The sequence below is a fragment of the Aeromonas sp. genome (assembly GCF_050252055.1).
Lineage (GTDB): Bacteria > Pseudomonadota > Gammaproteobacteria > Enterobacterales > Aeromonadaceae > Aeromonas > Aeromonas caviae.
On the sequence record NZ_JBFWLQ010000006.1, the window covers coordinates 115,344 to 228,123 of the forward strand.

The 112,780-nt window shown below is 61.8% G+C and carries 105 protein-coding genes, 2 tRNA genes and 2 pseudogenes (2 of these 109 only partly in view); 65 read left to right on the forward strand and 44 right to left on the reverse strand.

Annotation, left to right across the window (positions count from 1 at the left end; translation table 11 throughout):
* The 4 genes and pseudogenes from nirB to AB7E19_RS12445 all read left to right on the forward strand — a co-directional run.
* Window positions 1–2,351 carry the 3' portion of a nitrite reductase large subunit NirB gene (gene nirB, locus AB7E19_RS12430; RefSeq protein ID WP_427935476.1) on the forward strand. 232 nt of this gene lie to the left of the window's left edge, so 2,351 of the gene's 2,583 nt are visible here — the last part of the coding sequence; the start codon falls outside the window, past its left edge; it ends in the stop codon at window positions 2,349–2,351.
* Between the two features lie 47 nt (window positions 2,352–2,398).
* Complete coding sequence (nirD, locus tag AB7E19_RS12435; RefSeq protein WP_048208634.1) at window positions 2,399–2,752, forward strand: nitrite reductase small subunit NirD; 354 nt, start codon at window positions 2,399–2,401, stop codon at window positions 2,750–2,752.
* A gap of 144 nt (window positions 2,753–2,896) precedes the next feature.
* Window positions 2,897–3,988, forward strand: coding sequence for a PfkB family carbohydrate kinase (locus AB7E19_RS12440; protein ID WP_042014421.1), 1,092 nt, complete (start codon window positions 2,897–2,899; stop codon window positions 3,986–3,988).
* Window positions 3,982–4,998 (forward strand): annotated as a pseudogene (locus AB7E19_RS12445) (pseudouridine-5'-phosphate glycosidase). Before AB7E19_RS12440 ends, AB7E19_RS12445 begins: the two are co-directional and overlap by 7 nt.
* Window positions 4,999–5,071: 73 nt before the next feature.
* On the opposite strand, the gene AB7E19_RS12450 reads toward AB7E19_RS12445, so the two are convergent.
* Window positions 5,072–5,797 carry a carbonic anhydrase gene (locus AB7E19_RS12450; RefSeq protein WP_039040335.1) on the reverse strand — a complete coding sequence of 242 codons (726 nt, stop codon included), beginning with the start codon at window positions 5,795–5,797 and terminating at the stop codon, window positions 5,072–5,074.
* Window positions 5,798–6,439: 642 nt separating this feature from the next.
* Between AB7E19_RS12450 and AB7E19_RS12455 the strand changes: the two genes are divergently transcribed.
* The gene (locus AB7E19_RS12455; protein WP_151028191.1) at window positions 6,440–7,195 is read left to right on the forward strand and encodes a DNA/RNA non-specific endonuclease; all 756 of its coding nucleotides are present in this window, start codon (window positions 6,440–6,442) and stop codon (window positions 7,193–7,195) included.
* 208 nt (window positions 7,196–7,403) lie between these two features.
* Window positions 7,404–7,751, forward strand: coding sequence for a DUF2541 family protein (locus tag AB7E19_RS12460; RefSeq protein WP_103255340.1), 348 nt, complete (start codon window positions 7,404–7,406; stop codon window positions 7,749–7,751).
* Window positions 7,752–7,782: 31 nt separating this feature from the next.
* Here AB7E19_RS12460 and mog read toward each other — a convergent pair whose 3' ends face one another.
* Window positions 7,783–8,313, reverse strand: a complete 531-nt coding sequence (gene mog / locus AB7E19_RS12465) for a molybdopterin adenylyltransferase (protein ID WP_041212474.1) — start codon at window positions 8,311–8,313, stop codon at window positions 7,783–7,785.
* A gap of 406 nt (window positions 8,314–8,719) precedes the next feature.
* Here mog and AB7E19_RS12470 point away from each other — a divergent pair, with 406 nt between their 5' ends.
* The 7 genes from AB7E19_RS12470 to proX all read left to right on the forward strand — a co-directional run bounded on the left by AB7E19_RS12470 (window position 8,720) and on the right by proX (window position 15,003).
* A complete protein-coding gene (locus AB7E19_RS12470; protein ID WP_010675440.1) occupies window positions 8,720–9,058 on the forward strand; it encodes a DUF3135 domain-containing protein in 339 nt (112 codons plus the stop codon).
* 232 nt (window positions 9,059–9,290) lie between these two features.
* On the forward strand, window positions 9,291–10,088 hold the full coding sequence (locus tag AB7E19_RS12475; protein WP_049636573.1) for a threonine/serine ThrE exporter family protein: 798 nt from the start codon (window positions 9,291–9,293) through the stop codon (window positions 10,086–10,088).
* A 118-nt stretch (window positions 10,089–10,206) separates the two neighbouring features.
* Window positions 10,207–10,674: a threonine/serine exporter family protein gene (locus AB7E19_RS12480; RefSeq protein WP_049636572.1), complete on the forward strand. Its 468-nt coding sequence runs from the start codon at window positions 10,207–10,209 to the stop codon at window positions 10,672–10,674.
* A gap of 24 nt (window positions 10,675–10,698) precedes the next feature.
* Window positions 10,699–11,190 (forward strand): type 3 dihydrofolate reductase, encoded by a 492-nt coding sequence (gene folA, locus AB7E19_RS12485; RefSeq protein ID WP_322130948.1) that lies wholly within the window; start codon window positions 10,699–10,701, stop codon window positions 11,188–11,190.
* Window positions 11,191–11,663: 473 nt separating this feature from the next.
* On the forward strand, window positions 11,664–12,860 hold the full coding sequence (gene proV / locus AB7E19_RS12490; protein ID WP_214002461.1) for a glycine betaine/L-proline ABC transporter ATP-binding protein ProV: 1,197 nt from the start codon (window positions 11,664–11,666) through the stop codon (window positions 12,858–12,860).
* A complete protein-coding gene (gene proW, locus AB7E19_RS12495) occupies window positions 12,857–14,005 on the forward strand; it encodes a glycine betaine/L-proline ABC transporter permease ProW (protein ID WP_143237143.1) in 1,149 nt (382 codons plus the stop codon). The genes proV and proW overlap by 4 nt, the downstream gene beginning before the upstream one ends.
* Window positions 14,002–15,003, forward strand: coding sequence for a glycine betaine/L-proline ABC transporter substrate-binding protein ProX (gene proX / locus AB7E19_RS12500; RefSeq protein WP_322130949.1), 1,002 nt, complete (start codon window positions 14,002–14,004; stop codon window positions 15,001–15,003). Before proW ends, proX begins: the two co-directional genes overlap by 4 nt.
* Before the next feature lie 99 nt (window positions 15,004–15,102).
* Here proX and AB7E19_RS12505 read toward each other — a convergent pair whose 3' ends face one another.
* Genes AB7E19_RS12505 through AB7E19_RS12515 form a run of 3 tightly spaced genes read right to left on the reverse strand, consistent with a single transcriptional unit; the run spans window position 15,103 to window position 19,398 of the window.
* Window positions 15,103–15,909, reverse strand: a complete 807-nt coding sequence (locus AB7E19_RS12505) for a phosphoadenylyl-sulfate reductase (RefSeq protein ID WP_010675432.1) — start codon at window positions 15,907–15,909, stop codon at window positions 15,103–15,105.
* Window positions 15,899–17,611, reverse strand: a complete 1,713-nt coding sequence (cysI, locus tag AB7E19_RS12510; RefSeq protein ID WP_322130950.1) for an assimilatory sulfite reductase (NADPH) hemoprotein subunit — start codon at window positions 17,609–17,611, stop codon at window positions 15,899–15,901. Before cysI ends, AB7E19_RS12505 begins: the two co-directional genes overlap by 11 nt.
* The gene (locus AB7E19_RS12515) at window positions 17,611–19,398 is read right to left on the reverse strand and encodes an assimilatory sulfite reductase (NADPH) flavoprotein subunit (RefSeq protein WP_427935483.1); all 1,788 of its coding nucleotides are present in this window, start codon (window positions 19,396–19,398) and stop codon (window positions 17,611–17,613) included. The genes cysI and AB7E19_RS12515 overlap by 1 nt, the downstream gene beginning before the upstream one ends.
* A gap of 198 nt (window positions 19,399–19,596) precedes the next feature.
* Here AB7E19_RS12515 and AB7E19_RS12520 point away from each other — a divergent pair, with 198 nt between their 5' ends.
* Complete coding sequence (locus tag AB7E19_RS12520; RefSeq protein WP_322130951.1) at window positions 19,597–20,409, forward strand: PhzF family phenazine biosynthesis protein; 813 nt, start codon at window positions 19,597–19,599, stop codon at window positions 20,407–20,409.
* Between the two features lie 107 nt (window positions 20,410–20,516).
* Here the strand turns inward: AB7E19_RS12520 and lysS are convergent, their stop codons facing one another.
* Window positions 20,517–22,052, reverse strand: coding sequence for a lysine--tRNA ligase (gene lysS, locus AB7E19_RS12525; RefSeq protein ID WP_128343002.1), 1,536 nt, complete (start codon window positions 22,050–22,052; stop codon window positions 20,517–20,519).
* Window positions 22,053–22,072: 20 nt separating this feature from the next.
* Window positions 22,073–23,171 (reverse strand): peptide chain release factor 2 gene (prfB, locus tag AB7E19_RS12530; protein ID WP_102948437.1). Its coding sequence is split into 2 segments (ribosomal slippage): window positions 22,073–23,095 and window positions 23,097–23,171, totalling 1,098 coding nucleotides; the frame shifts between segments, so codons are not numbered across the junction.
* Window positions 23,172–23,423: 252 nt separating this feature from the next.
* Between prfB and AB7E19_RS12535 the strand changes: the two genes are divergently transcribed.
* Window positions 23,424–25,295: a methyl-accepting chemotaxis protein gene (locus AB7E19_RS12535; RefSeq protein ID WP_039040322.1), complete on the forward strand. Its 1,872-nt coding sequence runs from the start codon at window positions 23,424–23,426 to the stop codon at window positions 25,293–25,295.
* A 258-nt stretch (window positions 25,296–25,553) separates the two neighbouring features.
* Here the strand turns inward: AB7E19_RS12535 and gltS are convergent, their stop codons facing one another.
* Window positions 25,554–26,753: a sodium/glutamate symporter gene (gene gltS, locus AB7E19_RS12540; protein WP_041212483.1), complete on the reverse strand. Its 1,200-nt coding sequence runs from the start codon at window positions 26,751–26,753 to the stop codon at window positions 25,554–25,556.
* A 489-nt stretch (window positions 26,754–27,242) separates the two neighbouring features.
* On the opposite strand from gltS, the gene ansA reads away from it, so the two are divergent.
* Window positions 27,243–28,250, forward strand: coding sequence for an asparaginase (gene ansA / locus AB7E19_RS12545; protein ID WP_010675424.1), 1,008 nt, complete (start codon window positions 27,243–27,245; stop codon window positions 28,248–28,250).
* 250 nt (window positions 28,251–28,500) lie between these two features.
* Here the strand turns inward: ansA and AB7E19_RS12550 are convergent, their stop codons facing one another.
* Window positions 28,501–28,794, reverse strand: coding sequence for a YeaC family protein (locus AB7E19_RS12550; protein WP_010675423.1), 294 nt, complete (start codon window positions 28,792–28,794; stop codon window positions 28,501–28,503).
* A 60-nt stretch (window positions 28,795–28,854) separates the two neighbouring features.
* Entirely contained in the window at window positions 28,855–30,288 is a 1,434-nt protein-coding gene (locus AB7E19_RS12555) for a glyceraldehyde-3-phosphate dehydrogenase (protein WP_010675422.1), read from the reverse strand.
* Between the two features lie 211 nt (window positions 30,289–30,499).
* On the opposite strand from AB7E19_RS12555, the gene AB7E19_RS12560 reads away from it, so the two are divergent.
* Together AB7E19_RS12560 and AB7E19_RS12565 are read left to right on the forward strand one after the other, a co-directional pair.
* Window positions 30,500–31,303, forward strand: a complete 804-nt coding sequence (locus tag AB7E19_RS12560; protein ID WP_042865069.1) for a DUF2989 domain-containing protein — start codon at window positions 30,500–30,502, stop codon at window positions 31,301–31,303.
* Complete coding sequence (locus tag AB7E19_RS12565; protein ID WP_103243631.1) at window positions 31,300–31,857, forward strand: NUDIX domain-containing protein; 558 nt, start codon at window positions 31,300–31,302, stop codon at window positions 31,855–31,857. Before AB7E19_RS12560 ends, AB7E19_RS12565 begins: the two co-directional genes overlap by 4 nt.
* Before the next feature lie 62 nt (window positions 31,858–31,919).
* On the opposite strand, the gene sppA is transcribed toward AB7E19_RS12565, so the two are convergent.
* Window positions 31,920–33,764, reverse strand: a complete 1,845-nt coding sequence (gene sppA, locus AB7E19_RS12570) for a signal peptide peptidase SppA (protein ID WP_202042842.1) — start codon at window positions 33,762–33,764, stop codon at window positions 31,920–31,922.
* A 321-nt stretch (window positions 33,765–34,085) separates the two neighbouring features.
* Between sppA and AB7E19_RS12575 the strand changes: the two genes are divergently transcribed.
* From AB7E19_RS12575 to AB7E19_RS12590, 4 genes and pseudogenes are all read left to right on the forward strand, one after another.
* Window positions 34,086–36,113 (forward strand): FAD-dependent oxidoreductase, encoded by a 2,028-nt coding sequence (locus tag AB7E19_RS12575; RefSeq protein WP_427935489.1) that lies wholly within the window; start codon window positions 34,086–34,088, stop codon window positions 36,111–36,113.
* A gap of 107 nt (window positions 36,114–36,220) precedes the next feature.
* Window positions 36,221–36,769, forward strand: a complete 549-nt coding sequence (locus AB7E19_RS12580; RefSeq protein ID WP_052816074.1) for an NAD(P)H nitroreductase — start codon at window positions 36,221–36,223, stop codon at window positions 36,767–36,769.
* 781 nt (window positions 36,770–37,550) lie between these two features.
* Window positions 37,551–37,994 (forward strand): annotated as a pseudogene (locus AB7E19_RS12585) (methyl-accepting chemotaxis protein); the annotation flags it as partial.
* A gap of 24 nt (window positions 37,995–38,018) precedes the next feature.
* Entirely contained in the window at window positions 38,019–38,387 is a 369-nt protein-coding gene (locus tag AB7E19_RS12590) for a CZB domain-containing protein (RefSeq protein WP_231563281.1), read from the forward strand.
* Window positions 38,388–38,407: 20 nt separating this feature from the next.
* On the opposite strand, the gene AB7E19_RS12595 is transcribed toward AB7E19_RS12590, so the two are convergent.
* The 3 genes from AB7E19_RS12595 to AB7E19_RS12605 form a co-directional block, all read right to left on the reverse strand.
* Window positions 38,408–38,956 carry a sugar O-acetyltransferase gene (locus AB7E19_RS12595; RefSeq protein WP_336568136.1) on the reverse strand — a complete coding sequence of 183 codons (549 nt, stop codon included), beginning with the start codon at window positions 38,954–38,956 and terminating at the stop codon, window positions 38,408–38,410.
* Window positions 38,957–39,386: 430 nt separating this feature from the next.
* Window positions 39,387–40,265 carry a 50S ribosomal protein L11 methyltransferase gene (gene prmA / locus AB7E19_RS12600; protein WP_010675412.1) on the reverse strand — a complete coding sequence of 293 codons (879 nt, stop codon included), beginning with the start codon at window positions 40,263–40,265 and terminating at the stop codon, window positions 39,387–39,389.
* Between the two features lie 533 nt (window positions 40,266–40,798).
* Window positions 40,799–41,815, reverse strand: coding sequence for a zinc-binding alcohol dehydrogenase family protein (locus AB7E19_RS12605; RefSeq protein ID WP_069784403.1), 1,017 nt, complete (start codon window positions 41,813–41,815; stop codon window positions 40,799–40,801).
* A gap of 100 nt (window positions 41,816–41,915) precedes the next feature.
* Here AB7E19_RS12605 and AB7E19_RS12610 point away from each other — a divergent pair, with 100 nt between their 5' ends.
* On the forward strand, window positions 41,916–42,788 hold the full coding sequence (locus AB7E19_RS12610; RefSeq protein ID WP_042014452.1) for a LysR family transcriptional regulator: 873 nt from the start codon (window positions 41,916–41,918) through the stop codon (window positions 42,786–42,788).
* Here AB7E19_RS12610 and AB7E19_RS12615 read toward each other — a convergent pair whose 3' ends face one another.
* The 11 genes from AB7E19_RS12615 to AB7E19_RS12665 form a co-directional block, all read right to left on the reverse strand.
* Window positions 42,789–44,213, reverse strand: a complete 1,425-nt coding sequence (locus AB7E19_RS12615; RefSeq protein ID WP_045525770.1) for a PTS transporter subunit EIIC — start codon at window positions 44,211–44,213, stop codon at window positions 42,789–42,791.
* Between the two features lie 87 nt (window positions 44,214–44,300).
* Window positions 44,301–45,758: a sodium/pantothenate symporter gene (gene panF / locus AB7E19_RS12620; RefSeq protein WP_042014456.1), complete on the reverse strand. Its 1,458-nt coding sequence runs from the start codon at window positions 45,756–45,758 to the stop codon at window positions 44,301–44,303.
* Window positions 45,748–45,996, reverse strand: a complete 249-nt coding sequence (locus AB7E19_RS12625; RefSeq protein WP_039040309.1) for a YhdT family protein — start codon at window positions 45,994–45,996, stop codon at window positions 45,748–45,750. The genes panF and AB7E19_RS12625 overlap by 11 nt, the downstream gene beginning before the upstream one ends.
* A gap of 193 nt (window positions 45,997–46,189) precedes the next feature.
* The gene (accC, locus tag AB7E19_RS12630; RefSeq protein ID WP_010675406.1) at window positions 46,190–47,530 is read right to left on the reverse strand and encodes an acetyl-CoA carboxylase biotin carboxylase subunit; all 1,341 of its coding nucleotides are present in this window, start codon (window positions 47,528–47,530) and stop codon (window positions 46,190–46,192) included.
* 15 nt (window positions 47,531–47,545) lie between these two features.
* Window positions 47,546–48,007, reverse strand: coding sequence for an acetyl-CoA carboxylase biotin carboxyl carrier protein (accB, locus tag AB7E19_RS12635; RefSeq protein ID WP_010675405.1), 462 nt, complete (start codon window positions 48,005–48,007; stop codon window positions 47,546–47,548).
* A 36-nt stretch (window positions 48,008–48,043) separates the two neighbouring features.
* Window positions 48,044–48,493, reverse strand: coding sequence for a type II 3-dehydroquinate dehydratase (gene aroQ / locus AB7E19_RS12640; protein WP_039040307.1), 450 nt, complete (start codon window positions 48,491–48,493; stop codon window positions 48,044–48,046).
* A 283-nt stretch (window positions 48,494–48,776) separates the two neighbouring features.
* Window positions 48,777–50,723: an acetate--CoA ligase gene (gene acs, locus AB7E19_RS12645; protein ID WP_427935496.1), complete on the reverse strand. Its 1,947-nt coding sequence runs from the start codon at window positions 50,721–50,723 to the stop codon at window positions 48,777–48,779.
* A 175-nt stretch (window positions 50,724–50,898) separates the two neighbouring features.
* On the reverse strand, window positions 50,899–52,686 hold the full coding sequence (locus AB7E19_RS12650) for a sensor domain-containing protein (RefSeq protein WP_322130956.1): 1,788 nt from the start codon (window positions 52,684–52,686) through the stop codon (window positions 50,899–50,901).
* Between the two features lie 106 nt (window positions 52,687–52,792).
* Window positions 52,793–53,161 (reverse strand): hypothetical protein, encoded by a 369-nt coding sequence (locus AB7E19_RS12655; protein WP_042014461.1) that lies wholly within the window; start codon window positions 53,159–53,161, stop codon window positions 52,793–52,795.
* Window positions 53,162–53,168: 7 nt separating this feature from the next.
* Window positions 53,169–53,837 carry a molecular chaperone TorD gene (gene torD, locus AB7E19_RS12660; protein ID WP_104452429.1) on the reverse strand — a complete coding sequence of 223 codons (669 nt, stop codon included), beginning with the start codon at window positions 53,835–53,837 and terminating at the stop codon, window positions 53,169–53,171.
* A gap of 150 nt (window positions 53,838–53,987) precedes the next feature.
* Window positions 53,988–54,275: a hypothetical protein gene (locus AB7E19_RS12665; protein ID WP_010675399.1), complete on the reverse strand. Its 288-nt coding sequence runs from the start codon at window positions 54,273–54,275 to the stop codon at window positions 53,988–53,990.
* 341 nt (window positions 54,276–54,616) lie between these two features.
* Here AB7E19_RS12665 and glyA point away from each other — a divergent pair, with 341 nt between their 5' ends.
* From glyA to AB7E19_RS12735, 14 genes are all read left to right on the forward strand, one after another.
* A complete protein-coding gene (gene glyA, locus AB7E19_RS12670) occupies window positions 54,617–55,870 on the forward strand; it encodes a serine hydroxymethyltransferase (protein ID WP_010675397.1) in 1,254 nt (417 codons plus the stop codon).
* An 87-nt stretch (window positions 55,871–55,957) separates the two neighbouring features.
* Window positions 55,958–56,392 carry a hypothetical protein gene (locus AB7E19_RS12675; RefSeq protein ID WP_322130973.1) on the forward strand — a complete coding sequence of 145 codons (435 nt, stop codon included), beginning with the start codon at window positions 55,958–55,960 and terminating at the stop codon, window positions 56,390–56,392.
* Window positions 56,393–56,526: 134 nt separating this feature from the next.
* Window positions 56,527–56,976, forward strand: a complete 450-nt coding sequence (gene nrdR, locus AB7E19_RS12680) for a transcriptional regulator NrdR (RefSeq protein ID WP_010675395.1) — start codon at window positions 56,527–56,529, stop codon at window positions 56,974–56,976.
* 277 nt (window positions 56,977–57,253) lie between these two features.
* Window positions 57,254–58,363, forward strand: a complete 1,110-nt coding sequence (gene ribD, locus AB7E19_RS12685; RefSeq protein WP_039040300.1) for a bifunctional diaminohydroxyphosphoribosylaminopyrimidine deaminase/5-amino-6-(5-phosphoribosylamino)uracil reductase RibD — start codon at window positions 57,254–57,256, stop codon at window positions 58,361–58,363.
* A gap of 55 nt (window positions 58,364–58,418) precedes the next feature.
* On the forward strand, window positions 58,419–59,072 hold the full coding sequence (locus tag AB7E19_RS12690; protein WP_427935501.1) for a riboflavin synthase: 654 nt from the start codon (window positions 58,419–58,421) through the stop codon (window positions 59,070–59,072).
* A gap of 137 nt (window positions 59,073–59,209) precedes the next feature.
* Window positions 59,210–60,319 carry a bifunctional 3,4-dihydroxy-2-butanone-4-phosphate synthase/GTP cyclohydrolase II gene (gene ribBA / locus AB7E19_RS12695; protein WP_039040299.1) on the forward strand — a complete coding sequence of 370 codons (1,110 nt, stop codon included), beginning with the start codon at window positions 59,210–59,212 and terminating at the stop codon, window positions 60,317–60,319.
* Window positions 60,320–60,452: 133 nt separating this feature from the next.
* Window positions 60,453–60,923, forward strand: a complete 471-nt coding sequence (gene ribH / locus AB7E19_RS12700) for a 6,7-dimethyl-8-ribityllumazine synthase (RefSeq protein ID WP_010675391.1) — start codon at window positions 60,453–60,455, stop codon at window positions 60,921–60,923.
* 14 nt (window positions 60,924–60,937) lie between these two features.
* Window positions 60,938–61,351, forward strand: a complete 414-nt coding sequence (gene nusB / locus AB7E19_RS12705) for a transcription antitermination factor NusB (protein ID WP_010675390.1) — start codon at window positions 60,938–60,940, stop codon at window positions 61,349–61,351.
* Window positions 61,352–61,408: 57 nt separating this feature from the next.
* Complete coding sequence (gene thiL, locus AB7E19_RS12710) at window positions 61,409–62,368, forward strand: thiamine-phosphate kinase (RefSeq protein ID WP_045525785.1); 960 nt, start codon at window positions 61,409–61,411, stop codon at window positions 62,366–62,368.
* On the forward strand, window positions 62,365–62,853 hold the full coding sequence (locus AB7E19_RS12715; RefSeq protein ID WP_010675388.1) for a phosphatidylglycerophosphatase A family protein: 489 nt from the start codon (window positions 62,365–62,367) through the stop codon (window positions 62,851–62,853). The genes thiL and AB7E19_RS12715 overlap by 4 nt, the downstream gene beginning before the upstream one ends.
* A 647-nt stretch (window positions 62,854–63,500) precedes the next feature.
* Window positions 63,501–65,225, forward strand: a complete 1,725-nt coding sequence (locus AB7E19_RS12720; protein WP_427935505.1) for a dipeptide ABC transporter ATP-binding protein — start codon at window positions 63,501–63,503, stop codon at window positions 65,223–65,225.
* Window positions 65,226–65,283: 58 nt separating this feature from the next.
* Window positions 65,284–66,840, forward strand: a complete 1,557-nt coding sequence (locus tag AB7E19_RS12725) for an ABC transporter substrate-binding protein (protein WP_322130958.1) — start codon at window positions 65,284–65,286, stop codon at window positions 66,838–66,840.
* 96 nt (window positions 66,841–66,936) lie between these two features.
* Window positions 66,937–67,911: an ABC transporter permease gene (locus tag AB7E19_RS12730; protein WP_039040297.1), complete on the forward strand. Its 975-nt coding sequence runs from the start codon at window positions 66,937–66,939 to the stop codon at window positions 67,909–67,911.
* Window positions 67,912–67,914: 3 nt separating this feature from the next.
* The gene (locus AB7E19_RS12735) at window positions 67,915–68,856 is read left to right on the forward strand and encodes an ABC transporter permease (RefSeq protein WP_029314771.1); all 942 of its coding nucleotides are present in this window, start codon (window positions 67,915–67,917) and stop codon (window positions 68,854–68,856) included.
* Between the two features lie 221 nt (window positions 68,857–69,077).
* On the opposite strand, the gene dxs is transcribed toward AB7E19_RS12735, so the two are convergent.
* From dxs to xseB, 3 genes are read right to left on the reverse strand one after another with little or no spacing between them, the layout of a single operon-like run.
* Window positions 69,078–70,943 carry a 1-deoxy-D-xylulose-5-phosphate synthase gene (gene dxs, locus AB7E19_RS12740; RefSeq protein ID WP_043153238.1) on the reverse strand — a complete coding sequence of 622 codons (1,866 nt, stop codon included), beginning with the start codon at window positions 70,941–70,943 and terminating at the stop codon, window positions 69,078–69,080.
* A 21-nt stretch (window positions 70,944–70,964) separates the two neighbouring features.
* The gene (ispA, locus tag AB7E19_RS12745; protein WP_322130961.1) at window positions 70,965–71,855 is read right to left on the reverse strand and encodes a (2E,6E)-farnesyl diphosphate synthase; all 891 of its coding nucleotides are present in this window, start codon (window positions 71,853–71,855) and stop codon (window positions 70,965–70,967) included.
* On the reverse strand, window positions 71,856–72,107 hold the full coding sequence (xseB, locus tag AB7E19_RS12750) for an exodeoxyribonuclease VII small subunit (protein WP_010675381.1): 252 nt from the start codon (window positions 72,105–72,107) through the stop codon (window positions 71,856–71,858).
* Window positions 72,108–72,341: 234 nt separating this feature from the next.
* On the opposite strand from xseB, the gene pomA reads away from it, so the two are divergent.
* The 3 genes from pomA (at window position 72,342) to greA (ending at window position 74,626) form a co-directional block, all read left to right on the forward strand.
* The gene (gene pomA / locus AB7E19_RS12755; RefSeq protein WP_029314770.1) at window positions 72,342–73,100 is read left to right on the forward strand and encodes a flagellar motor protein PomA; all 759 of its coding nucleotides are present in this window, start codon (window positions 72,342–72,344) and stop codon (window positions 73,098–73,100) included.
* 10 nt (window positions 73,101–73,110) lie between these two features.
* Window positions 73,111–74,004, forward strand: coding sequence for a flagellar motor protein MotB (locus tag AB7E19_RS12760; RefSeq protein WP_322130962.1), 894 nt, complete (start codon window positions 73,111–73,113; stop codon window positions 74,002–74,004).
* A 145-nt stretch (window positions 74,005–74,149) separates the two neighbouring features.
* Entirely contained in the window at window positions 74,150–74,626 is a 477-nt protein-coding gene (gene greA / locus AB7E19_RS12765; RefSeq protein WP_010675378.1) for a transcription elongation factor GreA, read from the forward strand.
* Window positions 74,627–74,673: 47 nt separating this feature from the next.
* Here the strand turns inward: greA and AB7E19_RS12770 are convergent, their stop codons facing one another.
* Window positions 74,674–75,267, reverse strand: a complete 594-nt coding sequence (locus AB7E19_RS12770; protein WP_161469850.1) for a PilZ domain-containing protein — start codon at window positions 75,265–75,267, stop codon at window positions 74,674–74,676.
* 105 nt (window positions 75,268–75,372) lie between these two features.
* On the reverse strand, window positions 75,373–75,669 hold the full coding sequence (gene yhbY, locus AB7E19_RS12775) for a ribosome assembly RNA-binding protein YhbY (RefSeq protein ID WP_202015349.1): 297 nt from the start codon (window positions 75,667–75,669) through the stop codon (window positions 75,373–75,375).
* A 97-nt stretch (window positions 75,670–75,766) separates the two neighbouring features.
* On the opposite strand from yhbY, the gene rlmE reads away from it, so the two are divergent.
* The 16 genes from rlmE to AB7E19_RS12855 all read left to right on the forward strand — a co-directional run bounded on the left by rlmE (window position 75,767) and on the right by AB7E19_RS12855 (window position 92,545).
* Entirely contained in the window at window positions 75,767–76,396 is a 630-nt protein-coding gene (gene rlmE, locus AB7E19_RS12780) for a 23S rRNA (uridine(2552)-2'-O)-methyltransferase RlmE (RefSeq protein WP_010675375.1), read from the forward strand.
* A 45-nt stretch (window positions 76,397–76,441) separates the two neighbouring features.
* On the forward strand, window positions 76,442–78,394 hold the full coding sequence (gene ftsH, locus AB7E19_RS12785) for an ATP-dependent zinc metalloprotease FtsH (protein ID WP_322130963.1): 1,953 nt from the start codon (window positions 76,442–76,444) through the stop codon (window positions 78,392–78,394).
* 84 nt (window positions 78,395–78,478) lie between these two features.
* On the forward strand, window positions 78,479–79,324 hold the full coding sequence (folP, locus tag AB7E19_RS12790) for a dihydropteroate synthase (protein ID WP_322130964.1): 846 nt from the start codon (window positions 78,479–78,481) through the stop codon (window positions 79,322–79,324).
* A gap of 18 nt (window positions 79,325–79,342) precedes the next feature.
* Window positions 79,343–80,677 (forward strand): phosphoglucosamine mutase, encoded by a 1,335-nt coding sequence (gene glmM / locus AB7E19_RS12795; RefSeq protein WP_322130965.1) that lies wholly within the window; start codon window positions 79,343–79,345, stop codon window positions 80,675–80,677.
* A gap of 131 nt (window positions 80,678–80,808) precedes the next feature.
* Window positions 80,809–81,573 carry a triose-phosphate isomerase gene (gene tpiA / locus AB7E19_RS12800; RefSeq protein WP_427935512.1) on the forward strand — a complete coding sequence of 255 codons (765 nt, stop codon included), beginning with the start codon at window positions 80,809–80,811 and terminating at the stop codon, window positions 81,571–81,573.
* Entirely contained in the window at window positions 81,574–81,900 is a 327-nt protein-coding gene (gene secG, locus AB7E19_RS12805) for a preprotein translocase subunit SecG (RefSeq protein ID WP_010633113.1), read from the forward strand.
* 7 nt (window positions 81,901–81,907) lie between these two features.
* Window positions 81,908–81,992, forward strand: a tRNA-Leu gene (locus AB7E19_RS12810).
* A gap of 91 nt (window positions 81,993–82,083) precedes the next feature.
* A tRNA-Met gene (locus AB7E19_RS12815) sits at window positions 82,084–82,160 on the forward strand.
* Between the two features lie 166 nt (window positions 82,161–82,326).
* The gene (gene rimP, locus AB7E19_RS12820; protein WP_010675370.1) at window positions 82,327–82,785 is read left to right on the forward strand and encodes a ribosome maturation factor RimP; all 459 of its coding nucleotides are present in this window, start codon (window positions 82,327–82,329) and stop codon (window positions 82,783–82,785) included.
* A gap of 14 nt (window positions 82,786–82,799) precedes the next feature.
* A complete protein-coding gene (gene nusA, locus AB7E19_RS12825) occupies window positions 82,800–84,302 on the forward strand; it encodes a transcription termination factor NusA (RefSeq protein WP_039040286.1) in 1,503 nt (500 codons plus the stop codon).
* Window positions 84,303–84,322: 20 nt separating this feature from the next.
* Window positions 84,323–87,025 carry a translation initiation factor IF-2 gene (gene infB, locus AB7E19_RS12830; RefSeq protein ID WP_043153231.1) on the forward strand — a complete coding sequence of 901 codons (2,703 nt, stop codon included), beginning with the start codon at window positions 84,323–84,325 and terminating at the stop codon, window positions 87,023–87,025.
* Window positions 87,026–87,080: 55 nt separating this feature from the next.
* Window positions 87,081–87,515: a 30S ribosome-binding factor RbfA gene (gene rbfA, locus AB7E19_RS12835; RefSeq protein ID WP_010675366.1), complete on the forward strand. Its 435-nt coding sequence runs from the start codon at window positions 87,081–87,083 to the stop codon at window positions 87,513–87,515.
* Window position 87,516: 1 nt separating this feature from the next.
* Window positions 87,517–88,467 carry a tRNA pseudouridine(55) synthase TruB gene (truB, locus tag AB7E19_RS12840; protein ID WP_041215670.1) on the forward strand — a complete coding sequence of 317 codons (951 nt, stop codon included), beginning with the start codon at window positions 87,517–87,519 and terminating at the stop codon, window positions 88,465–88,467.
* Between the two features lie 135 nt (window positions 88,468–88,602).
* A complete protein-coding gene (gene rpsO, locus AB7E19_RS12845) occupies window positions 88,603–88,872 on the forward strand; it encodes a 30S ribosomal protein S15 (RefSeq protein WP_010675364.1) in 270 nt (89 codons plus the stop codon).
* Window positions 88,873–89,052: 180 nt separating this feature from the next.
* Complete coding sequence (gene pnp / locus AB7E19_RS12850; protein ID WP_103243615.1) at window positions 89,053–91,191, forward strand: polyribonucleotide nucleotidyltransferase; 2,139 nt, start codon at window positions 89,053–89,055, stop codon at window positions 91,189–91,191.
* A 142-nt stretch (window positions 91,192–91,333) separates the two neighbouring features.
* Entirely contained in the window at window positions 91,334–92,545 is a 1,212-nt protein-coding gene (locus AB7E19_RS12855; protein WP_139738033.1) for an MDR family MFS transporter, read from the forward strand.
* Window positions 92,546–92,548: 3 nt separating this feature from the next.
* Here the strand turns inward: AB7E19_RS12855 and AB7E19_RS12860 are convergent, their stop codons facing one another.
* Window positions 92,549–92,902, reverse strand: coding sequence for a DsrE/DsrF/TusD sulfur relay family protein (locus AB7E19_RS12860; protein WP_043153224.1), 354 nt, complete (start codon window positions 92,900–92,902; stop codon window positions 92,549–92,551).
* Window positions 92,903–93,062: 160 nt separating this feature from the next.
* Here AB7E19_RS12860 and AB7E19_RS12865 point away from each other — a divergent pair, with 160 nt between their 5' ends.
* Window positions 93,063–93,455 carry a DUF1090 domain-containing protein gene (locus tag AB7E19_RS12865; protein ID WP_214004396.1) on the forward strand — a complete coding sequence of 131 codons (393 nt, stop codon included), beginning with the start codon at window positions 93,063–93,065 and terminating at the stop codon, window positions 93,453–93,455.
* Window positions 93,456–93,893: 438 nt separating this feature from the next.
* Here AB7E19_RS12865 and AB7E19_RS12870 read toward each other — a convergent pair whose 3' ends face one another.
* Together AB7E19_RS12870 and yegQ are read right to left on the reverse strand one after the other, a co-directional pair.
* Window positions 93,894–94,142 (reverse strand): YfhL family 4Fe-4S dicluster ferredoxin, encoded by a 249-nt coding sequence (locus AB7E19_RS12870; RefSeq protein WP_010675358.1) that lies wholly within the window; start codon window positions 94,140–94,142, stop codon window positions 93,894–93,896.
* 1 nt (window position 94,143) lies between these two features.
* Window positions 94,144–95,508 carry a tRNA 5-hydroxyuridine modification protein YegQ gene (gene yegQ / locus AB7E19_RS12875; protein ID WP_010675357.1) on the reverse strand — a complete coding sequence of 455 codons (1,365 nt, stop codon included), beginning with the start codon at window positions 95,506–95,508 and terminating at the stop codon, window positions 94,144–94,146.
* Window positions 95,509–95,904: 396 nt separating this feature from the next.
* Between yegQ and AB7E19_RS12880 the strand changes: the two genes are divergently transcribed.
* Window positions 95,905–96,831: a L,D-transpeptidase family protein gene (locus AB7E19_RS12880; RefSeq protein WP_042014484.1), complete on the forward strand. Its 927-nt coding sequence runs from the start codon at window positions 95,905–95,907 to the stop codon at window positions 96,829–96,831.
* A gap of 71 nt (window positions 96,832–96,902) precedes the next feature.
* On the opposite strand, the gene AB7E19_RS12885 is transcribed toward AB7E19_RS12880, so the two are convergent.
* The 5 genes from AB7E19_RS12885 to fldB form a co-directional block, all read right to left on the reverse strand.
* Window positions 96,903–97,280 carry a VOC family protein gene (locus tag AB7E19_RS12885; RefSeq protein WP_010673739.1) on the reverse strand — a complete coding sequence of 126 codons (378 nt, stop codon included), beginning with the start codon at window positions 97,278–97,280 and terminating at the stop codon, window positions 96,903–96,905.
* A gap of 142 nt (window positions 97,281–97,422) precedes the next feature.
* Complete coding sequence (locus AB7E19_RS12890; RefSeq protein WP_160838799.1) at window positions 97,423–98,763, reverse strand: TldD/PmbA family protein; 1,341 nt, start codon at window positions 98,761–98,763, stop codon at window positions 97,423–97,425.
* Window positions 98,763–98,870, reverse strand: a complete 108-nt coding sequence (locus AB7E19_RS12895; protein WP_010673741.1) for a hypothetical protein — start codon at window positions 98,868–98,870, stop codon at window positions 98,763–98,765. Before AB7E19_RS12895 ends, AB7E19_RS12890 begins: the two co-directional genes overlap by 1 nt.
* On the reverse strand, window positions 98,870–100,270 hold the full coding sequence (locus AB7E19_RS12900) for a TldD/PmbA family protein (RefSeq protein WP_322130968.1): 1,401 nt from the start codon (window positions 100,268–100,270) through the stop codon (window positions 98,870–98,872). The genes AB7E19_RS12895 and AB7E19_RS12900 overlap by 1 nt, the downstream gene beginning before the upstream one ends.
* A 402-nt stretch (window positions 100,271–100,672) precedes the next feature.
* A complete protein-coding gene (fldB, locus tag AB7E19_RS12905) occupies window positions 100,673–101,191 on the reverse strand; it encodes a flavodoxin FldB (protein ID WP_041212516.1) in 519 nt (172 codons plus the stop codon).
* 183 nt (window positions 101,192–101,374) lie between these two features.
* Between fldB and xerD the strand changes: the two genes are divergently transcribed.
* Window positions 101,375–102,274 carry a site-specific tyrosine recombinase XerD gene (gene xerD / locus AB7E19_RS12910; RefSeq protein ID WP_042014490.1) on the forward strand — a complete coding sequence of 300 codons (900 nt, stop codon included), beginning with the start codon at window positions 101,375–101,377 and terminating at the stop codon, window positions 102,272–102,274.
* 74 nt (window positions 102,275–102,348) lie between these two features.
* On the opposite strand, the gene mscL is transcribed toward xerD, so the two are convergent.
* Window positions 102,349–102,759, reverse strand: a complete 411-nt coding sequence (gene mscL / locus AB7E19_RS12915; RefSeq protein ID WP_010673746.1) for a large-conductance mechanosensitive channel protein MscL — start codon at window positions 102,757–102,759, stop codon at window positions 102,349–102,351.
* 259 nt (window positions 102,760–103,018) lie between these two features.
* On the opposite strand from mscL, the gene AB7E19_RS12920 reads away from it, so the two are divergent.
* From AB7E19_RS12920 to nqrE, 6 genes are all read left to right on the forward strand, one after another.
* On the forward strand, window positions 103,019–103,723 hold the full coding sequence (locus AB7E19_RS12920) for a disulfide isomerase DsbC N-terminal domain-containing protein (protein WP_322130969.1): 705 nt from the start codon (window positions 103,019–103,021) through the stop codon (window positions 103,721–103,723).
* A complete protein-coding gene (recJ, locus tag AB7E19_RS12925; protein ID WP_263678148.1) occupies window positions 103,689–105,419 on the forward strand; it encodes a single-stranded-DNA-specific exonuclease RecJ in 1,731 nt (576 codons plus the stop codon). Before AB7E19_RS12920 ends, recJ begins: the two co-directional genes overlap by 35 nt.
* A gap of 151 nt (window positions 105,420–105,570) precedes the next feature.
* Window positions 105,571–106,752: a MerR family transcriptional regulator gene (locus tag AB7E19_RS12930; RefSeq protein ID WP_427935525.1), complete on the forward strand. Its 1,182-nt coding sequence runs from the start codon at window positions 105,571–105,573 to the stop codon at window positions 106,750–106,752.
* 39 nt (window positions 106,753–106,791) lie between these two features.
* Window positions 106,792–107,295 (forward strand): GNAT family N-acetyltransferase, encoded by a 504-nt coding sequence (locus AB7E19_RS12935; RefSeq protein ID WP_139737766.1) that lies wholly within the window; start codon window positions 106,792–106,794, stop codon window positions 107,293–107,295.
* Window positions 107,296–107,601: 306 nt separating this feature from the next.
* Complete coding sequence (locus AB7E19_RS12940; RefSeq protein WP_010673751.1) at window positions 107,602–107,895, forward strand: hypothetical protein; 294 nt, start codon at window positions 107,602–107,604, stop codon at window positions 107,893–107,895.
* A 203-nt stretch (window positions 107,896–108,098) separates the two neighbouring features.
* Complete coding sequence (nqrE, locus tag AB7E19_RS12945) at window positions 108,099–108,698, forward strand: NADH:ubiquinone reductase (Na(+)-transporting) subunit E (protein WP_052816016.1); 600 nt, start codon at window positions 108,099–108,101, stop codon at window positions 108,696–108,698.
* 33 nt (window positions 108,699–108,731) lie between these two features.
* Here nqrE and AB7E19_RS12950 read toward each other — a convergent pair whose 3' ends face one another.
* The 5 genes from AB7E19_RS12950 to AB7E19_RS12970 form a co-directional block, all read right to left on the reverse strand.
* Window positions 108,732–109,220 (reverse strand): GNAT family N-acetyltransferase, encoded by a 489-nt coding sequence (locus tag AB7E19_RS12950; protein WP_167824706.1) that lies wholly within the window; start codon window positions 109,218–109,220, stop codon window positions 108,732–108,734.
* Between the two features lie 146 nt (window positions 109,221–109,366).
* Window positions 109,367–110,332, reverse strand: a complete 966-nt coding sequence (lipA, locus tag AB7E19_RS12955; protein ID WP_010673754.1) for a lipoyl synthase — start codon at window positions 110,330–110,332, stop codon at window positions 109,367–109,369.
* An 85-nt stretch (window positions 110,333–110,417) separates the two neighbouring features.
* On the reverse strand, window positions 110,418–111,110 hold the full coding sequence (gene lipB / locus AB7E19_RS12960; RefSeq protein ID WP_010673755.1) for a lipoyl(octanoyl) transferase LipB: 693 nt from the start codon (window positions 111,108–111,110) through the stop codon (window positions 110,418–110,420).
* 93 nt (window positions 111,111–111,203) lie between these two features.
* On the reverse strand, window positions 111,204–111,467 hold the full coding sequence (gene ybeD / locus AB7E19_RS12965; RefSeq protein ID WP_010673756.1) for a DUF493 family protein YbeD: 264 nt from the start codon (window positions 111,465–111,467) through the stop codon (window positions 111,204–111,206).
* Between the two features lie 279 nt (window positions 111,468–111,746).
* Window positions 111,747–112,780, reverse strand: partial view of a serine hydrolase gene (locus AB7E19_RS12970; protein ID WP_427935530.1) — the 3' portion only. The gene runs 196 nt beyond the window's last position; 1,034 of the gene's 1,230 nt are visible here — the last part of the coding sequence; its start codon lies beyond the right edge, outside the window — the gene reads right to left on this strand; it ends in the stop codon at window positions 111,747–111,749.

The following is a 112,780-nucleotide window of genomic DNA, read 5'->3' on the forward strand; positions in this document are numbered from 1 at the left end:
AGGTATTCGGCGGCAAGGCGCCCCAGGCCCTGCGCATGGCGGATCCCGCCTGGTATGAGGAGAGCGGCATTGCGCTGCGGCTGGGGGCCGAGGTGGAGGTGCTCGACCGGGCCACCCGCACCCTGACGCTGGCCAACGGCGAGCAGTTCCCTTACGACCGTCTGGTGCTGGCGACCGGCTCGGTCCCCTTCGTGCCCCCCATCCCCGGCCATCAGCGGGAAGGCTGCTTCGTCTATCGCACCCTGGGAGATCTTGCCGCCATCCGCGATGCCTGCGCCCAGGCCCGCAGCGGCGTGGTCATCGGCGGCGGCCTGCTCGGGCTGGAGGCGGCCAACGCCCTGCGCCTGCTCGGGCTCAAGACCCAGGTGGTGGAGTTCGCCCCAAGGCTGATGCCGGTACAGCTCGACGAGAGCGGCGGCGCCGTGCTGCGGGACAAGATCCAGGCCCTCGGGGTCGAGGTGCTGGTGGAGAAAGCCACCGAGTGCATCGAGCAGGGGGAGCAGGCCCGTCATCGCCTGCGTTTCAAGGACGGCACTCACATTGAGACCGACGTGCTGCTGTTCTCGGCGGGGATCCGCCCCGCCGATACCCTGGCCCGGCAATCCGGGCTGGAGGTCGGGGAGCGCGGCGGCATCTGCATCGACGACGGCTGCCACAGTTCGGATCCCGCCATCCTCGCCATCGGCGAGTGCGCGCTCTGGCAGGGCCGCATCTTCGGCCTGGTGGCCCCCGGCTACCAGATGGCCCGGGCCGCCGTGGCCAGCCTGTGTGGCGGCGAGACCCGCTTTATCGGGGCCGACATGTCCACCAAGCTCAAGCTGATGGGGGTGGACGTGGGCTCCATCGGCGATGCCCACGCCAGCACCGTCGGTGCCCAGGAGCTGCTGCTGCTGGACAGGGTCAACGGCATCTACAAGAAGCTGGTGACCGACGGCGAGGGCAATCGCCTGCTCGGCGCCATCCTGGTGGGGGACGGGGCCGATTACGAGCGACTGCTGCAGTACTACCAGAACGGGGTGGCGTTGCCCCAGCCGCCGCTCTCCCTGCTGGTGGGGGAGGTCGGGGCCGCTCCCGCGCCCCTGGTGCTGCCGGACAGCGCCATCCTCTGCTCCTGCCACAACGTTAGCAAGGGGGACGTGGTGGCCGCCGTTCGGGCGGGCAATCACGAGCTGGCGGCGGTGAAGAGCTGCACCAAGGCCGGCACCGGCTGCGGCGGTTGCAGCAACCTGCTCAAGCAGGTGGTGGATCAGACCCTGGCGGACCTTGGCGTCGAGGCGGACAAGGGGTTGTGCGAGCACTTCGCCTACGGCCGTCAGGAGCTCTATCACCTGGCCCGGGTGGGCGAGCTGAAGAGCTTCGAGGCGCTGCGGGACAAGCATGGCCAGGGGCTGGGGTGCGACATCTGCAAGCCGACGGTGGCCTCCATCCTGGCGTCCCTCTGGAACGAGCACGTGCTGGAGAAACCGCACCGTGGCCTGCAGGACACCAACGACGCCTTCCTTGCGAACCTGCAAAAGGACGGCACCTATTCGGTGGTGCCGCGCATCCCGGGGGGGGAGATCATCCCGGAGGGGCTCATCACCATCGGCGAAGTGGCGCGCAAGTACGGCCTCTACACCAAGATCACCGGCGGCCAGCGCATCGATCTCTTCGGCGCCCGGGTCGACCAGCTGCCCGCCATCTGGGGCGAGCTGGTGGCGGCGGGCTTCGAGACCGGTCAGGCCTACGGCAAGTCGGTGCGCACCGTGAAGTCCTGTGTGGGCTCCACCTGGTGTCGTTACGGGGTGCAGGACTCCATGACCCTGACCCAGACCCTGGAGCACCGCTACAAGGGGCTGCGGGCGCCACACAAGCTGAAGTTTGCGGTCTCCGGCTGCACCCGGGAGTGCGCCGAGGCCCAGAGCAAGGACATCGGCGTCATCGCCACCGAGCGGGGCTGGAACCTCTATGTGTGTGGCAACGGCGGCATGCGGCCGCGCCACGCCGACCTGTTCGCCACGGATCTCGACGAGCAGACCCTGATCCGCTACATCGATCGGCTGCTGATGTTCTACGTGCGCACCGGGGACAGGCTGCAACGCACCTCGATCTGGATGGAGAACATGGAAGGGGGGCTCGACTATCTCAGGTCGGTGATCATCGAGGACAGGCTCGGCATCGGTGCCGAGCTGGAGGCCATGATGGAGGGGATCGTCGGCACCTGGCAGTGCGAGTGGAAGAGCACATTGGCGGATCCGGACAAGCTCAAGCTGTTCGAGGCCTTCGTCAACCGGCCCGAGGACGAGACGCCGCCGCGCCGTGAGGAGCGGGGGCAATGGGTGCCGGATATCGCTGTCAAGGAGGTGGTATGAGCGGGGGCAACGGGTTGCACGCCCGCCATCAGTATCAAGGAGGTGGTATGAAGGATGACAAGGACGATGCACAGCTCTGCGGGCAGTGGCACCGGGTGTGCGAGCTGGCGGCGCTGCCGGAGCAGGCCGGGCGCAGCGCCTGGCTGGAGGGGCGGGTACTGGCGCTGTTTCGCCTCGGGGAGCATGTCTATGCCCTGGACGGTGTTGATCCCCTGGCCGGCGTCGCCGTGCTGGGGCGTGGCCTGGTGGGGGATGCCGGTGGGGAGCCCGTGGTGGCCTCGCCGCTGTACAAGCAGCGCTACGCCCTGATGGACGGTCGCTGTCTGGACGATCCTGCCCTGAGCGTCGCCTGCTGGCCGGTGCGGCTGGAGGGGAGCGAGGTCTGGGTACAGCTGGGGTGAGTGGCCCATCTGAAAACCATGTTGTGATCGCCGGGCACTGCCCGGTGATTTTTTGTGCGCGACCCGACATTTCTTGTACGAGAGGATGGCGGGAAAACGTTTTTCGGAAATAATGGACAAACGTTTGCAACTGGATGTTTGTCTATGACGGAACGTGAGCAAGAGATCCTCGCCCTGCTGCGCCAGGATCCCATGATTGCCCAGCAGGAGCTGGCGGACAGGCTCGGCATCAGCCGTTCCGCGCTGGCGAGCCACATCTCCAGCCTGATGCGCCAGGGCTATGTGCAGGGGCGCGGCTATGTGCTGCGCGAAGGCCCCTATGCCGTGGTGATCGGCGGCGCCAACATGGATATCTGTGGCTGCAGCCACGACAACCTGCGCATCGGCGACTCCAACCCGGGCCGGGTACGCACCTCCGCCGGCGGGGTAGGGCGCAACATCGCCGAGAACCTGGCGCGCCTTGGCACCGACACCCGGCTACTGACCGCGGTGGGCAACGATCAATATGGCCATCATCTTCTGGAGGTGAGCCAGCGCGCCGGGGTCGATGTGCGCCAGGTGCTGGTACTGGAGGGTCAGTCGACCTCCTGCTACCTCAGCCTGCACGATGGCAGCGGCGAGATGAGCTGCGCCGTCAACGACATGGGGATCATCGAGCAGCTCACCCCGGCCCGGCTCACCCCCTTGAGCGGTTTTCTTGGCGCGGCCCGGCTCTGGGTGCTCGACACCAACCTTGCCACCCACACCCTGGACTGGCTGTTCGAGCGCCAGGGGGAGCACATCATCTTCGTGGACACCGTGTCGGTGGCCAAGGTGGAGAAGATCCGCCCCTGGCTGCACCGCATCCACACCCTCAAACCCAATCGCACCGAGGCGGAGCAGCTGTGCGGCTTCACCATCGGGGGGCCCGACACCTGGCCCATGGCGGCGGCCTGGTTCCACCGCGCCGGGGTGCAGCGGCTCTTCCTGAGCCTCGGCGATCAGGGGATCTTCTATAGCGACGGGGCCTGCCAGGGCCATCTGCCCGTGCTCGGCAGCCCGGTCGTCAACGTGACCGGCGGCGGCGATGCCTTCATGGCAGGGCTGGCCCACGCCTGGTTGCAGGAGCAGGGCATCATGGAGACAACCCGGTTCGCCCTCGGTTGCGCCGCCCTCACCGTCAATTGTTCCGATACCGTCTTTTCCGGCCTATCCAAGGCCGCCGTTGAACGCATGCTGGAGGAGTACCCATGTTGAACGCTTACCTCGATATCCAACCTGAAGTTGCCGCCGCGCTGGCTGCCGGCAAGCCGGTGGTGGCCCTGGAGTCCACCATCATCTCCCACGGCATGCCCTATCCGCAGAACGTGGAGACGGCGCGTCAGGTGGAGCAGGTGGTGCGCGACAACGGCGCCGTGCCGGCCACCATCGCCATCATCGACGGCCGCCTCAAGGTGGGGCTGGATGCGGGGGCGCTGGAGGCGCTGGGCCGGGCCGGTCATGCCGCCACCAAGTGCAGTCGCCGCGACATTCCCTTCGTGCTGGCGAACAAGGGGCTGGGGGCGACCACGGTGGCCTCCACCATGATAGTGGCCGCCATGGCCGGGATCCGGGTGTTCGCCACCGGCGGCATCGGCGGCGTGCACCGCGGTGCCCAGGAGACCTTCGACATTTCGGCCGACCTGCAGGAATTTGCCCAGACCCCGGTGGCCGTGGTCTGCGCCGGAGCCAAGTCGATCCTCGACATCGGTCTGACCCTGGAGTACCTGGAGACCCAGGGGGTGCCGGTGATCGGCTACCAGACCGAGGAGCTGCCCGCCTTCTACACCCGGGAGAGCGGCTTCAAGGTGGATTACCGCCTGGAGAGCCCGGCGGCCATCGCCGAGGCGCTGCGTCTGAAGTGGGAGCTGGGGCTGGCCGGGGGCGCCGTGGTGGCCAACCCGATCCCGACCCAGTTTGCCATGCCCAAGGCCGACATCGACGCCGCCATTGCCCAGGCACTGCGAGAGGCGGACGAGCAGGGGGTGAAGGGCAAGGAGTCCACCCCCTTCCTGCTGGCCCGGGTGTGCGAGCTGACCGGTGGCAACTCCCTGGCAGCCAACATTCAGCTGGTGCTGAACAACGCCGCGCTGGGGGCGCGCATCGCTGCCAGCCTGTGATCGGTCGTCCGGGTGTGCGAGCTGACCGGTGGCAACTCCCTGGCGGCCAATATCCAGTTGGTGCTGAACAACGCCGCGCTGGGGGCGCGCATCGCTGCCAGCCTGTAAACACCTTTGCGAAAGATGCAAAAGAGGGCCGGCAGGCCCTCTTTTTATTGCGTTAATCGGTGAGGTGACCCCCTTATTCCAGCACCAGTCGCCCGTTGAGAGGCTGGACGGGGCGGTTGTTGGGGTGGTGCATCACCGCCTTGAAGGCATCGATCTGGGCCTGGCTGGCCTGGACCGGCTCCTTCATCACCAGCCAGCGCACTCCTTCCGAGCAGGGTGGGGTGGTCAGGGACCCGCTGAAGCGGTAGTAGTCGTGCTGGGCGGGCAGCAGTTGCTCTGCCGAGATGGGTTCCTTGAAGGCATGGATCTCCCCCGCCTTGGCTGGCAGCACCTGCCAGGCCTGGCTCAGGGCCCCATTGGCCTGGCCCGGCTCGAACATCACGGCGACCACCGCCAGCTCCCCCTTGTCATTGGCATGGACCAGGTGACCCTCCAGGGGGTAGGACCTGCCTTCGATGAGGTTTTCGCTGGGGGCGTGGAAGTGGAACTGCTTGAGCTCGAAGTGCATGCCGTCGAGCTCAAGGGTGCTGCCGGGGGCATAGTTGACCTGCACCGTGTGGCCGTTGTTGACCAGCGTCTTGCCACCCGCCTGATAGTGGAACTGCAGGGGGGCCAGATCGGCCTTCACCAGACCCGAGAGGTTGACCGGCGACTGGTTGCTGCCGGCACACTGGCCATATTCCGGGGTCAGGCTGGCCCATTTCGCCGGGCCGGCCTCGCCGCTGTATTCCCAGTGTGTGGTGGCGGCAAAGGCGGCAGGGCAGAGCAGCAGGGCGCCAGCCAGCAGGGACTTTTTCATCATGCATCCTTATCCTGATTGAAAAGCACGGCCATTCCTGGCCTTCCGGCAGGAAGGCCAGGAATGGCATCGTTGGAAACGCAGGGTACGCGGTGTCAGACCGGATTAATTGTTATGAAAGGTCTGTCGTCATCGTTATTTGAAGCGTGGCATGAGGCGGCGCCATGATGTATTCCGGCAACGGGGCACGCTTATTCATGAAGGAGAAATCCTGCGGGCATTTTCGCAATGAACGGCCCCCTTTCATGGCGCCCCAAATAGATGACGGGCTGATTCTAGAGGGCTTTTCATGGCTCCGTTTGATCTCGAGCAAACAAGCGCGGACTAATTATCAGGCTTGAGGATCCCTTATTTCGTTGGGTTTTTTCGATATTCCCTGACCCGGCCAGGGGCGTGCGTGGCGGGAGCCGGGCGCTGCGCTGACAGAGTGCCTCGGTGTTGACCCCTTATCTCTCTGATAGTGCTGGAGAAATTCCCCCCTCAGCACAGTGACGGCGGGATGACAATCCCCCGGTTGGCGGCGCCTTGTTTGCGGTTTTGCCGTCCTCTTCACATTTCCGGATTGCTCGCTATTTGTGCGATTGCCTTACTCATCCGACCTGGTGTCAAATCACTCCGCCTAACACAAGGAGTGGCATAATAATGAATAATATCAATAAATTAGTTCTGGCTATCGGATTCACTCTCACCACCTTCCCGAGCCTGGCGGCGGGATTCCAGTGCGGGGAGCACGTCACCCTGGGGGTACCCGGTCAATCCAGTCAGCTGTTGTGCCGGGAGGGCTATGCCGCCGGGTACAACTACGACACCAAGGTCTCTGACTGGGTCTCTTACCGGATGACGGCGACCAGCGCCCAGGGCCAGGTGCCGCGCAAGGATGCCTTCGCCGAGGACAAGGAGGTGCCGGTGCAGTTTCGCGCCACCCTGTCGGACTACAAGGGCTCGGGCTATGACCGCGGCCACCAGGCGCCGGCGGCGGACATGCGCTCCACCGCCAACACCATGAAGCAGAGCTTCCTGCTGACCAACATGACCCCGCAACTGCCGGCGCTCAACCAGGGGGCCTGGCGCATCCTGGAGGAGAAGACCCGGCAGTGGGCCATCACCTACAAGAGCGTGCAGGTGATCACCGGCCCCATCTTCACCCACTCCGATGGCGCCATCGGCAACGGCGTGACCGTGCCCCACGCCTACTACCGGGTGGTGATGGATCTGGCGGGCAAGCGGGCCATCGCCTTCATCCTGCCGCAAGAGAACGTCTCGGCCAGTCGGCTGGCGGACTATGTGGTGACGGTGGATGAGGTGGAGGAGCAGACCGGACTCGACTTCTTCACCGAGCTGCCGGATGAGCAGGAAGAGGCCATGGAGTCGCGGCTGTCGGCCATGTGGGGCAGCTAGCGCGTCCGGCAGGGGTAACGGGGGCCCAGGCCCCCGTTACCCACACGGGCCTCCGGCCATTGTCATGGCCCCTGGTACAGGGCCAGTACAGCTTGGGTCTGGCATCGAGCCCTTATCATGACTCCTTTTTTCAGGAGGCATCATGTCAGCGCTGTTTTCCCTTCACTCCTCGTCCACTCTTGCCCGCGCGTTGCGCATCTGCGTACCCATGGCGCTGCTGGGGGCTGCTGTTCCCCCGGCCATGGCCGACGAGGATATCCGCTTGGGGCAGACCATTCTGCTCGGGGTCGGCGATCATCCCGCCATCATTCCCATGCTCGCCTGCCGGCCGACCAAATCCATCATGGTCAAGGCAGGGCGGGAGTTGACCCTAGAGCGGGTCAAGGTGTTCTACGGCAACGATCGCAGCAAGACCCTCTATTTCGACAAGGTGTTGAAAGAGGATCAGGAGTCGGGGTGGCAATCCCTCGGCAGCCGACTCTGCATCAAGCGCATCGAGGTGTACGGCAATTCGGAAGGGAGCAGGGCGGGGGTCAAGGTGTACGGGCGCAAATGAGCAAAGGGCGGGGGAAATCCCCGCCCAGTGCTTATTTCTTCGGGCGGAACGGTTTGATGATGGCCTCGTCGCACTCGAGATAGGGCCCTTCCATCAGGTCGATGCAGTAGGGAATGGCAGGGAAGACCGCATCCAGGCACTCGCGGATCGATTTGGGCTTGCCCGGCAGGTTGACGATGAGCGAGCTGCCGCGCAGGCCGGCGGTCTGGCGCGACAGGATGGCGGTCGGCACGAACTTGAGGGACTCGGCCCGCATCAGCTCGCCAAAGCCCGGCATCATGCGATCGCACACCGCCTCGGTGGCCTCCGGGGTCACATCCCGCCTGGCCGGCCCGGTGCCTCCCGTGGTAACGACAAGGCAGCACTGCTCATCGTCCACCAGCCGAACCAGGGTCGCCTCAATCTGATCCTGCTCGTCGGGGATCACCTGATAGACGGGCTCCCATTCCGAGGTCAGGTAGGCGTTCAGGGTGTCGATGATGGCCTTGCCGGAGAGATCTTCGTAGATGCCTGCACTGGCGCGATCGCTGACGGTGACGATACCGATTCTTGCCTTGCTCATGGTCTGCCCTTGGTTGCCGCAATAAAGTGGTAAATAAAATAACATAATCAGTGAGATATGTTAAACCGCCGGATGAGGCAAGGGGAGGGCATCGAGTCAGGGAGAGAGTCGAATGAAAAACAATTTTGAGGAAAGTCCCTTAAAAAGCATAAGGCCGAGAAAAATGGTGCTGAAATTTTATAAAAAAACTGACGCAGGCCGGATTCGGTTAATTTCATGAATCATAAGGAATAAATGATTTTTTCCGCCAACGATGCGCAATTCGTGCCAAAAACCGGACTCCTGTGGCTCGGCGGTGAATGGCCCAAAATCGCCACCATCCTATATAACCTTCCCTAGGGACAGTGAAATAGTGATGTGCCCGGCGTCGTTCCATTCCATGGGCGAGGTCCGGCCAGGAGGGTATATGGAGCTGCCTGATTTCGATACCCTGAAGTACTGGGCGCTGGCCGAGCCGGAGCGACTCGACGCGCTGCTGCACCAGCAGATAGAGACCCTGATTGCCCAGGTGGGACCAGAGCGGCAACGTCGGCTGCGAGGTCTGCAATTTCGCATCGACTGCCAGCGCCGCCTGGCAAGAAACAACCTCGACAGCTGCATCCGGATAGCCAACATGATGCATGACTCCGTCTACGCCATGCGCCAGCACATTCTGGATCTGCAGAACGAATCTTGTCAGGAAATGGCAGAGCCCCCGCTACCGGATAATGTGATAGCGTTTTCCAGTTATCTGAAACGGAAATAATTCACGGCCCTGTTCAAGATATAAAAAAACAGGGTATTTATTAATTTGTTTCACCCCTTCTCAAACAAGTTGTTAAGCAAGTTGGGTGAATTGTTTTTTATTTGCTGCAAATATTCCCCGGGCGGCTGAATAATAGTGACCAGTGCCCGCAGTCCGATAGAGATGGATGAAGGTGTATTTATTTTGGGGTAATATCCAGACACATTTCATCTTGCTATGACTCAAAGGGATCATGAGAAGCATCACACCAGGAAGGGTGCTGTCGCGAGAGCAGCAGACGGAGATCACCCGGATCATCGTCAAGGCGGGCCAGATGCTGGCCCAGTTTGGGGCGGAGAGCCGCATCATAGAGCAGACCACGGTCCGCCTGGGCATGGCGCTCGGGCTGGAGAGCGTCGAGATGGCCATCTCTTCCAGCGCCATCGTCCTCACCAGCCTCTACCAGGGCAGTTGCGTCACCACCACCCGCCGGGTGCGGGAGCACGGCATCAACATGCAGGTGGTGTGCGAAATCCAGCGCATCTGCATCATGTCAGAAAAGTCGCTTATCGGCGCGCGCGAGGTACGTCAGCGCCTCGAGGCCATCACGCCGTTCCACTATCACCCCTGGCTGGTGGTGCCCATGGTGGGGCTCTCCTGTGGTGCCTTCAGTCTGCTGTTTGGCGGTGACTGGCCCATCTTCCTGGTGACCTGCTGCTCGGCCTCGGTCGCCATGCGGGTGCGCCAGCTCATTGCCCGCCATCACCACAGCCCCCTCATCAACTTTGCCGCCACCGGTTTCATCGCCACCCTGCTCGCCTCCAGCGCCACCTTCTTCGGCTGGGGCGAACAACCCTATCTCGCCATGGCCGCCAGCGTGTTGCTGCTGGTGCCGGGGTTCCCGCTCATCAATGCGGTCTCCGACATGGTGAAGGGTTACTTCAACATGGGGCTGGCCCGCTGGGGCACGGCGACACTGCTGACCATCAGCGCAGCCATAGGGATCATTCTCGCCATGTCGGTGACCGGTATCTGGGGGTGGAAAGTATGAAGATCTTTGACGTTGTATCGACCCTGTTGATCGGGGCAAACCGGCTATCCATCAGCGCGCGGAACCATATCGGGATCATGCTCGCCATGTCGGTGACCGGTATCTGGGGGTGGAAGGTATGATGGAACTGCTCTGGCTGCTGGGCAAGGATGCCTTCTGGTCGGCCATTCCGGCGGTGGGCTTTGCCATGCTGTTCAACGTGCCGCCACGGATGCTCAAATATTGCGCCATGGGCGGCGCGCTGGCTCACAGCCTGCGCACCCTGCTGATCCATCAGGGCATGCCCATCGAGTGGGCCACCCTGGCGGCGGCGACCACGGTCGGCTTTGTCTGTGTCTACTGGTCGCGCCGGCTGCTGGCGCCGCGCCCGGTGTTCAGCGTTGCCTCCATCATCCCCATGATCCCGGGTAGCTATGCGTTCAAGGCGATGATCGCGGTGGTGGAGCTCAATATCTCCGGAGTGACCATGGAGCTTATCCAGAGCGCGGTGGAAAACGGCCTCAAGGCGCTGTTTATCGTGGGGGCCCTTAGTTTCGGTTTGGCGATCCCCTCTCTGGTCGTGTACCGTAACCGCCCCATTATCTGACCGACGGTTCGAGAGGTTGACCCCATGATGATTTCCATGATTGCCGCCATGGCCCACGATCGGGTGATAGGGCTGGACAACCAGATGCCCTGGCACTTGCCGGCGGATCTGGCCCACTTCAAGCGGGTGACCCTGGGCAAGCCGGTGCTGATGGGGCGCAAGACCTTCGAGTCCATCGGACGGCCGCTGCCTGGCCGCCGCAATCTGGTGATCAGCCGCAACCCCGACTACCGGGCCGACGGCGTGGAGGTCATCGATTCGGTGGAGGCGGCGCTGGCGCTGCTGGCCGGCAGCGACGTGGCCGAGCTGATGGTGATCGGGGGCGGTCATCTCTACGGCCAACTGCTGCCACGGGCCGACAGGCTCTATCTGACCCGCATCGATCTGGCGGTGGAAGGGGATACCCGCTTCCCGGCCTTCGATGAGGGCAACTGGTCGTGCATCGAGCGCGAGTCACATCAGCCCGACGAGAAGAACCCCCACCCCTACTGTTTCGAGACCTGGCAGCGGCGCTGAGCCCTCTGATGCCATGAAGAGCCCCTTGCGACAGCCGGGGGCTTTTTTGTGCCCTGTTGCTGCAAAGAGAAGGGGGCTGAACCGGCATGGTTGAAGGTGCCTGAAGCAATATCCGGAATGCGCGGCATTAAAATGATTAGTTATGTAATGAATGAGCCATTCATCGCCCCGATGGGCGCCATCCTCCCCACCCTCTCTTTTCGCCTGCTGCTAACGCCTTTTAATCATTAATGAAATATGCTGAAAGTGCATCGATACTGTGGCGGACCTGTCTGTTATAGGCGTTTTTATCGTGATTTAATGGATTTTTATGAATGAAAATAACCAATAAAAATCAATAAGTTAAATTTAACCTTTCCAGGTTGGCTTCGATTGGTTCTTTTATTTGAGTGTGAAATTACTTAGTGTTAAAAGTAATTGGCTCACGTTCGACGGTTTGCCAGGCAAGGCGTCGGCCAAGAAAAAAGGACAATATGACAGTCAAACTCGAGGTCAAATCCCTCTACAAAATCTTCGGCGATCAGCCGGATAAAGCGTTCAAATTGCTGGCGAAAGGGCATGATCGCGCCAGCATCCTGAAAAAGACCGGACAGACCCTGGGGGTCCAGGATGTCAATCTGGCCATCAACGAAGGGGAGATCTTCGTGGTGATGGGCCTCTCCGGCTCGGGCAAGTCCACCCTGGTGCGTCTCTTCAACCGGCTGATCGAGCCGACCCGCGGCCAGGTGCTGATCGATGGCGAGGACATCGCCGCCATCTCGGAGCGCGAACTGCGCCAGGTGCGCCGCAAGAAGATCAGCATGGTATTCCAGTCTTTCGCCCTGATGCCGCACCTGAGTGTGCTGGAAAATACCGCCTTCGGGCTGGAGCTGGCCGGTGTACCGCTGGCGGAGCGCCAGCAGAGCGCCCGTCAGGCGCTCCATCAGGTGGGGCTGGGGCAGTGGATAGAGGCTTATCCGGATGCCCTCTCCGGCGGCATGAAGCAGCGGGTCGGGCTGGCCCGGGCCCTTGCCAATGACCCCGACATCCTGCTGATGGACGAAGCTTTCTCCGCGCTGGATCCCCTGATCCGCACCGAAATGCAGGATGAGCTGCTCAAGCTGCAGGCCAGCCAGCAGCGCACCATCGTCTTCATCTCCCACGATCTGGACGAGGCGATGCGCATCGGCGATCGCATCGCCATCATGCAGGATGGCCAGCTGGTGCAGGTGGGCACCCCGGACGAGATCCTGAACCAGCCCGCCAACGACTATGTGCGCGCCTTCTTTCGCGGTGTGGATCTGGCTCATGTGTTCAGCGCCCGCGATGTGGCCAGCCGCAAGCAGGTGCCCCTCATCAAGAAGCACACCACCGACGGGCCGGGCAACGCCCTGCGCCAGCTCAAGGAGCTTGAGCGGGAGTTCGGGTACGTGGTGGATCGTAGCCGTCGCTTCCTCGGGGTCGTCTCGGTGGAGTCGCTCGGTCAGGCGGTAAGGACCAAAGGCAGCCTGGAGCAGGCGTTGCTGGCGGACATCCAGCCCATTCTGGCGGACACCGCCCTCAATGAACTGATCAGCCAGGTGGCGGCCGCCCCCTGTCAGGTGCCCGTGGTCGAGGAGGATGGCACTTACCTCGGCCTCATCTCCAAGGCCAATCTGCTCAACACCCTGGACAGGAGTACCCCGGCATGAAGCTGATGAATCCCCATTTCTTGCTGAGTGGGCTGCTGGCCCTGGTGCTGCTGGCGAGCCCTTCCCTGCGGGCCGATGAGGTGGCGGCAGACCCCTGGAGCGCGCCTGCATCCACCGAGGTGTCCGATCCCTGGGGCAGTACCGACACCCAGGCCACCGACTGGCAGAACCAGATCGAAGCCGCCGACACCACAACCGCCATCGACTGGCTGGATCCTTTCCAGCAGGCGCTGGTGCCGCTGGATACCTGGGTGGAAGGGGGCATCGGCTGGCTGGTGGAGAACCTGCGGCCGCTGTTCCAGCTGATCCGCGCACCGGTGGAGCTGACCCTGAACGCCATGACCCATCTGCTGCAGACGGTGCCCTCCACCCTGATGATGGGGCTCCTGGCTCTGCTTGCCTGGCAACTGGTGAACGGCCGCATGGCGCTCGGTACGCTCGTATCTCTTGTGGGGATCGGGCTCATCGGGGCCTGGTCCGATGCCATGGTGACCCTGTCCCTGGTGCTGACCTCGCTGTTCTTCTGCGTGCTGCTGGGATTGCCCACCGGCATCCTGCTGGCCCGCAGCGAGCGGCTCTCCACCTGGACCCGGCCGCTGCTGGATGCCATGCAGACCACCCCGGCGTTCGTCTACCTCATCCCCATCGTGATGCTGTTTGGCATCGGCAACGTGCCCGGGGTGGTGGTGACCGTCATCTTCGCCCTGCCGCCCATGATCCGGCTCACCATGCTGGGCATTCGCCAGGTGCCTGCGGATCTGGTGGAGGCGGCCCACTCGTTCGGTGCCAGCCCCTCCCAGTTGCTGTTCAAGGTACAGCTGCCGCTCGCCATGCCCACCATCATGGCCGGGGTCAACCAGACCCTGATGCTGGCGCTCTCCATGGTGGTGATCGCCTCCATGATCGCGGTGGGGGGCCTCGGCCAGATGGTGCTGCGCGGCATCGGCCGGCTCGACATGGGGCTCGCCTCCATCGGCGGCCTCGGCATCGTGCTGCTGGCCATCGTGCTCGACCGCCTCACCCAGGCGATGGGGCAACCGGATCGCACCCGTACCGGCCGCTGGTATCAGCACGGCCCCGCCGCCCTGCTGCTGCGCCTGGCCGGTCGTGACAAGAAAATCGATTACAAAGGAGTAAATGCATGAGACCGATCACCAAAGGATTGACCCTGGGCACATTGCTGCTGAGTACCCAACTGCTGAGCCCGCTCGCCATGGCCAGCGCCGAGTTGCCGGGGGAGGGGGTTCGCGTTCAGCCCCTGCAGAGCTCCTTGCCGGAAGAGGCCTTCCAGAGCCTGCTGGTGAGCAAGCTGATGGCGCGTCTGGGTTACGATGTCCAGACCGCCCAGGAGGTGGACTACAACGTGGCCTATGCCTCGGTGGCCCAGGGAGACGGCACCTTCCTTGCGTTCAACTGGGTGCCGCTGCAGGACAACAAGTACGAGCAGGCGGGGGGCGACAAGGTGTTCTTCCGTGAGGGCACCTATGTGGCCGGTGCCGCCCAGGGGTACCTCATCGACAAGAAGACCGCGACCCAATACGGCATCACCAACCTGGGCCAGCTCAAGGATCCCGAGGTGGCGGCGCTGTTTGACGGGGATGGCGACGGCAAGGCCGACCTCATCGGTTGCAACCCCGGCTGGGGCTGCGAGGGGGCGATCAACCATCACCTCGACGCCTTTGGTCTGACCCCCACGGTGGCCCACAAGCAGGGCAACTACGCGGCGCTGATCGCCGATACCCTGGCTCGCTACCAGGCCGGCAAGCCGGTGCTCTATTACACCTGGACCCCCTACTGGCTCAGCAGCGAACTGGTGCCGGGCAAGGATGTGGTGTGGCTGGAAGTCCCCGCCGACGCCCCGGATGCGGCCAAGACCCGTTTGCCGAACGGCAAGAACTACGGCTTTGCGGTGAACACCATGCACATCGTTGCCAACAAGCGGTTTGCCGAGGCCAATCCGGCCGCCGCCAAGCTCTTCTCCATCGTCAAGCTGCCGCTCAATGACATCAACGTGCAGAACGGCCTGATGAACAAGGGGCAGAACAAGCCGGCGGACGTGGAACGTCATGCCGATGCCTGGCTCAAGGGCCACGAGGCGCTGGTGAACGACTGGCTGAATCAGGCGCGCGCCGCCGCCATGTAATGAGGGGTGGAACGTCGCCCTTTTGCGCAAAGAAAAACGCCCGGCAGTTGCCGGGCGTTTTTTTGTGGGCGGGGCGCAGCACATGGCCGGACCGGGGGATCAGATGCCGGAGCCGTCGCTCTCGCCACCTTCCTCATGCAGGCCACACTCGCGCTTGAGGCCGAAGAAGCGGGTCTGCTCCTCGCTCATGCCGGGCTCCCACTTGGCGGTGGTGTGCACGTCGCCGACCGAGAGGTAACCCTGCTCCCACAAGGGGTGGTAGGGGAGGTCGAACTCCTTGAAGTAGTAGAAGACGTCCTTGTTGCTCCAGTCGATCACCGGCAGGAACTTGAAGCGACCGCGCTGGATGGCCAGCACCGGCAGCTTGCCCCGGCTGCCGGACTGCTCACGGCGCAGGCCCGAGAACCAGGTGCGGGCACCCAGCTCGTTCAGGGCGCGGTCCATGGGCTCCACCTTGTTGAGCTGGTTGTAACGGGTGATCCCCTCCACCCCCTGCTCCCACAGGAGGCCGAAGCGGGCCTCCTGCCAGGCCGGGCTGAGTTCGGCCCGGTAGATCTTGAGGTTGAGCGCGAGACGCTCGGTCAGCTCGTCGATGAAACGGTAGGTCTCGGGGAAGAGATAACCGGTGTCGGTCAGCACCACGGGCACGTCGGCCCGCTCGCGGCTCACCAGGTGCAGCATGAGCGCCGCCTGGATACCGAAACTCGACGACAGCACATGCTCCCCCGGCAGGTTGGCCAGGGCCCAGCGCACCCGCTCGGGGGCGCTCATGGCGTCCAGCTCCCGGTTGAGGGGGGCCAGCGCCTCGACCTGTTCCTCCCGGCCCAGGGCCAGGAGGGCGTCGAGGTCGAGCCGGCCGTCGGCGGTGCGCGCCAGCCGGGCTGTATCAGTCTGTTCAGGCTGCATAGAAGTCCCTCGCGGAGTCGATAACCGGGGCGATGATGCCGGCGCGAATGACAAAATCGCCAAAGCACTCGTCCGGGTTGCGTTCGCTCGCCCAGCGGCCGATCAGGGCGTCCAGTTCGGCCAGGATCTGCGGCTCGGTGATGTTCTCCAGGTGCAGGCGCGGGATACGGGTCCCCTCGAGGTTGCCCCCCAGGTGCAGGTTGTAGCGACCCGGCGCCTTGCCCACCAGACCCACTTCCGCCAGCATGGCGCGGCCGCAGCCGTTGGGGCAGCCGGTGACCCGGAAGATGATGGCGTCATCCGCCAGGCCGTGCTTGGCCAGCAGCCCCTCGATGTTGGTGACGAAGGCAGGCAGCATGCGCTCGGCCTCGGCCATTGCCAGGGGGCAGGTGGGCAGGGCCACACAGGCCATGGACTGCTTGCGCTGCTCGCTCACGCCGTCATCCAGCAGACCGTACTGGCGCGCCAGCGCCTCGATGCGGGCCTTCTCGCCGGCAGGCACGCCCGCGATGATGAGGTTCTGGTTGGCGGTGAGGCGGAAGTCCCCCTGATGCACCTTGGCGATCTCCAGCATGCCGGTCTTGAGGGGCTTGCCCGGGAAGTCCAGCAGGCGGCCGTTCTCGATAAACAGGGTCAGGTGGTGCTTGCCGTCGATCCCCTCCACCCAGCCGAAGCGATCGCCACGACTGGTGAATTCATAGGGGTGAACCGGCCCGAACTGGATGCCGGCGCGGTTCTCCACCTCGGCCTTGAAGGCCTCGACCCCCACCCGTTCAAGGGTGTACTTGGTCTTGGCGTTCTTGCGGTTGACCCGGTTGCCCCAGTCGCGCTGGGTGCTGACCACGGCGGCCGCCACCTCCAGCACGTGGGAGAGCGGAATGAAGCCAAAGTCGCTCGCTTTGCGCGGGTAGGTGGTGGTGTCACCGTGGGTCATGGCGAGACCGCCCCCCACCAGCACGTTGAAGCCTACCAGCTTGCCGTGATCTGCAATGGCCACGAAGTTGAGATCGTTGGCGTGGATGTCCACATCGTTGTGGGGCGGGATGACCACGGTTGTCTTGAATTTGCGCGGCAGGTAGTTGGAGCCCAGGATCGGCTCCTCGTCACCCCCCAGCTTCTCGCCATCCAGCCAGATCTCCACGTAGGCGCGGGTCTTGGGCAGCAGGTGCTCGGAGATCTTCTTGGCCCACTCGTAGGCCTCCTGGTGCAACTCGGACTCCACCGGGTTGCTGGTGCAGAGCACGTTGCGGTTTACGTCCCCCGCGGTGGCGATGGAGTCGATACCTGTGCTGTTGAGGGTCTGGTGCATCAGCTTGATGTCGCGCTTCAGTACCCCGTGGAACTGGAAGGTCTGGCGGGTGGTCAGGCGGATGCTGCCGTACATGCTGTGTTCTTCGGCGAACTTGTCGATCACCTGCCACTGGGCCGGGGTGATGATGCCGCCGGGCAGGCGGGCGCGCAGCATGACGTTGTGCAGGGGCTCCAGCTTCTGGGCGGTGCGCTCCGGGCGGATGTCGCGGTCATCCTGCTGATACATGCCGTGGAAGCGGATCAGCTGGAAGTTGTCGCCGTTGAAGCCGCCGGTGAGCGGGTCCTGCAGATCTTCGGCGATGGTGCCGCGCAGGAAGTTGCTCTCGCGCTTGAGGCGTTCGTTGTCAGCCAGCGGCCCTTCGACCGGTCCCGGAATAAGTTGTTTGCTCATCAATAGACATCCCTTTGATAACGTTTGGCACGACGCAATTCGCTCAGATACTCTTCTGCTTCCTCACGGCTCTTGTGGCCGTGTTCCGCAATCACTTCCAGCAGGGCTTCCTGCACATCCTTCGCCATGTGGTTGGCGTCGCCACACACATAGAAGTGAGCGCCTGCTTCCAGCCACTGGTAGAGCTCAAGCCCTGCCTCGCGCAGACGGTCCTGCACATAGATCTTGTTGGCCTGATCCCGGCTGAAGGCCAGGGAGATCTTGGACAGCAGGCCCGATTTCACATAACGCTGCCACTCCACCTGATAGAGGAAGTCCTGGGTGAAGTGGGGGTTGCCGAAGAAGAGCCAGTTCTTGCCCTCTGCCCCCTGTGCTTCCCGCTCCTGCAGGAAGGCGCGGAACGGGGCAATGCCGGTGCCCGGGCCCACCATGATGACGGGGGTGTCGGGATTGGCGGGCAGGCGGAAGTTGTCGTTGTGCTCCACGAAGACCCGGACCTCGGCATCTTCCGGCAGACGGTCCGCCAGATAGGAGGAGGCGCCGCCGCTTCGCACTGTGCCATCTTCTTGGCGGTAGCGCACCACGCCGACGGTCAGGTGCACCTCTTCTTCCACCTCGCTCTGGGCGGAGGCGATGGAGTAGAGGCGGGGGGTGAGGGGGCGCAGCAGTGCGATCAGTTGATCGGCACTCAAGGAAGCCGGGAAGCGTTTCAGTACGTCTACCACCTGGGCGCTGGCCACCAGGGCGTTGACCTGGGCCTTGTCACCGGCCAGATCCTTCAGCGCCGCGTTGTCCGTGATCTCGGCGAGGCCAGTGATCAGGCCCCCGTGCAACCGGGTCAGCTCGTAGTGACGGGTCAGCGCCTCGCGCAGGCTGCCATGGGGGGTGGCCTCGTCACCGGTCAGACCGGTCAGGGCCAGCACTTCCCCCACGAGATCGGCGTCGTTGTCAAACCAGATGCCGAGCGCATCCCCCGGTTGATAGGTGATGCCGGACTCTTCCAGGTTGATCTCGATGTGACGGATGTCCTTGGTGGAGTCGCGGCCGGTGATCTTCTGGTTCACCGAGAGTCTGGCGGGGAAGGGGTTCTCCTTGTTGTACTGGCTGTGGCCGACGGCGGCCTGCACCGAGCCCGCCACGCTGGCGGTCGCGGCGCCGGCAGAGAGGGTGGCGGCGACCGCCGCAACGGCCTGCTCGCCCCAGGCCTTGGCGGCATCCTGATAATCCACATCGAGGCTAGCTAGCTCATGGATGCGCTCGGCCCCTGCCTTGGCGAGGAAGCCATCGAAATCCTTGCCGGTCTGGCAGAAGAACTCATAGGAGCTGTCACCCAGCCCTAGCACGGCAAACTTGAGGCCCTCGAGTTTGCCAATCTTGCCTTTTTTAAGCTGCTCGAACAGATCGACGGCGCTCTCGGGGGGCTCCCCTTCCCCGTAAGTGCTCACTACCACCAGCAGGTGGCTCTCTTTCTTGAGCTGCTTGGGTTTGTAGTCCGCCATGGAGGTGAGGGTCACCGGCAGGCCGCGGGCCTCGGCCTCGGCCTTGATGGCGCTGGCCACGCCCTTGGCATTCCCGGTCTGGGAGCCGTAGAGAATGGTCAGGCTGCCGCCGGGTGCCGCGACTTCTGCGCCTGCGCTCGCCACGGGCTGGACGCCCGCCTGGGAGAGGCCGTAGAGATAACCGCTGACCCAGGCCAGTTGCTGGGTATTGAGGGTGGTGAGAACTTGGTTGAGCTGGCGCTGCTGTTCGTCAGAGAGCGGGCTCAGGGTGGGGACTGTCAATGGCATCACACATGTCTTCCATGGTCTGATTTTTGGTCAGGGTAAGGGGTGTAATGAATAACAACAAAGAATAAAAATATCTTCTTTATGCGATTTATGAATTTATAAAGCCAAAATCCATCTCAGCCCCGGGGCGCCCGTGATATAAAAATGGCCTTGCCGAGCCCCCTGTCCCGGTGATCTCTCATGCCCCAAGGAGCAACCATGTCCCGTCTCTATCATGTCAACGCCTTCAGCCATCACCCCTTCGGAGGCAACCCCGCCGTGGTGGTGCTGGGGGAAGCGCGGTCCGACGCCGAGCTGCAGGCCATGGCGGCGGAGTTCAACCTCTCTGAGAGCGCCTTTCTGACCCAACTGGGAGAGGGGCATTACGGGTTGCGCTGGTTCACTCCGCAAGTGGAGGTGGACTTGTGCGGCCATGGTACCCTGGCGGCGGCCCATGTGCTGTGGCAGACGGGGGCGGTGTCGGGGGAGCTCCCCATCCGCTTCGCGACCCGCAGCGGTGAGTTGGTGGCCCGGCGGGAAGGGGAGTGGATCTGGCTCGATTTTCCGCGCATTGCCCTGGCGCCCCTCGAGCTGGACCCTGCCTATGGGACGGCTCTTGGCTGCCAGCCGCTGCAAACCCTGGCGGCCGGGGCCAAGTTCCTGCTTGAGCTCGGTAGCGAGGAGGCGGTCCGCGCGCTCACCCCCGATTTTCACGCCCTGCGGGCGCTGCCGGGCCGGGGGATCATGGTGACGGCGCCATCGAGCCGGGGAGAGGACGACTTCGTCTCCCGCTACTTTGCCCCCTGGGTCGGGGTGGACGAGGATCCGGTGACCGGCTCCAACCACTGCGCCCTGGTGCCCTTCTGGGCCGAGCGGTTCGGCAAACGGCAATTGCGGGCACGCCAGGTCTCGGCCCGAGGCGGGGATCTCAGGCTGGAATTGCAGGAGGAGCGAGTGCTGATGGCGGGCCGGGCACTGACCCTGTGGCAGGGGGAGTGGCTGCTGCCCCCTGTCGCACCCGCGGACCGATGACCGCTCGTCACTGTGTGAGTTCTGCATAAAAAAAACGCCCCGCAATTGCGGGGCGTTTTGATTGCCATGGACGGCAGCGTTTTGCTGCGGCCCTGTTTCTGCGGCGCTTACTTTTGTGGACGCAAGGCCGGGAACAGAATGACGTCGCGGATGGTGTGGCTGTTGGTGAACAGCATCACCAGACGGTCGATACCGATGCCCTGACCGGCAGTCGGCGGCAGACCGTGTTCCAGTGCGGTGACGAAGTCGGCGTCGTAGAACATGGCTTCGTCATCGCCTGCGGCTTTCTGGTCAACTTGAGCCTGGAAGCGCTCGGCCTGATCTTCTGCATCGTTCAGCTCGGAGAAGCCGTTGGCCAGCTCGCGGCCGCCGATGAAGAATTCGAAGCGGTCGGTGACGTCCGGGTTCTGGTCGTTGCGACGGGCCAGCGGGGAGACGGCGGCCGGGTACTCGGTGATGAAGGTCGGTTGCAGCAGCATGTGCTCCACGGTCTCTTCGAAGATCGCGGTGATCACGTGGCCCAGTTCCCAGCTCTTCATCAGCTCGATGTGCAGGCGCTTGGCGACGGCGGTGGCCTTCTCCAGGGTCGCCAGATCGTCACGGGTCACATCCGGGTTGTACTTCAGGATGGAGTCAACCATGGAGAGACGCTGGAACGGCTGACCGAAATCGATGGTCAGACCCTCTTCGCCCTCTTTGGCGTAACGGATCTTGGTGTCGCCCAGGATGTCTTGCGCCAGGGTGCGCAGCATCTCTTCGGTGAGATCCATCAGATCGATGTAATCGGCGTAGGCCATATAGAACTCGAGCATGGTGAACTCGGGGTTATGGCGAACGGAGATGCCTTCGTTGCGGAAGTTGCGGTTGATCTCGTAGACACGCTCGAAACCACCGACCACCAGACGCTTCAGATAGAGTTCCGGAGCGATACGCAGGTACATGTCGATGTCCAGCGCATTGTGGTGGGTGATGAAGGGACGTGCGGAGGCGCCACCCGGGATGACCTGCATCATGGGGGTTTCCACTTCCATGAAGCGCTTGTCATTCAGGAACTTGCGAATGCCGGCCACCACCTTGGTGCGGGTCACGAAGGTCTTGCGGGACTCTTCGTTGGCGATCAGGTCCAGGTAACGCTGGCGGCAGCGGGCTTCCTGGTCGGTCAGACCCTTGTGCTTCTCGGGCAGCGGGCGCAGGGCCTTGGTCAGCAGGCGGATGGTGGAGACGTGTACGGAGAGCTCACCGGCGTTGGTGCGGAACAGGGTGCCCTCGACACCGACGATGTCACCCAGATCCCACTTCTTGAACTGCTCGTTGTAGAAGCCTTCCGGCAGATCGTCACGGGTCACGTAGATCTGGATCTTGCCAGCCATGTCCTGCAGGGTCGCGAAAGATGCCTTGCCCATGATCCGGCGGGTCATGATGCGACCGGCAATCTTCACCTGTTTACCCAGGGCGACCAGCTCGTCATTGCTCTTGTCGCCGAATTCGGCATGCAGATCGCCGGAGAGGCTGTCACGACGGAAGTCGTTGGGGAAGGGGTTGCCCTGGGCGCGCAAGGCGGCCAGCTTGGAGCGACGCTCAAGCATCTCGTTGTTCAGTTCGAGAGTCTGGTCGACTTCCGGGGTGGTGGTTTGTTCAGACATGGTGATTCCTGCTGCTCTGTTTACAGGCCTGATTTCAGGCTGGCTTCGATAAACTTGTCCAAGTCGCCGTCGAGTACCGATTGGGTATTGCGGGTTTCGACGCCGGTGCGCAGATCCTTGATACGGGAATCATCCAGTACGTAGGAGCGGATCTGGCTGCCCCAGCCGATGTCGGACTTGGTCTCTTCGAGGGCTTGCTTCTCAGCGTTCTGCTTTTGAATTTCCAGCTCGTAGAGCTTGGCCTTCAACTGCTTCATACACTGATCTTTGTTCTTGTGCTGGGAACGGTCGTTCTGGCACTGCACCACCACGCCGGTCGGCACGTGGGTGATACGCACCGCGGACTCGGTCCGGTTGACGTGCTGACCACCCGCACCGGAGGCGCGGTAGACGTCGATGCGAAGATCAGCCGGGTTGATCTCGATCTCGATGTCATCATCGATCTCGGGGTAGACGAACACGGAGCAGAACGAGGTGTGGCGACGGCCGCCGGAATCGAACGGTGACTTGCGTACCAGGCGGTGCACGCCGGTCTCGGTGCGCAGCCAGCCAAAGGCATACTCGCCAGTGAACTTGATGGTGGCGGACTTGATGCCGGCCACGTCGCCCTCGGAGCATTCGATGAGCTCGGGCTTGTAGCCGTGGGCATCGCCCCAGCGCAGGTACATGCGCAGCACCATGTTGGCCCAGTCCTGGGCCTCGGTGCCGCCGGAACCGGACTGGATGTCGATGTAGCAGTCGGAACCGTCGTGCTGACCGGAGAACATGCGACGGAACTCGAGATCCACCAGCTTGGCCTCCAGTTCGTCCGCTTCGACCACGGCTTCGTTGAAGGTCTCTTCGTCTTCGCCTTCGACGGCCAGGCTGACCAGCATCTCGACGTCATCGACGCCCTGGGTCAGGGTATCGATGGTGCTGACGACGTTCTCCAGGGAGACGCGCTCCTTGCCCAGCGCCTGTGCGCGCTCGGGTTCGTTCCAGACATCCGGCTGTTCCAGCTCGGCATTGACCTCTTCTAGACGCTCTTTCTTGGCGTCATAGTCAAAGGTACCCCCTAAGCAGCTCGGTCCTCTCAGACAGCTCCTTAAGCTTGTTTAATACAGGATTGACTTCAAACATCGTGAAAACTCTCGGGGTCGATGTGATTTAAAAACGGGATATTCTAGCCAATTGCAGAAGGAATAAACAGGGTTGGCTGGCCCCGCTCTTTTTCCTGCTCCAATTTTCCGCAGCATTTTTAAAATTTCCGCGTAAAATATCGTCACTCACGCCATTCTCCGCTTCAGTTTTGCGCGGATTGGCCGCTAACAACACACAGTGCCACGCACTCCCGATTGATCCTGTTCCCGACCCCCACAAGAAGAAAACACGATGAAAAACCTATCACTCAAGCAGAAGATACTGTTGTCTGTGGTCATCGCCTTGTCACTGGTGATCCTGCTGCTCTCCTGGCAGAGCTACACCAGCCAGAAGTCCATGCTGCTGCAAGGCAGTCAGGAACAGGTGCAGCGCCTTGGCAGCCAGCAGGCCGCCAGCGTCAGCGACTGGCTTGCCGCCCGTCGTGACGTCATCCAGGCCCTTGGCAACAAGGCCGGTGCCGAGCCCCTCAACGCCCTGCAACAGGCCCAGGTGTCCGGCCGTTTCCAGCTCACCTATTTTGGTGAGGGCAGCGGCAAGATGAACGACTCCGACCCCTCCATCAACCGCGACGGTTACGATCCCCGCTCCCGTGGCTGGTATCAGGAAGCCATGGCCAAGGGCGGCATGATCGTCACCAAACCCTACCTCGACGTGGCCTACAACATTCTGGTGGTGACCCTGGCCCAGCCTGCCCAGGGCGGCGTGGTGGGGGGGGATCTCTCCATCGCCTCCCTGGTGGATGACATCACCAAGATGAAGCTGCCGGCGGACGGCTTCGCCATCCTGATGCACAAGGATGGCACCGTCATCGCCTACAAGGATGCGGCCAAGGCGATGAAGCCGGCCAGCGAGATCGACAACGATCTGACCAATGCCCTGATCGATCAGAGCAAGGCGAGCAACAGTCTGGTGCCTGCTTTCTTCGACAACGAGGGGCGTGACAAGCTGCTGTGGGCGACGGACATTCCGGACACCGACTGGGAGCTGGTGCTGGTACTGGACAAGAGCACCCTGGAGGCGCCGCTCTCCTCCCTGCTGATGACCCAGCTCGGCCTGGCCCTGCTGGTGCTGGTGGGCAGCATCCTCGCCATCTCCTGGCTGGTCAGCCTGCTGCTCGGTCCCCTCACCAAGGTGTCCCAGGCCCTGGCCCGCATCGCCGACGGTAACGGCGATCTGACCCAGCGCATCAAGATCGACGCCAATGACGAAGTGGGCCAGCTCGCCGGCAGCTTCAACCGCTTCGTGGGCAGCCAGCATCAGCTCATCGCCAACATCCGTCAGCTTGCCAACGAGCTGAACGCCGATGCCGAACGCAGTCTGGTGACCAACCAGGCCGCGGTGGAAGAGCTGCAACGCCAGCAACAGGAGGTGACCATGGTCGCCACCGCCGTCACCGAGATGGCGAGTGCCACCATGGAGATCGCGGGCAACGCCGAGAACACCGCTGCCGCCGCCCAGCAATCTGCCCAGAGCAGTGAACAGGGCAAGATCCTGGTGAACCAGACTCGCCAGTCCATCAACAACCTGGCCGAGGAAGTGGGGCAGGCGACCGGCGTCATCGGTGAGCTGAGCCGTCACGCTCAGGCCATCTCCGGCATCCTCTCCACCATCCAGGGCATCGCCGAGCAGACCAACCTGCTGGCGCTGAACGCGGCCATCGAAGCGGCCCGCGCCGGCGAACAGGGTCGCGGTTTCGCCGTGGTGGCGGACGAGGTGCGGGTGTTGTCGCGCCGTACCCAGGATTCCACTCAGGAGATCCAGTCCACCATCGAAACCCTGCAACAGACCACGGCCCGCGCGGTGAGCCTGATGCAGACCAGCCAGGGGCTGGCGGACAACAGCGTGAAGGATGCCGACGCTGCCGCTGCGGCCCTGGAGGAGATCACCCAGGCCGTCAGCCTCATCTCCGACATGGCGGGCCAGATCGCCACCGCCGCCGAGGAGCAGACCCAGGTGACCGGTGAAATCACCCAGAACACCACCGCCATCAAGGATGTGAGCGACGAGATCACCGCTTCCGCCATGCGCGACCTGGATCAGGCGCACAACCTCAAGGGGCGTGCCACCAACCTGAACCAGCAGGTGTCGACCTTTATTTTGTAAGGAAGGTCAGGCCGCAATTTGAACCAGCTGGTGTTGGCCTTCATTCTGTAAGGGAAGGTCAGGCCGCAGTCCTACCGTGGCGTCAGTAAAAAGCCCCGCACCTTGGTGCGGGGCTTTTTGTTGCCTGCCGTCGGCCCCTTGGTGGGGCTCGGCGGCACCGTCGTGGCAGCGTAACCCGTGGTGCCCAAGCGTCCAGGGACCGGCAAGCAAAGAGCCCACCGCAAGGTGGGCTCTGTCATACGGGGCCTGCGTCCGGGATCACAGGAAGGGCAGGGCCAGGAACAGCTTGATCACCACAGCGTTGATGATGTCGATGAAGAAGGCTCCGACCATGGGCACCACCAGGAAAGCCAGGTGGGAGGGGCCGAAGCGCTGGGTAATGGCCTGCATGTTGGCAATGGCAGTGGGGGTGGCGCCGAGGCCGAAGCCGCAGTGACCCGCCGCCAGCACGGCTGCATCATAGTTGCGCCCCATGACCCGGAAGGTGACGAAGATGGCGTAGAGCGCCATGGCCACCGTCTGAACGGCCAGCAGGATGAAGATGGGCAGGGCCAGGCTTGCCAGCTCCCACAACCTGAGGCTCATCAGCGCCATGGCGAGGAAGAGCGACAGACTGACGTTGCCGAGCAGGGAGACCTCGCGGTCGCTCACTTCGTGCCAGTTGAGCAGGGTGAGCAGGTTGCGCAGCAGCACGCCGACAAACAGCACGCAGACGAAGATCGGCAACTCGAAGACGCCGCCCTTGAGATAGAGGGCCAGCATTTCGCCCCCTTTCAGGCTGATGGCGATGAGTGCCAGGGTCTCGATCAGGCTGAAGGTGGTGAGCGGGCGCTCCATGTCCGGCATTTCGAAGCCCTGGGGGGCGCCGTCACGGTTGTGCTCCTCACCGGGTACCTGCACCTTCTTCACCAGATAACGGGCCACCGGGCCGCCGATGAGGCCCCCCAGCACCAGGCCGAAGGTGGCACAGGCTATCGCCAGCTCGGCGGCGGATTGCACGCCGTACTTCTCGGTGAAGATGGAGCCCCAGGCCGCCCCGGTGCCGTGGCCGCCGGAGAGGGTGATGGAGCCGGCCAGCAGCCCCATGTGGGGATCCAGCCCCAGCAGGGTGGCCAGACCCACCCCCAGGCTGTTCTGCACCAGCAGCAGGCCGGTGACCACCAGCAGGAAGGTGGCCACCGCCTTGCCGCCGCGCTTGAGGCTGCCCAGATCGGCGGAGAGGCCGATGGAGGCGAAGAAGGTCAGCATCAGGGCCGTTTGCAGGCTGGTATCAAATTGCAGTTCGATCTGCAGGGTGGAACGCAGCACCAGCAGCACCAGGGCAACCACCAGGCCACCGGCCACGGGTTTGGGGATGTTGAAAGTGCGCAGGGGTCCTATCTTGTTGACCAGCAGGCGGCCAAGCAGCAGCACCAGGGTCGCGGCGACCAGGGTGGCGTAGGCATCAAGTTGTAGCATTCAGTGCTCCCATGTTGATCGGCTGTGTCTTTGGCGAGAAAGACTCACGGATCCAGCCGGGATGAAACAGAGTGGCGAACGCGCCAGTGACAGAGGGGCCGCAGCCCCGTCCCTCTGCAAAAGAGGGGGTCGACACGAGCCCGTGTTCGTCGGGCGTCCAGATGAGATTTGTGAAAAATCCGCCGGATACTAGCAAAAAACACCAAGTACATCCACATATGTCACATTAATGATTAAAACATGGTGTTAACATGGCATTTAAAACTGCCTCGCCGAGTGTGCTCCGGATCGCAACAATGCTGCTGCGGCTGTCATTTGCAGCGGCACTCTTTATAATTCGCCCGGTTCCGCCCCCACGGGAGGACACAGACCCTCAAGAGGTCTGCTGATGACCGATATTGAGCCCGCCCGCACCATCTGAAGGACGGGGGCTGTATCGGTTGAGCCCTGTTTGATTTGCCGGTTTCCAGTCCAGAGAGAGGAGAGGGTGTGAAGAAGTCCATCTACATTGCCTACACAGGCGGCACCATAGGGATGCAGCGTTCCGACCACGGTTATGTACCGATGGCGGGCTTCATGGAGGACTGTCTGGCACGGATGCCCGAGTTCCATCGACCGGAAATGCCCGATTACCATATCCACGAATATGCCCCCCTCATCGACTCTTCCGACATGACGCCGGCAGACTGGCAGCGCATCGCCGAGGATATCAAGGGCAACTACGACAAGTACGACGGTTTCGTCATTCTGCACGGCACCGACACCATGTCGTTCACCGCGTCTGCGCTCTCCTTCATGCTCGAAGATCTGCACAAGCCGGTCATCATCACCGGCTCCCAGATCCCCCTGGCCGAACTGCGCTCGGACGGTCAGCAGAACCTGCTCAACGCCCTCTATATCGCGGCCAACTACCCGATCCACGAGGTGACGCTCTTCTTCAACAACCAGCTCTATCGCGGCAACCGCAGCAAGAAGGTGCATGCCGACGGCTTCCACGCCTTCGACTCGCCCAACTACCCGCCCCTGCTCAATGCCGGTATCGCCATCTCCCTGGAGGCAGGTGAGCTGGGCGTGCCGTGCGATCGCCCCCTGGTGCTGCACGACATCACCCCCCAGCCCATCGGGGTGGTGACCCTCTATCCGGGGATATCGGCGGAGGTGATAGCGAACATCCTGCAACAGCCGGTGCGTGCGCTGATCCTGCTCTCCTTCGGGGTGGGCAATGCGCCCCAGAACCCGGCCATGCTGGCGCTGCTCTCCGAGGCATCTGCCCGGGGCGTCATCATCGTCAACCTGAGCCAGTGCCTGCACGGCAAGGTCAACATGGGGGGCTATGCCACCGGCAACGCCCTCTCCCGTGCGGGAGTCATCTCGGGCTTTGACATGACCGCCGAGGCGGCGCTCACCAAGCTGCACTTCCTGCTGAGCCAGGATCTGCCGGCGCCGCGCATCCGCGAGCTGATGCAGCAGTCTCTGCGCGGGGAGCTGACCCCCTGACTTTCCCTCTCACCCTAACCCTCTCCCAGCGGGAGAGGGGATAGATCGAGGTGGCGAGGTTTACCATGAAGATCGCCGGCAGGTGGCCCGCTGACTGCTCGCAGGTGCGTGCCAGCTCCCTTCTCCCTTGGTGGGAGAAGGGCCGGGGATGAGGGGGATGAGTCATCCTGCATAGAGAGGAAAAAAGAGGGGAGCCATAATGGCTCCCCTCTTTCGTTTCGTTACCGCGATAGGTGACGTGCGGCCTGCCTCAGTGGCTAAGGTCGACCCGCACTATCTCTTCCTCATCGCGATACTGGCGCTTGAGCTCGCTCTTGCTCTTCATCACGATCTCGCCGTCACGGCCGATGTTCATGTGCTCGGGGTTCTCAAGGTGCATCGCCTGCCAGGCCATCACGGCCTGAAGGGAAGTGGCCTTCTGCTCCTCGGTCAGGGGCTTGCCATCCGGCCATTTGCCGAGCTCGACTGCAGTCTTGAGCCGCTCGTACACCTCTTTGGGCATCTGCGCTATCGCTTGTTGAAACGTCACTTGCTGAGACGACATCCGGCCTCTCCTTGAAAATTGAGCCATGAACACGGGTTCCGGCGGGCAGATCCTGTCGGACTATACCGGTAGATCCTGGCGGACTACGCCAGCCATCTGCTCCATCACCCGTACTACCTGACAACTGTACCCGAACTCGTTGTCATACCACACGTAAAGCACGCAGTGATCCCCCTCGGCGATGGTGGCCTGGGAGTCGACGATGCCCGCAAAACGGGAGCCCACCATGTCGGAGGAGACCAGCTCGGTGCTGGCGCTGAAGTCGATCTGGCGATGCAGGGCCGAGCTCAGCGCCATCTGCTGCAGATAGGCGTTGAGGCTCTCCCGATCGGTGGTCTGTTCCAGCGACAGGTTGATGATGGCCAGGGACACGTTGGGTGTGGGCACCCGGATGGCGTTGCCGGTCAACTTGCCCTTGAGCTCCGGCAGCGCCTTGGCCACCGCCTTGGCGGCACCGGTGCTGGTCATCACCATGTTGAGGGCTGCGCTGCGACCGCGGCGCTCGCCTTTGTGATAGTTGTCGATGAGGTTCTGATCGTTGGTATAGGAGTGGACCGTCTCCACGTGGCCGTGGCGGATGCCGTACTTGTCCTGCATCACCTTGAGCACCGGGGTGATGGCGTTGGTGGTGCAGGAGGCGGCGGAGACTATCTTGTCATCCGGGCCTATCACCTCGTGGTTGACCCCGAACACCACGTTCTTCATCTCCCCCTTGCCGGGGGCGGTCAGCAGCACCCGGGCGGCGCCGCGGGCCTTGAGGTGCTCGGACAGGCCCGCCTCGTCACGCCAGACGCCGGTGTTGTCAACGATCAGCGCATTGTCGATGCCGTAGGCGGTGTAGTCGATGTCGGCCGGGCTGTTTGCATAGATCACCTGGATGAAGGTGCCGTTGGCGATGATGGCGCTGCGTTCTGCATCCACCTCGATGGAGCCGTTGAAGGGGCCGTGCACCGAATCGCGGCGCAGCAGGCTGGCACGTTTCTCCAGATCCCCGTCGCGACCGCCGCGCACCACGATGGCGCGCAGGCGCAGGGAGTTGGCGGCGCCGGTGCGCTCGATGAGCAGACGGGCCAGCAGGCGGCCGATGCGGCCGAAGCCGTAGAGTACCACGTCGGTCGGGGCGGGCACGGCACTGCGGTTCAGGGCCGGTGCCAGCTTGGCGCGCAGGTAGTCCTCGATGCCGGCTTCATCCTGGTGATCCTGCCAGTAGCCCACGGCCAGTTTGCCGAGATCGACTTCGGCGGCGGTGGGGTTCAGGGCGACGATGGCGCGCAGGAGAGGGAAGCTTTGCTGGATGGGCAGCGGGGTGCCCTGGTGGCGGCGAACGACCCGGTGGGCCTTGAGGATATCGATGGTGGAGGCGTTTTGCAGGGGGCGTCCGTAGAGGGTGATCTCTATCCCTTGCTGTCGGTAGAGGCGACCTATCAAGGGTTGCATGGCTTCGGCGAGCTCCTGGCTCTCCTGCCACGCCTGCAAGTAGTGCTCGTGGGTCATTAACCAGTTCCTTTTATTTCACGTTGTTGAAGCAAGTTGCCTGGGCAAATTGAAATTCGTCGAAGGCAGATCAGTGTAGGGCTGATGGTTTCGTTATATTATTCTGCAATCGCGGCCTTATACGGCGCGCGCATTGTAATGGATATGTAGCCTGTTTGCTAGTTGGCGGTGGCCGGTGCGGGTTGCGATTGTTATCAACCAGATGTGAACCATGACCCTATTCTCACAGCGTCCGTTACTGCTTTCCCTCGCTTGTTGCCTGACGTTGACGGCCTGCGACGACGACAGGATCCACAACATCTGCTCCCAATATCCCGCCCTGTGCGCGGACCTGGTGGACGACGGCTGGTGTCGCTATGAGCGCAGCGATGTCATTCGCGGTCGTTACTATCTCCAGGAAGAGGGGACGGACAGGCGCAAGTACGATCTGATGCGCGGCCTGGAGCGTTATCTGCAGTGCGCCGAGCACTCCACCAACATCGAGTACAAGCGGGCCAGGGAGCAGAAGAGCCCCAGAGTGGAAGGGATGCTGGCCGCCGGCCGTCAACTGGAGCAACTGGATGCGCAGACCCGGGGCTCCCGGGATCCCTACCTGCTGCTCTGGCACTGGACCAACAACACCAGCCCCGAGGCCCGCGCGAGCTTCCTCGCGCAGGAGGGGACGCCGAGCCTCGAGGAGCCCGAGCTGCAACTGGCGCTCGGCGGCATCTATGCCAAGAGCGAGCCCGAGAAGGCCATCAGGCTGATGCACCATGCGCTCTCCCTCTATCGGGAGGGGGACAAGGTCAACAGCCGGATCCTCACCGCCCTCAGCACCCTCTACATGGGGCAGAAGCGATTTGATCAGGCCTATCTGTGGGGCAAGGTGAGCGAGTCATTCCAGGAGAGCCCCGAGGTCTCCGCCACCCGGCTCGGCATTTACCATGCCATCGGCAAGGAGGAGCAGGAGACGCTGGACGACCAGGCGGCCACCATCGTCGATGCACTCAGGCAGGGGAGCTACCGCACACCATGAATTCGACCCTGACAGAGGTCCGGGAGTGGGCCCATCCCTTCGATATCCGTCTCGTCCACGGCCAGATCCGCGGCGAGGACAGGGTGCTTGAACGGGCCACGGTGAGGGCCGTGGTGATGCGTGGTGATCGACTGCTGCTGGTGCACTCCCGCGTCAACGGGGATCTCATGTTCCCCGGTGGCGGCATCGAGCACGGGGAGGCGCACGATGCGGCCCTGGCCCGGGAGCTGCGGGAAGAGTGTGGCGCCGAGCTGGTGGCCGTGGGCCCCCTGCTGGGAGAGACCCGGGAGTATCGTGCCGCGCGCGAGCCGGATTACGATGCCTACTGCATCCGATCGTCCTATTACCTCTGCCGGGTCGGGGAGGACTGGAGTGCACCGCGCCCCCAGCCCTACGAGATCCGGCTCGGCTTTACGCCGGGCTGGTTCCCCCTGGCCGAGGCCCTGCAGACCAACAAGACCCAGCTGGCGGGTCCCTGTCCCCAGTGGACGGCGCGAGAGACCCGGGTGCTGGCAGAGTTGCACCGCTGGCAAGCGTCCGGCTTGCTGACCTGACAAGGCCGCTTGCCCCATAAAAAAACCGCCTGTCGGCGGTTTTTTTATGGCTGTCCCCGGCGTCAGGGGAGACAGACCGGGCAGAAGGCGTAGGTGCCCTGGGGATCGTTGAAGCGGGTCAGCGGGTCCAGAGTGCGGTTCATCTCCAGCAGCGCCTTGCCAAGCCCGGCGGGCAGCCAGCTTTGCAGGTGCGGGGCCAGCGCCTGGGCGCTGCTGTCAAACAGCTCGCGCAGGAACTTGTCCCTGGCAGACTCTTCCGGTGCGATGGGGGTGACCTGCCAGCTCTTGAGGTTGGCGAGATCGGCGGCCGCCTTGAGGGCGTCATCCAGATTGCCGAACTCGTCCACCAGCCCCAGTGCCTTGGCATCCTGCCCGGTCCAGACCCGGCCTTCGGCGGCTTTTTCCGCCTCTTCCGGGCTAAGGCCCCGGCCCTTGCCCACCAGGCCGACAAAGCGCTGATAGGTGTCTTCTACGCTCAGTTGAATGGCTTCACCCACGTGATCCGGCAGGGCACGGGTCAGCCCGACCCCCACGAAGTCGGTGGTACCGACGCCGTCGGTGTGTACCCCGTACTGGGAGAGCGCCTTGTCGATGGTGGCGAACATGCCGAACACCCCGATGGAACCGGTGAGGGTGGTGGGGGAGGCGAAGATCTTGTCCGCATCGGCGGAGATCCAGTAGCCACCGGAGGCGGCGTAGCTGCCCATGGAGATGACCACCGGCTTGCCCGCCTGTTTCAGGGCCAGCAATTCGGCGCGGATCTGCTCGGCGGCAAAGGCGCTGCCGCCGGGGCTGTCCACTCGCAGCACCACGGCTTTCACCTGATCGTCACGGCGGGCCTCGGCCAGCAGATCGGCAAGGCTGTCGCCGCCGATGGTGCCGGCAGGCTGGACGCCATCCATGATGGCGCCGCTGGCGGTGATGAGGCCTACCTCATCCTTGCCGCTCTGGGGGTACTGTTCCGGGATGGCGGCCAGATACTCTTTCAGGCCCACGCCCTTCCAGCCGTGATCATCGGCCTCGCCCACTTCCTTGATCACCGCCTGGGTCATTTCGTCGCGGGTGGCGAGCTGATCCACCAGACCGTTGTCGAGGGCGTAACTGGCCGCATTGCCGCCGGCCTTGCGCAGCAGTTCGAGGAAGTGATCCTTGTTCGGTGCGACGGCATCCGGCTCGATCTCCCGCTGCTCCGCCACGTCGGCCACATAGGATTGCCATAGCTGATCCAGCCAGCGCTGGTTCGCCTCCTTGCTCTCGGGGGACATCTCGTCCCGGGTGTAGGGCTCGACGAAGGACTTGTAGGTGCCGACCTTGAAGACGTGCGGGGTGATATTGAGCTTCTCCAGTGCCGACTTGAAGTAGGTCTGGTAGACACCCAGCCCCTCGATCAGCACGGCACCACTCTGGTTGAGCAGCACGTGGTCGGCGTGGGCGGCGAGCAGATAGGCCCCCTGGCTGTAGTAGTCCGCCATGGCGATGACCGGCTTGCCGCTCTCCTTGAAGGCGTCGATGGCGGCCGTCACCTCCTGCAGTTTGGAGAGGCTGGCCCCTTGCAGACCCTGGGGCTTGATCACCAGCGCCTTGATGCGATCGTCATTCCCCGCGCTCTTGATGGCCCACAGCAGATCGGAGAGGACGATTTCGCTTGGCTGCTCTTCCCCCTTGTCCATCTGCCTGAGCAGTTGCACCGTGGGATCGGTCTGGGTGCGCTGTTCTACCAGCACACCGGAGAGATTGAGGGTGAGCGCCCCCTCGATGGGGGTGCTTGGGGTCTCGCTCTGGCTGACGCTGAAGACAATGACCAGCACGACGAGAAGAAACAGCAGGTTGACCAGCATCAAGCGGGTAAAGTTGAGCAGGCGCCAGAGGCTGCGAAAGAGCCATCCCAGACCTTTGAAAATAGACATAGCTGCGTTGTCGCCCTGTTAATGGGTTGAGAGCAGCCATTATTAACCAGTTGCGCAGCCAATTGCCATTTCCCCTTGAGTCGACTGCCTCCCCGCCACTTCGGAACACGGCTGTTCGCTGAAAAAATGTCCAAACATTTGTTTGAAAAAGAGTTTTCGATTCTTTACTCTAGCTCCAGTTTGATAACAAAAAATTAACTGAAAGGCCCGATGAGCCGGCCCCACCTCCACCCACACCTTCTTTTTACTGCCCGTCACCCGAGGCAGCCAGGAAGGCTGGAGCATGACCCCGTGCACATCGACCTCGACAAGGAGTGCATCATGAGCCGTTATCCCACGCTGCTGACCCCCCTCGATCTGGGTTTTACCCAGTTGCGCAACCGCGTACTGATGGGGTCCATGCACACCGGCCTCGAGGAGGAAAAGGGGGGCTTTGACAAGCTGGCCGCCTTCTATGGTGAGCGGGCCCGTGGCGGGGTCGGTCTCATCGTGACCGGCGGTATCGCCCCCAATTTGCGGGGGCGGCTGGTGCCCCACGGCTCCCAGCTGAGCTTTCCCTGGCAGGTAGCCAAACACCGCAAGGTGACCGAGGCAGTGCACCAGGAAGGGGGCAAGATAGCGCTGCAGATCCTTCATGCGGGCCGCTACGCCTACCATCCATTCAGCCTGGCGCCGAGCGCCCTCAAGGCTCCCATCTCCCCGTTCAAGCCGCGGGCCATGAGCGAGCGGCAGATCCGCGGCACCATTCGCGACTTCGCCGCCACTGCGGCGTTGGCCAAGGCGGCCGGTTATGACGGGGTCGAGGTGATGGGCTCTGAAGGCTATCTCATCAACCAGTTCATCTGCGAACGCACCAACAAGCGCACCGATGGCTGGGGCGGCAGCAGCGAAAACCGCATGCGCTTCCCGGTGGAGATTGTCCGCGCCATCCGTGAGCGGGTGGGCACGGATTTCATCATCATCTTCCGCCTCTCCATGCTGGATCTGGTGGAGCAGGGCTCCTCCCTTGAGGAAGTGATCGCACTTGGCCGGGCACTGGAGCAGGTGGGGGTGACCCTCATCAACACCGGTATCGGCTGGCATGAGGCGCGCATTCCCACCATCGCCACCAGCGTGCCGCGCGGTGCCTTCAGTTGGGTGACCGCCGAGCTGAAAAAGCACCTCAAGGTGCCCCTCATCACCACCAACCGCATCAACACCCCCGAGGTGGCGGAGCGCATCCTGGCGGGGGGGGAGGCGGACATGGTCTCCATGGCGCGCCCCTTCCTGGCGGACCCCGAATTCGTCATCAAAGCGGCTGAAGACAGGGCGGACGAGATCAACACCTGCATCGCCTGCAACCAGGCCTGCCTCGACCACGTGTTCAAGCAAAAGCGTGCCTCCTGCCTGGTCAATCCCCGCGCCTGTTTCGAGACCGAGTTGACGTTTGGCCGGGTGCCCCAGCCCAAGAAGCTGGCGGTGGTGGGGGCGGGTCCTGCGGGGCTGGCGTTTGCCTGCTACGCCGCCGAGCGGGGCCATCAGGTAAGCCTGTTCGATCAGGCGAGCGAAATCGGCGGCCAGTTCAACTTTGCCAAGCAGATCCCGGGCAAAGAGGAGTTTCAAGAAACCCTGCGCTACTTCGCCAAGCGGCTGGAGAAGTGCGGCGTAGAGCTCTATCTGGGCCAGCGCCAGAGTGCTGAGAGTCTCTTGGGCGGCGGTTTTGACGAGGTGATCCTCGCCACCGGCATCCGCCCGCGCACTCCCAATATCCCGGGTATCGAGCATGCCAAGGTGATGAGCTACCTCGATGTCTTACGTGATCACAAGCCGGTGGGCGAGAAGGTGGCGGTGATCGGCGCCGGCGGTATTGGCTTCGATGTGGCCGAATACCTGGTGGAAAAGAGAGGATCGCCGGATGCTGAAAGCCATCGCGATCACTGGCTCAAGGAGTGGGGTATCGACAAGCAACTGGGTGAGCGCGGCGGCCTGACTACCCCCGAAATCGATGCCCCCGAGCGCCAGATCTGGTTGCTCCAGCGCAAGGAGAGCAAGGTGGGCGACGGCCTTGGCAAGACCACCGGCTGGATCCATCGCACCGTGCTCAAGAATCGCAAGGTGCAGATGCTCTCCGGCGTCCAGTACCTGCGTATCGACGATGCCGGGCTTCACATCCAGGTGGGCGACCAACAGCAGTGCCTGCCGGTGGATCAGGTGATCATCTGTGCCGGACAGGAACCCCTCAAGGAGTTGCAGGCTGGTCTGCAGGCTGCTGGCAAGCCGGTGCACATCATCGGCGGTGCCGACGTGGCCGCCGAGCTGGATGCCAAACGCGCCATCCGGCAAGGGGCGGAGCTGGCTGCCGTCATCTAGCCTCCCGACCCTTTCGTATCCTGACAAACCCCTGAACCCCAGGGGTTTTCTTCATCCAGTGCTGTGCTAAGGTAGCGCCATCATCGCCTTTGACAAGGAACTGCCCCATGGATGCCCTCCATCTGTTACTCAATCGCCACTCCTGTGGTCGTCTGGCCGAGCCTGCCCCGAGTGGCGAAGTGCTCGACAATATCCTCAAGGCCGGGCTGCGGGCGCCGGATCACGGCACTCTGACCCCCTGGCAGTTCATCCTGTTTGAAGGGGAGGGGCGTGAGCGCCTGGGGACATTGCTGGCCGATGCCGCCCATGCCCGTGGCGAGGATGCGGACAGTGTCGAGAAGTGTCGCGCCGCACCACTGCGTGCTCCCCTGGTGATCGCGGTGGCGACCCGTTATCAGGCGCACCCCAAGGTACCGAAACTGGAGCAGGAGCTCTCTGCCGGTTGCGCCCTGATGGCGATGCAGATGGCGGCCCAGGCCCAGGGCTTCAACGGCATCTGGCGCTCCGGCTGGTTCATCTTCGACGAGCAGATCCATGGTGCACTGGGGCTGGCACCGGAGGATCAACTGGTGGGCTTCCTCTACCTTGGCACCCCCATGCTGGAGGCCCGCAAGCTGCGCGAGTTGCCCATTCAGGACTTCGTGCGCAACTTCTGAAGCGCAGAACGCCAAAAGCCCTGATTATTCAGGGTTTTTTTGTTTTCTGACAAAGCCGTCAGGCTGTACTGATAAATGCGCACTTGCCAAGAGGGTAGAAGGGGGTTGGCCGGACATTTTTTGAATTGTGAGAGATTCTTCTCACTCCTGGTTTATTACGCTATGTAAAACGTTTGCGCCACGTTATTATCCCACTGCCAGTTTAGAAGGTGACCCCTTCTAATTTTCTGCGATGAGAGTCGCAATTCCGTAGCACCTTTTTAGAGCCCAACGTCTTGATGACATTGGGCTTCATTTTTTGCGGGATCGGCACGTCAGCGTTCTTTCTCCTTTGCCTCTTCTCTACCTCACCCGGCCTCTTTGTGGCGATCTTTTGCACAGCCATTGATGTGGCCTCGATTGGAATCAGGATCAGGGTCAAATATCCTGCATTTGCAGGTGAAATCCGGCCCGGGATCCGCCAGCATCGGCAGAGACAAGAGAGCCAGAGGCTTCCCTTCGACGTCGACTGCCCGCACCTATGCCATCCGGAGGCGATATGTGGTTCAACCGCAAGCTTGAAAAAGAGAATCAACAGCTCAGGGAGGCGATGCTTCTCAAAGAGCAGCAGCACCAGAGCGAGCTGGCCGAATTGCGTGCCACCATCGGTGAATACGAGCACATGCAGCGCACCAGCCGGGAGCGTGGCGATCTCTTCAATCAGGTGATCTCCTGCCAGAATCAGGGAGGTGAGATGCTGCAGAGCGTGCGGGAAGCGCTGGCCGGCAGTGCCGAACACCTGATGGCGGAAAAGGGAGCGCTCAGCGAGCTGGATCAGCTCTTTGCCCAGACCCGGGGCGCCATCACCCGTCTTTCCAATCGTGCCCATGCCATCACGGATGAGGCGGCTCGCAGCCTCGCAGCCGTCCATCAGCTCGATGCCAGCACATCCGCCATCAACCAGTTCGTGACCGCCATCCAGGGCATTTCGGATCAGACCAACCTGCTGGCACTCAATGCGGCCATCGAGGCGGCCAGGGCCGGTGAAGCTGGTCGAGGATTCGCCGTGGTCGCCGATGAGGTGCGTCAGCTGGCGAGCAAGGCTCATGAAGCCAGCAGCCAGATCGAGGTGCTGGTCAGACAGATAGTGGCCCAGGCGCAGGAGATCAAGTCCATCATCGATGACAACCAGGCCAGTGCCGCCGAGGTGGCGACCTCCTCCTCCCAGATCGATGTGGTGGTGACCCAGGTGCTGGCACAATCAGGCCGGATGCAGCAGGTGATCCACAGTGCGGCCTCCACCTCCTTCCTCAATACCACCAAGCTGGATCACGCCGTCTGGAAGAACACCATCTATCGGCTAATCGATCAGCAGCATTTTCACGAGCCGGTGAGCGACCACGCTCAGTGCAGGCTGGGCAAATGGTATTTCGAGGGGCAGGGTGCGGAGCTCTTCGCCCACAAGCCGGGCTTTCGTGAACTGGACGGGCCCCACAAGCGGGTCCACGAGAGCGGCAAGGCCGCCCTGCACGCGCGCGAGCAGGGGGATATCAAAAGCATGGTCGAGCAGCTCAAGACCATGGAAAACGCCAGCATGCAGGTGGTGCACTGCATCGACCGCTTGCTGGAAAGCGCCTGAGCGAGCCTCGGGCCTTCCGCTCAACCTTTGACTGGCAGCAGCCGTGCCGGGTTGCCTGCCACCCTGGCACCGGCCGGTACATCTCTGGTCACGACCGAGCCCGCACCCACGACGGCTTCCCGCTCTATGGTGACGCCGGGCAGCAGAATGGCGCCGCCGCCTATCCAGACCCTGTCTTCGATGGTGACCGGCAGCGCCGTCTCAACCCCCTGAATGCGCTCATCGGCATCCAGCGCATGGGCGGCGGTGTAGATCTGCACGTTCGGCCCAATCATCACCTCGGCGCCGATGCGAATGGGGGCATTGTCCAGCAGGGTGGCCCCCATGTTGATGTAGCTGCCCTTGCCAAGGTGGATGTGGCGGCCATAGGTGCAGTAGAAGGGTGGGCAGATGAAGGCACCCTGTGCCAGCTCGCCGACGATCTGCAGCAGCAGTGCCAGCTGTTCATCCTCCTCGTCGCTGCGATTGAAGCGGCGGTACAGGCGGGCCGTCTCCCGGCGCAACAGATCCAGCTCTGGCGCCATGCAGTTGTAAGGCTGGCTGGCGATCATCTTCTCGTATTCGGTCATGACTGGGCCTCGATGGGGTGGAGGAAGAGAGGATAAGCCATCGGGAGGCAGAGAAGCGTGAGGCTCTCCCCAGAGTGGGCAGAAGGAGAACGGCGTCCGGAAACGACAAGGGCACCCTGCTGGGGTGCCCTTGTCGTTCAACGACCTAAGTGTTGCCGCCATGGCCTGTTGCTTGTCAGCCGAGTGTGCGGCTGATGGGTTGGCAACTGCCGTGGCTTGTTGTTTATCAGCCGAGTTTGCGGCCGATGGGTTGGCAACTGCCGTGGCTTGTTGCTTATCAGCCGAGTGTGCGGCCGATGGGTTGGCAACTGCCGTGGCTTGTTGCTTATCAGCCGAGTGTGCGGCCGATGGGTTGGCAGCCACCGTGGCTTGTTGCTTATCAGCCGAGTGTGCGGCTGATGGGTTGGCAACTGCCGTGGCTTGTTGCTTATCAGCCGAGTTTGCGGCCGGAGAGGCGGCACCACTCCTCTTTCACGGCGGTCGGGTCCATCTCGAACCACTGGCCATAGATGGTCTCCAGCTCCGGCGCCTGGCTTTCCAGCACGCCGGAGAGGGCCATCAGGCTGCCCGCTTTGCCGTGACCGGCGATCAGCGGCGCCAGCTCCCGCAGCGGGCCGGCCAGGATGTTGGCGACCACCACGTCCGCTTCGACGTCTTGCGGCTGATCCGCCGGCAGGTAGAGTTCGATCTGGTCGGCAACGCCATTTCGCTCGGCGTTGTCACGGCTGGCCTGGATGGCCTGAGGATCGATGTCGATGCCGATGACCCGGGCGGCCCCCAGTTTCAGGGCGGCGATGCCGAGGATGCCTGAGCCGCAACCAAAGTCGACCACGGTTTTGCCGGCCAGATCCAGCCCGTCCAGCCACTGCAGGCAGAGAGCCGTGGTGGGGTGGGTACCGGTGCCGAAGGCCAGGCCCGGGTCCAGCATGACGTTGACCGCATCGGGGTTCGGCACGTCGCGCCAGCTCGGGCAGATCCAGAGCCGCTCGCCGAACTGCATGGGGTGGAAGTGATCCATCCATTCGCGCACCCAGTCCTTGTCTTCCAGTTGCTCGACCTTGTAGCCCACGTCTTCACCGAAGATCTGCTGGAAGAAGGCGATGGTGGGAGCCGGATCGGTTTCGGCGTCGAACAGCCCCATCACTTCGGTCTCGCCCCAGAGCGGGGTTTCACCGGGCATGGGCTCATAGACGGGCACATCCTTGGCATCCATAAAGGTCACCGCCTGGGCCCCACGCCCCAGCAGCATGTTGCTCACCTTGTCTGCGGTCTTGGCAGTGGCGTTGATTCGAATTTGTATCCAGGGCATGGCGTCGGCTCTTCATAAATGTGAAACCGCGGGATTCTATCATCATGGGCCCGTGCTGTCGTGGTTTGACCATGGCCTCATGGGGAAGGGAGGTAACTCTGCCAAGTTGGCACGGTTAATGTATTCCTTCATGGGTGACGGGAAGCAACTTGTTCCCGCTGAATGCTTTGCTCTATGAAGTTCCGTCATCTTTTTTCAGCCACCTTCGGGTGGCTTTTTTTATGCCGGTGCGCTGAAAAGCGGTTAATTGGGAGGGAAAAGCAGAGATTGGCACGCTATCTGCAAAGTTACAGATGTCCTGCATAAGGATATGTGTGTGATTGTTACCCCAACGTTCAGGTTTTTAGGGCCATCCCGACGGGATGGCCTCTTTTTTATGGTTTTTTCGGGGGAGATGCCCCGTCAGGGACAAAAGTTACCTGCGGGGCTGTGCACTCTTGGGGCTTGTCACTGGTGATTTCACCCCATGATGGTGCATTTATTTACCTACAAGGGAATAGAGGCTGGACGGTAAGGCCCGCTTGGGCTGCGCCTCAGCGATGGAAGCCGCTCATGTCGATCACCAGCTTGCCCACCATGCGACCCGCTTCCAGCTCGGCATGAGCCCGGGCCAGGGTGAGGGGCGTCAGTTCGGGCACCACCTTGCTGAGGGTGGTCTTGAGCACCCCTTCATCGATCAGGGCCGCGACCCGGCCGAGCAGGTTGTGCTGCTCTATCATGTCCGGGGTCTGGAACAGGGAGCGGGTAAACATGAACTCCTGGCTGAAGGTGACGCTCTTGGGTTTGAGCAGACCCAGATCCCAGGGTTCACTGGACTCGGCGATGGTGCAGATGTGACCAAACGGACGGATGAGGCTGGCCATGGTGTTCCAGTGCTGCTCGGTGGCGTTGGTGCAGAAGATGGCATCCACCTCGCTGATGCCGAGCGCCTTGAGCTCCGCCTGCAGATGGTGATGGCTCACCACCTGGTGGGCCCCCATGTCCAGGCACCACTCCCGGGTTTCGGGGCGCGATGCGGTGGCGATCACCTCCATGCCGGTGAGCTGGCGGGCGAGCTGGATGGCGATGGAACCGACCCCGCCGGCGCCCCCGATGATCAGCAGTCGCCCGGTGCTTTCGCGGGTGAGGCTCATGCGCTCGAACAGGGTTTCCCAGGCGGTGATGGCGGTGAGCGGCAGGGCGGCGGCTTCCAGATCGGTCAGGGTGACTGGGGCGATGGCGGCAATGCGCTCGTCCACCAGTTGCAGGGCGCTGTTGCTGCCCGGGCGGCTGATGTCGCCTGCATACCAGACCCTGTCACCGGCCTTGAATAGGGTGACGTCGCTACCGACGGCGATCACCTCGCCCACGGCGTCCCAGCCCAGCACGCGGGGGCTGCTTTCGACCTTGTCCTTGGGGGCGCGTACCTTGGTGTCGACCGGATTGATGGAGGTGGCGTTGACCCGTACCAGCAGATCCCGCGGGCCTGGTGTCGGATCGGGCAGATCGCTCTCGATGAAGCAGTGGGGGTGGTTGCTTGGCAGATAGTGAGTCAGGGCGATGGCTTTCATGGCTTTTCCTTTCAAATAGCAGTGTTCGGGATTGCCACTCACTCTAGTCTGGATGATTATCAAGATTAAGATGGGTAATTGGTAAAGACTGTTTGAATATATGAACAATGTCGAACTGGAGTTGATGGGGTTGTTCGCCACCGTGGTGGAGCAGGGGAGCTTCACCGGGGCGGCCGAGGTGCTCGGCATGCCCAAGTCCTCGGTGAGCCAGAAGATCTCGCGCCTCGAATCCCGGCTCGGGGTGAGGTTGCTGCAACGCACCACCCGCAGGCTCAGCCTGACGCCCCAGGGGGAGGTCTATGTGGCCCATTGTCAGGAGCTGCTGGCACTGGCGCGCAGCGCCAATCTGGCGATGGCGCGGTTGCGCGCGGCTCCTGGAGGGCGGGTGCGGATCACTGCTCCCGAAGCCACGGGAACCTTGCTGCTTGGCCGGATACTGGCCGAATTTCGCGCCCTCTATCCCGAGGTGGTGCTGGAGCTGACCCTTTGCGATGAACAGCTGGATCTGGTGGGGGAAGGTTACGATCTGGCGCTGCGGGCAGCGCCGCTGAAAGATTCCAGCCTCATCTGCCGGCGCATCGGCCAGGTGGCGCGCCATCTGGTGGCATCTCCCGGTTACCTGGCGGCCAACGGGACGCCGCTCCAACTCTCGGAGCTGGCCGGACACGCCTGCCTGGTACATGGCTCCTTGCCGGTGTGGCCATTGCAGGAGGGGGGCTGGCGCCCTCGCGGGGCCTGCCAGAGCAACAGCCTGTTGGCGCTGCGGGAGCTGGCACTCCATGACGGGGGGATTGCCCTGCTGCCGGCCCATGTCTGCGGCGACGATCTGGCGGCGGGGCGACTGCTCAAGGTGCTGCCGGATCTCCTGGTTCCGGTGAACCCCTTCTATCTCATCTACCCGAGCCGGGAACACCTGGCCCCCGCCCTTCGCAGCCTGATGGACTTCGTGGCCGAGCGTCTTCCCTTTGCCTGATCACTGGTGCTGGCTAAGGGGAGCCTGAGCCGGTTCGAGACCGAGCGGGACCGACTGGCGTTCCGCCAGCATGCGGATCTGCCCTTCGATGAGGCCGGCATGGGGGCCGAGCACCAGCACCAGCTGATGTTCGTTCAGCACGACCCAGGAGAGGCAGCCCAGTCTGGCCAGGCAGGATTGATCCACCAGGGCCATGTCGCGAACTCGCAGGCTGAGGCGGGTCAGGCAGACGCTCATGGCCTGCAGGTTGTCCATGCCCCCCAGCATCTTGAGGTACTGGATAGCCAGCATCTGGGGATCGGTGGGGGCCACGGTCGCGAGCCGGGAGAGATCCTCGGCGATGGGCTTGCCCGGCAGACTGAGGGGAGCGTGTTCCAGCAGCCGGGAGAAGAGCAGGGCATAGACGACGAAGAAGAGGATGCCCAGGGGGATGAGCCAGAAGCTGTGCAGACCGGCGTGGTAGCTCAGCACCAGGTCCAGCAATCCGGCAGAAAAGTAGCTGCCCACCTGTATGTCGAGCCCGCTGCAGATGGCCAGCGACAGCCCGGTCAGCAGGGCATGGGCCAGAAACAGCCAGGGAGCGGTGAAGGCAAACAGGAACTCGATGGGCTCCGTGATGCCCACCAGTGCCGAGGTGAGCGCCAGGGTGAGCAGCAGCCCTCCCTGGGGCAGTTGTTGCATCCGCTGGCGATGGATCCAGATGGCAAAACAGGCACCGGGCAGGCCGAACATGATGACCGGATAGAGCCCGGCCACATAGCCTTCATGCAGCGGCTGGGCGGTCGAGAGGGCTTGCAGGTTGCTCTCCCCGAGCCCGATGAGGCTGCCCAGCACCTGGTGCAGGCCGAGGGGGATCAGCAGCCGGTTCAGCACGCCATAGCAGAAGGCGCCAAATGGCGTGGTGAGCAGATCGGAGGCGAGCAGGGTGAGCCCCTGTTCCAGCAGCGGCCAGAGGATGGAGAGGGGGAGCACCAGCAGCAGGCAGGCCAGCGCCGAGAGCAACATGCCCGGCAGATCTTCCTGCAGGGGGCGCAACCAGCCCGGCAGCCGCAGAGTGCGGGCCCGGGAGCAGACCATGGCGGTGACGAGCCCGGCCAGCAGGCCGCAGATCATGTCCGCATGCAGCCCGGGCACCAGGGTGCCCAGCGCCGAGCTCAGCAGCAGGAAGTTGACCGCACCGGCGAGCGCCTGGGCTCCTTGCCCCTGGCGACTCAACCCGAAGGCGATGGCCACCGCATAGATGAGCGGCATCTGGCTGAAGAGGGCTCGACCGGCGAGGGAGAGCACGGCGAGATCCAGCACGTCCGGTTGGCCGAGCCGGTGGAGCAGGGCGGCCAGGGGCAGGATGGAGACGGGCAGCAACAGGGCATAGCCGAGGCGCTGCAGGGACTGGGTCAGGATCTTTCTGGCGTTCTGGACTGGCATGGGGGCACGGTATTTGTGACGTGGCGCACATTTTACCCGTGAGCCCCCATTTGGGAATAGGCGAGCCTTCCTTTATTGATCCTTTTCTTAATTTTGATCAAACAATCGACGGACACGCTGATCCGGGGCAGGAGTGAGCAGGCTGACCAGGACAAAGGCCGCCAGGCCAAGGGCCAGGCTCGGGACGATGGCATGCAGACCGGCCACCTTGATCCCCCACTGGCTCAAGGTACCGTAACAGAGGATGCCGCAGACCATGCTGGCCAGGGCTCCCGGGCCGTTGGCCCTGGACCAGTAGAGGCCGAGCACCAGGGGCCAGAGGAAGACCGCCTGCAGGCCGCCGAAGGCGAGCAGGTTGAGCCAGATGATCATCTCGGGGGGCTGGAGCGCCGCCAGCAGCACCAGGGTACCCAGGATCAGGGTGCAGAGCAGGGAGAGGCGTGGCACCCGGACCTCCAGCTTTTCCTGCCTGGGGTTGAGGTAATTGAGGTAGAGATCTTTCACCAGGGTGGCGGAGGCCTGGATCAGCTGGGAGTCGATGGTGGACATGATGGCCGCCATGGGGGCGGCCAGGAAGACCCCGGCCAGCCAGGGGGGGAGCACCTCCATCATCAGGGAGGGCATGATCTTGTCCGGGCTGTCCATGCCGGGCAGGATGGCGCGGCCCAGCGCCCCGGCCAGGTGCATGCCGAACATCAGCAGGGCGCAGACGATGGTGCCGATGAGGATGCCCCGGTGCAGCGCCTTGCTGTCCCGGTAGCCAAAGCAGCGCAGCGCCGAGTGGGGCAAGCCCACCACCCCGATGCAGACCAGCACCCAGAAGCTCAGCATGAAGGGCTGGGTCAGCATGTCGCCGGCCCCCTGGGGGCTCACCAGCTTGGGATCTATCTCCTTGAGCTGGTGGACAAGATTCGGCAACCCGTCACCGGCGATGAGGATGCCCGCCAGCAGGGCGCCAGTGCCGATGAGCATGACGATGCCCTGCAGGGCATCCGTCATCACCACGGCGCGAAAGCCGCCGATCACCGTGTAGAGCAGCACGCAACTGGCAAACAGGAAGAGCCCCTGCTGATAGCTGAGGCCGGTCGCCGTTTCCAGCAGACGGGCGCCGCCGATGAACTGCACCACCATGGTGGCGATGAAGGCGAGGATGATGGTGACCGAGCCCAGCACGACCACTGCCCTGCTCTGGTAGCGGGCCCACAGCATGTCGTTGATGGTCACCGCGTTGACCCGGCGGGCGATGATGGCGAACTTCTTGCCAAGCACCCCCAGGGTGAGCCAGACGGTGGGCAGCTGGATCATCGCCAGTAGCACCCAGCCGAGGCCGACCTTGTAGGCGGCACCCGGCCCGCCGATGAAGGACGATGCAGAGGTATAAGTGGCCACCAGGGTCATGGCGAGCACCAGCCCCCCCATGCTGCGGTTGCCGATGAAGTACTCCTGCATGAAGTTGCCGCCGGTCCGGTGGCGACTGGCCCAGAAACCGACCCCCAGTACCAGCACCAGGTAGATGCAGAGCGGCAGCATCAGCTCAAGATTCATGGGGTGGTACCTCGCTATCCAGGGGAATATCGACGAACAGGCGATCCACCATGAGGGCGCAGAGGCCGATGAACAGCAGCGGCATCAGGATGCAACTGAGCAGGAACCAGAGGGGCAGGTCCCACAGCTCGAGATCCTCGGGGATGAAATACGCCGAGCCATACCAGGCGACAAAGTAGAGCAGGGTCAGCAGCAGGCAGAAGGCTGCTTCCCGACGGGCGAGTGCGAAACGGTTCACTGTGGCCTCCGACGAGTGAGCGGGGCGCAAGAATAACAAAAAAGGGCCATGTCGCCATGGCCCTTTTTTACGTTGGCGATCCGGGTGGATCGCGCAATATCCCGATGAAAGGGGTCTTTGCAGACCCGACTTCTTGTGCAGGTGGTGGCTGTTCTGTGCTGCCACCGTGCTCAATGGGTCGGGCCTCAAGCCATTACAGACCCAACTTCTTGTGCAGGTAGTGGATGTTAGTGCCACCGTGCTGGAAGTTTTCGTCCTTCATGATCTCTTTTTGCAGGGCGATGTTGGTCTTGATCCCTTCCACCACCAGCTCGTCGAGGGAGTGGCGCATGCGGGCGATGGCCACGTCGCGGTTCTCCCCGTAGCAGATCAGCTTGCCGATCATGGAGTCGTAGTAGGGGGGGACTTTGTAACCCGCATAGATGTGGGATTCCCAGCGCACGCCCAGGCCGCCCGGCGCGTGGAAGCGTTGGATGAGACCGGGAGAGGGCAGGAAGGTGGCCGGATCTTCGGCATTGATCCGGCACTCGATGGCGTGGCCACGGATGCGGATGTCCTGCTGGGTGATCGACAGGGGCTGACCGGCGGCAATGCGCAGCTGCTCCTTGATGAGGTCGACGCCGGTGACCATCTCGGTGACCGGATGCTCCACCTGGATACGGGTGTTCATCTCGATGAAATAGAACTCGCCGTTCTCGTACAGGAACTCGAAGGTACCCGCACCGCGGTAGCCGATCTCGAGACAGGCGCGCACACAGCGCTCACCGATGAACTTGCGCATCTCGTCGGTGATGCCGGGGGCCGGCGCCTCTTCCACGACCTTCTGGTGACGGCGCTGCATGGAGCAGTCCCGCTCACCCAGATAGAGGGCGGTACCCTGACCGTCAGCCAGTACCTGGATCTCGATGTGGCGCGGATTCTCCAGGTACTTCTCCATGTAGACCATGTCGTTCTTGAAGAACTGGCCCGCTTCGGATTTGGTCAGCGCGATGGCGGAGGCCAGTTCGGCCTCGTTGCGCACCACGCGCATGCCGCGACCACCACCGCCACCGGCGGCCTTGATGATCACCGGATACCCGATCCGCTTGGCGATGGCGGCGTTGCGCTTGGCATCGTTGTCCACCGGGCCGTCGGAGCCGGGTACGCAGGGCACGCCCGCCTTCTTCATCGCCTCGATGGCGGAGACCTTGTCACCCATCAGGCGAATGGTCTCGGCGCGCGGACCGATGAAGATGAAGCCGGATTTCTCGACCACTTCGGCGAAGTCGGCATTCTCGGAGAGGAAGCCGTAGCCCGGGTGGATGGCGACGGCACCGGTCACCTCGGCGGCGGCGATGATGGCCGGCACATTGAGGTAGGACTCACCGCTGGCAGGTTTGCCGATGCAGATGGTTTCGTCCGCCAGGAGCACATGCTTGAGCTCCCGATCGGCAGTGGAGTGAACGGCCACTGTCTTGATCCCGAGCTCTTTGCAGGCGCGCAGGATCCGCAGGGCAATTTCACCGCGGTTGGCGATGACTACTTTGTCCAACATGGGTGGCATTTTCCCTTATTCGATGATGAACAGCGGCTCGTCAAACTCGACGGCCTGACCATTTTCAACCAGGATCGCTTTGATCACGCCGGCCTTGTCAGACTCGATTTGGTTCATCATTTTCATGGCTTCGACGATGCACAGGGTGTCGCCGACATTGACGTGCTGACCGACTTCCACGAACGGCTTGGCTTCCGGGCTGGAGGAGCGGTAGAAGGAGCCCACCATGGGGGAGCGCATCAGATGACCGCTCGGGGCGGCATCGGCAGCAGGCGCAGCGGCTGCTGCCGGAGCAGCGGCAACCGGTGCGGCAACCTGAGCTGCGGCCTGGGGCATGATCATCTGCGGGGCAACGCTAACCTGGCCGGAGAAATTACGGCTGATGCGAACGGACTCTTCCCCTTCGGAGATTTCCAGCTCGGCGATGCCGGACTCTTCAACCAGTTCAATCAGCTTCTTGATTTTGCGGATATCCATTAGCATTCTCTTTCTTCTTTATCTGATCAGTGATTATCAAGCCGCGCGCAACTGATGCACGGCCGCGGTTAAAGCGAATTGGTAACCATCGGCACCCAACCCGCAGATCACCCCCTTGGCGACATCAGACAGATAGGAGTGATGACGGAAGGGCTCCCTGGCATGAACGTTTGACAGGTGAACCTCGATAAAGGGGATGGCCACACCCAGCAGGGCATCGCGCAGGGCAACGCTGGTATGGGTGAAGGCGGCGGGATTGATGATGATGAAATCCACCTGGCCCATGGCCTGATGGATGCGGCCGATCAGCTCGTGCTCGGCATTGGATTGCAGATGTTCCAGGGTGACACCGAGTTCGCTGGCGCTGCGCGTCAGATCGGCGACGATCTCATCGAGCGTCTTGCTGCCGTAGATTCCCGGTTCCCGCTTGCCCAGCAGATTCAGATTGGGGCCGTTAAGCAGGAGGATTCGGTGATGTTGCGACATATTGAGTACATCCTCGATGATTATGCTGCTATCTATCAGCTATCTTTGGACTACCAAAAATCTAGCCAATTTTTGCACAAATCGGTGTGCCCTGACACACAGATTTCGCAATTATATTGATTTCGTGAAAATTAGCAGCATTTTACTGGTCTAATCTCTACATCTGGCTATTTATTGGCCTGGTTTGCCCGCAAGCCCTGCCTACCACCGAACTCTGCCCTGTCCGGATCCCGAAGACAACAAAGCCGGCACGTGGCCGGCTCTGTTGACGTGGGGAAGAGACTCACGCCGCTTCCGACTTCTCGCGGATCAGCTTGTCTACGACCCCCGGATCCGCCAGGGTGGAGATATCCCCCAGGCTGTCGGTTTCGCCGGTGGCGATCTTGCGCAAGATACGCCGCATGATCTTGCCGGATCGGGTCTTGGGCAGCCCTTCGGCCCAGTGGATCACGTCCGGGGTCGCGATGGCGCCAATCTCCTTGCGCACCCACTCCTTCACTTCCTTGTGCAGCTCGCGGCTCGGCTCTTCTCCGGCGATCAGGGTGACATAGGCGTAGATGCCCTGTCCCTTGATCTCGTGGGGAACACCCACCACCGCCGCTTCGGCGATCTTCGGATGGGCCACCAGAGCGGACTCGATTTCGGCGGTGCCCATGCGGTGGCCGGAGACGTTGAGTACATCATCCACCCGGCCGGTGATCCAGTAGTAGCCGTCCTCGTCGCGACGGGCACCGTCGCCGGTGAAGTAGCGACCCGGGAAGGTGGAGAAGTAGGTCTGCTCGAAGCGCTCGTGATCTCCGAACACGGTACGCATCTGGCCGGGCCAGGAGTCGGTGATCACCAGGTTGCCCTCGGTGGCGCCCTCCAGCGGCTCACCCAGGTTGTCCACCAGAGCAGGCTGTACTCCGAAGAAGGGACGGGTGGCCGAGCCGGGCTTGAGCGCGGTGACGCCGGGCAGCGGAGTGATGAGGATGCCGCCGGTTTCGGTCTGCCACCAGGTGTCGACGATGGGGCAGCGCTCGTCGCCGATGGTGCGGTAGTACCACTCCCAGGCTTCCGGGTTGATGGGTTCACCCACCGACCCCATGATGCGCAGGCTGGTGCGGGAAGTGCCTTCGACAGCCTCCTTGCCCTTGGCCATCAGTGCGCGAATGGCGGTGGGGGCGGTATAGAGGATGGTGACCTGATGCTTGTCCACCACCTGGCTCATGCGGTTGGTAGCCGGGTAGTTGGGCACCCCTTCGAACATGACGGTGGTGGCGCCGTTGGCCAGCGGCCCGTAGACCAGATAGGAGTGACCGGTGACCCAACCCACGTCGGCGGTACACCAGTAGATGTCCTCTTCGTGGTAGTCGAACACGTATTTGAAGGTGAGGGCGGCATAGACCAGATAGCCGCCCGTGGTGTGCAGCACACCCTTGGGTTTGCCGGTGGAGCCGGAGGTGTAGAGCACGAACAGGGGATCTTCGGCGCCTATGGCTTCGGGCGGACAATCCGGGCTGGCGGCGTTGACCGCGTCATGCCACCAGATGTCTCTGTGATCGTGCCAGGCCACGTTGCCACCGGTGCGCTTGAGGACGATCACCTTGCTGACCTTGGTATCCGGGTGGGTAAGGGCCTCATCCACGTTCTTCTTGAGGGGGATGGGGCGACCGCCTCGCAACCCCTCATCGGCGGTGATGACGACGGAGGCGCCGGAGTCGATGATGCGGCCCGAGAGCGCCTCCGGCGAGAAGCCGCCGAAGACGATGCTGTGCACGGCCCCGATGCGGGTACAGGCCAGCATGGCGATGGCCGCCTCCGGCACCATGGGCATATAAAGGCAGACCATGTGGCCACGCTTGACCCCCTGGGCTTTGAGCACGTTGGCAAACTTGCATACTTCGGCGTGCAGTTCGCGATAGGTGATCTTGCGATCTTCGGCCGGGTTGTCCCCTTCCCAGATGATGGCGACCTTGTCGCCGCGCTCGCTCAGATGGCGATCCAGGCAGTTGGCCGAGACGTTGAGCAGGCCATCCTCATACCACTTGATGGAGACGTGGCCCGGATCGTAGGAGGTGTTCTTGACGCGGGTGTAGGGGGTCATCCAGTCGAGGATCTTGCCCTGCTCCCCCCAGAAGGCGTCCGGATCCTGCACCGACGCCTGATACATGGCTTCATAACCTTCCTTGTCCAGCAGGGCGCCGTTGCCGATGTGGGCCTTGACCGGGTAGACCTTGCTCTCGCTCATCTCTCACTCCTGTGAATACATTTTCTTAATGATTGAGTAACAACTTATACCTTTGGTTCCCGAGGGCAATTAGACTTTTGGATAGCGACGAAGATAGCAGGTGAGAGGACACGTTGAGGACAAAGAAGGGAGCCATGGGCTCCCTTCTTTGCTTTCGTGGTGGCGCGGCCAAGGATCAATGGCGGACGGGGAGCAGGGAAGGCAGGTGGAGTTCTGGCAGGGGATGGCTGAACAGGTAGCCCTGTCCCTCCTCGCAACGCAGGGATTGCAGGAACTGGCGCTGGGGCTGGGTTTCTATCCCTTCCGCCGTGACGGCCATGCCGAGGGAGCTGGCCAGCTGGACTATGGTACGGCACAGCTCGCGGCTGTGCTTGTCGTCGGGCAACGCCTGGACGAAGGCCCTGTCTATCTTGATGCGATCGATGGGCAGGCTCCTGAGCAGGCTCAGGGAAGAGAAACCGGTGCCGAAGTCGTCGATGGCGATCTGTACCCCCAGCGCCTTGAGACGGGTGAAGAGCCGCAGACTGTGATCCACGCTCTGGATGATGCTCTCGGTCACCTCGATCTCCAGCCGCTCGGCAGGAAAACCGGTCGCAGCCAGAATGGCTGTCACCCGCTCCACGTAGTCGTGGGAGCGCATCTCCCTGACCGACACATTGACCGAGAGCCTGGGCACGGCGCGCCCTTCGGCCAGCCACTGCTGCCCTTGCCGGCAGGCGGTGCGCATCACCCATTCTCCCAGCGGTTCGATGAGACCGCACTCCTCTGCCACCGGAATGAAACGGTCCGGGGATATCATGCCAAGGCTGGGATGCTGCCAGCGGATCAGGGCCTCCAGGCCGCTGAGATGACCATCCGCCAGATCCGTCATGGGTTGGTAGAGCAGGCGAAACTGTTGCTGCTCAATGGCCTTGAGCAGTCCCTGCTCCAGCAGCATCCGCTCCCTGGTCTGTGCCGTCATGTCGGGGGAGTGGAACAGATAGCCGTTGCGGCCACGGCGCTTGGCTTCATGCATGGCGTTGTCCGCCGCGCTGATGAGGCTGTCCGGGGTCTGGCCATGCTCCGGATAGAGGGAGATGCCGATGCTGGCGGAGAGCCTCACCCGCTCCTGGGCGATGTCGGCGGGATCGTGCAGCCTGCGTTGCAACCCCTCGATGAGACCCAGCAGATCCTGGGTGTCCCTGATGGCGGGCAGCAACACCAGAAATTCGTCTGCCCCCAGCCGGATGGCGATGTCTCCGGGGCGCAGACAGTGGCGAATGCGGTCTGCCGACAGCTTGAGCAGCAGATCGCCGGCACTGTGCCCCAGGTTGTCGTTGATGAGCTTGAAGCCGTCGAGATCGATGAACAGCAGCGCCAGGACGTGGTGGTTCACCCTGGCCGTCTCTATCTCCAGGGTGAGGCGCTCTTGCAGCAGATGGCGATTGCCGAGATCGGTGAGGGGATCGTAATAGGAGAGGTGCTGCAAGCGGGCTTCGGCCTGATAGAGACGCAGTGCATGGCGGTGGGTCATCTCCTGCAGGCCGGGTGACGCGGGGGCGTCGAGGTGGGAGCCTGTCTGCGCGGATTCCCTCATCACGAGGAAGATGCCGCTGAAGGAGCCGTCCTCATCCAGCACGGAGCTGACGCTCACTTGCCAGCGTGCCGGGGAGGCCGCGCGGGAGAGACCGACCATTTCCACCTCAAATGTGCATCGGGGGGGACCTTGCCGCAGTTGCTGAAACAGCGGGAGCAGTTGGGGAGTCTGGGCAGGGACAATGTCGAACAGCGTCTTGCCCGGGTGCTCTGCCCGCGCGAGGCCGGTCAGTTCGGCAAAGCGTCCGTTGACGTCGCGACACCTGAATTCGTGATCGAAGACCCCAATCCCGACGGGCGCCTGGGCGAACAGCTGTTGCAACTCGTGGGGAGAGAGCGGGCCTGACAAATGCCGTGTCGGAACCGATTCGGGTAGCACTTTTTCCATGGAGGCTCCTGAATTGATTGCTTTGTCATTTGGACGACTGTGTCAGTATGGCAGGAAGTGTCAGGAGAGAAAGAAAGTGTGAGAAGGGTGTGAAATCAACGAGATGTCAGCCTTTCTGGCGGCCAAACGCCTGGATCCCGCGAACGAACACCAGCCAGCCCACCAGATGAAACGGCAACGCCATGGCGTAGAGCACCAGCCAGTGGCTCTCGGTGCCGCTGCTGTTGATGAAATCTGCCCAGGCGGCGAGCAGGGCCAACATGCCCGCTATCTGGAAACGGCGACGCAGCACCACTTCCACCCCGAGATTGGCGAGGTAGAGGGTCAGCAGGATGCCGGCAAAGCCGGTGAGCTGGGCGGTGCCGTAGAGCGCGCGGTCCGGGTTGAACAGCAGCGTCACGAGGGGAGTGAGACCCTGATCCAGCGGGATCAGGGCCAGCAGCCAGCATGCGATAAGAAGCAGGGCTGTCTTCATGCCGGGCTCAGTCGGCGGACGGTGCCGGTTTGACCAGGGAGAGGTAGTTGGCGTCCATCTTGAGGAACACCCCCAGCAGGCGGGCACTGGCACCGTAGAAGCCAAACTTGTCGGCGGCCCGGCAGGCCTGCTCGAAGCGCTCGAACCAGCCCAGCAGGTGGCCGTGCAGCAGGGACTCCTGCTCGCCAAGCCACGCCTCGCGCTGGTCGGCGGTGGTCGACTCGGCGGCGCGGATGATGAGGCTGCCCATCAGATCCAGCTCGATGGCCAGATGATCGGCAGGCTCATTGTATTTGTCGCTGACGTTGATGCCGAGGCGATCGAGGCGTGCCTGCATCTCGGTCATAGGGGCCTGCATCAGCTGCTTGCCTTCGCCCCGGTAGAGGGATTCGTAGGGCAGGGCACCCTGCCCGGGAGCACTCAGGAACAGGCCTGCAAAGTCGGCGGCCAGGGCCGTCTGGCGCTCGGGGCGCACCAGCAGGCGGGCGATGGCGTCGTTGAGCTCGGCCACGGCTTCGCGCATGGGATCGAGGGTGGAGAGGCTCTTCAAGAAGCTGCGCACGTCATAGGTGTCGTATTCAGCGATCTGTGCATCACTGAGTTCGGCAGCAAACAGGGTGGAAAACCACCAGTAAAGCTCGGCCCGGCGTTCGCTGGTCGCCATGAATTCCTGCATTTTTCCTCCGTGGATGACAATCGGGAGCCTTGATGGCCCCCGATTCTAACGACTTTAAAAATAAAGGAAACTCATGGGGCCTTTTGGCCGGATAGCGCCAGGAGAGGGGGGCGCTATCGCGGGATCGCCGTGGGCGACGAGGAGGCCGACCTACTCCTCGACGCGATAGAGCACCTGCTTGCAACGGGGGCAGATGTGCTGGCGGCGGTAATCCATCTGGTGCACCAGGCCGACCTCCCGCTGCTGATGATGACCGCAATGGATGCAGAAAATGAGATCCCCGTCGGCGGCGCCTGGATGGGCCGCCAGGTACTGCTCCCGGGTGGGAAGTGTCTCCCAGTTGGCGGTGCAGGCACCCTTGCGGCTGGCGGTGTAGTAGACCCAGTAGAAGAGAGCGAAGACCGCGACAATCACGAACAGCATCAGATGATCCATCATGGCGTTTCCCCTTGTGTTCCGGGATGGCAGGGAGCGACACCCGCTCGTGCAGATGTCCCATGGCCTAAAGATGTTATCTGTTAGTAAATGCTATATCCATGATCTGGCTCTGGTTTTCATCGCCTTGCCCGGGAAGCGGGGACGATGGCTGGAGCCGGATTGCTGGTGTGGGGAGGCCGGGGGGATGAGCGAAGCCAGGGGGCGGGATTCGAAATTTGCGACGTATTTTACATTTTATAAACAATTTTTTGGGTGGTTGGACTGTCTCTTTGATCCAGCTCACGTTACAATGCGCGGGCCCACTTCACCTATCGCGCAAACGATTTTCAGGAGATAAACGGATGTTGAAACGTGACATGACCATCGCCGGCTATGATCCAGAGCTGTGGCAGGCCATCACAGACGAGACCCGTCGTCAGGAAGAGCACATCGAGCTGATTGCGTCCGAGAACTACACCAGCCCCCGCGTCATGGAAGCCCAGGGCTCCCAGTTGACCAACAAGTACGCCGAAGGCTACCCGGCCAAGCGTTACTACGGCGGTTGCGAGTATGTGGATGTGGTTGAAACCCTGGCCATCGAGCGCGCCAAAGAGCTGTTCGGTGCCACCTACGCCAACGTGCAGCCGCACTCCGGCTCTCAGGCCAACAGCGCCGTCTACATGGCCCTGCTGCAACCGGGCGACACCGTGCTCGGCATGAACCTGGCCCACGGCGGTCACCTGACCCACGGCTCCCCCGTCAACTTCTCCGGCAAGCTGTACAACATCATCCCCTACGGCATCGACGAGTCCGGCAAGATCGACTACGACGAGATGGAGCGCCTGGCCGTTGAGCACAAGCCGAAGATGATGATCGGCGGCTTCTCCGCCTACTCCGGCATCGTCGACTGGGCCCGCATGCGCGAAATCGCCGACAAGATCGGTGCTTACCTGTTCGTGGACATGGCCCACGTGGCCGGTCTGATTGCCGCCGGCGTCTACCCGAACCCGGTGCCCCATGCTCACGTGGTCACCTCCACCACTCACAAGACCCTGGCCGGTCCGCGCGGTGGTCTGATCCTCTCCGCCGCCGACGACGAAGATCTGTACAAGAAGCTGAACTCCGCCGTCTTCCCGGGTGGTCAGGGCGGCCCGCTGATGCACGTCATCGCCGGCAAGGCCGTAGCCTTCAAGGAAGCGCTGGAGCCCGAGTTCAAGACCTACCAGGCCCAGGTCGTCAAGAACGCCAAGGCCATGGCGGCGACCTTTATCGAGCGCGGCTACAAGATCGTCTCCGGCGGTACCGACAACCATCTGATGCTGGTTGACCTGATCGGTCGCGAGCTGACCGGCAAAGATGCTGACGCCGCACTGGGCAAAGCCAACATCACCGTCAACAAGAACTCCGTACCGAACGACCCGCGTTCCCCGTTCGTGACCTCCGGCGTGCGTATCGGCACCCCGGCCATCACCCGCCGCGGCTTCAAGGAAGCCGAGTCCATCCAGTTGGCCAACTGGATCTGCGACGTGCTGGACAGCCACGACAACGAAGAAGTGCTGGCGACCGTGCGCGAGAAGGTGCTGGACATCTGCCGCCGCTTCCCGGTCTACGCATAATCAGCCTGACCTTCAGGTTGAAGACCAATGCCACCCTCGGGTGGCATTGTTTTTTGCAGCGTCTGGCAAGATGAGACAGAGGTGACCATGTGCGATGACATGAAAGAGGACGCGCTGGAGGCGTCACTGCGGCAGACGGTTCGCGCCCAGTACCACTTTCGCGCCAGCGAACAGGGGCTGCTGGCCTGGGATGTGCGCCGCTTGATCCGGCTGAGCCGCAACCTGCCGGTGCAGGCAGTGGCACTCGGCGAGATTGCCGAGCTTGACCGCAACCACTGGTACGGCCATGGCGACGCCACGCCCACGGTGCGCAGCGTGGTGGCGCATTGCCAGCTCATGATGGCGGCGGATCTCGCCTATCCCATCCTGCTGGACAGCGCCGGCCGGGTGATGGATGGCATGCACCGGGTGGGCAAGGCGCTGATGCTGGGTCACAGCCATGTGGCTGCTCGCCGGTTCGCGGCGGATCCTGCCCCCGATTACCAGGATTGCGACCCCGAGGCGTTGCCCTATGACGACTGAGTCCTGCCCGAAGGTCTGGCTGGTTGTCCCTTGTTTTCATGGGCTTTTACCGGTTCTGGATGGCCGTGTTACACTGGCCGGCCTAGCGCCAGCCCCCGGGGCCCGCGCCCATTTTCATCCACGCCGGAGGTCAGATGCATTGCCCTTTCTGTAGTGCCGTTGATACCAAGGTGATCGATTCCCGTCTGGTGGCCGAGGGCCATCAGGTGCGCCGCCGTCGCGAATGCCTGCTCTGTCACGAGCGTTTTACCACCTTCGAAATGGCCGAACTGGTCATGCCCCGCGTCATCAAGTCCAACGGCTCCCGCGAGCCCTTCAACGAAGACAAGCTGCGTGCCGGCATTCTGCGGGCGCTGGAGAAGCGGCCGGTGAGCATGGAGGCCATCGAGAAGGCGGTCAACCACATCAAGTCCCGCCTGCGGGCCACCGGTGAGCGGGAGGTGGCCTCCCAGCTGGTGGGCAATCTGGTGATGGATGAGCTCAAGAGCCTGGACAAGGTGGCCTACATCCGCTTTGCCTCCGTCTACCGCAGCTTTGAAGACATTCGCGAATTCGGGGAAGAGATCGCCAAGCTGGAGAAGTAACGCCGGCCTGCGGCTCCCTATGTGAATAAGAGAGGGGCTGCCGTTGTGGCAGCGCCAGTTGTTACACCAGTGAGACATCCAGATAGCGCATCGTTGCACTGGTGAAAAAGTATGAGGGCGTGCGGCAGCATCCTGCGATGTGTGTGCCCGTCGCCATGGCGTCAGATGCCATGGCCGATCTGCCCGAGAAGGCGTGCTGCAAGCGCGTACACCCTATTTTCTTGTCCCATCGGATGGCCGTGCCACGGGGGACAGGTTGCTGGACACAGGAGCCCGGATGTTTAGTCAAGACGATTACCAATGGATGAGCCGGGCCCTCGAACTGGCCCGGCGCGGCCGTTACACCACGGCTCCCAACCCCTGCGTCGGCGCCGTGCTGGTGAAGGCCGGCGTGGTGGTGGGGGAGGGCTGGCACAAGCGGGCCGGTGAGCCCCATGCCGAGGTCTATGCCCTGCACGCGGCAGGGGAAGAGGCCCGCGGTGCCACCGCCTATGTGACCCTGGAGCCCTGCTCCCATCATGGTCGCACGCCGCCCTGCGCCGAGGCGCTCATCAAGGCCGGGGTGACCCGGGTGGTGGCTGCCATGGTGGATCCCAATCCCCAGGTGGGCGGGCGCGGCCTGCGGATGCTCTCTGAGGCGGGGATCAAGACCGATTTCGGCCTGCTGGCCGCGGAAGCCGAGGCCCTCAACCCCGGTTTCTTCAAACGGATGCGCACCGCGTTTCCGCTGGTGACGGTCAAGCTGGGGGCGAGCCTGGATGGTCGCACCGCCATGGCGAGTGGCGAGAGCCAGTGGATCACCTCTCCGGAGGCGCGCCGGGACGTGCAGCGACTGCGGGCCCGTCACGATGCGGTCCTCTCCAGCGCCGAGACCGTGCTGGCAGATGGCGCCTCCCTCACCGTGCGCTGGGACGAGCTGCCCCCCTCGGTCAAGGCGGTCTATCCCAAAGAGACCCTGCGCCAGCCACTGCGGGTTATCGTGGATTCGCAAAACCGGCTCACCCCGGATCTGCCCCTGTTCCAGAGCGAGAGCCCGGTACTGCTGGCCCGCCACAAGGCATCCGGTGAGTGGCCCGCCTGGGTGCAGCAGCTGGAGGTGCCGCTGCTGGATGGCAAGCTGGATCTGGTCAGTCTGTTCATGCTGCTGGCCAAACAGAACGTCAACTCGGTACTGGTGGAGGCGGGGCCGCGGCTGTGCGGCGCCCTGCTGGAGAAGGGGCTGGTGGACGAGCTGGTGCTCTATCAGGCGCCCAAACTGATGGGGGATGAGGGGCGCGGCCTGTTCCATCTGCCGGGGCTGACCCGGCTGTTCCAGGCCCCCAAACTCAACCTCAAGGATGTGCGCATGCTTGGCCAGGATATTCGCATCACTGCGAAAATAGCCTGATTTTTCAATGTTCACGGGGGCATCCATCGCCCCCGTCATCAGCAAGGTGATCTGCATGTTTACCGGAATTATCGAAGCGGTGGGAACCCTGGCCGAGCTGCGTCGCCAGGGGGAGGACATGGCCCTCACCGTGCACGCGCCGACCCTGGACTTCAGTGACGTCAAGCTGGGCGACTCCATCGCCACCAACGGCGTCTGCCTCACCGTGGTGGCGCTCGGGGATCACAGCTATACCGCCGACGTCTCCCTGGAGACCCTCTCCCGCACCGGTTTTTCTGCCGCCAAGGTGGGGGATCCGGTCAACCTCGAGAAGGCGTTGATGCCCACTTCCCGCCTCGGCGGCCACCTGGTCTCCGGCCACGTGGACGGCATCGGCGAGGTGAAGAGCAAATCGTCCAGCGGCCGCGCCATCGAATACTGGATCAAGGCGCCGGGGGAGCTCTCCCGCTACATCGCCGAGAAGGGGTCGATTGCGGTGGATGGCATCAGCCTCACCGTCAATGCGGTTCAGGGGGATCTGTTCCGGCTGACCATCGTGCCCCACACCGCCCAGGAGACAACCATCGCCCGCTGGAAACCCGGCTACCGGGTCAATCTCGAGGTGGACCAGATAGCCCGCTATCTGGAGCGGCTGATGACGGACAAGCGCGAGGAGAGCAGTGCCTCTACCCTGACCCTGGAAAAGCTGGCCCAGTCCGGATTCTTGTGAGCCGTTTTGACGGGAAAACGCGGTTCTGTGATCCCGCGCGGATTGAAACGGGGCCGCGTGCCCCCATCTAGAGCACAATACGCAGTATCAAGTCGAGCCGACTGGCTCAATCCCCAAGCATGTTGATGGAGTAGCCCATGGCGCTGAGCACGACCCAGGAAATCATTGCCGATATCAAGGCTGGCAAGATGGTGATCCTGATGGATGACGAAGACAGGGAGAACGAAGGGGACCTGATCATGGCCGCCTCCTGTGTCCGCCCTGAAGACATCAACTTCATGGCGCGCTACGGTCGTGGCCTCATCTGCCTGACCCTGACCCGGGATCGCTGCAAGCAGCTGGCGCTGCCGCTGATGGTCGATCGCAACAATGCCCAGTTCTCCACCGCCTTCACCGTCTCCATCGAGGCGGCGGAAGGGGTGACCACCGGCATCTCCGCCGCCGACCGCGCCGTCACCGTACAGGCCGCGGTGGCGCCCCATGCCAAGGCCGCCGATCTGGTGCAGCCCGGCCACATCTTCCCGCTGATGGCGCAGGATGGCGGTGTGCTGACCCGCGCCGGCCACACCGAAGCGGGCTGCGATCTGGCCCGGCTGGCCGGCTTCGAGCCTGCCTCCGTCATCGTCGAGATCCTCAACGAAGACGGCACCATGGCCCGGCGCCCGGATCTCGAGATCTTCGCCGAGCAGCACGGCATCAAGCTCGGCACCATTGCCGACCTTATCGAATACCGCAACCAGCACGAGACCACGGTAGAGAAGGTGGCCGAGTGCAAGTTGCCCACCGAATACGGCGAGTTCGACCTCGTCACCTTCCGCGACACCATCGACAACCAGGTCCACTTCGCCCTGAAGAAAGGGGACGTGAAGGCCGACCAGCCGACCCTGGTACGGGTGCACCTGCACGACGTGCTGAGCGATCTGCTGCTCACCGACCGCCACAGCGCCCGCAGCTGGCCGCTGCCCAAATCCATGGCCCGCATCGCCGACGAGGGCGGGGTGCTGGTGATCCTGGGGGCGGAAGCCCATGGCGCCGAGCTGCTGGCCAGGGTCAAGGGTTTTGAAGCCGCCGACAAGGGGCTGGCACCGGAAGGGGCCAAGTGGCAGGGCACCTCGCGCCGGGTCGGCGTCGGTTCCCAGATCCTCAAGGCGCTGGGGGTCGGCAAGATGCGCCTGTTGAGCTCTCCCAAGAAGTACCATGCCCTCGGTGGCTTTGGTCTGGAAGTGGTGGAGTACGTCGGCGAGTAAGCGCTGCGTACGGTTGAATTCATCACCATGGCCGCCCGTTGCGGCCATGGTTTTTTGTCGCGGCTCTGTTGTGCTAGAATGCGTGCACTTTTGAGCCCGGCCCCTAATTGATTGCACAGAGACAGGATTTCCAATGAAGATTATCGAAGGAAATATCGCCGCTCCCGAGGCGCGTGTTGCTATTGTCGTTGCCCGTTTCAACAGCTTCATCAATGACAGCCTGGTGAACGGCGCGCTGGACGTGCTGAAGCGTCAAGGTCAGGTCCAGGAGAGCAATCTGACCCTGGTGCGTGTACCGGGGGCCGTCGAAATTCCCCTGGCGGCCAAGAAGCTGGCCAAGAGCGGTCAATACGACGCCATCGTCGCACTCGGCACCGTCATCCGCGGCGGTACCTACCACTTTGAACTGGTAGCGAGCGAGAACGGCAAGGGTCTGGCCCAGGTAATGATGGAATACGACATTCCCGTTGCCTTCGGCGTGCTGACCACCGAAAACATTGAACAAGCCATCGAACGCGCCGGTACCAAGGCGGGTAACAAGGGTGCAGAGGCTGCACTGAGCGCGCTCGAAATGATCAACGTCCTGAAACAACTGGACGTGTAACGAGGAGAAATGCATTGAAACCGTCCGAGCGCCGTAAGGCCCGCCATTGCGCCACCCAGGCCATCTACCAGTGGCAGATGACCCAGGCCAACGTGGGCGACATCGAAGAGCAGTTCAAGATCGATCAGGACACCAAGGGTGTGGACCTGAACTATTTCCGCGATCTGCTGTTCGGGGTAGCGGTCCACTGCAACGAGCTGGACAAGGTGTTCGCGCCTTTCCTCTCCCGTCCGCTGGAAGAAGTGGACATGGTGGACAAGGCGATCCTGCGTCTGGCGACCTACGAGCTGACCCGTCGTGAAGATGTGCCGCCGCGCGTGGTGATCAACGAAGCGATCGAGCTGGCCAAAGCTTTCGCCGCCGATGACAGCCACAAGTTTGTCAACGGCGTCCTGGACAAGGTGATCAAGACGCTGCCCAAGCGCTGATCCTGCTGTCCGTCAGCAATTAAGAGAGGAGCCAGCTTATTGCTGGCTTTTTACTGTATGGGTGAATTTGAGCTGATTGAGAAGTACTTCAAGGTCCCCCACGCCCGCAAGGACGTGGTGATGGGCCCTGGAGATGACTGTGCCCTGCTGACCCTGCCCCCCGACGCCCAGTTGGCGGTGAGCACGGACACCCTGGTGAGCGGCGTGCACTTCTTCCCCGACATGGATCCGGTGGATCTGGGCTACAAGGCGCTGGCGGTCAATCTCTCCGATCTGGCCGCCATGGGTGCCGAGCCGCGCTGGGTCTCCCTGGCCCTGACCCTGCCCGCCATCAACGAGCGCTGGGTCGCCGGTTTCGCCGAAGGGTTCCTCGAGCTCGCCGAGTACTACAACGTGGCGCTGGTGGGGGGGGACATGACCCGCGGGCCCCTCTCCATCACCGTCTCGGTGAAAGGATCGGTCCCGGCAGGTCGCGCTCTGATGCGCAGCGGCGCCAAGGCCGGTGACGGGGTCTACGTGACCGGTACCCTGGGAGATGCCGCCTTGGCGCTCTCCCACCTGCTGGGCAAGCGCACCCTCAACGAGAACCAGCTGGCGGCCGTGCTGCCGCGCCTCGACCATCCCCATCCCCGCATCCTGGCCGGTCAGGCCCTGCGCGGGCTGGCGGGCAGCGCCCTGGATCTCTCCGACGGCCTGGCGTCCGATCTCGGCCACATCCTCAAGGCGTCCGGCGTGCGGGCCCAGATCGATCTCAACCTGCTGCCCCTCTCCCCCGTGTTGCAGGATGCGGTGCCGGCCATGGATGCCTGGCAGCTGGCTCTGGCCGGGGGCGACGACTACGAGCTCTGCTTCACAGTGCCCCAGGAGCATCACGGCGCCCTGGACACGGCGCTGGCCAATTGTGGCGTGAAGTTCACCCGCATCGGTCGCATCCTGGCCGGGGAGCCTGGCATCGACTACCTGCAGGACGAACAACCCGTCGAACTGCACCTCAAGGGCTGGGATCACTTCGCATGATGTCTTTCAAGATAAAGCCCGAACTGACGCGGCTGAACCTTAAAAACCCGCTCCACTTCCTTGCGGTTGGGTTTGGCTCCGGCCTCTCCCCCAAGGCGCCGGGCACCATGGGGACCCTGGCAGCCATCCCGCTCTATCTGTTGGTGAGCGGGCTGCCGACCTCCTGGTTCATCGCCCTGCTGGTGGTGGGTTTCGTGGCGGGCATCCGCATCTGCCAGAGCGCCACCGACGCCATCGGGATGCCGGATCACGGGGCTATCGTCTGGGACGAGGTCATCGGATTCGGGGTCACCATGATTGCGGCCCCGGCCGGCTGGGAGTGGGTGCTGGCGGGTTTCGTGCTGTTTCGCCTGTTCGACGTGCTCAAGCCCTGGCCCATCTCCTGGTTCGATCGCCGCATTCACGGCGGGCTTGGCATCATGCTGGACGATCTCATCGCCGGCCTGTTCGCCCTGGCCTGCATGCAACTGCTTGCCCACTGGTGAGGGGAGGCGGCTCCCGAACGCCCGTCTCGTTGTTTTTTCACTCATCTCCTCTTGCAAAGAGGTCGGATATACCGCACACGCAGGCCCTGAGGGGCCTGCGTTTTTTTGTATGCAATCCCTCCCGGCTTGCCGTGCCGGCGGGCCTGTGGCCCAGGTTGATCCTTCTGCATTGTCCCTATTTAGCTCTGCCTATTTTTCCTTACTCCAGATATGCTGCCGTCAAAAAATCATTTCACATAAATATTCACTACTCATTCGAAGCTGGTCAGCATAATGCTGATAGTGAATAAGATGGTTTGTTGCTATTTTGTTGAAACATAATTGGTTGATGGTCTCGCAATGCCAGCGTAATCTCTGGTAATGTGACTTTTATCGACATTTTAACCCCAGGGTGTCGGCATTCTCTGGGCAAAGTATTGCGAAATTGTATAACTGGATCATTTACACCCGCGGGCAAACCGACTAACTTACTCGCGGGTTATTCCAAAAAAATGCAAAAAACCCGCCCGGATCGCTGGTTTGGCTGCCTCATGGATTGAGCGTTAATTACACAACAACGGCTCTCGAGCAGTACCAAGGCACAACCAGCATCTGCGGCTGATTTACGGACGAATTATTTGGGACGGATGTCCCCCGCAGAGGTAACCATGTCCTTGCTTGAAGTCAAAAACTTGCGGATCGAGTACCCCTCCCGCTACGGGGTACTTGCCGCGGTCAAGGATCTCTCTTTTTCTGTTGAAAAGGGCGAGATCGTCGGCGTCGTCGGTGAGTCCGGCGCTGGCAAATCCACCATCGGCAACGCCGTCATCGATCTGTTGAGCCCGCCCGGTCGCATCGCCCGTGGTGACATCTACCTCAACGGCGAGCTCATCTCCGGGAAGAGCCAGAACGAGATGCGGGCCATTCGCGGCTCGCGCATCGGTTTCATCTTCCAGGATCCCATGACCTCCCTCAACCCGCTGTTCACCGTGGAGCAGCAGCTGGTGGAGACCATCCTCGCCAACACCGACCTGTCCCGCGAGGCGGCCTTTGCCAAGGCCCTCGAGCTGATGGGGGCGGTGGGGATCCCGAACCCGGACGTGCGCATCAAGCAGTATCCTCACCAGTTCTCCGGTGGCATGCGCCAGCGGGTGGTGATCGCCATCGCCCTCTCCGGGGATCCCGAGCTCATCATCGCCGATGAGCCGACCACGGCGCTGGACGTCTCCATCCAGGATCAGATCCTCCAGCTCATCCGCAACCTGTGCAAAGAGCGCCAGGTAGGCTGCATGCTGGTGACCCATGACATGGGGGTGGTCTCCAACGTCACCGACAAGGTGGCGGTGATGTACCGCGGCGATCTGGTGGAGTTCGGCACCACGGAACAGGTGCTGGGCCGCCCCAATCACCCCTATACCCGCAGCCTCATCTCGGCGGTTCCCCGCTCGGATGTGAAGCTGGTGCGCTTCCCCCTGGTCTCCTATATCGAGGATGCCGGTGCGGCGGATACCAGCATCGATCTCAAGACCCACTGGCTCGGCCAGAGTCAGGACGAGCGCACCTATGAAGGCGCGCTGTTGCGGGTGGAGAACGTGGATCTGAAGTTCGTCACCAAGGATTCCATCTTCCCGAGCCGCCGCCAGTACGTGCGCGCCTGCAACAACATCAGCTTCGAGATCTTCGAGGGTGAGACCTTCGGTCTGGTGGGTGAGTCGGGCTCCGGCAAATCCACCATCGCCCGTGTCATCACCGGGCTCTATCCGCCCGATACCGGCAAGATTGTCTTCGAGGGGATCGATCTCACCGCCCTGAAAGGGGAACACGAGCGTCGCCCCCTGCGCCGCCAGATGCAGATGGTGTTCCAGAACCCGTACTCTTCGATGAACCCGCGCATGAAGGTGCGTGACATCATCGCCGAGCCGATCCGCTTCCACCGCCTCGCCGAGAGCGAGCGGCAGATAGAGCAGATCGTCGGGGACCTGCTGGATCACGTGGGCCTGGGCCGCGGCGCCGGGGTCAAGTATCCCCACGAGTTCTCCGGTGGCCAGCGCCAGCGCATCTCCATTGCCCGCGCCCTGGCGACCCGCCCGCGCTTCCTCATCTGCGACGAGCCGACCTCGGCGCTGGATGTCTCGGTGCAGGCCCAGATCCTCAACCTGCTCAAAGACTTGCAACAGGAGCTTGGGCTCACCATGCTGTTCATCAGTCACGATCTGCCGGTCATCCGCCAGATGTGCGACCGCATCGGTGTGATGCAGCACGGTCATCTGGTGGAAGTGGCCGAGACCGAGAAACTGTTCACCAATGCCGAGCATGAGTACAGCCGCAAGCTGATCTCCCTCATGCCGGAATTCAAGGGAATGTCCCGCGAGGGGCTGGAAATCGCAAGCTAGGAAAGCACCGGTTCGCCGGTTTGTCTGTCAATAAAAAGCCAAAAGCATGGAGAAAGACATGAAGAAAGGATTATCCAAGATCGCCATGGCGCTGTTCGCCGCTGGTCTCGCGTTCAACGTTTCTGCTGCCGACATCAAGGTCGCCGTCGCGTCCGACGCCACCTCTCTGGACCCGCAGGAGCAGCTCTCCGGTCAGACCCTGGAGATGTCTCACCTGGTGTTCGACCCCCTGATGCGTTACACCCAGGATCTGCAGTTCGAGCCGCGTCTGGCCGAGAAGTATGAGCGCATCGACGACAAGACCGTGCGCTTCTTCCTGCGCAAGGGTGTGAAGTTCCACTCCGGCAACGACTTCACCGCCGATGACGTGGTATGGACCGTCAACCGTCTGAAGGCCTCCCCGGACTTCAAGGCGATCTTCGACCCCATCGCCGAAGCCAAGAAGGTGGATGATTTCACCGTAGATCTCGTCACCGCCAAGCCGTTCCCGCTGGTGCTGCAGACCGTCACCTACATCTTCCCGATGGACTCCAAGTTCTATAGCGGCAAGACCGAGGCGGGCAAGGACAAGGCCGAGATCGTGAAGAACGGTGACTCCTTCGCCTCCACCAATGTCTCCGGTACCGGTCCGTTCAGCGTCAAGTTCCGCGAGCAGGGCGTGAAGCTGGAATACGTGCGCAACGCCAACTACTGGGACAAGGCCTCCAAGGGCAACGTCGAAAACCTGACCGTGGTACCGATCAAGGAAGACGCCACCCGTGTTGCAGCCCTGCTGGGCGGCGACGTGGACATGATCTACCCGGTTGCCCCGAACGATCTGGAGCGCGTGAAGAACGGCAAGGATTCCCAGCTGGTCACCCTGTCCGGTACCCGTGCCATCATCATCGAGCTGAACCAGAACACCAACCCGGCGCTGAAAGACAAGCGCGTGCGTCAGGCGATCAACTACGCCATCAACCAGGTGGGCATCGTCGACAAGATCAACAAGGGCTTCGGTACCCCGGCCGGCCAGCTGAGCCCGAAAGGCTACGCAGGCTACAACGAGGCGCTCAAGCCCCAGTATGATCTGGCCAAGGCCAAGGAGCTGATGAAGGAAGCCGGTTACGAGAAGGGCTTCAAGATGAGCTTCATCTCCCCGGCTGCCCGCTACGTCAACGACGTCAAGATTGCCCAGGCCGTCTCCGCCATGCTGTCCAAGATCAACATCAAGGTGGATCTGAAGACCATGCCGGTGGCCCAGTACTGGCCGGAGTTTGACAAGTGTGCCGCTGACATGCAGCTGATCGGCTGGCACTCCGACACCGAAGACAGTGCGAACTTCTTCGAGTTCCTGACCTTCACCAAGGATGCCAAGACCGGCATGGGTCAGTACAACTGCGGCGGTTATGCCAACGCGGAAGCTGACAAGATGGTGATGGAAGCCAACACCGAGACCGATCCTGCCAAGCGTGCCGCCATCCTGCAGAAGGTGGAAGCCATGCTGATCGACGACGCTGCCTATGTGCCGCTGCACTGGGAAGACCTGGCCTACGGTGCCAAGAAGAACGTCGACATCAAGCCGGTGGTCAACGTGATGAACTTCCCTTATCTGGGTGACCTGGTGGTCAACAAGTAAGCGAAGCGTTTAAGGAAGGACCCGGCGGGGCACCCATGGTTGCCCCGCCATTAACAGAAGCCTGTGCCAAGACACAGGCCACGTAGAAGGACAAGCATGTTTACATTCCTGCTGAAACGGTTCTATCAGGCCGTGATAGTGATGTTCGTCATCAGCCTGGTCGCCTTCTCCATCCAGGACAACCTGGGGGATCCGCTGCGCGAGCTGGTGGGACAATCCGTCTCCGAGTCCGTGCGCCAGGAGCTGCGCGACAAGATGGGACTCAATGATCCCTTCCTCGTGAAATACAGCCGCTTCTTGAAGAACGCGGTACACGGGGATCTGGGCACTTCCTATTTCTTCAAGCGACCAGCCCTCGAGGTTATCCTCGACAAGCTGGTGGCTACCCTTGAGCTGGTGTTTGCCGCCGCGCTCATCATCGTCGTGGTCTCCATTCCGCTGGGGGTTTATTCGGCGATAAGACCGCGCAGCATCCTCACCAAGGTCATCATGGCGGTGAGCAGCATCGGTATCTCGATCCCGGTCTTCCTGACCGCCATCATGCTGATGTACCTCTTCTCCATCCAGCTGGGCTGGCTGCCGGCCTATGGCCGTGGCGAGACCTACAACCTGCTGGGCTGGGAGTCGGGCTTCTTCACCTGGGACGGTATCCTGCACCTGGTGCTGCCAGCTGTCTCCCTCTCCTCCATCATGCTGCCGCTGTTCATCCGGCTGGTGCGCTCGGAGATGCTGGAGCAGCTCTCCTCCGAGTACGTCAAGTTTGCCCGTGCCAAGGGGCTGGACAACAACAAGGTCTACTACCAGCACGCCCTGAAGAACACCATGCTGCCGGTCATCACGGTGGGCGGTGTGCAGATCGGGACCATGGTGGCCTACACCATCCTGACCGAGAGCGTGTTCCAGTGGCCGGGGACCGGCTTCCTGTTCCTTGAGGCGATCCACCGGGTCGATACGCCGCTGATCACCGCCTACGTCATCTTCGTCGGCCTCATTTTCGTGGTGACCAATACCCTGGTCGACCTGCTCTACGGGTTGATCAACCCGACCGTCAACCTGACCGCCAAGGGGTAACAGATGACTAATGCTGTAACTGCAAGCCCAAGCCGTTGGGCACGCTTCAAAAATTCCGACATCGTCTACTACTTCCTGCGGGACAAGGTAGCCATGTTCAGCTTCGCGGTGTTTGTGGTCTTCGTGCTGGCGGCTCTGCTGGCACCCTGGATCGCACCGCACAACGTCTATGACCAGACCAGCTTCGATCTGATGGATGCGGAGCTGCCTCCCTCCTGGCTGGAAGGGGGCGAGGCCCGCTTCTGGCTCGGGACCGACAACCAGGGACGCGACATCTGGAGCACCATCCTCTATGGCGCCCGCATCTCGCTGACCATTGGTCTGTTCGCGGTGGGGTTGCAGCTGGTGCTCGGTATCGTCATCGGTCTGATGGCCGGTTACTTTGGCGGTCGCATCGACAACCTGCTGATGCGCTTTGCCGACGTGCAGCTGTCGTTCTCCACCATGATGGTGGCCATTATCATCTCCGCCATCTTCCAGGCGACCTTTGGCTCCGAGTTCTACTCGAAGTTCGCCATCCTGATGCTGGTGGTGATCATCGGTATCGCCGAGTGGCCCCAGTATGCCCGGACGGTGCGCGCCTCCGTGCTGGCGGAGAAGAAGAAGGAGTATGTGGAAGCGGCTCAGGTGATGGGGTTCCGCGCCCCGCGCATCATGTTCCGCCACATTCTGCCGAACTGCCTGTCACCCATCCTGGTCATCTCCACCGTGCAGGTGGCGAACGCCATCATGAGCGAGGCGGCCCTCTCCTTCCTGGGTCTGGGGATGCCGGTTGATCAACCGTCCCTGGGGTCGCTCATCAGCGTGGGCTTCAACTACATCTTCTCCGGCTCCTGGTGGATCACCGCCTTCCCGGGCCTCTGCCTGGTGGTGCTGGTGCTGGTGATCAACCTGCTGGGTGACTGGCTGCGGGATGTGTTCAACCCGAAGATCTACAAGGGCTGATAAACCTATCCACGAACTGGCTGCGAGGCCGTGATCAAGGTTCATGTGCTGCTCACTTATGTAGAACCAAGGAGCGCTCATGTATGTCTCGGTTCCTGAGCGGCTTGTAACCTTGTTGACGGCCTTCTCGCGACAGTGTGTGAGCAGGTTTGGTTTGGCACAGTGAATAACAAAAAAAGGGCGCCATCAGGCGCCCTTTTTATTGCTTGCAATAACCCTTGTCAGGCCTGCAGCCAGCTCTCGATGCGGGTCTGAATGCCCACGCTGTCCAGCCCCAGCAGGGCGTAGATCTCATCCTGGGTGCCCTGCTCGATGAAGCGGTCCGGCAGGCCGAGGTTGAGCACCGGTTTGCACTGCTTGCAGCCCATCAGCAACTCGTTCACCGCAGAGCCTGCACCGCCCATGATGGCGTTGTCCTCGAGGGTGACGAACTGATCGTGGGAGGCGGCCAGAGAGAGCACCAGCGCCTCGTCCATGGGTTTGACGAAGCGCATGTCCACCAGGGTGGCATCCAGCGCCTCGGCGGCTGCTCTGGCCTGTTGCAGCAGGGTGCCGAACGCCAGGATGGCGGTCCCCTTGCCCTCGCGAACGACACGTCCCTTGCCGAGGGGCAGGGCCTGCATCTCACTCTCGGCCTGGATACCGGTGCCGCTGCCACGAGGGTAGCGCACCGCCGCTGGCCCGTTGCACAGATAGCCGGTGTAGAGCATCTGGCGGCACTCGTTCTCGTCGGACGGGGTCATCACCACCATGTTGGGCACGGTACGCAGGAAGCTGATGTCGAACGCCCCCTGATGGGTCGGGCCGTCGGCCCCCACCAGACCGGCCCGGTCGATGGCGAAGAGCACCGGCAGGTTCTGCAGCGCCACGTCGTGGATAAGCTGGTCATAGGCCCGCTGCAGGAAGCTCGAATAGATGGCGACCACGGGTTTCTGATCGGCGATGGCGAGACCGGCGGCGAAGGTGACAGCATGTTGCTCGGCGATGGCCACGTCGAAGTAGCGATCCGGATATTGCTGGCTGAATTTCACCAGACCGGAGCCTTCGCGCATGGCGGGGGTGATGCCGACCACGCGCTCGTCCTTGGCGGCGATATCGCACAGCCACTGACCGAAGATGGCGGAGAAGGTGGGTTTGCCACCGGCGCTCTTGGGCAGGGCACAGTCATCCGGGTTGAATTTGGGGACGGCGTGATAACCGATGGGATCTTTTTCCGCCGGCTCGTAGCCCTTGCCCTTCTTGGTCTTGACGTGCAGCAGCTGGGGACCCTTGAGGTTGCGCATGTTGCGCAGGGTTTCGACCAGGGCATGGATGTCGTGACCGTCGATGGGGCCGATGTAGTTGAAGCCGAACTCCTCGAACAGGGTGCCGGGCACCACCATGCCCTTGAGGTGCTCCTCGGCCCGCTTGGCGAGCTCCTTGACCGGCGGCAGACCCGCCAGCACCTTCTTGCCCCCCTCGCGAATGGTGGTGTAGAGCTTGCCGGACATCAGCCTGGCGAGGTGATTGTTCAGGGCTCCCACGTTCTCGGAGATGGACATCTCGTTGTCGTTGAGCACCACCAGCATGTCCTTGTGGACGTCGCCGGCGTGATTGAGGGCCTCGAAGGCCATGCCGGCGGTGATGGCGCCATCACCGATGACCGCGACCACCTTGCGGCCAAGCCCTTCGCTTTCGGCCGCCACCGCCATACCGAGCGCCGCCCCGATGGAGGTGCTGGAGTGGCCCACGCTGAGCACGTCGTACTCGCTCTCTTCCCGCCAGGGGAAGGGGTGCAGGCCATCTTTCTGGCGAATGGTGTGAATGCGCTCCCGTCGTCCGGTCAGGATCTTGTGGGGATAGGCCTGGTGGCCTACGTCCCACACCAGCCGATCGAAGGGGGTGTTGTAGACATAGTGCAGGGCGACCGTCAGCTCGACGGTGCCAAGGCCGGAGGCGAAGTGGCCGCTGGAGCGGCTCACCGAGCGCAGCAGATACTCGCGCAGCTCGTTGCACACCACGGGCAGCCGCTCGAAGGGGAGGGATCGCAAATCGACCGGCGTGTCCGCGAGGGCCAGGTTGGGGAAATCGCTAATATCAACGCTCATATTGTTACTGTTATCCAGCGTTTAGTGGGTTCGCTCGATGATGTAATCGGCAAACGCTTCCAGAATGTCGGTATTGTAGGGCAAGGATTGCAGGGCTGTTAAGGCCTTGTCATGCAGTTCGCGAGCCAGCTCACGGGCATTGTCGAGTCCGAGCAGGGCCGGATAGGTACTCTTTTCCAGCGCCAGATCCGAGCCTTGCGGCTTGCCCAGGGTGGCAGTATCGCCCGTGATGTCGAGGATGTCGTCCTGCACCTGGAAGGCGAGTCCGATGGCGGCGGCATAGGTTTGCAGGGCGGTGAGGGTGGCGGGTTCCACGTCAGCCTTGCACAGGGCGCCGAGGGTCACGGCGCACTCGATGAGGGCCCCGGTCTTGTGGCGGTGCACCTGCTCCAGCTCGGCGAGGCTGATCCGGCGCCCTTCGGCGTCCAGATCCAGTGCCTGACCGCCACACATGCCTAGATAGCCGGACGCGCGGGCCAGGACACTCAGCATCCGCACCCGGTTGGCCATCAATGTATCGGGCATGGGGTGGTCGGCCAGAATGGAAAACGCCAGGGTCTGCAGGGCATCGCCCGCCAGGATGGCTGTGCCTTCATCGAAGGCCTTGTGTACGGTGGGCTGACCACGACGCAGGTCGTCGTCATCCATGGCGGGCAGGTCGTCGTGCAGGAGGGAGTATGCGTGAATGCACTCCACGGCGGCGGCGGGGCCATCCAGCAGTTCGCTCTTGACGCCCAGCATCTCGCCGACGGCATAGACCAGGAAGGGGCGCACCCGTTTCCCACCGAGCAGCAGGCCGTATTTCATCGCGTCCCGCAAACGTGGCGCCATGGCGGGCAGGGCGTCAAGCTGTGCCGAGAGGCAATCGTCGATGCGGCGCCGATGCAGGCGGGAGAAATCGTCCAGGGTCACTCACTCCTCTCCTTGTTCTGCTCGAAAGGGGACCGCTTGCTCGCTGCCATCGGCCTGGGTCAGGAGGATCTGGATCTTCTGCTCGGCCTGTTCCAGCTTCTGCTGGCCGGCGCGCACCAGATGGATGCCCTGTTCGAATTGTTTGAGTGCCTCCTCGAGGGGGAGCGAGCCCTGTTCGAGTTGATGCACTATGGTTTCCAGCTCTTCCAGGGTGGCATCAAAACTCAGACGGTCGATTTTTTTACTGGCCATGTCCATCCTCGGGGATTGAAAAAAACGGCTCATCTTAACATCGACCGGCCACAGGGGGGAGGCAGAAAAACGCGGCGTCCTCAAACTATCCTGACCCTGGCCGATAAGAACGGGCATGCAACCACGCAGTGCCGATCGGCGATTGCGGTGTACCGGGCTTGCTGCCGGGGGCGCAATAGCAGAAAATTCAACGCAATATAATTAGACGGCACGTTCGGCAACAGGAGTAGGGATGTGGATTTAGGGAGTCTGATAGGCTTAGTGCTGGGGTTCGGGGTCGTAGTGTACGGCATGTTGCTGGGCGGCCCCATGAGCATGTATGTGGACATGCCATCGGTCTACATCACCATACTGGGGTCCGTGTTCATCTGCATGATGAAATTCAACCTCGGTCAGTTTCTGATGGCCTTCAAGGTCGCGGGCAAGGCCTTCATGTACAAGGGGGACAAGCTCGACGATCTCATCACCAAGGCGGTGGAACTGGCGGATGCGGCCCGCAAGGGGGGCTTTCTGGCCCTGGAGGCGGCGGAGATCCCCAATACCTTCATGAAGAAGGGCATCGACATGCTGGTGGACGGCCATGATGCCGACGTGGTGCGTGCGGTGATGGAGAAGGACATCGAACTGACGTCCGAGCGTCACGCCACGGCCATCAAGGTGTTCCGCTCCCTGGGGGATCTCGGTCCGGCCATGGGCATGATCGGTACCCTGGTGGGGTTGGTGGCCATGCTGGCCAACATGAGCGACCCCAAATCCATCGGTCCGGCCATGGCGGTGGCCTTGCTGACGACCCTGTATGGCGCCATCGAGGCCAACATGATTGCCATCCCCATCGCGGACAAGCTAGAACTGCGCAGCGGCGAGGAACAGTTGAGCCGCACCCTGATCCTCGACGCCATCATGGGGATCCAGGATGGACAGAACCCGAGGGTGATCCAGGCCATGTTGCAGAACTACCTGAATCAGTCCAAACGCAACAACGGGACCGAATAGGAGCGCACAGATGGCAAAGTGCAAGTGCCCGCCTCCCGGATTGCCCGGTTACATGGGAACCTTCGCGGATCTCATGTCTCTGCTGATGTGCTTCTTCGTGCTCTTGCTCTCCTTTGCCGAGATGGATGTGCAGAAGTTCAAGCAGATCGCCGGTTCCATGGAGAAGGCGTTCGGGGTGCAGAACATCCTGGAGGTCAAGGATATCCCCAAGGGAACCTCCGTCATCGCCCAGGAGTTTCGTCCTGGTCGCCCCGAGCCGACGCCTATTGACACCATCATGCAGCAGACCATCGACATGACCCAGACCGAGCTGGATTTCCAGCCTGGGGATGCGGACAAGGCGGGCGGACATGACAAGACCGAAGGCCAGCAGAGCGGTGGCGATACCGCCCAGGAGGCCCAGAAGGCGCAGGAACAGTCCAACACCCTGGCCAAGGCACTGGCGGAGCAGATGCAGTCCCAGATCCAGGATGGGGCCATCGAGATAGAGGCGCTGGGTCAGCAGATCATCATTCGCATTCGTGAGAAAGCGGCGTTCCCGGCGGGATCCGCCTTCCTGCAACCCCAGTTCTGGCCGGTGATCCGCAAGGTGGCTGCGCTGCTCAAGGATGTGCCGGGGGAGATCACCGTCTCCGGCCACACCGACAATGTGGCCACCGAGGACGAGTTGTTCCAGTCCAACTGGGAGCTTTCATCCCAGCGGGCGGTGGCGGTTGCCCACCAGATGATCAAGGTGCCCGGTTTTGACGGCAATCGTCTGGTGGTGCAAGGGATGGCGGATTCCCAGCCGCTGGTGCCCAACAATAGCCCGGAGAATCGGCGCATGAACCGACGTGTCGAGATCGCCATCATGCAGGGCAAACCGACGGTGTCGGCTCCGCTTGGCGTCTCGGAATCCAAGTAACGCTGGCCCAAAGCGGGATCCCGCTCGCAGGGGCTGACATGGATTTTGTGGCGGCTTCATATTAAGATGCCCCATCCGAACCGACAGCTGCGGCTCTCTTTTGATTGCCGCAGCTTCTCTTTATAAAGCAACCCAGGTTTCGACTATGAATCATACTCCGATGACTGTTCGCGGCGCTGAAAAGCTGCGTCAAGAGCTCGATTATCTCAAGACCGAGCTGCGTCCCCAGATTATCGAAGCGATTGCTGATGCCCGTGAACATGGCGATCTGAAAGAAAATGCCGAATACCATGCCGCCCGCGAGCAGCAGGGTTTCTGTGAAGGCCGCATTCAGGAAATCGAAGGCAAGCTCTCCAATGCCCAGATTATCGATGTCACCAAGATTGCCAACAATGGACGCGTTATCTTCGGCGCAACCGTGACCCTGCTCAAAAGTGAAACGGAAGAGGAAGTGGTCTACCGCATCGTGGGAGACGACGAGGCGGACATCAAGCAGAACATGATCTCTGTGAACTCCCCCATTGCCCGTGCCCTGATCGGCAAGGAAGTGGATGACGTTGCCATCGTCAAGACGCCGGGTGGCGATGTGGAGTACGAGATCCTGGAAGTTGCCTATCTCTGATTGAACGTCGGGGAAAGAGACAGGGGAGCCGGGCTCCCCTGTTGTCTTTAGTCACCCTGATAGGCCTGGACGAAGGCGTCCTGGTGGCGCTGGAAGAGCCAGTCCCGCAATTGTTCCTGATCCTCCTTGCCCAGTCGGAACTGGACGGCCCAGTCATGGTGATGTTGATTGGCATCCACATGCCTGACGAGGGTACCTGTCATGGCCAGGGGAGGGAGATCCTCAATGCGAAGGTATCCGCCAAGTGGATCTCCCTTGGCAAAGGCGTCCGGCAAGCCGGCCACGATGAGACCGCCAAGGGAGAGGCTGTATACCTCGTACTCCGCGTCTTCGGTGCAGAGCACGGCCTTTTCGTCGAGTCGCCAGGCGCGCAGATGGGGCGAACCCAGCTCGGTAATGGTCGGCGCGGCGATGCGCAGCTCGGCGTGGCCCTCCTCTGCCTGGGTGCAGTGGAGCGGGAAACGCAATTGGTAGCCGGCGATGCGGGCTTCGAGTGTCAGAGGCTTGGCTCGCTGCAACAGGCTTTGGAGAGGAAGGGGCAGGGTGCCGCGCAGGTATTGGCTGGTGGCAATGTCTTCATCGTTTCCCAGGTCCCGCAGCATGGCCAGTTCTTCATCGGTGAGGAGCTGATGCTTGTCCATAGTGGGTGTCCACGGCTATTCATCGCAGGTTAAGGGCCTGGCAACTATTTTGGCAAGCGACTTGGGAAGAAGGGAAATGAAGGAAAGAGCGAATGCTCTTTCCTGTTACTTGCGCGGCAACTGGATCTTGGGCTCTTTGGCCTGACGGTAGATGGTCAGTACATGGCCCATGCTCTGTACCTTGATGGCGCCGGTCTCGCGAACGATGGCATCCATCACCAGCTGTTTCATCTCACGATCTTCAGACGCAACCTTAATCTTGATCAGCTCGTGGTGGTTCAGGGCCAGATCGATCTCGGCCAGCACCCCTTCCGTCAGACCGTGTTGTCCCAGCAGGACGACCGGCTTCAGACTGTGGGCCAGGCCCTTGAGATACTGTTTCTGTTTATTGTTGAGAATCATGGCAATTTCTTCATAAGTCAGGGTTGAAAGGGGCGTATTCTACCCCCACTTAGCCCTTAATACTAATAACCCTTGTGGTTTTTTAAAGTCGACAATCATGACCCAGAAAAAACGTTCCCCCAGTTCAACCCGCTGGTTAAAAGAACATTTCGACGACCAATACGTCAAGAAAGCCCAGAAGTTGGGACTGCGCTCTCGCGCCGTTTTCAAGATCGATGAGATCCAGGGCAAAGACCGGCTGCTCAAGCCGGGGATGACGGTAGTGGACCTGGGGGCTGCTCCCGGTGGCTGGTCCCAATTTGCCATCGACCAGGTTGGTGACAAGGGGCGCGTCATTGCGTGCGATATTTTGCCGATGGATTCCATTGCCGGTGTCGATTTCCTGCAAGGGGACTTTCGGGAGGAAACTGTACTCGGCGCCTTGCTGGAGCGAGTCGGCCCCGACAAGGTGGATGTCGTCATGTCGGACATGGCGCCCAACATGAGCGGCACCCAGCAGGTGGATCAGGCCCGTGCCATGTACCTGGTGGAACTGGCGCTGGACATGTGCAATCAGGTCCTGAGCAGTAATGGCAGTTTTGTAGTCAAGGTGTTCCAGGGGGAGGGGTTTGATGCCTATCTCAATGAAATACGTAGACTTTTCTCTGTCGTCAAGATTCGAAAACCAGACTCGTCCCGTGCCCGTTCACGAGAAGTCTACATTGTGGCTACCGGTTTTAAACTGTAGTACCCTAACCCTCATCGTTAACTGTCAGTCTGCGAGGTCATTGATTTGAGTGACATGGCGAAAAACCTAATCCTGTGGCTGGTCATCGCCGTCGTGCTGATGTCGGTGTTCAATAGCTTCAGCCCCAGCGATACCACCAGTCGCCAGCTGGACTATTCCAGCTTCGTGAAAGAAGTGACCCAGGAGCAGATCCGTGAAGTGCGGATGGATGGCAAGGTCATCAATGGCGTCAAGCGCACCGGTGAACGTTTCACCACCATCATTCCTGCGCCGGATCCCCAACTGCTCAACGACATGCTCAACCATAACGTCAAGGTGATGGGTGAGAAGCCGGAAGAACCGTCCCTGATCACGTCCATCTTCATCTCCTGGTTCCCGATGCTGTTGTTGATCGGTGTCTGGGTCTTCTTCATGCGTCAGATGCAGGGCGGTGGCGGCAAGGGTGCCATGTCGTTCGGCAAGAGCAAGGCTCGCCTGATGAGCGAAGATCAGATCAAGACTACCTTTGCCGACGTAGCCGGTTGTGACGAGGCAAAGGAAGAGGTCAAGGAGCTGGTCGACTATCTGCGTGACCCGACCAAATTCCAGAAGCTGGGTGGCAAGATCCCGACCGGCGTCCTGCTGGTAGGTCCTCCTGGTACCGGTAAGACCCTGCTGGCCAAAGCCATTGCAGGCGAGGCCAAGGTGCCGTTCTTCACCATTTCAGGTTCGGACTTCGTGGAAATGTTCGTGGGTGTCGGTGCCTCCCGGGTGCGTGACATGTTCGAACAGGCCAAGAAATCCTCCCCCTGCATTATCTTCATTGATGAGATCGATGCGGTCGGTCGCCAGCGTGGCGCCGGTCTGGGTGGTGGTCACGACGAACGTGAGCAGACCCTGAACCAGATGCTGGTTGAAATGGATGGTTTTGAAGGCAACGAAGGCATCATCGTCATCGCCGCAACCAACCGTCCCGACGTACTGGATCCTGCGCTGCTGCGTCCGGGTCGTTTCGACCGCCAGGTCGTGGTCGGCTTGCCGGATGTTCGCGGTCGTGAGCAGATCCTGAAAGTGCATATGCGCAAGGTACCGCTGGCGGATGACGTCAATCCGGCGCTGATTGCCCGTGGTACCCCTGGTTTCTCCGGTGCCGATCTGGCCAACCTGGTGAACGAGGCTGCCCTCTTCTCTGCTCGCGAGAGCCGCCGAGTGGTCTCCATGCTGGAGTTCGAAAAGGCGAAGGACAAGATCATGATGGGGGCGGAACGTCGCTCCATGGTGATGAAAGAGTCCGAGAAGGAGATGACGGCCTATCACGAAGCGGGTCACGCCATCATTGGTCGCGTGGTGCCGGATCATGACCCTGTCTACAAGGTCTCCATCATTCCGCGCGGCCGTGCGCTGGGTGTGACCATGTACCTGCCGGAGCAGGACCGCTGGAGCCACTCCAAGCAGCATCTTGAGTCCATGATCTCCAGCCTGTATGGCGGTCGTCTGGCGGAAGAGTTGATCTACGGTGCCGAGAAGGTATCGACCGGTGCATCCAACGACATCGAACGTGCGACCGACATCGCCCGCAAGATGGTCACCCAGTGGGGCATGTCCGAGCGTCTCGGCCCCATGCTCTACGCAGAAGAGGATGGTGAAGTCTTCCTCGGCCGCAGCATGGCCAAGGCCAAGCACATGTCTGACGATACCGCCCGCATTATCGATGCAGAGGTCAAGCAGGTCATCGATCGCAACTATGATCGTGCCAAGCAGATCCTGCTGGACAACATGGATGTGCTGCACACCATGAAAGATGCATTGATGAAGTACGAGACCATCGATGCCAAGCAGATCGATGATCTGATGGCGCGTCGCGAGGTCCGTGCTCCCAGCAACTGGCATGATGAGCACGGTGACACCCCGCAAGGTGGTGCCAGCGTGAACAACGGGCCGGAGGCCATGGCGCCGGCTGAAGAGGGCAGTGCACCTCTGAGTGACATCGACAAGGCGAACGATGTCCCGGCCAAATAAGTTGCCATGATACAAACCCCGGGCTTGCCCGGGGTTTTTCTTTGCACGAAGAGTTTGCCGCTCTTGTTGGAGGTAGTTGAAGCAATGCAGTTAATCAGCAAGGGACGTCCCCTTTCTCTCGACCGTCCCCATGTCATGGGCATTCTCAATGTGACGCCGGACTCCTTTTCAGATGGTGGCTGCTTCAAGCAGATCGATCTGGCGTTGAGTCATGCCCGCGACATGGTGGCCGATGGGGCCACCCTTATCGATATAGGTGGCGAGTCGACCCGCCCGGGCGCCCCCGACGTGAGCGAGCAGGAGGAGCTGGACAGGGTCATCCCCGTGGTGGAGCGCATGGTCGCCGAGCTGGATGTGATGATCTCCCTCGATACCTCCAAGGCGATTGTCATGCGGGAGGGTTGTGCTGCAGGTGGTCACCTCATCAATGATGTCCGCGCCCTGCAAGAGCCGGGAGCGCTGGGCGCGGCGGCCGAGGCTGGCGTACCGGTATGCCTCATGCACATGCAGGGGCAGCCCCGTACCATGCAGGTGGAGCCGCACTATGACGATTTGCTGGGGGAGGTGAGAGCCTTCTTTGACGAGCGGATTGCCGCTTGTCTGGGGGCCGGTATCCCGCGTGAGCATCTGGTACTGGATCCAGGCTATGGCTTTGGCAAGACGCTGGCGCACAACTATCAGCTGCTGGCACAGCAGGCGTCACTGCTCGATTACCAACTTCCGCTCTTGGTGGGCATGTCACGAAAGTCTATGATAGGCAACCTGCTTGACCGCCCGGTAGCCGAGCGGTTGGCTGGTAGTCTGGCCTGTGCCCTGATCGGGTTGCAACATGGCGCCAGGATCATCCGGGTGCACGACGTGCGGGCCACCATGGATGTCTTGCGTACAGGCTGGATGACCATGACGGGACAAGATTTCATATCCAAATAGAAAAACGAGAAACAGACAATGACCAGAAAGTACTTCGGCACCGACGGCGTGCGCGGCAAGGTGGGTGAATACCCGATCACCCCGGATTTCGTCATGAAACTGGGCTGGGCCGCCGGCAAGGTGCTCTCCAAGAAAGGGACCAAGAAGGTGCTGATCGGCAAGGATACCCGTATCTCCGGTTATATGCTGGAGTCGGCACTGGAGGCGGGGCTCTCCGCCGCCGGTCTCAAAGCCATACTGATGGGACCCATGCCCACCCCGGCGGTTGCCTACCTGACTCGCACCTTCCGTGCCGAAGCCGGCATCGTCATCAGTGCATCCCACAACCCCTATTACGACAACGGCATCAAGTTCTTCTCCGCCGACGGCACCAAGCTGCCCGATGATGTCGAGCTGGCCATCGAAGCCGAGCTCGACAATGAACTCAAGTGCGTGGAGTCCGCGGAGCTTGGCAAGGCGCAGCGCATCGATGATGCGGCTGGTCGCTACATCGAATTCTGCAAGAGCACCTTCCCCTCCAATCTGAGCCTGGAAGGGCTGAAAATGGTGGTGGATTGCGGTCATGGTGCCACCTACCACATCGCCCCTTCCGTCTTCCGCGAGCTGGGTGCCGAAGTCATCGCCATCGGCTGCAGCCCGGATGGGCTCAACATCAATGACGGCGTCGGTTCCACCGCACCGGAGGCGCTGGCCGCCAAGGTCCAGGAATGCAAGGCAGATCTTGGCGTCGCCTTCGACGGTGACGGCGACCGTCTGGTGATGGTGGACAGCACTGGTTACATCATCGACGGGGATGAGATCCTCTACATCATCGCCCGGGATGCCCTGCGCCATGGCCGCCTCAAGGGCGGTGTGGTGGGCACCCTGATGGCCAACATGGGGCTGGAGCTGGCGCTTCAGACCCTGGGCATCCCCTTTGCCCGTGCCAAGGTGGGTGACCGCTACGTGCTTGAGATGATGAACGAGAAGGGCTGGCGCATCGGGGGCGAAAACTCCGGTCACATCATCTGCCTGGATCAGACCACCACGGGGGATGGTATCGTCGCCGCCCTGCAGGTGCTGACGGCCATGCGCAGTGCCGAGATGCCGCTGGCCAAATTGCGTTCGGGCATGAGCAAGTTCCCGCAAGTGCTGGTCAATGTGCGCTTCGCCGAAGGCAAGGATCCGCTGGCCTCAAGTGTCGTTCAGCAGGAAGTGGCGGCAGTGGAGCAGGAACTGGCCGGCCGTGGCCGGGTGCTGCTGCGCAAATCTGGCACCGAGCCCCTGATCCGGGTCATGGTCGAAGGTGAACACGAACAGCAGGTGCGCGATATGGCAGAGCGCATCGCCAAACAGGTCGAATCGGCGCTTTAATGAACAACCAAGGCGGCTTTTTAGTCGTCTTGGTTGTATCTTGTTCAAACGATTCGAAAATTTGAAAATAGCACTTGTCAGCTGAGCATCCTCTGGATATTATCAGCCCCGCTTTCGCAAGGGAGTTGCCGATGGGACATCGCAAGCCGTTTGTAGCAGCCAACTGGAAGTTACACGGTAGTAGGTCGCAGTTAGAGCAGTTTACGAGTCAGTGCGCAGAGCGCATTGATGAAGACGTAGATGTGGTCTTGTGTCCATCCCATGTGCATCTCGGTCTCACGGCCGAACTGCTCGGTGAGCAGGGAAGAGTGAAGCTGGGGGCTCAGAACGTGAGCCAGCACAGACAAGGCGCTTATACGGGTGAAATCTCGTGTGAGATGCTGGTCGAGGCAGGTTGCCGATATGTACTTGTTGGCCACTCCGAGCGCAGGCGTCTCTTTGGTGAGACCAGTTTTATCGTCGCAGAGAAGTTTGCTGCAGTCCGAGCAGCAGGTCTGATACCCATACTTTGTCTGGGTGAGTCAGGCGCGGCGAGGCAGGCAAGAAGAACCTTTGAGGTGATTGCCGAGGAACTGGACATCGTCATAGAGAAAAATGGCGCGATGGCTTTCGATAATGCTATCATCGCCTACGAGCCAATCTGGGCTGTAGGTACAGGTAAATGCGCCACACCCGAGCAGGCACAAGAGGTTCATTCCTTTATTCGCGGTCGCTTGGCGGAGGATACTCCGGTAATAGGTGAGAAAGTCAGAATCATCTATGGTGGGAGCGTGACACCGGCCAATGCACAAGATTTGTTTGCGCAGCCCGATATTGATGGCGGTCTGATAGGCAGGGCAAGTCTTGATGGCGAGGCGTTTTTAGGAATAGTTGAAGCGGCAAAGGGTGCAAGTTAAATGTACGAGATTCTTTTGGTCGTTTATCTGCTGGTATCGCTGGCTCTGATTGGTCTGGTGATGATTCAGCAAGGTAAAGGGGCTGATATGGGCGCCTCCTTCGGCGCAGGGGCATCGAATACAGTGTTCGGCTCCGGTGGTTCAGGAAGTTTCCTGACCCGAACAACAGCGATTTTGGCTACTCTGTTTTTCTTGATTAGTCTGGTTCTGGGTTCCATGTCCAGCAACAAGGTAAAACAGGGTAGTGAATGGGAAAATCTGCAACAGACTCAACAAGTTGAGCAGAGCAAAGCGCCAGTGAAGAAAGATACTGACGTTCCCGAGTAAGAGTTTTGCCGTGGTGGTGGAATTGGTAGACACGCTATCTTGAGGGGGTAGTGCTCTAGGGTGTGCGGGTTCGAGTCCCGCCCACGGCACCAATTAAGTAGTGAACCCGGGTAACCGGGATGTTATAGCCGCTGAGTCTTGTCTCACGAGAGTGAAGTGGCTATAATCTCGCACGATTTCGGACGCGGGGTGGAGCAGCATGGTAGCTCGTCGGGCTCATAACCCGAAGGTCGTCGGTTCAAATCCGGCCCCCGCAACCAAATTTCACGCATTTCCTACGCTCAGGAAGGCGGTCGCTGCGAGGCGACAATCAGGGTAAAGCGCCAAGCCCCGATTTGACATCGGGGCTTTTTGTTATGTGCAATTTACTCTGAATCTATTTCTATCTGGGCTATATGCCCTTTTTTCGTTTTTCGGAGGGTGACTTTGGCTACGTTGGAACAACGTTTGACCGATCTGCTCGAGGCTCCGGTCGTTGCCTTGGGTTTTGAACTGTGGGGTATCGAGTTTATCCGTGCGGGTAAGCACTCGACCTTGCGCGTTTTCATCGACTCGGAGCAAGGCGTGACGGTGGAAGACTGTGCCGAGGTGAGCCGCCAGGTCGGCGCCATCATGGATGTCGAAGATCCCATCACCGAGGAGTACTACCTTGAGGTGTCTTCCCCGGGTCTGGATCGTCCACTGTTCAAGGTCGCCCAGTTCGAAAAATACGTTGGCCAGGAGGCGGCGGTAACGCTTCGGATGGCAACAAACAACCGCCGCAAGTTCAAAGGCGTAATCAAAGCCGTGCAGGGGGACATGATCACTCTGACGGTAGATGGTAAGGACGAGGTGTTGGCTTTCACCAATATCCAAAAAGCGAACATAGTGCCGAACTTTGGTTAACGAGGCTATCGGATATGAATAAAGAGATTTTGCTGGTCGTTGACGCTGTGTCCAACGAGAAGGCTGTCCCCCGCGAGAAGATTTTCCAGGCTCTGGAGACTGCGCTGGCGACTGCGACCAAGAAAAAATACGAAGGCGAGATTGAAGTGCGTGTCGAGATCGATCGCAAGACCGGTGACTATGACACCTATCGCCGTTGGGTCGTGGTGGCCGATCAGGCTTCCATGGAGAACCCGTACGGGGAAATCACTCTCGAAGCCGCTCAGATCGAGCAGCCGGATATCCAGATCGGCGACTATGTTGAAGACCAGATTGACTCTGTGACCTTCGACCGTATCACCACCCAGACCGCCAAGCAGGTCATCGTGCAGAAAGTGCGCGAGGCTGAGCGTTCCCAAGTCGTTGACCAGTTCAAGGACAAGGAAGGCACCATCATCAGCGGCGTGGTCAAGAAGAGCAACCGCGACAACGTGATCCTGGATCTGGGCAGCAATGCCGAAGCCGTGATCTTCCGTGACGACATGCTGCCCCGTGAGACCTTCCGTCCCGGCGACCGTATCCGTGGCCTGCTCTACGCCGTGCGTCCGGAAGCCCGTGGTTCCCAGCTGTTCGTCAGCCGCTCCAGCCCGGACTTCCTGAAAGAGCTGTTCCGCATCGAAGTGCCGGAAATCGGCGAAGAGATGATCGAAATCATGGGCGCCGCCCGTGATCCGGGTTCCCGCGCCAAGATCGCGGTCAAGACCAACGATCGTCGTATCGACCCGATCGGTGCCTGTATCGGCATGCGTGGTGCCCGCGTTCAGGCCGTCTCCGCCGAGCTGAGCGGTGAGCGTGCCGACATCGTGCTGTACGATGACAACCCGGCCCAATACGTGATCAACGCCATGGCGCCAGCCGATGTGGCTTCCATCATCGTTGATGAAGACAACCACACCATGGACATCGCCGTGGAAGCCGCCAACCTGGCCCAGGCCATCGGCCGCAACGGTCAGAACGTGCGTCTGGCCTCCCAGCTGACCGGTTGGGAACTGAACGTGATGACCGTCGAGGACATGCGTGCCAAGCACCAGGCCGAGAACGACCGCATCCTGACGCTGTTCACCAGCACCCTCGATATCGACGACGATTTCGCCGGCCTGCTGATGGAAGAGGGCTTCTCCACCCTGGAAGAGATCGCCTTCGTCCCGGTCAACGAGCTGCTGGCCATCGACGGTCTGGATGAAGACATGGTCGAAGAGCTGCGCAAGCGTGCCAAGGATGCCCTGACCACCAAGGCCCTGGCCAAAGAAGAATCCTTTGAAGGCGTCGAGCCTTCCGAAGAACTGCTCAATCTCTCCGGCCTTGGCCGTGAAATGGCCTATGCCCTGGCCGCTCGCGGTGTCGGCACCCTGGAAGATTTGGCAGAGCAAGGTATCGATGACCTTGCCGACATCGAAGAGTTGACCGCCGAGAAGGCTGGTGAGCTCATTATGGCTGCTCGCAATATCTGTTGGTTCGGAGAAGAGCAGTCTGAATAAGGTCAAACGGAGGAAAATGAATGGCAGAAGTATCAGTTAAGCAACTTGCCACTGACATCGACACGCCGGTTGATCGTCTTCTCCAGCAGTTTGTCGATGCCGGCATCGTGAAGAGCAAGGCCGACGACATGGTCAGCGAGTCTGAGAAACAGACTCTGCTGGCACATCTGAAGAAACAGCATGGAGGTGACGAGGTCACCGCACCTGCTCGCATGACCTTGCAGCGCAAGACCAAGAGCACTCTGAGTGTTCAGGGGACTGGTGGCAAGAACAAGGAAGTGCAGGTAGAAGTGCGCAAGTCTCGCACCTATGTAAGACGCTCGGCGCTGGAAGATGAACAGCGCCAGGCGGAAGCCGAGGAAACAGCGCGTTTGGAAGCAGAAGAAAAAGCTCGTCGCGAGGCCGAAGAGAAGGCCCGCCTCGACGCTGAAGAGAAGGCTCGCCGTGAGGCTGAGCAGGCTCGTCGTGAAGCTGAGGAAAAGGCGCGGATCGAGGCACAACAGAAGGCTCGACAGGCTCAACAGCCCGCCAAAGCAGCCGGTAGCACAGCTCAGCAAGAGGCAGAAAAGATGGCCAAGCGCGAAGCAGAAGAACTGAAGCGCCAACAGGAACAGACAGCTTTGCAAAAAGCTGAAGAACTCGCCGCGAAGAAAGCCGAAGAGGCTCGCATCATGGCGGAACAGAATGCGGCCCGCTGGGCTGAAGAAGAAGCGGCTCGCGCCAAAGAGAGCAGCGATTACCATCTGACCACCAACAAGCACGCGCAAGCGGCCGAAGATGAGTTGGATCGTAAGGAAGAGACCAGCCGTCGCACGGCTGCCGCTGCCAAGGCGCCGAAGAAAGTCGGCCGTCGCGAAGACGACCGCAATGACCGCAACTCCCGCGATCCGCGTGCCCGCAAAGGCAAGCGTGGCAAGATGGCCATGCCGAACGCCATGAAACACGGCTTCAACAAGCCGGCTGCCGTGGTCAACCGTGACGTCGTCATCGGCGAGACCATCACAGTGGCGGAGCTCGCCAACAAGATGGCCGTCAAGGGCGTTGAAGTCATCAAGGTGATGATGAAGATGGGTGCCATGGCCACCATCAACCAGGTGATCGACCAGGAGACCGCTCAGCTGGTCGCCGAGGAGATGGGTCACAAGGTAGTGCTGCGCCGTGAGAACGAGCTGGAAGAGGCGGTACTTAGCGATCGTGACGAGACCTCCGAAGCCAAGCCGCGTGCGCCGGTCGTGACCATCATGGGTCACGTCGACCACGGCAAGACCTCGCTGCTGGACTACATCCGTAAAGCCAAGGTCGCGGCGGGCGAAGCCGGTGGCATTACCCAGCACATCGGTGCGTACCACGTCCAGACCGACAGCGGGATGATCACCTTCCTGGATACCCCGGGTCACGCGGCGTTTACCTCCATGCGTGCTCGTGGTGCCAAGGCGACCGACATCGTTGTTCTGGTTGTTGCTGCTGACGACGGCGTGATGCCGCAAACCATCGAAGCTATCCAGCACGCCAAGGCGGCCGGTGTGCCGCTGGTTGTTGCGGTGAACAAGATCGACAAGCCTGAAGCGGATCCGGATCGCGTCAAGACCGAGCTGGCCCGTTACAACGTCATGTCCGAAGACTGGGGTGGCGATTGCCAGTTCGTGCACGTCTCCGCCAAGTCTGGCGAAGGCATCGACGACCTGCTGGAAGCCATCCTGATCCAGGCCGAAGTCCTGGAGCTGAAAGCGGTGGTTGACGGCATGGCCAACGGCGTCGTGATCGAATCCTTCCTGGATAAAGGTCGTGGTCCGGTTGCCACCGTGCTGGTACAGGAAGGTACTCTGCGTCAGGGCGACATCGTTCTGTGTGGTCTTGAGTACGGCCGGGTTCGCGCCATGCGTGACGAACTGGGTCGCGAGATCAAGGAAGCAGGTCCCTCTCTGCCAGTGGAAATTCTGGGTCTGTCCGGCGTTCCCTCTGCCGGTGACGAAGCCACGGTCGTGCGTGACGAGAAGAAAGCCCGTGAAGTGGCGCTCTACCGTCAGGGCAAGTTCCGCGAAGTCAAGCTGGCCCGCCAGCAGAAGGCCAAGCTGGAAAACATGTTTGCCAACATGACCGAGGGCGAAGTGTCGGAAGTGAACGTGGTGATCAAGGCCGATGTACAAGGCTCTGTGGAAGCGATCTGCGATGCGCTGGTCAAACTCTCCACCGACGAAGTGAAGGTGAAGATCGTGGGTTCCGGCGTAGGTGGCATCACCGAAACCGACGCGACCCTGGCCGCGGCTTCCAGCGCCATCCTGGTGGGCTTCAACGTCCGTGCCGACGCTTCTGCGCGCAAGGTCATCGAATCCGAGAGCCTGGATCTGCGTTACTACTCCGTCATCTATGACCTGATCGACGAAGTGAAGCAGGCCATGAGCGGCAAGCTGGCTCCTGAGTATCGTCAGGAGATCATCGGTCTGGCTGAAGTGCGTAGCGTCTTCAAGTCGCCGAAGTTCGGCGCCGTTGCCGGCTGTATGGTTACCGAAGGTGTGGTCAAGCGTTCCAACCGCATTCGCGTTCTGCGTGACAACGTGGTTATCTATGAAGGCGAGCTGGAATCCCTGCGCCGCTTCAAGGATGACGTCAACGAAGTTCGCAACGGCTACGAGTGCGGTATCGCGGTCAAGAACTACAACGACGTGCGCGAAGGCGACCAGATCGAGGTGTACGAGACCGTTGAAATCCAACGGACTCTGTAAGCCGAGAGTTAGACAAAATAGGGGGCCGCGGCCCCCTTTTATCGCAGGATAGAATATGGCCAGAGAATTCAGCCGGACCCGTCGGGTCGGGCAGCAGATCCAGCGTGAAATCGCGCTGATCCTGCAGCGCGAGGTGAAAGACCCGCGCATCGGCATGGTGACCGTCTCCGACGTGGAGGTCTCCAAGGACCTCAACTATGCCAAGGTTTATGTCACCTTCTTGCAACTGGAGAATGACGCCGAGCGCATCAAGGAAGGGCTCAAGGGCCTGACCGAGGCTGCCGGTTACATCCGCAGCCTGCTGGGCAGCGCCATGCGTCTGCGGGTGGTGCCCGAGCTGCGTTTCTACTACGACCAGACCCTGGTCGAGGGGATGCGTCTCTCCAACCTGGTGACCAACACTGTGCGTGAAGACAAGCGTCGCATGACTGAAGCCGGTCGTGACGAAGAGCAATCCGCACCGGATGACACGACTGAGGATAACGCCTGAGATGTCTCGTAGACGTCGTTTCAAAGGCCGTGACGTACACGGCATCCTGCTGCTGGACAAACCGACCGGCCTGACTTCCAACGATGTGTTGCAGAAGGTCAAGCGGATCTACAACGCCGCCAAGGCCGGCCATACCGGCGCCCTGGACCCCCTGGCCACCGGCATGTTGCCGATCTGCCTCGGCGAAGCCACCAAGTTCTCCCAGTATCTGCTGGAAGCGGACAAGCGATATGAGGTGACAGCCAAGCTGGGCGAGCGCACCAATACCAGCGACTCCGACGGCGAGGTGGTCTCCACCCGTCCGGTGAACGTGGCCGTGGGTACCCTGATCGAGGCGCTGGACCAGTTCCGCGGCCCCATCATGCAGGTGCCGTCCATGTACTCCGCCCTCAAGCACAACGGCCGTCCGCTCTACGAATATGCCCGTGAAGGGATCGAGATCGAGCGGGAAGCCCGTCCCATCACCATCTTCGAACTCAAGCTGCTCGGCTTCGAGGGGAACGAGGTGAAGCTGGAAGTGCATTGCAGCAAGGGTACCTATATCCGTTCCCTGGTGGACGATCTGGGGGAAGTGCTGGGCTGTGGCGCTCACGTCACCCAGCTGCGTCGCACCCAGGTGGCCAGCTACCCCTATGAGCGGATGCTGACCCTGGAACAGCTCGAGTGCATCTTCGAGCAGGCCAAGGCCGAAAGCATTCCGCCACGGGAGCAGCTGGATCCCCTGCTGCTGCCGATGGACACCGCCGTGGCCTCTCTGCCCGAGGTGAACATGCTGGTCGCCGTGGCCGCCTATGTGAACCAGGGTCAGGCCGTGCAGGTGGCAGGTAGCCCCCAAAGCGGCCAGGTCCGCATGACGGTTGGCCCGGAGCGCGAATTCATCGGGGTTGGCGAGATCGATGACGAGGGGCGCGTGGCGCCCAAGCGTCTTGTTCGCTACCACGACGAGGAGTGATCCTCAGGCGGTATCGGTCTGTCACGCGTCTTTCCCGTTGCGAAAAGGGGCGGGGACGATTATGATACCGCCCTCATTTCACGGCTGAATTAGAGATTGGCTGTGAACCTTTAAACACTCTACTGGAGTAATACCATGTCTCTAAATGCTGAGATCAAAGCTCAAATCGTTGCCGACAACGCTCGTGGCGCCAACGACACCGGTTCCCCCGAAGTGCAAGTTGCCCTGCTGACTGCCCAGATCAACCATCTGCAAGGTCACTTCAAGGAGCACGCCAAGGATCACCACGGTCGTCGCGGTCTGCTGCGCATGGTTTCCCAGCGTCGTAAGCTGCTGGACTACCTGAAGCGTAAAGACGTTCAGCGTTACGCTGCTCTGATCGCCAAGCTGGGTCTGCGTCGTTAATCGACCATCAGATTTCGCAAAAAAGGGGAACCGCGAGGTTCCCCTTTTTTATTGCCCGTTTCAAACAGGATGCAGGCCGTTGCCTGCCTCACAGAATTGACGTCCGCGCTTACCTTTTGATGCGAATCAAGTATACTTGCACGCGAATTTAAAGCGCCAAATTGTTAAAAGGAAATTCACGTGAATCCTATTGTAAAGTCATTCCAGTACGGTCAACACACCGTCACACTGGAAACCGGTGTGATGGCCCGTCAAGCCACTGCGGCCGTCATGGTCAGCATGGACGATACCTGTGTCTTCGTGACTGTCGTTGGCAAGAAAGAGGCCGATCACGGCCGTGATTTCTTCCCGCTGACCGTCAACTATCAGGAGCGTACCTATGCTGCTGGTCGTATCCCGGGTGGTTTCTTCCGTCGTGAAGGCCGTCCGAGCGAGGGTGAGACCCTCATCTCCCGTCTGATCGACCGTCCCATCCGTCCGCTGTTCCCGGAAGGCTTCCTCAATGAGGTTCAGGTGGTTGCCACCGTCATGTCCGTGAACCCGGCCGTTTCTCCCGACATCGTTGCCATGATCGGTGCCTCCGCGGCCCTGGCCATCTCCGGCATCCCGTTCGGCGGCCCGATCGGTGCAGCCCGCGTGGGTTACATGAACGGCCAGTACGTGCTGAACCCGACCACCACCGAACTGCCCCAGAGCGATCTGGATCTGGTGGTTGCCGGTACTGCCAATGCGGTGCTGATGGTGGAATCCGAAGCGGCCATCCTCTCCGAAGAGGTGATGCTGGGCGCCGTGGTCTACGGTCACGAGCAGATGCAGACCGTGATCAGCGCCATCAATGAATTCGCTGCCGACGTCGGTACCAAGCCCTGGGACTGGACCCCGCCTGCCGTCAACGAAGCGCTGAAAGCCAAAGTTGCCGAACTGGCCACAGCTGAACTGGGTGAAGCCTACCGTATCACCGAGAAGGCTGTTCGTTACGAAACCATCGCTGCCATCAAGGGCCGCGTGGTCGAGCAAGTCATCGCATCCGGCGTGGAAGAAGATGCCAAGAAGATCGGCGAAGAGTTCCACAGCCTGGAGAGCCGCATCGTCCGTGGTCGCGTCGTACGTGGTGAGCCGCGTATCGACGGTCGCGATCCGGAAATGATCCGCGCCCTCTCCGTCGGTACCGGCATCCTGCCCCGTGCCCACGGTTCTGCCCTGTTCACCCGTGGTGAAACCCAGGCCATCGTGGTCGCCACGCTGGGTACCGAGCGTGACGCCCAGAACATCGACGAGCTGACCGGCAACCGCGCCGATCGCTTCATGCTGCATTACAACTTCCCGCCCTACTGCGTCGGCGAGACCGGCATGATGGGCAGCCCGAAGCGTCGTGAAATCGGTCACGGTCGTCTGGCCAAGCGCGGCGTTGCTGCCGTGATGCCGAGCGCCGCCGAGTTCCCGTACGTGGTGCGCGTAGTCTCTGAAATCACCGAATCCAACGGTTCCTCCTCCATGGCGTCTGTCTGTGGTTCCTCCCTGGCGCTGATGGATGCCGGTGTGCCGATCAAGGCCTCCGTTGCCGGTATCGCCATGGGTCTGGTGAAGGAAGAAGAAGGTTTCGTCGTGCTGTCCGACATCCTGGGTGACGAAGATCACCTGGGCGACATGGACTTCAAGGTAGCCGGTACCAGCGAAGGTGTGACCGCGCTGCAGATGGACATCAAGATCGAAGGCATCACCAAAGAGATCATGGAGATTGCGCTGAAGCAGGCTCGTGGCGCTCGTCTGCACATCCTGAAGGTGATGGACGAAGCTATCCAGGCTCCCCGTGCCCAGATCTCCGATTTCGCACCGCGCATCCACACCATCAAGATCAATCCTGAGAAGATCAAGGACGTGATCGGCAAGGGTGGTTCCGTGATCCGTGCCCTGACCGAAGAGACCGGCACCAACATCGAGCTGGATGATGACGGTACCGTTCGCATCTCCGCCGTGGCCAACGAAGCCGCCATGGAAGCGATCCGCCGCATCGAGGCCATCACCGCCGAGATCGAAGTGAACCGCATCTACGAAGGCAAGGTCGTGCGCCTGGCTGACTTCGGCGCCTTCGTCAACATCCTGCCGGGTAAAGACGGTCTGGTGCACATCTCCCAGATCACCGATGCCCGCGTGCAGAACGTGGCCGACTTCCTGAAAATCGGTGACGTGGTGAAGGTGAAGGTACTGGAAGTGGACCGTCAGGGCCGTGTGCGTCTCTCCATCAAGGAAGCGAACGCACCGACCGAAGCGGCTGCTGCTCCTGCTGCCGTTGCCGTCGAAGAGCCGGCTGCCGAATAAGGCTGCCGTATGTGAAAGAGCCGACCCTTGGGTCGGCTTTTTTGTGCCTGTCGCCCGGCATGGCGCAGATTGTCTCCTTGTTCCTTTTGGCGCCCCTTGATATAAGGGACGACCCCGCTTCGTTGGCAAAAGGAATTGCAGCATGTCATGGGCCTACCTCAGGCAGTTTCCTTCCCTGGTCTGGATCGTCATCCTGGGCACTTTCATGGTGCGTACCACCTTCTTCATGGTCTGGCCCTTTCTCTCGATCCTGCTCTACCGTGACTACGGACTTTCGGCGACCCTGATAGGCCTGATCCTGGGGGCCACGGCGGCGCTTTCCACTCTCGTCAGCTTCTATGGCGGCTGGCTCTCGGACAAATGGGGGCGGCGCAACATCCTGCTGTTCGGCTGCCTGGTTTCCGCCGCCAGTGTGGCCCTGCTCGGCCTCTCCCACCAGGTGGGCTGGCTGGCACTCGGGGTGATCGGCAGCGGACTCTCCTACGGGCTCATCGACTCACCGGGCAAGGCACTGATGGCCGACAATCTGGCCGAGCCCAAAGCCCGTGAGCTGGCGCTGCACCTGCGTTATTTCCTGCTCAACCTGGGGGCGGCCATCGGTCCTCTGCTCGGCGTCACCTATGGCCTGAGCGCGCGTCAGGAGACCTTCCTGTTGCTCAGTGCCAGCTATCTGCTGCTTGGCATCGTCTTTGTCATCGGGTTCAGGCTGGCAGGTTGCCACACCAGCCAGGCGGCCGGGCCCGGCATGCGTGCCGTGCTGCGGGTGCTCTGGCAGGACAGGGGGTTTCTGCTGCTGATCATGGCCAATCTGCTGCTGATGCTGGTCTATGCCCAGTTCGAGTCGCCCCTCATCCAGTATCTGACCCGCGCGGGGACGCCGGAGGTGGAGCGGCTCATCGGCTGGCTGGTGACGACCAACGCGCTGACCATAGTGATGCTGCAGTTTCCCCTGCTGCACCTGACTGCCCGCTGGTCCACACGGCGCAAGCTGCAACTCGGGGTGGCGCTCTTTCTCGGCGCCCAGTTGCAGTTTGCGCTGGGGGATACCGCCATCTGGTGGCACTGGATAGTGGCGGTGATCCTCTTGAGCGTCGGGGAGTGCATCCTCTTCCCCTTGCTCAATGTGCTGATCGATCAGATGGCGCCTGGTCATTTGAAGGGGAGCTATTTCGGGGCGGCCTCCATCTCCGGACTCGGGGTGGCCATGGGGGCCTTGCTGGGAGGCTGGGTGCTGGCCCACTGGGGCGGGAGCTGGCTTTATGCCCTGATGGCGCTGCTCTGCCTGGTGATCCTGATGCTCTATGGTCTGAGTACCCGGACCTCGCGCCCTGCGCTGGTCCGGGTCGGGCCCTGACGGCTAGAAGGTCAGCACCTTGTCGGCGGCCAGAGTCCATTGGGCCAGCAAGGGGAGGGTGCCTATCTCTATGCCCTCGACAAGGGGTAGCGGGGTGATGCCGCGCGCATCGGTGCAGCTCTTGCAAAGCCGGATCCGGGTGCCCTGAGCCAGCAGTATCTCCAGCATCTGGCGCAGGTTGTAGCCCTCGGCCGGAGCCTGCCCGGCCAGAGCAGCAGTGACGGCATCCGACATCAGGAAGAGGTTGAGGTCTACCTTCGCCTCCTCTTTGAGGGCGATGCCGAGGCGCAGGGCATTGAACAGGGACTCGCTGCCATAGGGGGCGCCGTTGGCAATGATGAGAATGTGTTGGGTCATGTGGCTCTCCTGATTGAAAGGGCCATTGTAGCCTCGGCGAAAGCGGCCCGGCATGATGCAGAGCACACTCTGTCGTAGCCCGGCCCCGTGTGTCTTGACCTCACACAGGGAGTCAGGTCTCATGGACGGCCATCCAATATGACAGAACAAAGAGGTTGTTATGTGGAAGATCGCCGGAATAGGCTTATTGTTGTTGGCCGGACAAGCCTATGGTAGTGAAAACATCGGCTGCAAGGCCAGAGAGCAGGCCGTGACGGATCAGCTTGCGTTCGCCAGGGCGCACAACAACCAGGAGCAGGTAGCCGGCCTTGAGCGGGCACTGCGCAACCTGGAGGCCCATTGTACCGATGCCGGGCTCCTTGAGGAGCAGCAACGCAAGGTGGTCAAGCAGAGGGAAGAAGTGGAAGAGCGGCTGGCCGAGTTGCAGAGCGCACGGGTATCGGGCAAGCCGGACAAGATTGCCAAGAAGCAGTCCAAGCTGGAGGAGTCCCAGGCCGAGTTGCTGGAAGCCCAGCGCGAACTCGAGGCGCTGCAAAAACTGGTCAAACCCTGAGGGAAGGGCAGCGCAATAGAAAAAGCCGGGCATGCCCGGCTTTTTCTATTTCTGGATAATGCGCCCGCGAGTGTCAGACGCGGACTGCCTGTGCATCCGCACGAATTTCTCCATCAACTGATCTTCGGTTTCCACCCTATGGACGGGATCCCGGAGGATGCAGTCCCTCTAGAGCAGACGCTGATGCAGGTGTTACTGCTACTGCTACTGCTACTGCTACTGCTACTGCCTGTGCATCCGCACAAACTTTTCCATCAGCTGATCTTCGGTTTCCACATGGGCGGGATCCCAGATGATGCAGTCGATGGGGCAGACGCTGATACAGGCTTACTGCCTGTGCATCCGCACGAACTTTTCCATCAACTGATCTTCGGTTTCCACCCTATGGACGGGATCCCGGAGGATGCCGCACATGGGGCACAGACGCTGATGCAGGCGTTACTGCCTGTGCATCCGCACAAACTTTTCCATCAGCTGATCTTCGGTTTCCACATGGGCGGGATCCCAGATGATGCAGTCGATAGGGCAGACGCTGATGCAGGTCGGCTTCTCATAGTGGCCGACGCATTCGGTGCAGCGATCCGGGTCTATCTCGTAGATCTTGCTCCCCAGGGTGATGGCCTGGTTCGGACACTCCGGATCGCACATGTCACAGTTGATGCACTTGTCGGTGATGAGCAGTGCCATCTTAGGCCGCCGAGTGAGGTTGACGGGTATCCTCGCGCTCGCCGAGGTTGCGCAGCAGGATGCCGTAATTCACGTCGATCTCCTTGGGTACCGGCACGTAGACCACGTGGCCGTTGCCCGGTGCGGTGTCGATGAGCTCGCCCTTGCGGTTCTGCATCTGCTCCAGGTTGAAGCTGAGGTTGCCCTGGGGGGTCATCAGCTCCAGACTGTTGCCCAGCAGGAACTTGTTCTTCACCTCGACCTCGACCATGTCACCGTTGCGACCGGTGATCTCGCCGACGAACTGCTGGGTGTCGGAGACGGAGTAACCGTAGTCGTAGTTCTGGTATTCGCTGTGGTTGTGACGGCGCAGGAAGCCCTCGGTGTAGCCGCGGTGGGCCAGGTTCTCGAGGGTGCCCATCAGGGTCGGATCGAATGGACGGCCAGCCACCGCATCGTCGATGGCCTTGCGATAGACCTGGGCGGTACGGGCGCAGTAGTAGAAGGACTTGGTACGGCCTTCGATTTTCAGCGAATGAACGCCCATTTTGGTCAGGCGCTCGACGTGCTCGACGGCGCGCAGATCCTTGGAGTTCATGATGTAGGTGCCGTGCTCGTCTTCAAACGCGGTCATGAACTCGCCCGGGCGGTTGGACTCTTCCAGCAGCACCAGGGCATCGGTCGGCTTGCCTGCGCCCAGGGTCGGATCCACCTTTTGCACGGCGATGGGCTCCTGGCGGTGGACGATCTGGCCCACGTCATCTTCCTTGCCCTCGTGCACCTTGTATTCCCAGCGGCAGGAGTTGGTGCAGGTGCCCTGATTGGGGTCACGCTTGTTGATGTAGCCGGAGAGCAGGCAGCGGCCGGAGTAGGCCATGCACAGTGCCCCGTGGACGAAGACTTCCAGCTCCATCTCCGGCACCTGCATGCGGATCTCCTCGATCTCGTCGAGAGACAGCTCGCGGGAGAGGATGGCACGGGTCAGGCCCATCTGATGCCAGAATTTCACCGTGGCCCAGTTGACCGCGTTGGCCTGCACCGAGAGGTGGATAGGCATGTCGGGGAAGGCTTCGCGCATCATCATGATGAGGCCGGGGTCGGACATGATGAGTGCATCCGGCTTCATATCCACCACGGGGCGCATGTCGCGGATGAAGGTCTTGAGCTTGGAGTTGTGGGGCTGGATGTTGGCCACCACATAGAACTGCTTGCCGAGGGCATGGGCCTCGTTGATGCCGAGCTGCAGATTCTCGTGATCGAATTCGTTGTTGCGTACCCGCAGGCTGTAGCGCGGCTGGCCCGCATAGACGGCGTCTGCGCCATAGGCATAGGCGTAGCGCATGTTCTTGAGGGTCCCGGCAGGGGAGAGCAATTCTGGTCTGAACATGTTGGACTCTTTTATCTGATTGCAAATCAGGACGGCGCCACCTGATGGCGTCGTGTGGGTTCATCGGAGCAGGAGGTGACTCGATACTCCGGATATACGGGGTGCGAGATTGTACTCGTGACCGCCTCGTCATGCAATTTGGGACGGCCTTGGCATGCCTGCGCCATGTTCATTTTACGCTCAGACTGGGGTTGCTAGAGTGCAAGGGGTGAAAGATACCCCTGAGTTGGCTGTGAAATGGATCTTTTCGGCGAAAAAGACCATCTCCAAGTTGAAATTTTGCCCTGCTCGGGAAAGAATGCGCGCTCGGTTGTTGGTCCCCGGTGACGGGCCCACAAGAGACCGATGATGAGCAGGGCAAAGGCCCACAGGAACAGGAAACCATACAGGAATTTTATGAATCCCCTTCGCATTGCCGCTTCGGCTCTTTTATGTACGCTGACGCTGGTCAGCCAGCAGGCCGCCGCCGTTGAATACCAGCTGCCTGCAGCCAACAGCCGCCTGATCGGTGAGAACCAGGAATACGTGGTGCCCGCAGACAACCGTCCGCTGGAGCAGATCGCCTCCGACTTCCAGCTGGGTCTGACCAACATCATGGAAGCCAACCCCGGCGTCGACCCCTACTTGCCCAAGGCGGGCAGCACGCTGATCATTCCCCATCAGCTGATCCTGCCCAACGCTCCCCGCGAAGGGATCGTCATCAACGTGGCGGAGATGCGTCTCTACTACTACCCGAAGGGCAAGAACGTGGTGCATGTGCTGCCCATCGGCATCGGCCAGCTCGGGGTCAACACCCCGGAGAACTGGATCACCAAGGTTGAACGCAAGCGTGCCAACCCGACTTGGACCCCGACCGAGAATATCCGTCGCCGCTACGCCGCCCAGGGCAAGACCCTGCCCGCGGTCTGGCCGGCCGGCCCGGACAACCCCATGGGCCTGCACGCGCTCTACATCGGCAACCTGTACGCCATCCACGGCACCAACGCCACCTTCGGTATCGGTTTGCGGGTGAGCAGCGGCTGCGTGCGCCTGCGCGCCGACGACATCAAGTACCTGTTCGATCACGTGCCGGTCGGCACCCGCGTCCAGTTCGTCAACCAGCCGGTCAAGACCACGGTCGAGCCGGATGGCGGTCGCTACATGGAAGTGCACGAGCCGCTGTCGCGCACCGAGGAAGAGTTCAACTCCACCGCCTCCGTGCCGCTGCCCATGACCCCGGCTACCACCCGCTTCATCGCCCATGCTGACAGCGATTCCAACGTGGTCAAGCAGGTGCTGGAACAGCGTACCGGCATCCCGACCCGCCTCAATCCAGAGGCGTAATGGCCGGCAAGTGCAGTTAAACAACAACGGCGACCATCAGGTCGCCGTTGTTGTTTCTGCATATCCGGACGTCAGCTGGCTGGTGGGGCATAGAGGGCCAGCCAGTTGCCTTCGGTATCTTCGATGATGACCCGGGAGCCATGACCGCTGCCGATGCTGTGCAGAGGCTCCAGCACCCGCCCGCCGAGCCGGGGGACCAGCAGCTCCGCCTCCTGCAGCCTGTCACCGAGGGAGAGATAGATGAGGGGACCGGCACCGCCGGGCTGGTGATATTTGTCCATGGGGCCGAGACAGGCCGCCGCGTTGCTGCCGTCGTGGCGCAGCATGGCAAAGCGCATGGTCTCTTCCTGGATGGGGGTGACCTGCACATCGAGCAGGGCCGAGTAGAAGTCCATGGCGCGATCCAGATCCCGTGTCGGAATGTCGGCCCAGACCAGGGTGTTGTCCATCGTCGTATTCTCCAGAGTTCCCGGCCAACGCGGTCGGTGGCTCTTTGAGGTTAGAAGTGGCTGTCGGGGGGCGCCATGGATAAAAAAAGCGGCGCCTGATGGCGCCGCTTGAAGGGGGAAGAGCCGAGTAAGGCTCCCCCTCTTATTTGCCGGCAATGCTGAGCCCGCCAAAGCGGATCAGCGGGGCATAGAAGTCCTTGCCATCGTCGTGGTGCAGCTGGTTGCCGACCGCTTCCAGCTCCCCGAGCAGACGATAGAAGTTGCCCGCCACCGTGATGCCGCGTACCGGTGCCACGCGCTCGCCATTTCGGCAGAGGAAGCCGGAGGCACCGAACGAGAAGTCGCCGCTCACCGCATCGGCCCCGGAGTGCAGGCCGTCCAGCTTGACCAGCTCCAGGTACTCACCGTTTTGTACCTCGGCCTCGCCGTGGGGGCCGAGCCCGAACACCAGGTGACGAGGGGCTACGTCCAGGGCACTGCGGGCACTGCGGGCGGCTGCACCGTTGCTCGTCACGCCGAAGTGGCGGGCGGTGGCGCTGTTGTGCAGCAGGGTCTTGAGCTCCCCCTCGCCGATGAGCAGGAGATCCGAAGTGGCGGCCCCTTCGCCGTCAAACGCCTTGATCTTCATGCCCCCCGGCATATAGGCACGACTCTCCAGGGTAAGCCAGCGAGAAGCCACGCTTTGGCCCAGCTTGTCGCGCCAGGGGTTGATCCCCTGCTGGGCCCACTTGCCAGACAGGGCGGACTGGAAGCAGCCAAACAGGCTGGCAAAGCAGTGGGTGCTGAAGATGACGCTGTAGCGACCGCTCGGCACCGCCTCACCCATCAGCAGGCCATCGGCCACGGCGTGGATCTGGCGGATGAGAGGCTGGCTCTCCAACTCGTCGAAGCGCCGTGCGTACTGTCCCTGGTAGTGCATGGACTGGCGGCCCTCCCGCTCGATGAGAGCGGAGCTGTGGCAGCCGACGCTGAACTCCTGATGTTCGCAGAGGCTGCCCTGGCTGTTGGCAAGCCAGAGGCGGCTCTCCCCCTCGAAGAAGCCGTTGTAGGGGGCGCCGGTCACGTCCGGCAGGGCCAGCATGTCGGACTCGAGGCGCAGGGTCAGGGCAATCTTCTCTTCCACCGCCGTGGTGTCGGCCTGATGTATCTCGGCGCAGTCGGTGATGAGCCTGCTCTGCTGCACTGTGATGCGCTGATCCGGGTCCACCTTGGCGAAGCGGCTCGCATCGAGCGCATCCTGCACCATGGCGTCCAGGGCCGACGCGTCGAGGGACTCGGAATAGGCGATGCCGACCCGGCCTTCCTTGATGAGGCGAATGCCGATCTGCTGGCTGCTGGTGACCTTGTATTCACTGAGTTCGCCCTTGTCGGCCTTGAGGGAGAAGGCCTTCTCCTGATTGGCGATGACGTCCGCCTCGGCACCCAGATCGGCGACCTGGTCCAGCAGACGGGCAAGCAGTTGGTTCATGTCGAGCTGGCTCATCAGGCGTTCCCTCCGACCAGGATATTGTCAACCTTGAGCGGCGGCTGGCCGACTGAAACGCGAATGAGGCGGGAGATGGAACCGCACAGAGTGTCATGGATGTTCATCAGGCGTTCCCTCCGACCAGAATGCTGTCAACCTTGAGCGGCGGTTGGCCGACCGAGGCGGGAATGGATCCGGAGACCGAGCCGCACATGCCGGCGGAGAGGGCCAGATCGCGCCCCACCATGGAGATCTCCTTCAATACCTGCGGGCCGGTGCCGATCAGGGTGGCCGACTTGAGGGGCCGGGTGATCCTGCCCCCTTCGATGAGGTAGGCCTCCTGCACGTTGAAGTTGAACTCGCCGGTACCGGGCTGCACAGAGCCACCCCCCATCCGCTTGGCATAGATGCCGTGCTCCACGGTTGCCAGCATGTCGTCGAGGCTGTAGTTGCCCGGTTCGATATAGGTGTTGCGCATGCGGGAGGCGGGGGCGAACTTGTAGGATTCCCGGCGCCCGGAACCGGTGCGGGCGTAGCCGGTGCGAAGGGCCCCCATTCTGTCCACCAGGAAGCCGGTCAGCACGCCGTCCTTGATGAGCTGGGTGTGCTGGGTCGCCATCCCCTCGTCATCGACGTTGATGGAGCCCCAGGCGTTGCCCTGCAAGCCCTCGTCCACCGCGCTGACCGCCGGGTTGGCGATGAGCTGGCCCATCTTGTCGTGGAACACGGAGGCCTTCTTGGCCACCGAGGTGGTCTCCAGCAGGTGACCGCACGCCTCGTGGAAGATGACGCCGCCAAAGCCGCTCTCCATGATGACCGGCAGCTTGCCGCTCGGGCAGGGGGCGGCTCCCAGCTTCACCAGTGCCTGGCGGGTGGCGGTGAGAGCCAGCTCGCGGGGATCGATGCTCTCGGCATGCTCCCATCCCTTCATGGCTCCGGGGGCTTCATAACCTACGCTCTGCTCGCCCCCGTCCAGGGCGATGGTCTGGGCCATGATGCGGTTGTAGTGGCGGCGATCGCTCACCTGCACCCCTTCGCTGTTGAAGATCTCCACCTCCTGCTCCCAGCCGAGCACGTTGCCCGAGAACTGGCTCACCTTGTCGCTCTCGGCGCGGGCCGCAGCGTCCATGGCATGCAGGTAGGCGATCTTCTGCTCTAGCAGCTTGTCGGCCGACAGCGGCAGAGCGATCGGGTTGCGGTCGGTCAGGCGGGTGAAGTCAAAGGCAGTGGCGGTGACCACGGGGTCACGCTTGTCCTTGGCCGCCAGCAGGGTAACGATGCGCAAGAGCTCGTTGCGATCGGCCAGGTTGGTGTAGCCGTAGAGCACCTTGTGGCCGTAGCACAGGCGAACGCCGATACCGAAGTCGAGACCACCGCTGATGTTCTCTATCTGGCTGGAGAGCAGGCTGAGCTGGCTGCGGCGCTTGCGCTCCACAAACAGCTCGGCGAAGTCGGCACCCAGAGCCAGCGCGTGATCGAGCACGTCGCGGGCGATGGCGGGGGCCAACAGGGAGAATGAAGTCATAGAATATCCTTTTCTGGTCTGTCCGTTTGCTTCCGACACCCGGCGTTGTGTTGTTATGGGGTGTCGACCTCATTGTTGCAGACCAGAAGCAAAAAGTCGCTATAGCGTCAGCCGATGATACCAAACGAGAAAATCGGTGCGATTTATGCGCCCGGCAGCCCGAGCGCAGGCTACCGGCAGGGGAGGTTGGCGCCTCTCATGGCGCTCGCTTGATATGAGGTCGACCCACGGCTCGATGCGGGGTAGGTCTGGTCGTCCATTGGCCGGCGTCGTCGAACATCCAGGCGATCAGGATCAGAGCAGTTCGTGGATCTCGCTCAGGATCTGGTCGACCCACTGCTCGATGCGGGGTCGGTCTGGTCGTCCATTGGCTGGCGTCGTCGAACATCCAGGCGATCAGGATCAGAGCAGTTCGTGGATCTCGCTCAGGATCTGGTCGACCCACTGCTCGATACGGGACTCGGTCTGGTCGTACTGGTTGGCGTCATCAAGGGCCAGCCCGACGAAGTGACGGCCATCGTCGATGAGCGCCTTGGAGGCGTCAAACTCGTACCCCTCGTTGGGCCAGTAGCCCACCAGCTTGACCCCCTTGGGGACCAGCTGATCGTGCAGCAGGCCGAGGGCATCCTGATACCACTCCCCATAGCCCAGCTGATCGCCCATGCCAAACAGGGCGATGATGCGTCCCTCCAGATGCAGGTCGGCGATGTCTTCCCAGCGGGATTCCCAGTCCTCCTGCAGCTCGCCGAAGTCCCAGGTGGAGATGCCCAGGATCAGGATGTCGTACTCCTGCATGCGGGCGAGGGGCACATCCTTGATGTTGTGGAGATCGACCAGCTCGGGGCCGATGAGGGCGCGGATCTTCTCGGCGGCCATCTCGGTGTAGCAGGTGGTGGAGCCATAAAACAAACCTATCTTCATCGCTCTTCTCTTGATCGCAGTCGGCAAGGGGCGTGACCGGCACAGCGGCGCCCGGGGGGAGGGCGCCAGTCTAGCAGATTGCGCCGGGCTCTTCACCGCCTGAGGGGATGTGCAGCCTTGCCTTGCGGCCCGGGTGGGTCGGCACGTTACAATGGCGACCTGTTTCCCTGAGCGCGGCGCACCATGAGCAAAGCAGAATCCCATCCCCTGATCGAGCCGTTTCTCGACGCCCTCTGGCTGGAGCGGGGGCTTTCCGACAACACGGTCAGCTCCTATCGCACCGACCTGGAAAAATTTGCCCTCTGGCTCGATGAGCAAGGCGGTTCCCTGCTGCTGGCGGGGCTGGACGACATCCAGCACTACCTCGCCTGGCGGGTGGACCATCAGTTCGCGGCCAGCAGCACGGCCCGTTTCCTCTCGGCCCTGCGCCGCTTCTACCAGTACCTCAATCGCGAGAAGCTGCGCAGCGACGATCCCACCGTGCTGCTGGAGGGGCCAAAGCTCCCCAAAAAGCTGCCATCGGATCTGAGCGAAGCCGAGGTGGAGGCGCTGCTGCAAGCGCCCCTGGTGGACGATCCGCTGGAGCTGCGGGACAAGGCAATGCTCGAGCTGCTCTACGCCACCGGGCTGCGGGTGTCCGAGCTGGTGGGGCTGACCGCCGAACACGTCAGCCTGCGCCAGGGGCTGGTGCGGGTGGTGGGCAAGGGCAACAAGGAGCGCCTGGTCCCCATGGGGGAGGAGGCGGTGCACTGGCTGGAGCGCTACTACCGGGAGGGGCGCACCCTGCTGCTGGGTGGCACCAGCTCGGACGTGGTGTTCCCCTCCAAGCGGGCCCGGATGATGACCCGCCAGACCTTCTGGCACCGCATCAAGCTCTATGCCCTGAGAGCCGGCATCAGGGGGGAACTCTCCCCCCACACCCTGCGTCACGCCTTCGCCACCCACCTGCTCAATCACGGCGCCGATCTGCGAGTGGTGCAGATGCTGCTGGGCCACGCGGATCTCTCCACCACCCAGATCTATACCCACGTGGCCAACGAGCGGCTCAAGGCACTGCACGGCCAGCACCATCCCAGAGCCTGATCGCCTCACCTGCCTTGCAACAAAAAACCGCCCGAAGGCGGTTTTTTTTTCAGCACACGACAGGGAGGAAACGGTTATTTCCCCTGCTGGGATTTCAGCAAGTCGCGGATCTCGGTCAGCAGCTCCTGATCCTTGGTGGGGCCGGCCGGGGCAGCGGCTTCCTCTTCCTGCTTCTTCTTCAGGGTGTTGATGGCCTTGAGCCCCATGAAGATGGCGAAGGAGATGATCAGGAAGTCGATACAGGTCTGGATGAATTTGCCATAGGCGATGACCACGGCAGGGGCATCCCCTTCGGCGGCCTTCAGGGTCACGGCGAGATCGCTGAAATCCACGCCCCCCAGGATCAGCCCGATGGGCGGCATGATCACGTCTCCCACGAAGGAGGAGACAATCTTGCCAAAGGCGGCACCTATGATGATACCGACCGCCATGTCGATCACATTGCCCCTGGATGCAAAGGCCTTGAACTCTTGAATCAGACTCATTTTTCCCCCTAGAAATGGACGACGTGCCACCTGAGCGCACGTCGATTTGAATAATAAAACATCAGCAAAACAGAGGGATGACTAAAGATGTCTCCCGTCGTCCTGATTAGCTTGCGGGGCTCAAGCCCGATTGGCAACCTGTCATCCCGTGATTTTTTCTTGCGGACGTTATTAATCGATCACTAATTAAGGTCTTTGGGAGAGGGAATTGTCTGGGTTACCTTATGAGACCCTTCAATCATGCCAAGTGAATGAGCTGATGCGATATTTACTGCTGGGAATGATGCTGCTGTGCGCTTTTGCGGCCAGAGCGGGGATGGACCCCCATGTGTTGAAACAGACCATAGAGCAGCGCCTCGGTGTGCAGGTCTACCTGGTGGACGAGACCCCCATGCCGGGCCTCTATCTGCTGGGCACGGCCCAGGGACTGCTCTACAGCGATGCCAGGGGAGACTATGTGCTGCAGGGCTCCATGCTGGATCTGGCCCACGACATGAGAAACCTCACCCGGCTCAGCCAGCAGCAGCAACGCAGGCTGGCGCTCTCCCAGATAGGGGAGGCCCGGCTCTGGCTCAAGGCCACCCCTGAACGCCACCGCCTCACCCTGTTTACCGATCTCGCCTGCGGTTCTTGCCGCATCGCGCTGGAGGAGTTGCCCCGCTTGCAGGCGAGGGGCGTGAGCGTGCAACTGCTGCCTGCGCCTGTCGCCGCCTCGGATCAGGCTAGCTGGTGTGATCCCGGGCTGCTGCGCGAACTCAACTTCAGCGATCGTTTGCCTGAGAGCGGCTGTAATGCGATCCTTGCCCATCATATCGGCCTGAGCCAATGGCTCGGGATCAAGGCGTCACCGAGCTGGGTCCTGCCCAATGGCGACCTGGTGCGCGGTTACCAGAGCCCCGAACAACTGCTCAAGATACTGGATCACATCAATGCCCCTGCTAATCCGTCGTCGTCCGCGAGTTGATGATTCCCATCTGCCCGCCACCCTGCACCCGCTGCTTCGCCAGATCTTCGCCAGCCGCGGGGTTGAAGATCCCGCTCTGCTGGAGCGCAGCGCCAACCAGCTGCTGCCGCCCCAGCGCCTGTTCGGCATGGCGCAGGCGGTGCCGCTGCTGGCCGAGGCGCTGACGGCGCAAAAACGCATTCTCATCGTCGGTGACTTTGACTGCGACGGCGCCACCAGTTCGGCGCTGTGCGTGCTGGCCCTGCGCGCCATGGGCGGTCGCCACATCGATTTTCTGGTGCCCAACCGCTTCGAGTTCGGTTATGGCCTCACCCCGGAGATCGTCGAGCTGGCAGTGGCCCGTGGCGCCGAGTTCCTGATCACGGTGGACAACGGTATCTCCAGCATCGCCGGGGTGGCGGCGGCCAAGGCGGCCGGCATGCAGGTACTGGTTACCGATCACCATTTGCCGGGCCTGGAACTGCCTGACGCCGACGCGATAGTGAACCCCAACCAGCATGGCTGCGACTTCCCCTCCAAGTCGCTTGCCGGGGTCGGGGTCGCCTTCTATCTGATGGCGGCCCTCAACACCCATCTGCGCCAGAGCGGCTGGTATGAGCGTCAGGGGCTGCGCGCCCCCAACGTGGCAGATTACCTGGATCTGGTGGCCCTCGGCACCGTGGCCGACGTGGTAGCGCTCGATGGCAACAACCGCATCCTGGTTCATCAGGGTTTGCAGCGGATCCGGGCCGGCCGTTGTCGCCCCGGCATCCAGGCGCTGGTGGATGTGTCGGGCCGCGACGGTCGTCGCCTGTGCGCTGCCGATCTCGGCTTTGCGCTGGGGCCGCGCCTCAACGCGGTGGGCCGGCTCGACGATATGTCGCTCGGGGTCGCCTGCCTGCTGAGCGAGGACATCAACCTGGCGCGCCAGCTCGCTTCCGAAATGGACAGCCTCAACCAGGAGCGCAAGGAGATCGAGCAGGGGATGCAGCAGGAGGCGCTCGCCACCCTGGAGCAGATCCGTTTTCGCGACGGCGAGGTGCCGTCGGGTATCGTGCTGCACCGGGACGAGTGGCATCAGGGGGTGGTGGGGCTGGTGGCCTCCAAGGTGAAGGAAAAGTACTACCGCCCGGTCATCGCGTTTGCCGAGAGCAGCGAGACCGAGCTCAAGGGCTCCGGGCGCTCCATCCCAGGGGTGCACCTGCGCGATGCGCTGGAACTGCTCGATACCCGCCACCCCGGCTTGATGGGCAAGTTTGGCGGCCACGCCATGGCGGCCGGGTTGACCCTGCCCAAGGCCAATATCGAGGCCTTCGGTCGGGCCTTCGAGGCGGTCATCGGCGAGCTGGTGACCCCTGAGCTCTTGACCGGGGTGTTGCTCACCGATGGCGAGCTGCTGCCCGATGAGCTGAGTCTGGAGCTGGCAGAGCTTATTCGCGCCTCCGGCCCCTGGGGTCAGGCCTTTCCCGAGCCGCTGTTTGACGGGGAATTCGTGCTGGTGCAGCAGCGGCTGGTGGGGGAGAAGCACCTCAAGATGATGCTGACCACGGATTCCGGCCACGCGGTGGATGCCATCGCCTTTGGCGTCGACTTGCAACGCTGGCCCGATGCCTCGGTGAAGCGGGTGCGGCTGGTCTACCGGCTCGACGTCAACGAGTGGCGTGGCAACCGCAGCGTGCAGTTGCTGGTGGAGCATCTGGAAGCCGCCGGCCTCTGATTCCCGCGAGTCTCTCTTGCTGCCGATGACGGCCACCTCAGGGTGGCCGTTTTTTTATGGTGTGAACCCGGATGTTGTCGTTGACCCGTCTATTGCTTCACAGTTTAAGCTTCCCTTCATCGGGTCACGGACCCCTCAGCGAGTGGTTGTCATGAAAATATCCGAACTGGCCCGGCGCTGCGGCCTGGCCCGCTCCACCCTGCTCTATTACGAAAAGCTGGGGGTGATTGCGGGAACGAGGGCCGCCAACGGCTATCGCCACTACGACGATGGAGACCTGCAGCGGCTGCGGATGGTACAGGCCCTGCAGACCGGTGGGCTCAGCCTCAAGCAGTGCCTCGCCTGCCTGGCGGGCGAGCTGGAGCAGGCAACGCTGGAAGCCCGGGTCAGGGAGCTGGATGAAGAGCTGGCGCGGATGCAACGCGCCCGGGATCTGCTGGCGGATCTCGCCGGTTTGCGTGCGCACTCCGGCGACGAGTTCAAGGCCTGGCAGCGGCAACTGCAGCATCAAGCCCCGCAGGCCTACTTTGCCTGGGTGATGAAGCAGGGATTCAGTGAAAAAGAGCGTTACCACCTGCAGTGGCTCAGCAAAGACATGAATGAACATGAACGTTATATCCGGGATTTCAAGCTGCTGCTGGATGGCATGAGCTATTGGGGGCCGGGCGATAGCCTCTTCACCCAGCAGCAATTTGCCGCGCTGCCCAGCCAGCCTCGCCGGATCCTCGACATGGGCTGCGGGCGCGGCGCCGCCACCCTGGCGCTGGCACAGGTGACGGACGCCACCATAGTGGCCATCGATCTGGACGAGGAGGCGCTGGCCGCCGTGGCCCGTAGCGCCAGTGCGGCGGGGCTGAGTCATGTCACTACCCTGTGCGCCAACATGGCGGCGCTGCCGGCAGATCTTGCCCCCGCCGATCTCATCTGGGCCGAGGGGAGCGCCTACACCATCGGGGTGGCCAACGCCTTGCAGGCATGGCGGCCGTACCTTGCCGGTCCTGCTGCCTGCCTGGTGTTGAGCGACCTGGTGTGGCTGACAGACACGCCGCCAGAGGAGGCGTTGGCGTTCTGGCAGCGGGATTATCCCGCCATGCAGACCCTGGCGGGCCTGCTCAAAACGGTGAAGGAGGCGGGTTATCGCTGCCTGTGGCACACCCCGTTGCCGCAAAGGGCCTGGGACAACTATCTGGATCCCATCGAGCGCAATCTGGCGCGCCACAGTGCCGAGCTGGGGGATAACCCAGCCTGGCAGGATCTGAGCCGGGAAGTGGCCATCCACCGCCAACACCTGGGCAGCTACGGCTATGTGATCTGCTGCCTGCAGACAGACTGATCAGGCCATCCATTGCAAGATAACAAACGGAGAAAACCTATGAACATCATCATTCGGCCCGAAACAGGCGCCGATCACGACGCCATTGAAGCGCTGACCGTGGCCGCGTTCCTCAATGCCCCCCATACCGATCACAACGAGCAGCTGATCGTGCGTGACCTGCGCCAGGCCGGGGCACTCAGCCTGTCGCTGGTGGCGGAGCAGGAGGGACGGATGGTCGGCCACCTCTGCTTCTCGCCGGTGACCATCAGCGATGGCAGCCCGCACTGGTATGGTCTTGGTCCTATTTCCGTCTCTCCCGAGCTGCAAGGCAAGGGGCTGGGGTCACGGCTGATGGAGGCGGGTCTGGCCGAGCTCAAGGGGATGGGGGCGGCTGGCTGCGTGGTGCTGGGGGATCCCGGCTTCTACGGCCGTTTCGGTTTCGTGTCCGAGCCGGGGTTGACGCTGCCCGGCGTGCCGCCCGAGTACTTCATGACACGCTCGTTCGGCGCTGCCATGCCCAGTGGTGAAGTGCGCTACCACCAGGCCTTCCAGCAGGGGTGAGCCCTCACCTTGAGGAAGATGCAAGTCGCTTTCTCAAGGTGGTGCAACCTTGTCGGTTTTAGGGAATGGGGCGGTGTTTAATATCAACCTTTCTGATATCTCATGGTGGAAAATGCAATAAGTGACGGTATTGTGATATATTCCACCTGTAATTTTTCTTGACGGACAGCCCCCTTGTCATCCTCTCGCCGCCCCTCGTCATGGCCGATGGTGCTTGCCATCGCCTGCCTTCTCTGGCTTGCCGCTGCGGCGGCGGCAGGGGTCGTTGCAACTAAGGGAATGGAGACGCAAGGGCAGGAGCGGCCGATGCTGTTCCATGAGCCAGCGAACCCGGGGCTTGCCGACAACGTCAGCCTGCCGCCCGCCTCCCAGTGGCGGCTCGGTTTCGAGCAGGGACGGCGACTGGAAGGGGCCGCTCATGCCGAGCTCTACCAGATGCTGCTGGCCTGGTTCCAGCACGAGATCCTCGGCCTGCTCTGTGGCCTGCTGTTCTTCCTGCCCCTCATCTACCTCAGGCAGCGGCCCGACTACTTCGGCGCTCTGCACACACGGCGGCTTCGCTGCCACCACCTGCAATATCGCTTCTGCCAGGGCGACTAGGTTCACCAGCCGGGCGCCCGCCCGTTTGATCCCCGTCATTGAGTACCGCTGACCGGGCTGCTCGGCAGTCTGGCGGCTGCCGTGGTCATTACCGGGTGCTGCGCCAGCTCTCTCTGTAAACGTCATCCGTGACGTCATCTTCGCGATTGGCCGTTGGCCGGGCGCGGACGTGCTCTTATTGCAACCAAGTGGTGAACTCATTCATGGACTATTACGTCAATCTCTTCATCCAGTCGATCTTTGTGGAAAACCTGGCGCTGGCCTTCTTCCTTGGCATGTGCACCTTTCTGGCCGTCTCGAAAAACATCAACACCGCCTTCGGTTTGGGCATGACGGTGCTGGCGGTCATGGTGATCGCCATCCCCCTCAACAACCTGATCTACCGCCATATCCTGCGTCCCGAGAGTACCTTCCTCGGGGAGTTTGATCTGGGCTTTCTCGATTTCATCGTCTATATCGGGGTGCTGGCGGCGCTGGTGCAGGTGATGGAGATGGTGCTGGACAAACATTTCCCGGCGCTCCATCACGCGCTCGGTATCTATCTGCCGTTGCTGACGGTGCACTGCGCCATCTTCGGCGGGGTGATGTTCATGGCCCAGCGGGATTACGACTTCATCGAATCCGTGGTCTACGGGGCGGGCTCAGGGCTGGGCTGGCTGCTGGCCATCGTCGCCATTGCGGGATTGCGCCAGAAGATGAAGTATTCGGATGTGCCCGAGGGGCTGCGGGGTATCGGCATTACCTTCATCGTGGCCGGGCTGATGTCCCTCGGCTTCATGTCCTTTTCCGGCATCTCGCTCTGAGCCATGGGCCGGGTGGTGGCCCAATGAAGGTGCTCAATCCAGACGCTTTGCCATGTTGTAGCCCGTGATGGTGAAGCCCAGCGCCTGATAGAGCGCCAGTGCCCTCGGGTTGTCATGGGCCACCCTCAGCTTGATCTGGTGGATGCCTAGGGGGGCGAGCTGCGCTTCCAGGGCGGCCATGGCTGCCTTGCCGAGGCCGCGACCACGATGGGGCGGTGTCACATAGAAGTCGTAGATGAAGGTGGTGCCGGCGGCGCCGTCGATGGCGTGCCAGAGATAGCCCAGAGGCTCGCCCGGCGCGTTCGGGGCTTCAGGTACCATGGCGAGCAGGTGATGACCCGGGGTGGCGACACCCAGTGGCAGGAGCTGCTGCAACGAGGCGTCGGCCTGACGGTGGGCGTCAGGCAGCGCCATCCCGTGGTTGCTGGCAAGATCCTGGGCGTAATCCTCGATGAAGTAGTCGCGATAGGCGGGAAAGTCTGCGTCACGCAGGGGGATCAGGCGAACGGTGAGAGTCGGCATCCGGCACAGCACTCCAGAGAAGGGGAGTGGCCACGTTACGCCAGAACGGCGCCAATCACAAAGGGACAACCGCTGCCTGCGAGGTGACGGCGATAAAAAAAAGAGCGCCCAGAGGCGCTCTTTTTTCTGCCAGCAGGAAAAGAGGCTTATTTGACCTCTTCCCCCTTGGCTTGCAGGTCTGCGTGGTAGGAGGAACGCACGAAGGGACCGCAGGCGGCGTGGCTGAAGCCGAGATCCATGGCCACATCCTTGAGTTCGTCGAACTCTGCGGGCGGCACATAACGCTTCACCGGCAGGTGGTGGCGGCTCGGTTGCAGGTACTGGCCCAGGGTCAGCATGTTGACGCCGTGCTCGCGCAAGTCCTTGAGTACCTGCACGATCTCTTCGTTGGTTTCGCCCAGACCCATCATGACGCCGGACTTGGTCGGCACGTGGGGGTGCATCTCCTTGATGCGGCGCAGCAGCTCCAGAGACCACTTGTAGTCGGCACCCGGACGGGCAACCCGGTACATGCGCGGGGCGGTTTCCAGGTTGTGGTTGAAGACGTCAGGCGGGGTCTCGCGGAACACCTCCAGCGCCTGCTCCATCCGGCCACGGAAGTCCGGGGTCAGGATCTCGATGCGGGTCTGCGGGCTGTGCTCGCGGATCTGCTTGATGCAGTCGGCGAAGTGCTGGGCACCGCCGTCCCGCAGATCGTCGCGGTCCACCGAGGTGATCACCACGTATTTGAGCCCCATCTCCTTGATGGTCAGCGCCAGCTTCTTCGGCTCCTCCGGATCCAGCGGCAATGGACGGCCGTGGGCCACGTCGCAGAAGGGGCAGCGGCGGGTACAGATGGCGCCCATGATCATGAAGGTGGCGGTGCCGTGGTTGAAGCACTCCGCCAGGTTGGGGCAGGAGGCCTCTTCACACACAGAGTGCAGCTTGTTTTTGCGCAGGGTGCTCTTGATGTGCTCGATCTTCTGGCTCGACGGCGGCAGCTTGATCCGCATCCACTCCGGCTTGCGCAGAACTTCCTCGTTGGGATCCGGCATGAATTTCACCGGGATCAGGGCCATCTTGTCGCCATCGCGCAGCTTGACGCCCGGCTCCATACGAACGGGTTTGCTCATGATTCACTCTCGGTGTTTGTTATTGTCTGGTTGATAGCCACCAGGGTCATCTCTGTGCCCTCATGGCCAGGCAGCATGGGCTTGCTCATGCCGCCTCTTCGGTATTCGTGATCTCTTGGTAGCCAATCAGGCGGGCCAGCTCCGTCACCAGCAGGGACTGTGCCTCGGCGACGCTCTGCGGGCCGCCCAGGGCGCTGGTCTGGGTCATGGCCATACCCGCATAGCCGCACGGATTGATGCGCAGGAAGGGGGTCATGTCCATGTTGACGTTGAGAGCCAACCCGTGGAACGAGCACCCCTTGCGAATGCGCAAGCCCAGGGACGCCAGCTTGGCCTCCATGCCCAGATCGCTCTTCACGTAGACGCCCGGGGCATCGGCCTTGGCATAGGCCTCGATATTGCTTTTGGCGAGCGTGTTGATGATGGCGGTTTCGAGGCAGGTCACCAGCTCCCGTACCGAGAGCTTGCTGCGGCGCACATCCACCAGCACGTAGAGCACCAGCTGGCCCGGGCCGTGATAGGTCACCTGGCCGCCGCGATCACTCTGCACCACCGGGATGTTGCCGGGGGCGAGCAGGTGTTCGGCCTTGCCGGCCTGGCCCTGGGTGTAGACGGGGTCATGCTCCACCACCCAGAACTCGTCCGGGGTGTCGGGGGTGCGATTGTCGGTGAACGCCTTCATGGCGTCCCACACCGGCTGGTAGGGGCGACGGCCCAGCTGTCTGACGAGCAGTTGGCCGGCTGACGGTTGTGGCTCGGCGGGCGTTTCGAGTGACATCTTTCCTCACTGGCGGCGCGGTGTCGGTACGGTCGCCGCTGCGACCGGGCGGCAAATAATCAGTCGCCCCGGTGGCGGGGCGAGAGAGGCAACTTACAGGACGTAACGGACCAGCTCGATCTTGCCAAGGGCGGTATACATGGCCTCGATGTGTTCCTTGCTCTGGGCGGTGACCGTCACCCGTACCGAGTGATAGTTGCCCTTGGAGCTCGGTTGAACGGTCGGGCTGTAGGTGCCGGGAGCATGTTGCTGCAGCACTTCCACCACCATGTCGGGCAGGGCGGGATCGGCCACGCCAAGCACCTTGAACGGGAACTTGCAGGGGAACTCCAGCAGTTCATCAAACTTGGTATTCATCTACTTCACCTTTCTGGGTCGCCGGGAAGCGACGTCATCTTTACGTCTTTGAGGGCCGCCGAAACGGTCCCCTCATCTGCCCCCAGGGGACAGTTCCCAGTCTATATGGGCATGAGCCGCCTCGGGATCAAGACCCGGCGGTGTGGCAAGACGTGGAAATGCTGCTTTTTACCACAAATCGTCAGTCGGCGGAACCTGCAGATTACAGGGTTATTGACTGGACAGACCGCAAAAGACAGCAGCGGCGCCTGTTGGCGCCGCTGCTTGAGGAAGGGTCTGTTACTTGAACCAGCTGGAGACCAGCATCACCAGGTAATCCCACAGGCGGCTCATCAGGCCACCTTCCTGCACCTCTTCCAGGGCAACCAGGGGAACCTGCTTGATCTCCTTGTCCCCTTGCTTGAGGTACACGGTACCGACGCGCTGGCCCTTGGCCAGGGGCGCCTTCAGCTCGCTCTCCAGCTGGAAGTCCGCCTTGAGGTTGTTGCCCTGGCCACGGGTGACCAGCACGGAGACGTCCTTGTCGACCCCCAGCTTCACTTCCGGCCTGTCGCCCATCCAGATCTTCTGGGTGACCAGTTCGGTGCCCGCCTTGTAGGGGGTCAGGCTCTGGAAGAAGCGGAAGCCGTAGGTGAGCAGCTTCTTGCTCTCGGCGGCGCGGGAGGCCTCGCTGTTGGCCCCCATGACCACGGCGATCAGGCGCATGCCTTCGTTGTTGGTGGCGGAAGAGACCAGGTTATAGCCGACCTGGCTGACGTGACCTGTCTTGATGCCGTCAACCTGCAGGGATTGGTCCCACAGCAGGCGGTTGCGGTTGTGCTGGGTGATGCCGTTGAACACGAAGGACTTCTGGGAGTAGATCTTGTACTCCTCCGGCTGATCGTGGATCAGGGCCTGACCCAGGCGGGCCATGTCGCGGGCGGTACTGTAGTGGCCCTCTTCATCCAGGCCGTGGGGGTTCTTGAACTGGGAGTCCTTCATGCCGAGCTTGGCGGCCCAGGCGTTCATCAGGCTGGCGAAGGAATCGGTGCTGCCTGCCAGGTGCTCGGCCATGGCGACGCAGGCGTCGTTGCCGGACTGGATGATGATGCCCTTGTTGAGATCATCGACGGAGACCTGCTTGCCCACCTCGATGAACATCTTGGAGGAATCGGAGTAGTTCTTGGACCAGGCGTTCTGGCTGATGGTCACCATGTCGGTGCCCTTGATGTTCCCCTTGTGCAACTCGTCGCCGACGATGTAGGAGGTCATCATCTTGGTCAGGCTGGCGGGGGGCAGACGCTCGTCGGCGTTCTGCTCGGCCAGCACCTGTC

Excerpts from the sequence above, each read along its gene's own strand:
- nirD (WP_048208634.1), top strand. The coding sequence starts at position 2,399 with ATGAAGGATGACAAGGACGATGCACAGCTCTGCGGGCAGTGGCACCGG.
- AB7E19_RS12440 (WP_042014421.1), top strand. The coding sequence starts at position 2,897 with ATGACGGAACGTGAGCAAGAGATCCTCGCCCTGCTGCGCCAGGATCCC.
- AB7E19_RS12450 (WP_039040335.1), bottom strand. The coding sequence starts at position 5,797 with ATGAAAAAGTCCCTGCTGGCTGGCGCCCTGCTGCTCTGCCCTGCCGCC.
- AB7E19_RS12455 (WP_151028191.1), top strand. The coding sequence starts at position 6,440 with ATGAATAATATCAATAAATTAGTTCTGGCTATCGGATTCACTCTCACC.
- AB7E19_RS12460 (WP_103255340.1), top strand. The coding sequence starts at position 7,404 with ATGGCGCTGCTGGGGGCTGCTGTTCCCCCGGCCATGGCCGACGAGGAT.
- mog (WP_041212474.1), bottom strand. The coding sequence starts at position 8,313 with ATGAGCAAGGCAAGAATCGGTATCGTCACCGTCAGCGATCGCGCCAGT.
- AB7E19_RS12470 (WP_010675440.1), top strand. The coding sequence starts at position 8,720 with ATGGAGCTGCCTGATTTCGATACCCTGAAGTACTGGGCGCTGGCCGAG.
- AB7E19_RS12475 (WP_049636573.1), top strand. The coding sequence starts at position 9,291 with ATGAGAAGCATCACACCAGGAAGGGTGCTGTCGCGAGAGCAGCAGACG.
- AB7E19_RS12480 (WP_049636572.1), top strand. The coding sequence starts at position 10,207 with ATGATGGAACTGCTCTGGCTGCTGGGCAAGGATGCCTTCTGGTCGGCC.
- folA (WP_322130948.1), top strand. The coding sequence starts at position 10,699 with ATGATGATTTCCATGATTGCCGCCATGGCCCACGATCGGGTGATAGGG.
- proV (WP_214002461.1), top strand. The coding sequence starts at position 11,664 with ATGACAGTCAAACTCGAGGTCAAATCCCTCTACAAAATCTTCGGCGAT.
- proW (WP_143237143.1), top strand. The coding sequence starts at position 12,857 with ATGAAGCTGATGAATCCCCATTTCTTGCTGAGTGGGCTGCTGGCCCTG.
- proX (WP_322130949.1), top strand. The coding sequence starts at position 14,002 with ATGAGACCGATCACCAAAGGATTGACCCTGGGCACATTGCTGCTGAGT.
- AB7E19_RS12505 (WP_010675432.1), bottom strand. The coding sequence starts at position 15,909 with ATGCAGCCTGAACAGACTGATACAGCCCGGCTGGCGCGCACCGCCGAC.
- cysI (WP_322130950.1), bottom strand. The coding sequence starts at position 17,611 with ATGAGCAAACAACTTATTCCGGGACCGGTCGAAGGGCCGCTGGCTGAC.
- AB7E19_RS12515 (WP_427935483.1), bottom strand. The coding sequence starts at position 19,398 with ATGCCATTGACAGTCCCCACCCTGAGCCCGCTCTCTGACGAACAGCAG.
- AB7E19_RS12520 (WP_322130951.1), top strand. The coding sequence starts at position 19,597 with ATGTCCCGTCTCTATCATGTCAACGCCTTCAGCCATCACCCCTTCGGA.
- lysS (WP_128343002.1), bottom strand. The coding sequence starts at position 22,052 with ATGTCTGAACAAACCACCACCCCGGAAGTCGACCAGACTCTCGAACTG.
- AB7E19_RS12535 (WP_039040322.1), top strand. The coding sequence starts at position 23,424 with ATGAAAAACCTATCACTCAAGCAGAAGATACTGTTGTCTGTGGTCATC.
- gltS (WP_041212483.1), bottom strand. The coding sequence starts at position 26,753 with ATGCTACAACTTGATGCCTACGCCACCCTGGTCGCCGCGACCCTGGTG.
- AB7E19_RS12550 (WP_010675423.1), bottom strand. The coding sequence starts at position 28,794 with ATGTCGTCTCAGCAAGTGACGTTTCAACAAGCGATAGCGCAGATGCCC.
- AB7E19_RS12555 (WP_010675422.1), bottom strand. The coding sequence starts at position 30,288 with ATGACCCACGAGCACTACTTGCAGGCGTGGCAGGAGAGCCAGGAGCTC.
- AB7E19_RS12560 (WP_042865069.1), top strand. The coding sequence starts at position 30,500 with ATGACCCTATTCTCACAGCGTCCGTTACTGCTTTCCCTCGCTTGTTGC.
- AB7E19_RS12565 (WP_103243631.1), top strand. The coding sequence starts at position 31,300 with ATGAATTCGACCCTGACAGAGGTCCGGGAGTGGGCCCATCCCTTCGAT.
- sppA (WP_202042842.1), bottom strand. The coding sequence starts at position 33,764 with ATGTCTATTTTCAAAGGTCTGGGATGGCTCTTTCGCAGCCTCTGGCGC.
- AB7E19_RS12575 (WP_427935489.1), top strand. The coding sequence starts at position 34,086 with ATGAGCCGTTATCCCACGCTGCTGACCCCCCTCGATCTGGGTTTTACC.
- AB7E19_RS12580 (WP_052816074.1), top strand. The coding sequence starts at position 36,221 with ATGGATGCCCTCCATCTGTTACTCAATCGCCACTCCTGTGGTCGTCTG.
- AB7E19_RS12590 (WP_231563281.1), top strand. The coding sequence starts at position 38,019 with ATGCAGCAGGTGATCCACAGTGCGGCCTCCACCTCCTTCCTCAATACC.
- AB7E19_RS12595 (WP_336568136.1), bottom strand. The coding sequence starts at position 38,956 with ATGACCGAATACGAGAAGATGATCGCCAGCCAGCCTTACAACTGCATG.
- prmA (WP_010675412.1), bottom strand. The coding sequence starts at position 40,265 with ATGCCCTGGATACAAATTCGAATCAACGCCACTGCCAAGACCGCAGAC.
- AB7E19_RS12605 (WP_069784403.1), bottom strand. The coding sequence starts at position 41,815 with ATGAAAGCCATCGCCCTGACTCACTATCTGCCAAGCAACCACCCCCAC.
- AB7E19_RS12610 (WP_042014452.1), top strand. The coding sequence starts at position 41,916 with ATGAACAATGTCGAACTGGAGTTGATGGGGTTGTTCGCCACCGTGGTG.
- AB7E19_RS12615 (WP_045525770.1), bottom strand. The coding sequence starts at position 44,213 with ATGCCAGTCCAGAACGCCAGAAAGATCCTGACCCAGTCCCTGCAGCGC.
- panF (WP_042014456.1), bottom strand. The coding sequence starts at position 45,758 with ATGAATCTTGAGCTGATGCTGCCGCTCTGCATCTACCTGGTGCTGGTA.
- accC (WP_010675406.1), bottom strand. The coding sequence starts at position 47,530 with ATGTTGGACAAAGTAGTCATCGCCAACCGCGGTGAAATTGCCCTGCGG.
- accB (WP_010675405.1), bottom strand. The coding sequence starts at position 48,007 with ATGGATATCCGCAAAATCAAGAAGCTGATTGAACTGGTTGAAGAGTCC.
- aroQ (WP_039040307.1), bottom strand. The coding sequence starts at position 48,493 with ATGTCGCAACATCACCGAATCCTCCTGCTTAACGGCCCCAATCTGAAT.
- acs (WP_427935496.1), bottom strand. The coding sequence starts at position 50,723 with ATGAGCGAGAGCAAGGTCTACCCGGTCAAGGCCCACATCGGCAACGGC.
- AB7E19_RS12650 (WP_322130956.1), bottom strand. The coding sequence starts at position 52,686 with ATGGAAAAAGTGCTACCCGAATCGGTTCCGACACGGCATTTGTCAGGC.
- AB7E19_RS12655 (WP_042014461.1), bottom strand. The coding sequence starts at position 53,161 with ATGAAGACAGCCCTGCTTCTTATCGCATGCTGGCTGCTGGCCCTGATC.
- torD (WP_104452429.1), bottom strand. The coding sequence starts at position 53,837 with ATGCAGGAATTCATGGCGACCAGCGAACGCCGGGCCGAGCTTTACTGG.
- AB7E19_RS12665 (WP_010675399.1), bottom strand. The coding sequence starts at position 54,275 with ATGATGGATCATCTGATGCTGTTCGTGATTGTCGCGGTCTTCGCTCTC.
- glyA (WP_010675397.1), top strand. The coding sequence starts at position 54,617 with ATGTTGAAACGTGACATGACCATCGCCGGCTATGATCCAGAGCTGTGG.
- AB7E19_RS12675 (WP_322130973.1), top strand. The coding sequence starts at position 55,958 with ATGTGCGATGACATGAAAGAGGACGCGCTGGAGGCGTCACTGCGGCAG.
- nrdR (WP_010675395.1), top strand. The coding sequence starts at position 56,527 with ATGCATTGCCCTTTCTGTAGTGCCGTTGATACCAAGGTGATCGATTCC.
- ribD (WP_039040300.1), top strand. The coding sequence starts at position 57,254 with ATGTTTAGTCAAGACGATTACCAATGGATGAGCCGGGCCCTCGAACTG.
- AB7E19_RS12690 (WP_427935501.1), top strand. The coding sequence starts at position 58,419 with ATGTTTACCGGAATTATCGAAGCGGTGGGAACCCTGGCCGAGCTGCGT.
- ribBA (WP_039040299.1), top strand. The coding sequence starts at position 59,210 with ATGGCGCTGAGCACGACCCAGGAAATCATTGCCGATATCAAGGCTGGC.
- ribH (WP_010675391.1), top strand. The coding sequence starts at position 60,453 with ATGAAGATTATCGAAGGAAATATCGCCGCTCCCGAGGCGCGTGTTGCT.
- thiL (WP_045525785.1), top strand. The coding sequence starts at position 61,409 with ATGGGTGAATTTGAGCTGATTGAGAAGTACTTCAAGGTCCCCCACGCC.
- AB7E19_RS12715 (WP_010675388.1), top strand. The coding sequence starts at position 62,365 with ATGATGTCTTTCAAGATAAAGCCCGAACTGACGCGGCTGAACCTTAAA.
- AB7E19_RS12720 (WP_427935505.1), top strand. The coding sequence starts at position 63,501 with ATGTCCTTGCTTGAAGTCAAAAACTTGCGGATCGAGTACCCCTCCCGC.
- AB7E19_RS12725 (WP_322130958.1), top strand. The coding sequence starts at position 65,284 with ATGAAGAAAGGATTATCCAAGATCGCCATGGCGCTGTTCGCCGCTGGT.
- AB7E19_RS12730 (WP_039040297.1), top strand. The coding sequence starts at position 66,937 with ATGTTTACATTCCTGCTGAAACGGTTCTATCAGGCCGTGATAGTGATG.
- AB7E19_RS12735 (WP_029314771.1), top strand. The coding sequence starts at position 67,915 with ATGACTAATGCTGTAACTGCAAGCCCAAGCCGTTGGGCACGCTTCAAA.
- dxs (WP_043153238.1), bottom strand. The coding sequence starts at position 70,943 with ATGAGCGTTGATATTAGCGATTTCCCCAACCTGGCCCTCGCGGACACG.
- xseB (WP_010675381.1), bottom strand. The coding sequence starts at position 72,107 with ATGGCCAGTAAAAAAATCGACCGTCTGAGTTTTGATGCCACCCTGGAA.
- AB7E19_RS12760 (WP_322130962.1), top strand. The coding sequence starts at position 73,111 with ATGGCAAAGTGCAAGTGCCCGCCTCCCGGATTGCCCGGTTACATGGGA.
- greA (WP_010675378.1), top strand. The coding sequence starts at position 74,150 with ATGAATCATACTCCGATGACTGTTCGCGGCGCTGAAAAGCTGCGTCAA.
- AB7E19_RS12770 (WP_161469850.1), bottom strand. The coding sequence starts at position 75,267 with ATGGACAAGCATCAGCTCCTCACCGATGAAGAACTGGCCATGCTGCGG.
- yhbY (WP_202015349.1), bottom strand. The coding sequence starts at position 75,669 with ATGATTCTCAACAATAAACAGAAACAGTATCTCAAGGGCCTGGCCCAC.
- rlmE (WP_010675375.1), top strand. The coding sequence starts at position 75,767 with ATGACCCAGAAAAAACGTTCCCCCAGTTCAACCCGCTGGTTAAAAGAA.
- folP (WP_322130964.1), top strand. The coding sequence starts at position 78,479 with ATGCAGTTAATCAGCAAGGGACGTCCCCTTTCTCTCGACCGTCCCCAT.
- glmM (WP_322130965.1), top strand. The coding sequence starts at position 79,343 with ATGACCAGAAAGTACTTCGGCACCGACGGCGTGCGCGGCAAGGTGGGT.
- tpiA (WP_427935512.1), top strand. The coding sequence starts at position 80,809 with ATGGGACATCGCAAGCCGTTTGTAGCAGCCAACTGGAAGTTACACGGT.
- secG (WP_010633113.1), top strand. The coding sequence starts at position 81,574 with ATGTACGAGATTCTTTTGGTCGTTTATCTGCTGGTATCGCTGGCTCTG.
- nusA (WP_039040286.1), top strand. The coding sequence starts at position 82,800 with ATGAATAAAGAGATTTTGCTGGTCGTTGACGCTGTGTCCAACGAGAAG.
- infB (WP_043153231.1), top strand. The coding sequence starts at position 84,323 with ATGGCAGAAGTATCAGTTAAGCAACTTGCCACTGACATCGACACGCCG.
- rbfA (WP_010675366.1), top strand. The coding sequence starts at position 87,081 with ATGGCCAGAGAATTCAGCCGGACCCGTCGGGTCGGGCAGCAGATCCAG.
- truB (WP_041215670.1), top strand. The coding sequence starts at position 87,517 with ATGTCTCGTAGACGTCGTTTCAAAGGCCGTGACGTACACGGCATCCTG.
- rpsO (WP_010675364.1), top strand. The coding sequence starts at position 88,603 with ATGTCTCTAAATGCTGAGATCAAAGCTCAAATCGTTGCCGACAACGCT.
- AB7E19_RS12855 (WP_139738033.1), top strand. The coding sequence starts at position 91,334 with ATGTCATGGGCCTACCTCAGGCAGTTTCCTTCCCTGGTCTGGATCGTC.
- AB7E19_RS12860 (WP_043153224.1), bottom strand. The coding sequence starts at position 92,902 with ATGACCCAACACATTCTCATCATTGCCAACGGCGCCCCCTATGGCAGC.
- AB7E19_RS12865 (WP_214004396.1), top strand. The coding sequence starts at position 93,063 with ATGTGGAAGATCGCCGGAATAGGCTTATTGTTGTTGGCCGGACAAGCC.
- AB7E19_RS12870 (WP_010675358.1), bottom strand. The coding sequence starts at position 94,142 with ATGGCACTGCTCATCACCGACAAGTGCATCAACTGTGACATGTGCGAT.
- yegQ (WP_010675357.1), bottom strand. The coding sequence starts at position 95,508 with ATGTTCAGACCAGAATTGCTCTCCCCTGCCGGGACCCTCAAGAACATG.
- AB7E19_RS12880 (WP_042014484.1), top strand. The coding sequence starts at position 95,905 with ATGAATCCCCTTCGCATTGCCGCTTCGGCTCTTTTATGTACGCTGACG.
- AB7E19_RS12885 (WP_010673739.1), bottom strand. The coding sequence starts at position 97,280 with ATGGACAACACCCTGGTCTGGGCCGACATTCCGACACGGGATCTGGAT.
- AB7E19_RS12890 (WP_160838799.1), bottom strand. The coding sequence starts at position 98,763 with ATGAGCCAGCTCGACATGAACCAACTGCTTGCCCGTCTGCTGGACCAG.
- AB7E19_RS12895 (WP_010673741.1), bottom strand. The coding sequence starts at position 98,870 with ATGAACATCCATGACACTCTGTGCGGTTCCATCTCCCGCCTCATTCGC.
- AB7E19_RS12900 (WP_322130968.1), bottom strand. The coding sequence starts at position 100,270 with ATGACTTCATTCTCCCTGTTGGCCCCCGCCATCGCCCGCGACGTGCTC.
- fldB (WP_041212516.1), bottom strand. The coding sequence starts at position 101,191 with ATGAAGATAGGTTTGTTTTATGGCTCCACCACCTGCTACACCGAGATG.
- xerD (WP_042014490.1), top strand. The coding sequence starts at position 101,375 with ATGAGCAAAGCAGAATCCCATCCCCTGATCGAGCCGTTTCTCGACGCC.
- mscL (WP_010673746.1), bottom strand. The coding sequence starts at position 102,759 with ATGAGTCTGATTCAAGAGTTCAAGGCCTTTGCATCCAGGGGCAATGTG.
- AB7E19_RS12920 (WP_322130969.1), top strand. The coding sequence starts at position 103,019 with ATGCGATATTTACTGCTGGGAATGATGCTGCTGTGCGCTTTTGCGGCC.
- recJ (WP_263678148.1), top strand. The coding sequence starts at position 103,689 with ATGCCCCTGCTAATCCGTCGTCGTCCGCGAGTTGATGATTCCCATCTG.
- AB7E19_RS12930 (WP_427935525.1), top strand. The coding sequence starts at position 105,571 with ATGAAAATATCCGAACTGGCCCGGCGCTGCGGCCTGGCCCGCTCCACC.
- AB7E19_RS12935 (WP_139737766.1), top strand. The coding sequence starts at position 106,792 with ATGAACATCATCATTCGGCCCGAAACAGGCGCCGATCACGACGCCATT.
- AB7E19_RS12940 (WP_010673751.1), top strand. The coding sequence starts at position 107,602 with ATGCTGTTCCATGAGCCAGCGAACCCGGGGCTTGCCGACAACGTCAGC.
- nqrE (WP_052816016.1), top strand. The coding sequence starts at position 108,099 with ATGGACTATTACGTCAATCTCTTCATCCAGTCGATCTTTGTGGAAAAC.
- AB7E19_RS12950 (WP_167824706.1), bottom strand. The coding sequence starts at position 109,220 with ATGCCGACTCTCACCGTTCGCCTGATCCCCCTGCGTGACGCAGACTTT.
- lipA (WP_010673754.1), bottom strand. The coding sequence starts at position 110,332 with ATGAGCAAACCCGTTCGTATGGAGCCGGGCGTCAAGCTGCGCGATGGC.
- lipB (WP_010673755.1), bottom strand. The coding sequence starts at position 111,110 with ATGTCACTCGAAACGCCCGCCGAGCCACAACCGTCAGCCGGCCAACTG.
- ybeD (WP_010673756.1), bottom strand. The coding sequence starts at position 111,467 with ATGAATACCAAGTTTGATGAACTGCTGGAGTTCCCCTGCAAGTTCCCG.